Source organism: Moritella sp. JT01 (assembly GCF_001574435.1).
Lineage (GTDB): Bacteria > Pseudomonadota > Gammaproteobacteria > Enterobacterales > Moritellaceae > Moritella.
Map to the genome: position 1 here is coordinate 1 of NZ_LOCN01000004.1, position 115,343 is coordinate 115,343.

Here is a 115,343-nt window from a genome sequence, read left to right on the forward strand (position 1 = left end):
CTGTCCTTGTGTCGCATCCTGCAACTTAATCCTTTGGTCTTCTTCCTGAAGCTGTCCTTTGTGTCGCGTCCTGCAACTTAATCCTTCTTCCTGAAGCTGTCCTTGTGTCGCGTCCTGCAACTTAATCCTTTAGTCTTCTTCCTGAAGATGTTCCCGCTACGTCCTTGTGCCTACAAATATACGTCATTAACGCTAAGCAACAAGCGTGTGAATTAAATTAAATTACACAAATTTACAAGAGATAAACGACACAAAACAGTAAGTCATTGATAATAAAGTGAATGCTAAATATTAGCGAGTGTAAGACTAGGTCTAATACCGAGATAAACACAGTGACATAACGACTATGTCTCGGTATCTACATAGTCGATGTCTTACACATGGAAATCTATCTATCCAGCAGATAATATTGTGGATATAAAATACACAGAACATACCCAAACTAAAGTTGTAATAGTTAAAACTTATCGATAAATAATGTTGTTAAAAATAAACATATTATTAACATCTGTATGTATTAGTGCATTTATGCTAATTTATTTTTCAACCTTTTTGCATCTTTGGGATAAAGTGATGAAAACACGGATTACAGAATTATTAGGAATTGAGCATCCTATCGTCTTACCAGGTATGAGTTGGATATCAAAACCAGAACTTGTTGCGGCAGTTTCCAATGCCGGTGGTTTAGGTATTTTAGCAACGGGGCCATTGAGCCAAGAAGAAACCCGCGCAGCAATCAAAAAGATCCGTGAGCTTACAGACAAACCATTTGGTATTGGCGCAACCCTACTGATGCCAGGGGCGAAAGAAAATGCCAAAGTCGGTATTGAAGAGCAAGTACCTGTGATTAACTTTTCACTTGGTAAAGGAGCATGGATCGTCGAACAGGTTCACGCCTATGGTGGTAAGGTTATTGCCACGGTTGTTAATGAGAAACATGCGAAATCAGCACAGTCGATTGGTGCTGATGCCCTGATGGTAACAGGTCATGAAGCTGCCGCACATGGTGGTGATGTTACTTCGCTGGTATTGGTACCAGCGATTGCCAGCGCCGTAGATATTCCGGTGATCGCAACGGGTGGTTTTGCTGATGGTCGAGGTTTAATAGCCGCACTTTCGCTTGGTGCTGAAGGAGTGGCAATGGGATCCCGTTTTGCAACCAGCCAAGAAAGTGCTTTGCATAATGACGTTAAACAAGTCATTACTGGCAAATCTGAGAACGATACTATCTATTCGAAAAACTTTGATGGTCTCTATGCCCGCGTTTTAAAAACGCCAGCTTCTATTAAAGCAACCAAAAAGCCAATGAATTTTGCCTTAGCCTTATTTAAATCGGTGAAGGCCGCTAAAATGGTCGATTTACCGTTTTGGAAATTAGTCGCTGGCGTCTTTGTGCAATTCGATAAAATTAAGCAGTTATCATACTTCGGCGCTGCAACTGAAAAACTAGAAGCTGCCACCATTAATGGTGATCTGACTACTGGTGTGCAATTTATTGGTCAGTCGCAAGGATTGATTAATGATGTACCAAGTGTCGCGATTATCGTAGAGCGCATTATGACAGAAGCAGATAATGTGATTAAGAAATTAGCGAAGCAGTAAGATGATAATGAGCAAGGATGTAGTTTACTACGCCCTTGCTCATTTAGACTATCCGCGCAATGAGATTATGCAGACCAATCAGATAACGCCTGAAGACTAAAGCTTTGTGCACCGACGCGCATAATCACTTCATTTTGTAATATCTCTAAAATTTCAACATTCTCACTTAGCCAACTTCCTTCACGTAAGTCTCGATTATTAAGACGTACACTACGATTTTTTGGTGTCGACGAATACACATGCGAGCTATAACTAATATCAGGAATTTGCGCACGTAAGTGTGCAGGTAAGTCTGTAATAGGGACTGCATTGTGACTTTCTGCGATGACTTTAACAGGTATGCTATCGCTATCACTTGTCGCCGTTAATGCCCGATTAAATTTTGCCAGTAGTTCTGCTGACACATGCTCATTGGCTAATTCAGCATTCATCGTTAATAACTCAGAATTTTGACCCATTTTCACTGCTGGCTTGCTACTCGGTATAATCACAGCAGGTAAATTATCTGCAGAATACGAAGGGGATACTACCGTTACCGGAATACTCACCACGGATAATGGATGTTCAAACTCAATATCAGGTAACTTTAGAATAGTCAGCGGATCTGTTTGTTCAACGCCCGCTAAAACAGACTTAGTCACATTTATATTATGACGAGTATTGTCATTTGCAAGCAAGACTGGACTCCATAATACACTCGCCACTAAGCTTGCACTGATACTGAATAGACTTAATACTTTACCAACTACAAGGCTCATTTTTTCTCCGTTATATGTGTTGCCACATTCAATTTAGGCACAGTGCTGTCGGCATAATGGACAACTGTCATCATCGTTTGAGGTCCAACAATACCGTCAGCAGTTAAACCCGCCTGTTGTTGAAAACGTATCACCTTTTGCATTAATGTTGTATCAAACCTCGTACCTGATAAGGCACTTTCACCAAGCGCAGTACTCACGTTACGATCTAACCAGCGTATTAATGTACCTTTATCATTTTGTTTTAAGCTATTTTTAAAACGACTCGGTGCGGTCCAGAATAATGTGAAATCACCACTCCAATATTTTTCAAACCAAGCTTGGCTCACCAATAAATGGCTGTTGTTTAATTGTAACTCCACACCCAATGGCGTAATACTCAACAACGTTGCGTAATAATCTTCACCGAGGTTATCCAATAAACGAACGACTGCAGGTAAGTTATATTGTACTAATTGTGCATAATTACCCTGCCGCTGCAGACAACGTAATTTAGCGTATTGCGCATTACGACAAGTCGCATCGTTCAACGTAATATCATAGCCCCACTCTTTATATAAAAACTGAGTTGCAGCACTGCTTTGTCGCGCAGATTTAATATTCGCTAATAATGCCTTATCAGACATCACCTCATTAATAACTGGAGGTACTTCATCTATAACAAGTTTGTTTATCTCGCTCTTGTCTGGCGTGTCGCTGACTACCGCTACTTGTGCAGTTGACGCTTTATCTATTAGGCGATCAAATAGCCCTAGCTGAAAACCAGCCAAACCAAAGCCTATTAATACCGTGGCTAACGCACCCGCAAATAAGCCTGTGTTACTGGCCTTGGATTGACCAGTCCCAGTAACAACGACCGCATTAACGGCGTCTTGCACATGTTGGGGGGTGATTCTATTGGCATTTGCTTTAAACGCATAATACAAGGCTTTATCACACACCAAATTAACTAAACGCGGGATACCTGAAGTATGTTGGTAAATCCGCTTTAATACTTTGGTATTAAATAAACCAGGATTACCGGATGCGATACTTAAACGATACGCCACATAACTGGTTAATTCAGATTCTGTTAAAGGCAATAAATGATAACGAGCGGTAATGCGTTGCGCGAGTTGGCGTAATTCAGGCTGTTTTAGTTTTTGCTGTAACTCAGGTTGGCCAATTAACACTATGTGTAATAGCTTTTTATGGTCCATATCGAGGTTGGTTAACAGACGTAATTGTTCCAGTGCTTTGGTGGATAATAATTGCGCTTCATCAATCATAACCACACAGGATTTTTTTTGCTGACAATTACTCAGTAGATAATTATGTAATAAATCAAAGAGTACTTTTAAACTCAGTCCATTATTATCATAGTCGAGCTTAAACTGATCACAGAGCGTCGCGAGTAACTCCAGCTCACTTATCGCAGGATTATGAATATAACCAAGGATCGTGTCATCAGTTAATCCCTCTGCTAATGCACGCGAGACAGTTGTTTTTCCGGTTCCAACTTCGCCAGTTAACATGACAAAGCCACCCGCACCTTGTAAACCATAAGTCAGGTGCGTCAGTGCTTCTTTATGCCTATCGCTCATAAAAAAGAAACGGGGATCGGGCGCAATAGAGAAAGGTATTTCTTTTAAATGAAAAAACTCAGTATACATCTATGATTATCATCCTATGGTTGATGCTTCACGTTAATAGCTAGACAACAAAATGTCAAAAATAGGCAACAAAAATACAACTTTATTCATGAATAAGTCGCTAGGTGCTCATTATCCATCAATTACAACTTAATGACAGCAAGTAAACGGCCATAATCAACAGCAAAGATCGAGTTTCTAAGTAGTTAAGGTATAATTAATAAATACCATGTAATTATCTTGAAGCCATCAGCAAAGTAACAGGGGTTGTTTAGTGCAAATATATTTAGTCGGCGGGGCCGTTCGTGACAAATTATTATCTCTACCGGTAAAAGATAAAGATTTTGTGGTTGTTGGTGCGACACCTTCAGAAATGCTCGCACAAGGCTACCAGCAAGTCGGTAAAGATTTTCCTGTATTCCTACACCCGAGCAGTAAGCAAGAATATGCACTGGCACGAACCGAACGAAAAAGTGGTTCAGGTTATACTGGCTTTACCTGTTATGCCGCGCCGGATGTAACGCTTGAACAAGATCTTGTGCGCCGAGACCTGACCATTAATGCCATGGTTGAAGATATGAACGGTCAAATTATCGACCCACTCAATGCTAGAGCAGATTTAGATAATCGCATACTACGTCATATCTCAGAGAACTTCAGTGAAGACCCATTACGCGTCCTACGCGTGGCTCGTTTTGCCGCACGTTTTCACCACCTTGGTTTTACTATCGCCAATGACACACTGACCTTAATGCAAGGCATGACACGAGCTGGTGATCTTGCTGAATTAACCCCAGAGCGCGTATGGCAAGAAGTTGAAAAGACATTATCCGCAGCGAATCCCGAAATATTTTTCCACATATTAAATGAAATTGGCGCATTGGCGGTTATCTTTCCTGAACTCGATGCCCTCTTTGAGCGAACGTTAGATATGCATAACGAAGGTGATAATGAGACTAAAACTGTCGGCCAGCAAGCATTAATCCAGCTAAAGCAGACTGCATTGCTTTCTGCTGATATAGCCGTTCGCTTTGCTGCATTGATGCAGCAACTTGATAACGCTCAAGTCAGTATTAAAGCATTGGCTAAACGCTGTAAAGTGCCTAACGAACACCGAGATTTAGCACTATTGGTTAGCGCACAACAAGAACACATTCACAGCGCTCCATCCTTAACACCTACTGATCTCATCAGCCTTTTCGACAATACCGATGCATGGCGTAAACCCGAACGTTTTCAGCAAATATTGTTAGCCTGTTCAAGTAGTCAAAACCGTCAATTAGTCGACGAATATCAACCGACCCAATACCTGACAAAGATGCTTAATGCGGCTTGTGATATTGCAGTACAACCGATCATTGCTGCAGGGTTCCGTGGTGCGGAAATCAAACAACAATTAACAACGCAACGTATTGCTGCATTAGCCATATTACGGTCTCAATAAGCACCTGTCATAAGTGATGGTTAACATGCAAGATCAAAAAAGGCTGCTACCTCACAGGTAACAGCCTTTTCTATCTTTAGTCTTTAGTCTTTAGTCTTTAGTACTAATGCTAATGCTAATCGAGGGAATTAAAGCCCTTGAGTGTAGATTAAATAGAACAGACCGGCGCCTAACAGTAGACGGTAGATAACAAACGGGAACATGCCTAGTTTTTCTAGCACTTTCAAAAATACATGGATGCAGGCTACAGCACTAAAGAAAGAAACCACAACGCCTAAGCCCATCGCAAACCAATCAACAGCACGTACTGTCGTAATGATTTCACCCGCTTGCAGCGTTTCAACGACATCACCATGCAGTACTAATTTCAGTGTTAAATAACCACCCGCCATTGCAATAATCGGGATCGACATTAAGAATGAGAAGCGCGCTGCGGCACTACGGCTAAGCCCTAACATTAAACCCGCCGTAATCGTCACCCCCGAGCGAGACGTACCCGGAACTAACGCCAACATTTGTGCAAAACCAATGAATAATGCCCCTTTCCAACCAGTTTTATACTCATCTTTTATTTGCGTTGCATTGGCATCAGCCCACCATAACAGCAAGCCAAAGATAATCGTAGTCGTGGCAATCACCGTGGTACTACGCAAATATAACTCAATTAAATCTTTGCCAAAGAAGCCGACTAACGCAGCCGGAATGGTTGCTAATAGTATGCACCATGCTAGCTGACTGTCTTTCGTGTGTTCTTGTTTAAACAGAGAACGCACCCAAGCTACAGCCATGGTGCCGACTTCGTCACGGAAATAAATAAGTACCGCTAATAATGTACCTATATGTACAGCAACATCAAAAGCAAGACCTTGATCCTCCCAGCCAAGTAATTGTGACGGTAAGATAAGGTGAGCAGAGCTTGATACTGGTAAGAATTCAGTTAGTCCCTGAATCAATGCCAGAACGATCACTTCCAAAGTACTCATTCATATTTCCTTTTATTGTAATAGTTAAAAATAAATCGGTTTAATGATACAGGTTAATACTATAAATTATTCGCATTAACCTTGTTCAATATAATGTCTAGCCCGCTCAGCTATTTTCGGCCATTGCCACTTAGCGAGCATGAGTACCTGTGTTGATTTGTCAAAATCACGCCATAACTCAGCCATTGAAATACCCGATACCGGATGACGTAAATCCGGAGCTAGTTCAGCAAGAGGCCATAATACAAAAGCATGATAAAGAATTTCAGCGCGAGGTAAAATAGGCGTTTCAGACTGAATGATATTGTCGAATAACAATAAATCCAAATCTAAGGTTCGGGGTGCATAACGACGATCAGTCGCTTTACGTCCATGCGTAATTTCAAGATCTTTTAAACACTGCATTAATTCGCTAAGCGATAACGGTGTGGTAAATTCCACCACTAAATTGTAATAGTTATCACCCGTGCAATTGACAGCAACACTTTCGAAAATCGGTGAAATACGGCAGCTATCAAACATGTTATCAAGATCACGTAGCGCATTCGCGACATGATACTCTTTATCAATGTTACTGCCGATGCCGATATACACTAAAGCCATTACGCTAGCGTTCCATCACGCTGACCACGTTCAATATACACACCAACGGTTGCCGCATTTGCGACAGCACCAGGTTTACTCAGTTTGAGGCTAATCCAAGGTATACCAAATGTTGTCATTAATAGTTCAGCAACTTGCTCAGCCATTGTTTCAACTAACTCAAAAATATTGTTTTGTGCAAAGTCAGTGACTAACTTAGATACGGCAGAATAATCCAATGCTTTGGTAATATCATCAGTCAGTGCTGAAGGGCGATTATCATGTGCCATTTTCAAATCAAATACTAACCGTTGAATGATCTTCTTTTCCCAATCATATACACCGATCGTGGTAAAAACTTCTAATTTCTCAATAAATACAATGTCCATGAACTCGTCCGTAGTAAACTTGATAGAGGTCGGATACCCTCGCGAATAAAAAACGCGTATGATAGGTTTCTCAATTTTTATTTATATCTAAAATAAACTACGTAATTGTAAGCCTTGTTACAGCACGTAATTTATTAATGGATATAATAATGCAATAATACAGCAAACCTAGAGAAGAATTAATCAGTAATGACCCTATTGAGCTTAATCTTTATCATTTTCGCCTATCTGCTAGGCTCGATTTCTTCAGCGATCCTTATTTGCCAGCTGTTTCGCTTACCTGATCCACGAAAATACGGTTCACTAAACCCGGGGGCAACCAATGTATTACGTACAGGAAACAAATTCGCCGCAGGCTTAGTCCTCTTTTTTGATATGTTAAAAGGCGCACTACCGGTCTGGGTGGCCTGGTATTTAAACCTCACGCCATTTTCTCTCGGACTCATCGCAATCGCAGCTTGCCTAGGTCATATTTACCCAGTTTTCTTTCAATTTCAAGGTGGTAAAGGGGTTGCAACTGCATTTGGCGCACTACTGACCATCGGTCTTGATTTAGGTGCCTCAATTGTATTGAGCTGGGGGTTATCCTTGGTCGTTACTGGCTATTCGTCAATGGCCGCTATTTTTACGGCTCTCTTCGCGCCAATTTACACCCTTATTTTTAAAGCCCAATATACCCTACCCGTTGCCATGTTATCTTGCCTTATTATTTGGCGTCACTACGACAATATTATGCGTCTGCTGCGAGGTGAAGAAGATAAGATCTGGCTCAAAAAGAAAAAACGTTAAAATTACAATGCAATAACGAGCGTCTACGACAGGTATATAATTCGTTAATATACCTCGATTATACTTACGTCGTTAAATTCAAAGCATAAAAATGCTGTTCCTGAATTTTTTATTAAAAAATCGACACAATTAATTAATTTTCAGTTAGAATGCCCCCCATCTGCGGTACGTTATATATCTAAAGCACTTTAACAAGCACATTGCTTCGTAAAGTTAGACGATATAAAAGGAACATAGTGCAGGATGTTTCCGTAAAAGGCCAAGCGACCTTTTCCGAAAACATCCTTCTATAAAAATGTACTTTGAGGTAATCGTAAAATGGACAACGCTCGACCTATTCGCCGTGCACTTATCAGTGTGTCTGATAAAACTGGTATTGTAGAATTTTCTCGCGGCCTAGTAGAACAAGGCGTCGAATTATTATCTACTGGCGGGACAGCTAAATTATTAGCTGAAAATGACATCCCAGTAATAGAAGTTTCTGACTATACAGGTCATCCAGAGATGATGGATGGTCGTGTTAAAACACTGCATCCTAAAGTACATGGTGGTATTCTTGGCCGTCGTGATATTGATGTTGAAGTAATGTCAGAGCACGGTATCAACCCGATTGATATTGTAGTTGTTAACCTTTACCCATTTGCCAACACTGTTGCCAATCCAAATTGCAGCCTAGCTGACGCCGTTGAGAATATCGACATCGGTGGTCCAACAATGGTTCGCTCTGCAGCTAAAAATCACAAAGACGTGACAATTGTCGTTAACGCTAGCGATTATGACCGTGTATTAAGTGAAATGTCTGCAAACAATACCTCACTGACTCATAAAACCCGTTTCGATCTTGCGATTGCAGCATTTGAGCATACAGCCGCTTATGATGGCATGATCGCAAACTACTTCGGTACTATGGTTCCGAGTTATGGCGACAACACGGAAGGTGATGAAGAATCTAAATTCCCACGCACATTCAACAGCCAATTCATCAAAAAACAAGATATGCGTTACGGTGAAAACAGCCACCAAAAAGCCGCATTCTATGTTGAAAAGCATACCACTGAAGCATCTGTTGCAACAGCAACACAGCTGCAAGGTAAAGCATTATCTTATAACAACATAGCCGATACTGACGCGGCACTCGAATGTGTGAAAGAATTCGATGCACCAGCATGTGTAATTGTAAAGCACGCAAACCCATGTGGTGTGGCGATTGGTGAAGATATCTTAAGTGCTTACGACAGTGCATTTAAAACCGACCCAACATCAGCATTCGGTGGCATCATTGCTTTCAACCGTGAACTTGACGCAGTAACTGCACAAGCAATCGTTGACCGTCAATTTACTGAAGTAATCATTGCACCATCAGTCAGTGCAGAAGCAAGCGTAATTGTTGCAAGTAAGAAAAATGTACGTTTACTTGAATGTGGTGAATGGACAGCTAAAAACGGCGAGTTCGATATTAAACGTGTTAACGGCGGTATCTTAGTTCAAGATCGCGACCGTGGCATGGTCGGCCTAGACGACTTAACGGTTGTATCTAAGCGTCAACCAACAGAACAAGAACTCACTGACCTACTATTCTGCTGGAAAGTGGCTAAGTTTGTTAAATCAAACGCTATTGTTTACGCAAAAGATGGCGTAACAGTGGGTGTGGGTGCTGGTCAAATGAGCCGCGTTTACAGTGCGAAAGTAGCTGGTATTAAAGCCGCTGACGAAGGTCTAGTGGTTGAAGGTTCAGTAATGGCATCGGATGCATTCTTCCCATTCCGTGACGGCATTGATGCTGCAGCGGCTGCCGGTATTAAATGTGTAATCCAACCAGGTGGTTCAATCCGCGATAATGAAATTATCGATGCGGCTAACGAACACGGTATGACAATGATCTTCACCGGCATGCGTCACTTCCGTCACTAAACACATTCGTTAAAAATACAGTCAGCGTGATGACACACATCACGCTGACTGTACTGCTCTCATTCAATTATAAATCTTGTTAAGTATCGTAGAATACCCCCAAGATTAGCGCATAAAGTAAAAGGAATAACATCATTATGAACGTATTAATTATTGGTGGCGGTGGTCGTGAACACGCCCTAGGTTGGAAAGCGGCTCAGTCTAAAAATGTTGAAACTGTATTTATCGCACCTGGTAATATTGGTTCTTCGCTAGAAAACAAATGTAAAAATGTACCTATCCAAGTGGAAGATATTCCAGCATTGGTTGCATTCGCACAAGAAAATAAAATTGAACTAACGATTGTTGGCCCTGAAGTACCATTAGTACTTGGCGTTGTTGATGCCTTCCAAGCTGAAGGTTTGGCTATCTTTGGTCCAACCCAAGGTGCTGCACAGCTAGAAGGCTCAAAAGCATTCTCGAAAGACTTCTTTGCTCGTCACAACATCCCAACAGCGGCATATCAAAACTTCACTGAGATCGCGCCTGCAAAAGCGTATATAAGTGAAATGGGCTGCCCAATTGTAATTAAAGCTGATGGCCTAGCGGCAGGTAAAGGCGTAATTATCGCTGAAACTGAAGCTCAAGCATTTGCTGCAGTTGATGATATGCTTGAAGGTAACAAGTTTGGCGATGCTGGTGCCCGTGTTGTTATCGAAGAATTTTTAGTCGGTGAAGAAGCAAGCTTCATTGTTATGGTTGATGGCGAGAATATTCTGGCGCTAGCAACAAGCCAAGATCATAAAGCGCGTGACAACGGCGATAAAGGACCAAATACAGGGGGTATGGGTGCTTATTCACCAGCACCAGTGGTAACACAAGCTGTTCATGACTTTGCAATGAATGAAGTGATTCGCCCGACTGTTGATGGCATGAAAGCGGAAGGCAATACTTACACTGGTTTCCTTTATGCCGGCCTGATGATTGCACCAGATGGCACCGCGAAAGTATTAGAATATAACTGTCGTTTTGGTGATCCAGAAACACAACCGATCATGATGCGTTTAAAATCAGATCTCGTCGAACTTTGTCTTGCTGCTGTTGCAGGTAAACTAGATACAGTGACTGCGGATTATGACGAACGTGCTGCAGTTGGTGTGGTGATTGCGGCTGGCGGTTACCCTGCTGATTACGCAAAAGGCGACATCATTACGGGCCTACCGAAAGCGGACTCAACTGAAAGCAAAGTGTTCCATGCAGGCACGGCACTGCAAGGTGACAACATTGTGACTAACGGTGGTCGTGTTCTTTGCGCAACTGCACTGGGTAACACTGTGACTGAAGCACAAGAAAATGCGTATAAACTAGCGGCACAAATCAATTGGGAAGGTGCTTTCTACCGTACCGATATTGGTTACCGTGCTATAGCGCGTGAAAACCAAAAATAAGCACAAATAGTCAGACTCTATTTTGATGTTATAAAAATGAGCAGCCACTGGTTGCTCATTTTTTTGCTTGCAATGTAGCTATTACGGCGCTTTAGGTGGGAATTTACTTAAGATACTTTTCACCACGTCTGCAACTAACTTATCCATTTCAGCCGCATCTGTCGATTCAGGTAGACGTTTACTCCCTATGCCTCGCCAAATTAACTCTAAGCTTGTTGGATCAATCACATCGATAACGAGACTACCTTGCTGGTATTCATCAATACGGGTTTCTGTGCGCGCGCTCAGTGACATGCCTCGGTGTCCATAACCAATACCCCAGCCCCAGCTTGGACCATAATCAGAGTAATTATCATAAGTTCGAATGTTAGTTTTCTTTTCCGAGGTAATACTATAATTCACATAAAAATCAGGCGCGGTCGAAGATGAAAATCCTTGTGCAATAAGCTGCTTGTCTATTGCCTTGGTGATACGAACATCCATAATCCGATTATTTAGATAAGTATTTTCTTTTTCAACTGTTGCCGATTTAGGTAACCAATTAAACCCTTTTAATGCGGTAAAGTCTGCACTTTGATCATAATCAGTACTCACCTTAACCGTTGAGCATGCGGTTACAGCTAAGCTTAACAACGCAACCAAATAACCTTTTTTATTAAACAACTGTCTTATTTTCATCATTCCTCCTAGTCACTAACGACTGTCTACTGAAAGGAAACTGTATGTTTCATCCTAGATAGGTTGACTGTAATAGTAATAAAAAAGGCGACTCAATCGTCGCCTTCAATCATTACAGTTTATTCAGAATTTCGTCTGCTAACAGCAAATCATCATTCTGGTTCACACCAATACCCGCCGTAATAATCGCCTGTGCAATTTGTTTTGCTTCCTCTAACGAGTGCATCAGGTAAGTACCACATTGGTATTCGTTTAATTCAGGGATCGCATTTTGATCTTTAACAGTGAGCACATCTTGCATTGCAGCTAACCAAGCATCTGCAACTTGTTGCTCAGTCGGAGCACCAATTAAGCTCATGTAAAAACCCGTACGACAGCCCATTGGCGAAAGATCAATAATTTCTACCGTTGCTGAATTGAGATGGTCACGCATGAAACCAGCGTAAAGATGTTCTAACGTATGAATACCTTTTTCACTTAAAATATCTTTATTTGGTGCACAAAAACGCAGATCAAAGACAGTAATAGTATCTTTACTTGGTGTCGCCATTGTTTTGGCAATACGAACTGCAGGTGCATTCATGATGGTATGGTCAACCGTAAAACTATCCAGTAATGGCATTATTAACACTCCGTTGAAATAATTTAATAAACAAATAATAATTTTATGAACCATTGCTTAATGCTGTAGTCAGATTAAGTGCAAGAGTTGTTTTTTCATTTTTTGGGAGCCTTATTAAGGCTCCTTTTTTTTATTCTTCAACTATTACAATTATTTATGAACCATAACTCAATCCCGTAGTCAGATTAAGTGCAAGAGTTGTTTTTTCATTTTTAGAGCCTAATTATAGGCTCTTTTTTTTATCTATTTTTAGTCGTAGCAAAATATTCACTTAAGAACGCATCAAAATCAAGCGTATCTTCCGCTTCGATTTTCTGTTGTTGCGCGACTGATTGCTGCTGCATGTTATTGAAATAAGTATCATCCCAATGCGCATAATCTGTCGCTAATAATTCTGCTTTATACTTCTTTGCTAAGTTTAAAATAAAATCATTATGCTCTAGACCCTGTGCCTTCATTGCCGCAAGTACTTGCCCAGACAATAATGATTCTGGACGATTAATCAATGCCTGCTGTTCAGCGACCGCTTGCGAAAAATTACTCGCGGCAGTCTCCGTAGCGAGTTGAGCGCCATCTAATAGCCCTGCGACCAGCTGTACTTCAGTAAGAATTTGCCCCGCAACATCAGCAAGTACTTGTTCCTTCCCATCGAATTGTAATGTTAAACCAGGTTTACGTCCTTCCATTACCACTTTCGTGCTGTTATCACGACAGATAGCCATTTCCTCGGCTGTCATCGGAGCTGAAGGCTGCAGTGCCATCCAAACTAATAAGCTATCTAGCACTGACATCTGCGCAGTGGTAATACCGGTAGCAACAAATGGATTCACATCCAAAGAACGGATCTCTATGTACTCAATACCACGAGCAGCTAATGCTTCCGACGGTTTTTCATTTGATTTAGCGACACGCTTAGGTCGAATAGGTGCGTACAGTTCATTTTCAATCTGCAAAACATTGTCATTAAGCTGGCGATACTCACCATCAACCTTAATACCGATATTGGCAAATTCAGGGGCTTTTGTTTTAATCGCTTTCTTCAAACTGTCGGTATAATTTTCTAACGTATTATGACAAATAACCAAATCATCTTGGGCATTATTGGTATAACCCAGATCACTCATGCGTAACGATGTCGCATATGGCATATATAATGTATCTTCACCCAATGTTGAGAACGGTGTTTGTTTCTCCGTCGGTAAGAATGAACGGTTTAACGCAGGAGAAGCACCAAATAGATAAGGCACTAACCAACCATGACGGTAAAAATTACGGATAAGTCCCATATAACTATCAGAAATAAAATCTTGGAGTTCGCCAATTTCACCCTTGAGATCATAAAGCGTTTGCCAAAACGTAATCGGTAATGACACATTATAATGCAGGCCTGAAATAATTTGCATGCTACTGCCATAACGGTGCTTTAAACCGATACGGTAGGTGTGCTTCATTTTACCTGTATTCGATGTACCATATTTAGCTAATGGAATACTCTCAGCATCACAAATCTGGCATGGCATACTTGAAGGCCAAAACAATTCCCCATCAAGGTTTTTAACTACATTACGATGGATATCACTCAATTGCTGTTGCGCCTTGGCGGCACTATCGCTGACAGGCGTAATAAATTCCAATAAGCTTTCAGAATAGTCTGTGGTAATGTGCTGATGACTTAATGCTGAGCCAAACGCTGCAGGATGGCTGTTCTGTGATAAACCACCTGCTTCATTTACGCGTAAACACTCTCGTTCAATGCCGCGGGTGATGCCGTTTAGCGACTGTATATTGCTTGGCTCTGATAATTTTGAGATCAGAGATTTAAATGTAACGTTCAAATTAAATCCACCAATGAACTATATAAAAGTATCACCTTAAAAATTGCACGCTCAATGGAGCAATCTTTAAGGTTAATTTCAAGTCTATTATTTATCTAACAGATCAAAAACTTGAATATCTAAACCAAAGTCTTGAACCTGTTTTTCAATCAACTGACGATCACCAACCACAATAACAGAAAATTTATCGCTCGATAAGTAAGTCTTTGCTAATGCCTGAATTTCAGACTTATTCATCATTTGAATAATCTTGGCTTGCTGCTCTACAAAATCAGGTGATAAATCCAATAATAATAACTGCATTAAGAAATTAGACTTCTGAGCAGGTGTTTCATAAGACAAGGCTTCTTGCTGTGAAATCGCACTTTTCATATAAGCCAGTTCAGAATCAGTGATACCTCCATCTGTATAAGCTTTTAATTCTTTTAGCGTTTCTTTGATCGCATCGCCAGTTACTTCAGCGCGAACATCTGCAGATGAAGAGAAAAAACCATATTCACGATCAGCATAAAATCCTGTCATCGCTCCGTATGTATACCCTTTATCTTCGCGTAAATTCTGATTCAAGCGGCTATTAAAGTTACCACCTAAATTAAAGTTCATTAGGTTCGCTTTAAAAAAATCACCTATCACATCATACGCTACCGCGGGTGATATAACTTTGACTACAGATTGTACCGCCCCTGGCTTATCAACGATATAAAGTGTATTCGGTTGCCATAACGGTGCTTTTGCTAGAAGCGGGTAAGTCACTGCAGGTAAATGAGCGCCTTGCTGTAAAAAACCTAACGACGTCGTAACAGCAGCTTCACTAACATCACCAACCACCACGATTTTAGCTTCTGCTAAGTTATAATATTGCTGATAGTAAGCAACTACATCACCACGCGTTAATGTTGCTTGATCTTTCAATGTACCGGATGATGGGTTACCAGTAACACGGTCCTCACCATACAAAATACGCTGTGTGGCTAATTGCCCTAACCAACCGACTCTTTGCTGATTTTGTAATGACGCTTGTCTTGACTGAGCTTTAATACGCGTGAAATCAGCGTCTACAAAACCCGGTTTAAACAATTTCTCTTCTAATATTGCTAATGTTGCAGGTAAATTTTTCGATAAACTGTTAACACTGATGCTCGTACCATAAAGGCCTGCAGAGAAATTAATGCTACTGCCGAGTGATTGTAATTGATCGTTGAGCTCTGCCGATGAATGCAGCGTTGTAGATTGATTCATCATAGCGGCCGTTAATTTCGCGATCCCTTGTTTATCAACGCTTTCAACACGTCGTCCACCTTTTACATTAATCTGTATACTCACAGTAGGGGTTTCATCGTATACCGTACCAAGCATTTGAATGTCATTCGCGAGTGATTGACGCCATAATGTCGGTAATGTTTGCTGTGGATTATCGCCCGCTTGTGGCATCACTGAACGATCAAAGGTATCTTTCGTCGTTCTGACTGCGAATGTTTGAGCTAGCTGCGCATTTTGCTGACCAATATTACGTGGTGCAGGTGTAAACGTCGAAACATGGGCGACATATTCCAACTTACCTTTAGGCACAACACTCATGATCACTTTGGGTTTATTTTCGAGGTATTTTTTATAACCTGCAATCCCTTCTTCTGCAGTAATCGTATTAAAAACGGATAACCCCTTGGTTAAGTAATTAGGATCATTCATCAAGGTTTCACCTAACGCAAGCTCTTTGGCTTTTCCTGCAACACTTTGCATACCAAATATCGTGGAGCTTTCAATGATCGAGCGTAATCGGGTTACTTCAGAAGGTGCGATGCCTTTATCTGCTAACTCTTTTATCGAGGCATTAATCTTCGCTAATAAGGGGGCTAGCTCCATCCCTTTGGCTGGGTTAGGTTGCGTATATATATCAAAAGTACAACTTAGTTCACTGCAGGTGTGATAAGCAGCCACATTTGTTGCATAGCCCGTTTCCACTAAATTTTTATACAAAATTGAATTTTTTCCTCCTCCTAAGGCATAAGCAAACAGATCGAGCGGTGCTTCGTCTTTATGTCCCATATATACCGTTGGATAACTGATATACAGCATCGGCTGTGGCACGTTATCTTCTAAGGTAATATAACGATCTTTATCAAGACTCACAGGCACCGGTTGCATATCTTTTACTTCAGGACCTTCCGGGATTGTCGAAAAATACTGATTTACCCACGCTAAGGTCTCCGCTTTATCAAATTTGCCCGCAATCGTCAGCGTTGCATTGTTCGGTCCATACCAACGTAAGAAAAATTGTTTTAAATCATTAACATCAACACGGTCTAAATCTTCAACATAACCAATTGGTTGCCAAGCATAAGGATGATTCCGTGGATATAAAGCTTCACCTATACGTTCACCAAGTAAACCGTAAGGGCGATTATCAACGCGTTGTGAACGCTCGTTTTTAACCGTAGCACGTTGGATCTCAAATTTACGTTGATCAACTGCATCTAATAAAAAACCCATACGATCGGCTTCCAACCACAGTATTTTTTCTAATTGATTCGCAGGTACGGTTTGGTAATAATTCGTTCTATCTTGATTGGTACTGCCGTTCATCGAACCGCCAGCTTCATTAACAATTTTGAAATGCTGCTGATCACCAACATTTTTACTGCCTTGGAACATCATATGCTCGAAGAAATGCGCAAAACCCGATTTACCGAGCTCTTCACGTGCAGAACCAACATGGTAAGTCATATCAATATACGTTAGCGGGTCAGAATCGTCTTCGTGTAAGATAACGGTAAGGCCATTACTTAACTGGTATTTTTCATAGGGTATGAGCAAGCTACCAGGCACTTTTTCTTGCTGACCCACTAATGTCATTCCACTCGGCAATGCTGCGATATCACTGTCTTTATCAAGTAATGAGCACCCACTAAGTAACAACACTGAAGAACTCAGTACCACAGCACCATAAAAAGAATTCAAACGCATCAAAAATTCCTCGTTAATTTTAAATTGAATATAAAATAATGACTAATAGAAACTCATAAACCAGATAATAATTGCATAGCGAATTGATTTACCTAGCATAATCGCGATAAAAGAAAGTACAGGATTTAAACGTAACCAACCTGCTAATAAACAAAAAACATCACCGAAAACAGGTAACCAACTAAATAGCAAACTACTCCAACCCCATCGTTGAATCACGCCGTGTACACGGCGGTAGTGCTTATTTTCTGAAAAATCAATCGGCTTTTTCGCATAAATAAAATACCCCATGTAAAAGGTAAGGATAGATCCTAATACATTACCACTGGTCGCCATAATAAAAAGCTGCCAATGCGACCACGAGCCTTCAACTAGCATCGCGGTTAATAATATTTCTGAACTACCAGGTAAAATGGTCGCAGACGTAAAACTACTTAAAAACAATAACCAAAGACCCATCTAATCCTCTAAATTTCATCTATCTACGGTTACCCATAGTATTACCACTAAGAGAATTAAGTCACACTATATATTGAAGTTAGACGTATAATCAAAGTTAAGCATGTTAATGTTGTGCTTAACGCACTTATGGGTACACAGACTGTGTAATATTTAACTGTTCTATAAATATTAAGTACATAATTAAAAGTGGTAGGACAGTTTAGCCACTATATAATTCAATAAACAGTGATAAATCGCTACGTTGGGGAGTTTATGTTTAAATTTTTTCTATTACCTTTAGTACTCAGTATCTTGTGGTTTGGATTCTTGCAATATAATAGCTGGAGCATACAGCAAGGTAAGAAAGGCTTTATCTATATTATTGGCGGCACAACGACCATCATCGCATTTCTTAGTTTGATGATATTTTTAACTCAATAGCAGCCAACTCTTAACGGCTTGCAATGATAACCTCATCACCACCTCAATTTAATACACAAAGTCGATAATCTGCTACAAAATTCTTATTACATCAAATAGGCATGATCTTAACGTTTAAAAAATAATAAAATTGGAACCAGTTCGCAATCTAAGTAAATAAGCATAGATCAAAGCTTAAAATAACAATAGAGTAATAACTCTATTGTTATTTACCCGATAAAATACTGCAACGGATAACTTTGCAGCTATTAAGGAATAACTATGACAGAAAAACTCAGTATTGGTGATATTGATGTGCTTATAGAAGGTACAGGGAAAGATACTATTGTGATGATCCATGGTTGGCCGGATACTTACCGAATATGGGATGATCAGGTTGCCGCATTAAAAGGTTCTTACCGCTGTGTGCGTTTTACACTGCCAGGTTACGCCATCGATAAACCACGTAAGTATTATAATCTTGCAGACATAGTTGAGACGATTGATGCCGTGGTCAATGAAGTAGGAGCTGGAAAACCTGTTACCTTGTTGATACATGACTGGGGCAGTTTTTTCGGTTACCAATATTATATGCGTAATAAGTCCAAAGTAAGTAAAATTATTAGCATTGATATTGGCGATGCAGGTTCTCCCGATCACGTACTCACCAGCAAAGCTAAAGCCTTTATGTTTGCCTATCAAATGTGGCTCGCAGCAGCTTGGAAAATAGGTGGTACCATCGGTGATAAGATGACCCGTAAGATGGCTAAAGCATTAAATTCACCCGGAGATCCTGCGAGCATAACCTCAGCGATGACCTATTCCTACTACTGGAAATGGAGTCACACTCTTACAGGACGTCCTTTAGGAAACTTACCCATCGACATCACTTGTCCACTGCTTTTTGTTTATGGAAAAAATAAACCGGGTATGTTCCATTCTCAACATTGGGAACAAAAAATGGCGGCCATTCCAGGTAATAAAGTCGTCGCGCTTAATACCCGTCACTGGGTAATGACAGAACAACCAGAAGTATTCAATCAGTTGCTGATAGAGTGGTTAGAGTCTCAGAAAATAGAATAGGCATGTATGAGAGAGTGAATAAATTTCAGACATAAAAAAACCGCAATTAAGCGGTTTATTTATTTAATGGCGGAGAGGGAGGGATTCGAACCCTCGATGGGATTTAAAGCCCATACTCCCTTAGCAGGGGAGCGCCTTCGGCCACTCGGCCACCTCTCCACACAAACCCTATTATTATGAAAAACATCGACAATGTAAAGACTTACATCGGAACAATTCATAATAATATAATAAATGGTGCGGATGGGAGGATTCGAACCTCCGACCGCCTGGTTCGTAGCCAGGTACTCTATCCAGCTGAGCTACATCCGCACAAAAAATTATATTTAAAATAGATGGTGCGGATGGGAGGAGTCGAACCTCCGACCGCCTGGTTCGTAGCCAGGTACTCTATCCAGCTGAGCTACATCCGCACATATTCTATTTTAAGAACTTGTTTTATTTTACCGTTTAACGAATTAAACCATAAAAATTAAATTGTGGTTTGAACAAATGGTGCGGATGGGAGGATTCGAACCTCCGACCGCCTGGTTCGTAGCCAGGTACTCTATCCAGCTGAGCTACATCCGCACATAATTTGTTCTGTTAGGTTTACGTTCTACAACGTCTAGTTTTAAATCTCTAGTTGATTTGAATAAATGGTGCGGATGGGAGGATTCGAACCTCCGACCGCCTGGTTCGTAGCCAGGTACTCTATCCAGCTGAGCTACATCCGCACATAATTTATTCTTTTCTTTACCAAGTAAACGTTATGGTTTATTTAGTAAATATTTTTGTTAAAACCAATGGTGCGGATGGGAGGATTCGAACCTCCGACCGCCTGGTTCGTAGCCAGGTACTCTATCCAGCTGAGCTACATCCGCACATATTTGGTCTAACTTATAATTTTCATAATTAGATTAAGTGTTTTCAACTTCTACTAATTACTTAGAATTAATTCTAATCGAAATAATGGTGCGGATGGGAGGAGTCGAACCTCCGACCGCCTGGTTCGTAGCCAGGTACTCTATCCAGCTGAGCTACATCCGCATAACAATTATTTCTCACAACGTCCAAAAAGCTGACCAAAACACTATAACATATTTTTCAACATGCGATAGGAGTAGGACAACAATGGCGGAGAGGGAGGGATTCGAACCCTCGATGGGATTTAAAGCCCATACTCCCTTAGCAGGGGAGCGCCTTCGGCCACTCGGCCACCTCTCCGTGTTGTTGGCGCTCATAATACGGGTACTGGAAAATAAGTCAAATATTAATTAACTGCACTGAAGAAACTGTTTAAGTTTCAAACAACAAAACTACTATTGCAGCAAAAATGGGATGAAAACCCCAAAATAGTCAAAAAAAAGATAAAAAAAAGGGCTTAGCATCGCTAAACCCAGTCTGTAATAATTTTATTATTCTAATTTAGAAGTTGCCTTCAGGGCTTTCGCCTTTTTCTGCTTGAATTCGCATGTAGATCTCTTCACGGTGAACAGATACTTCTTTAGGCGCATTAACACCGATACGAACTTGATTTCCTTTAACACCTAAAACAGTAACTGTAACTTCATCACCAATCATAAGTGTTTCGCCAACACGGCGCGTCAATATTAGCATTAAGTTATTCCTCAACTAATTCATTATATTTTTTTAAGCCGACTATTATTCTATTAAAAGCTTCAATGTAAAACAAGAAAAGAATAAATAAGACTTAATTTGCTGTTAATTCACTCAGTTCAAGCAACATCTAAGTTGAATGCAGCGTGCAATGCACGAACACCGAGTTCTAAATACTTTTCGTCCACGATCACTGAAATCTTAATTTCAGAAGTTGAAATCAACTGCATGTTGATTCCTTCACGGCCTAAAACTTCAAACATTGTTTTAGCGACGCCTGGATGATTCCACATACCGACACCTACTATTGAAATTTTAGCAATACGATCGTTACCTTGCACATTTTTTCCAGATAATTCTTCACAAGTCTTTTCCAAGAGAGCTCTCGCGGCTTGGTAATCGTCACGATGAACAGTAAAGGTAAAATCAACAAGACCATCTTTACCGTGTGCATTTTGGACGATAACGTCAACATCAATACCAGCATCACCAATTGGCGTTAAGATATTGGCTGCGACTAAAGGTTCATCAGGAATACCTGATATTGTTAAACTTGCTTCATCGCGGTTAAACGCAATGCCAGATATGATTGCTGATTCCATTTTTTTTACGTCCTCGTAAGTAATCAATGTCCCTTCACCTTCTTCAAATGAAGATAGTACACGTAAAGGTACATTGTATTTCCCTGCAAATTCGACCGAGCGAATTTGTAATACTTTGGCACCTAAGCTCGCCATTTCAAGCATCTCTTCGAAAGTGATGCGATCCAATTTCCGTGCGCGCGGTTCAACCCGAGGGTCGGTGGTATAGACGCCATTAACGTCAGTATAAATCTGACATTCATCAGCTTTCAGTACAGCTGCAATTGCAACTGCGGTTGTGTCCGAGCCGCCGCGCCCTAACGTCGTGATATTATTATTTTCATCACGACCTTGGAAACCTGCAACTACGACCACTTTACCTTCATCTAGATGACGTTGTAAGTTGTCTGTTTCAACCGTTTTGATGCGAGCCTTACCATGGCTGTTATCGGTTTTCATTTGAACTTGATCACCCGTCATTGATATCGCATCGACACCTGCTTTATGCAGCGCGATAGTTAACAATGCAATCGTAACCTGTTCACCAGTTGAAACTAATACATCCATTTCTCTGCGGTCGGCGTTCTCATCGAGCGCTTTCGCCATGCCCAGTAAACGATTTGTTTCACCAGACATTGCCGACACGACCACAACTATTTGATTTCCCTGTTCACGAGATTTTTTCACTCGCTGGGCAACAGCTTCAATTCGCTCAATTGAACCAACTGAAGTACCCCCATATTTTTGTACATACAACGCCACAACAACTTCCTTTAATAACCTTTAATTTATCACCGCCTGTGCTCAAAACAACGAGAAGGATTGCCTACTCGTTGTTATTACACTGTTTATTTGAACTTAGTTAACAACGATGTGTTGTTAACTAATAATACTAACTTATAATTTTTCAGTTAACCAAGGCGTCACTGATTCAAGCGCTGCTGCTAGCGCTTCAGGGTTTGAACCACCCGCTTGCGCCATGTCTGGACGACCGCCGCCTTTACCGCCAACTTGAACTGCTAGATAGCTTACTAGCTCACCCGCTTTCACTTTACCGATGAGATCTTTAGTTACACCCGTGATCAGGTTAACTTTACCTTCGCCAGGAATACCAAGAACAATAATACCGCTTTGCAGTTTGTTCTTCAGTTCATCCATCGAGCTACGTAGCGACTTAGGATCAGCACCTTTTAGGTTAGCAACAAGTACTTTAACACCGTTTATCACTTGTACCTGGTCGATCAAGTTAGCATTCGCAGCACTTGCTACTTGTACGTTTAACTTCTCAACTTCTTTTTCTAGGCTACGATTACGGTCGAGTACTTGACTCACTTTTGCCACAACTGTATTTTGGTCCGCTTTCACTAAACCTGCAGTTTCTTGCATTTTAGCAACAAGATCGTGAACATATGCTAATGCAGAATCACCCGTTACCGCCTCAACACGACGAACACCTGCAGCGATACCGCTCTCAGATAAGATTTTGAAGAAACCAATATCACCGGTACGTTTAACATGCGTACCACCACACAGCTCAATTGAGAAGTCACCCATGCGCACTACGCGCACTTCATCATCATACTTCTCACCGAATAATGCCATTGCACCCGCTTCACGCGCTGCATCAATGTCCATTACTTCCGTTACGACTTCATGGTTAGCACGAATTTGTGCGTTAACCAGACGTTCAACTTCAAGCAGTTGCGCTGCTGTCACACCTTCAAAATGTGAGAAATCGAAACGTAAACGTTCAGGCAATACTAATGAACCTTTCTGCTGTACATTTTCACCTACAACTTTACGCAATGCTGCGTGTGCTAAGTGAGTCACAGAGTGATTAAGGCCAATCGCTTTACGACGACTAACATCAACATCGGCGATAACTTGGGTATTTACTTCGATAACACCCGAAACTGTACCGAAATGAACCGTTGCATTACCCGCTTTCTTGGTATCAGTTACCGTAAATACAGCATCACCAATTTTGATCACACCTTGGTCACCTGATTGGCCACCTGCTTCTGCGTAGAATGGTGTTTTGTTTAAAACAATTGCACCTTCTTGACCGTCATTTAACAATTCAACTTCAGCGTTATCTTTAATTAATGCAACAATTTGTGCATCAGATGTCAGCGTTTGGTAACCCAAGAATTCAGTTTTAGCATCAATTTTTAGCATTTCGTTGTAATCAGTGCCAAAGTTAGAACCTTGACGTGCGCGATTACGTTGTTCTTCCATTGCAACTTTAAAGCCGTCTTCGTCAATCGTTAGATCACGTTCACGTGCAATATCAGCCGTTAAATCAGATGGGAAACCATAGGTATCGTAGAGTTTGAATACCACATCACCTGGAACAACTTTACCGTCTAATTGTGACAGTTCATTGTCTAAAATGTTCAGACCACGTTCAAGTGTTTTACCAAACTGCTCTTCTTCGATAAGTAAGATTTTTTCAACCGTTGCTTGTTGTTTTACTAGATCGTCAGAAATATCGCCCATTAGCTCAACCATTTTCGCAACAAGTTTGTTGAAGAATGGACCTTTAGCGCCAAGTTTATTGCCGTGACGTACTGCACGACGAATGATACGACGTAGTACATAACCACGACCTTCATTTGATGGCATAACACCATCAGAGATCAGGAAGCTACATGCACGTATGTGATCGGCAATTACGCGTAATGATTTGTTTTCTAAATCAGTGGTACCGATAAGCTCTGCAACATGCTTAATTAAGCTTTGAAAGATATCGATTTCGTAGTTTGAGTGTACATTTTGCATAATTGCAGCAATACGCTCAAGACCCATACCAGTATCCACAGATGGCTTTGGTAATTCTTCCATTGTACCGTCAGCTTGACGGTTAAACTGCATGAATACTAAGTTCCAGATCTCAATGAAACGGTCACCATCTTCTTCTGGTGAACCCGGAACGCCGCCCCAAATATCTTCGCCGTGATCGTAGAATATTTCAGAACATGGACCACATGGACCGGTATCACCCATCGACCAGAAGTTATCTGATTCGAATTTTTTCTCTGGTGATTTATCGCCAATACGAATAATTTTGTCTTCTGGCACGCCTACTTTGTTCGCCCAGAATGAAAATGCTTCATGATCACTTTCATAAACAGTAACCAGCAGTTTTTCTTTTGGTAGTTTCAGAACAACGGTTAAGAATTCCCATGCAAATAAGATCGCATCTTCTTTGAAGTAATCACCAAAACTGAAGTTACCTAGCATTTCAAAGAATGTATGGTGACGCGCAGTGTAACCTACGTTATCTAAGTCATTGTGTTTACCACCAGCACGTACACAACGTTGAGACGTTGTGGCACGTGTATATGAACGTTGTTCTGCACCGAGGAATACGTCTTTAAATTGGTTCATGCCCGCATTTGTAAATAACAAAGTTGGATCATTAGCAGGAACAAGTGAGCTACTTGTTCCTTTGTTGTGCCCTTTACTGGCAAAATAATCAAGAAACGCGTTGCGGATCTCAGCTGTAGACATAGTCATGTAATTGTCCTGGGTGCTTTAATTATGAGCGATTGTTTAGATTTAATAATATAAACGGATCTGTTAATGAAGTGATTATACCCAAACCGCGTCAAAATGCTAACTCAGAGACGCCCTTGAGTCGTGATTTTGTGTGTGTTAATCGACCGAATCAGATTAGATTTACAGGCTAAAAAAAAACACCGAACATAAATGCTCAGTGTTTTTGTCAAACTATGCGACTATCAGCAACTCATCTCACTGATAGTTATCAAATTGCTTCTTCGTTTTCTTCACCGGTACGAATACGGATCACGCGTTCTACAGCGGTAACGAAGATCTTACCGTCACCTATTTTACCTGTATGCGCAGTTTCAACGATAGAGTCGATGCATGCATCAACGTCATCGTCTTGCACAATAAGATCGAGTTTTACTTTAGGTAGAAAATCAACCATGTATTCAGCACCACGATAAAGCTCGGTATGACCTTTTTGACGGCCAAAACCTTTCACTTCAGATACTGTCATACCTGTAATGCCGATTTCTGCCAGAGCTTCACGCACATCGTCTAGTTTAAACGGTTTAATAATCGCTTCAATTTTTTTCATGTTCAGTCCCTGTTAGCCCCTAAATATAACTATTAGCATACCGAAGCAAATTCAAATTGCCAATCAGACGAGTAATTAAATCGATGAAATCGCTAAATTTATTTTTTATAAAATCACCAGCAATCTGCGGTTGCTGCATTTTCGCTATTCATCGACGCAGTTGAACCAAAGTTATCAATGGTAAAAGAGGCACAATTTGTATCATTAGCCTGCGTACTGCCTGCTTCGACAGTGGCGATTATCGTATAGTTATTTACAGTACTGCTCGCGCCAAGTGAAAAACTGTAATAATCACTATCATCATCCCAGCCAGATAATGTATTCGCCACACCAACTGTTAATGAGGTTGCATACTGTCTATTGTCTAAATAAAACTGCTCTTGTAATAACTGCGCTTTAAACAATGCCGTTTTTGCATCATTACGATTGTTATTCATAATATAAGCACTGTAAGAAGGATAACCAATGCCTGCTAAAATGCCGACAATAGCGATGACGATCATCAATTCAACCAGGGTAAAACCCGTCTGTTTATTTGTCATTATTGCGCCGCCTCATTGAAGTAACGGTAGGTTGATCTAGGGATTAGTGTAACGGCAGTGTCGATCAGCCCTGTTGGCGTTGATGCGCCACCGACTTTAGTACTATCGCCCTTACCTGCACCGAGTATGCGTAACACAGATATACCGTGACGATTTACCCCTGCATGAACAGCCAGATCTTTCGCTATTGTGTTTAACAATTTTCGAGATGTTATCTTACTACCAGTATTTAAATCCATTTGATAATAACTACTATCACCCGTTTTATTTAATACACATTGACCATTTTCTAATTCGATAGGATCTAAGGTATCAGCAAAAGGTGTGTAACTGTTAAAATGAACTACCCCATCAATAACGACTCCAGCACCTAAAGATTTTTCACCTCCGGCAGGCAACTCATATTTCCAACCATTAACTGTATTAGTTAAATCAGATAATTTTTTAGGCTCAGGTGTGTTCGTCACATTTGTTTCAGAGCTCCCACTATAATCACCTTTCCATATTGTAGTATTCGTAACATCATCTTTAATATTGAAAAAATAGTTTGTAGTGGTATCGTCTGAATTTGGCTGCGTGATATCACCACTACCAATTAATACCCCATCATAAGCAGTACCGTCACTATTGCGACCTCTTACAATAGCAGGAGGATTAAAAAATCGGCGGTCGTCTGTAGACGTGACAAACGAACCTAATTCAGCAAGCTTCATTGTCGTCCAGCGAGATTTAACTTCGGTTTTATTGTCATAGGTAAATGGCAGGTCTATTCGATAAATATTTCCACCTGTATCAGGAGCGTAAATACGATCAATATAGCCATCTCCATTACTATCAAATATGCTCAATTTACTCGCAATACTATCTTCAAACATACTTGTATCAGTAAAGTTATGAATTCGATTACCATTTAAAGCATTCACCAGATAAACACCTCGACCAACATCATCCATGCAAGGTTTGGTATTTGAAACACAATCATCTTTATCAGTATCATAGCCAGCGCCAAATATTAAAACGGGTTCCTCATTTTCAGCTAAAGGTTCACCACTTTTGCTTAGACCTTGATATACCTTACCTACAACAGGCGTTGACCATGTTTGTCCGAGTTCTGCAAATTTAGCACCCTCGCCTTGTGATGAATCATTGCTAACTTCCCACGCCAATGTCGGCGTCGTAACCCCTGCCGTTATATTCACATTGAGCCCATAATATGAACTCCCTCCTCGCCTTAAGCCAAATGCAATTAGATGCTTAGAACCTCCACTTGAATCCGTATATTCAACATCTACCGGCGAACCATCAATACCATAAATACGCTGACGAGCATTTGTAACCCCTCGCAGTGCAAGGGCTCTCCTTATCATATTGGTCGGAATAAATGCCCATTCTTCTTCAACAATACGCCCGGAGTCTTTAAACGCGTGAAAGAATCCAGCATTAGTTCCAATAAATATTCTAGGTTCCACTTGTTCCTGGAAGCGAATGACGAGGGGAGCTGAATGCATTGGATCACCGAATATATCATCTCTATATTTAGTTCCGCTGGAATTTAAGCCCTGTAACCACTGAACGCTGTCATCAATACCTTCGATCCCGATACCAAGTAATGACGCTACAGCAACTTCTGCATCAGAAACATCATCCGACGACGATGAAGATGTTAATGAATAGCCCAAAGCAGTAAATAGGTTCTCTTTAGATAGAGGTAGTAATTCATCATCATTACCATCATTATCACTATCATTTGTTATAAAGATATCTCTAGGATTATGCACATTAACATCCCCACTATCATCTGCATCGACGTTATACTTTCGATTAGGATAAGAAGCATTAACACCGCCTTTTTTAACATCATCAGGATCTTTATCACTACTCCAACCTGAATATGAATCCTTCGTAAAAAATGTCCCAGCAGCCGAAGATAAAGCGGCTGTAAAATCAGTATTATTACCAGAACTAGCAGGTTCAGCCCATGAACTTAATTGACCCTTATCAATTGTGAATTTTTTTAAATTACCTCTCCAACGGCTTGTTTGATTCGGCTCAAACATAGAGTAATAAACAGTGTTATCACTTTGAGTTGAATTACTTGAGCTAATAGATGTTGAAATAGAAGATGTTGTTGAATTTTGTTCTGCGATCATATCAGCAAAAGCCATTTGTAATGTCTGCTGTAAGCTTTTTGCATCAATAGGATTATAGAATTTACCACCGCCCTCTAACGCCGTTTTTTCAAGCAGTTCACTACTACCTGTAGACAAAGGTCCTAACCCAATGGTGTAAGTAGCTATACGTTCTTGCTTATTTTTCGTGGTTGGGTTTAAATCATTGTTATATAAATAATGAGATAGAACGGGCATAGAGTTCTTATATTCACAATCTGGGAATAACCAACGATCTACATAGGCACTCACTTGCTTTTCATTTATTTCTTCATCCGTTAGGCCTAAGCTTCTAGCCAATTGAGCTATTTCATCATTTACTTTACCATCATGATTATTACAGCTGAAATAAGTATTAAAATCATGATATCCAGCCGATATAACTATAATATAAGCTTTCTCCTGGCAGGCATTAAAACTAACACCAGGTTTATATTTACCGTTGACTTCAATTGATTTATCTCGTTCCGGACGATTAAGTAGATGCTGGCGATCGCCAAATTCAACTTCTTTGCCATAAAGATAACGGTAACCTTCGTATAAACTTTCACATAAAGCAGAACGAGAGTCAGAAGTCGTTAAAATATCCCCTACCGTATTACGTAACCGGTTCACAGCATTCTGATAATCCACATCAGAATCAAAATCAAGAGGGTCTAAGGATTTTATACCTGAAACTATTCGTCCACCATGGTTATCTTGGAGGTCTATCCATTCCAAATTGGTATTGTTCATGTTAAAAATTTCTAACCCACTTTGTATCTCAGGCGTTTTTAACATGAGATCAAGTACAACTTTTTTAGCCAAGTTGAGATATGAAATATTTAACTCTGTTGTACCTGCAGCTTTAAGTTGTGCCCATTTAACTAAATTTTGTGAATAAAGATAAGTATTATCATCATCACGGTCTTCGAAATTACGTTCGACTTCACCTGCATAGGAGTTCCACCGAAAGGTTTCACTATCAAGATCTGGAAAACCTTGTCTAGAAACTTTTTCAGCATCTCCACCGTCATCTTTATTCGCAAATAAGGCTTCATATTCATGGCCTGGATTTCGAGCAATATGATTTGATATATCAGCTTCACAATCGACAAAATAATATGGCCATACCCTAGTTTCAGTTCCTATCGACCACCAAGAGTACTTTGTTCCAACCATTCCAGTTCGCTGCCACTGACGCACATTATCAGTATACGCACCTAAATCACCATAAAAGTCTTTTAAAGCTGACTGGCAATTCATATATCTAAACTTTAGATAGGCATCACTGTCATCATAATCAGGTATCGTAGCGACAAATTTTTTATAGCTATTTTGTTCACTTAGCTCTAAATAGTCTTTTTCTGCAATTTTAACTAATTCAGAATGACTCGCTAGGTTACCAATCTCTACTGCAGAGTTTTTATAATAAAACCACTGACTAGTAAATGCATCATATAACTTATTAGCGACTAATCCAGGCGGTGGATCAAGATAATTAATATGTGGGTCATAACGTTCTGGAAAAGGATATGTTGTTGTTTTTTTCATGTGTCGCGAAGTATCAAGAATAATCAATACTTGAGGCTTGGTATTTATATCTGCACTATATAATTCGCCCTCATCGGCCGTAGCGTTACTTACACTCAGTATAAAGCCAGATAATAGCAAATTTATTCTTTTGAAAATCCTTTTCATTGCCTATCCCTATTAATTTTTCGCTGCCAAAAATGGCTGTTCTACACCAGCGGTCATTGCCAGACTTTTAACTCGAGGGCCATCGTCTTGTGTAAAATCCATTTTCACAAATCGGCAGCTAATTAAATTTACACTCGAAGCTTTTACACTTCGCTTACAATGCCCTTCTCCGCGCGGCTCTAGAGTCACATGCGAAGGACCACTCGTACTTAAAGCGGAACTAGTACCCTCTCCCCACGCCATAATATCGTTAATTAAATTAGGGTTACTCATCACTTCACTAAAGCTGCCTAATAGCGCTTGCTCATTAGCTAACTTTTCTTGCGTTAAGCCAATCGAATTTTGTCCTAACCGCGTTTGGGTTATCACAGCAGCAGCCAATGAAGTAATGACAACCAATATAATAATCACAATAAATAAGGTAACGCCTCGCTGGTTTCTCATTGTGTCACCGCCATCATATTGTTTTTAACGATAACCGTTGTTGATAATAAAAAACGACGATAATTATCATTATTCGGAGGGTCAAAAGGTTTAAATTTCTCGTTAAACGTCTCGTTATTATTTAATGTTAAATCTTTATTTTTAGCACGTGCTAATACATAAATACGCGCAGATACAATCTGACTCTTACTCCACATATCAGTAGTGACATTATTGCTCTCGTAATAATCATTAGCGCGACCATCGTCAGTCGTATCGACACCAAAATCAATCCGGATTTGTTCTATATTGCTAACAACCAAATCATTAATAAAATCACCATCGATAAAGCTAAAACGGCTTAATCGGGGGCTATTGGTATCATGATCTTGGACAAAATAGGTGTGATGTAAGTAAGGGTATATTTCGGCGTTAGCTATATTCGGGGTTACACCTGTAAATAACTGCGCTTGCATAGGTGAAATCGCAACATAATAACGATTAGCTTGAGGATTAGGGGTAATCACTCCACGAATACGTGCTATCGACAATACGTCACTGTTTGCTGCAAGAGCATAACCATCATCATTCTCAAAACAATTAGCGACGGTAACATTAGTGATTCCATCAATCGGCGTCCTCACGATCCAATTGGCTTTATCTGGAAAATGTAAGTTATCATCAGCCGCGGGACCACCGACGGGCACCACACTACAATCACCAGCTGCAATATTATTAGGCACTTGGATATCAGTAAGTCCACCACCAGAAAATTCAGCAAAACTACCGATAGCTCGTACATCTTCGACTAATATTTGCAAGGCTAATTGCGCCTGTTGCTGTAAATTGGAAACGGTTGAAGAACGGTTGGCCGAGACTTTAGTATCCACAAACATCGTTGTGATGGACACCATAAGCACCAAACCAATTACCAGCGCAATCATCAGTTCAACTAAATTAAAGCCCGCTTGCTTCACTGTCATATAGCCCCCTTGATGAAGCTAGTTAGCATTACTTGTCGACGATTTTCGACTCCTACGCCGCAATTAACCCCACTGCTAGCAGCCGCACTAGCTGTAGCGTCCTGTATCAGCCAACTAGCAGCAACACTGACAGTGTAAGTGTCAGTAACATTACGACATAAACTAATATTGCTATTTGAAGCAGAGCTAACTGCATTAGCGAGAATACCAGTGATGATGAAGTCTTGGGTAGGTGACGAATTTGAGGTCGCGTTAAGCCAAGCGGTATTCGCCCGCAATTCTTGCAACGCAGTGCGCGCAAGATATGAAGCTTCTATTTGCTTGTCTGTATTTGCTAATGATTTCTTCGCAATCCCTTGCAATGCCACTATGCCCAACAGGCCAACGGCAAGGATGAATGATGTGATCATCACTTCAATGAGACTGAATCCAGATTCCTTTCTAGATCGCATATTTAACTCACTTAAATAACTTGTACACACATGTTACACAAATGTTCATTTTATGTAAACACAATGCATTTTCATTCTGTGAAACATAACGTTAATTAAATTGATTATTCAATGCGGTAGCAAACCAAGAGGGTAATTAACATAAAATTACAGAGTATAAGGCGAGATATTAAGAGGTTAGTTAGGAAGAGTGTATGAGTGAACAAAGCTCGTCGAGTCGATGACTAAACGAGCATATCAATCGCGCGAGTTAATTTACTTGCTTAATACGTAATTCAGCAGGTACTTCAAATATCGTATTTTCTAGACGACCTTCAACTTCGGTCACCAGTTTACCGCCATGTTCTTTTAACTTTTCAACGACTTGATCGATTAAGATCTTAGGTGCAGATGCCCCTGCAGTAACACCGACTTTTAACTTACCTTCCAGTAATGCAGGTTCAATATCACCGGCATTATCAATCAGGTAAGATGGTACACCAAGGTTTTCAGACTTTTCACGTAAGCGGTTCGAGTTCGATGAGTTCTTCGAACCAACCACAAACATAATATCAACCATGCCTGCTAGTTTAGATACCGCATCCTGACGGTTCTGCGTTGCATAACAAATATCATCTTTACGTGGTCCCTTGATCTCTGGGAAACGTTCTCGCAATGCGTCAATGATGCCAGAGCAATCATCAACTGATAATGTCGTCTGTGAGCTGAAAGTAAGATTCGTCACATCTTTTACTATTAATGTCGCAACATCAGCAATCGACTCAACCAGATACATACCACCATCAGCATTATCATACTGACCCATAGTACCTTCAACTTCTGGGTGGCCCTTATGACCAATCAATACACATTCAATACCACGGCGACTCGCACGTGTTACTTCCATGTGTACTTTAGTCACTAGCGGGCACGTTGCATCAAATACTTTTAGATCTCGACGCTTCGCTTCAGCTTGCACCGCTTTAGAGACACCATGCGCACTAAAAATAACCACACGGCCGTCAGGCACTTCATCAAGTTCTTCGACAAAAATAGCACCGTTCTCTTTTAAGCCGTCCACCACGTAGCGGTTATGTACAACTTCGTGACGTACATAAACAGGGGTTTCAAACAGCTCAAGTGCACGTTCAACAATGCTAATAGCACGGTCTACACCAGCACAAAAGCCTCGAGGATTAGCGAGTAAAATTTCCATCATAAACCTTATTTATTCTGCATTAATTTCTAAAATTTCAACTTCAAACGTCACGACTTGTCCCGCCAACGGATGATTAAAATCGACAGTTACCGAGTCACCAATCACGTCACGGATCATGCCCGGTAATTCAGCACCGTCTGGCTGAGTAAAACCAACAATCAAACCAACTTCCGCTTTCACTTCGGTAAACTTAGCACGATCTAAGTAGTAAATATTATCTGGATTAGGTTGTCCGAATGCATCTTCAGGTTGCAGTTCAAACTTGTTCTTATCACCAATAGTTAGCCCTAATAAGCAACGCTCAAAGTTTGGCGTTAAGCTGCCATCACCAATCACTAACTTAGCAGGTTTACCTTGTAACTCCGTGCTATCTGCAACAGAACCATCTGCTAAGGTAATAGTAAAATGCATTAGTACTTGGCTATCATTACCAATTGTTGCTACGTTAACTGTCATTTGATGATTCCTTGTCATTTTTACTTTCCATAATGGCTTCCAAGATTAACATCGCGGCACCAATACAGATCCAAGTATCTGCTAAATTGAAAATAGGGAAATGGCTTGTATCCCAATACACATGTAAAAAATCAATTACATAACCATGAATAATACGATCATATAAATTACCTAACGCACCACCTAAAATAAGTGCGTAAGCAATATTGCTCCAATACTGCTGAGCCGGTTGTTTCTTTAACCAATAAATCAACAGACCAGAAACCGATACTGCAATTACGCCAAAGAACCAACGCTGCCAACCGCCTGCATCTGCAAACATACTAAATGCCGCACCATAGTTACGTGCATAGGTAAAATTAAACACAGGTAACACATTTACCGATTCACCTAATTGAAAATGGCTCACCACAAAAGTCTTGGTACCCAAATCAATAAAAAATACGACAACGGCTAACCACAGCCAAATTAATCCAGTTCTCTTATGTGTGCCTACGGTCATTATTATCCTCTGATACGTCAACGTGATGACGATAAATGTCATATATACTCAAGTTACTTCAAGATGCTATATCAGTAGCTTGGGTATAAACACTGCATTGTTATTGGTATCAATCCAGCATATTGGAATAGATTATTAACAATCATATCATTTTCATGACACGGGTTAAGCATTTATCCATAAAAAATGCCTACTGTGTTTATACTGATTAAGCTAACCAGTATACAGTAGGCATTCTATGTGAACGATAATAACAACTTAATGGTTATTACCCTTCTTTACTCGCTCGGTGTGATGAACACACTAGTGATTAAGCAAATTGACGTTTCTCGCCTTCACCTTCGATGTTGTCTTCACAACGATTACAAATTGTTGGATGTGCTTCTGATTGACCAACAGTTTCGTTATGGTGCCAGCAACGCTCACACTTCTCAGCATCACTCTTAGCAACGCTAATCCATAAACCGTCAATCGCGCTTGCTTCAACGCCTGCAGGCGCTTCTGTTACCGCAACCACTGTCGTGTTTGAAGTCAGCAGTACGAAACGAAGTTCATCACCTAATTTATCCAGATCAGCCGCTAATTCTGCCGTTGCATGCAAGGTAACATCAGCTTGCAATGAACCACCCACAACCGCATTGTTACGTGCTAGTTCAACAGTTTTGTTCACTTCACTACGAACAGCTTGTAACTTGCTCCAGTAAGCGTTATTCAGCTCAGCATCGTCTGCAAGTGGTGCTAGACCAGTGTACCATTCTTCAGTGAATACATACTCAGCACGTTCACCTGGCATTGCATTCCAAATTTCAAACGATGTGAAACTTAGGATAGGCGCAGTCCAACGAACCATCGCTTCTAAGATATGGAACATCGCAGTTTGACAGCTACGACGTGCAATACCATCTGATTTTGCAGTGTACTGGCGATCTTTAATGATATCTAAGTAGAAACTACCTAATTCCATTGAACAGAATGTCATTAGCTTTTGCGTCACACTCTGCATTTGATAGCTTTCATAATCCGCTAGGATTTCAGTTTGTAGTGCGTGTGCACGACCCACAGCCCAACGATCCAGTGCCACCATATCTTCTGCTGCAACAATATCAGTTACTGGATTGAAACCTTCTAGATTAGACAGTAAGAAACGCGCCGTATTACGAATGCGACGGTAAGCATCTGCACTGCGATCTAAGATCTCATCAGATACTGTCATTTCACCAGTGTAATCAGTACTTGCTACCCACCAGCGTAGAACATCACCACCAAGACGATTCATTACGTCTTGTGGCGCCATTACGTTACCGATAGATTTAGACATCTTACGGCCTTTCGCATCAACCACGAAACCGTGTGTTAATACTTCTTTGTAAGGTGCTTTACCGTGAATAGCCGTCGAGATCATCAATGATGATTGGAACCAACCACGATGTTGATCAGACCCTTCAAGATAAAGATCGATCTCTGCGCCCGCATATTCTTTACGTGCATCAACAACAGAGAAGTGTGTTGAACCCGAATCGAACCATACATCGACTGTATCCGGTGCTTTGGTATAGTTGACAGCCTCATCACCCAGTAGGTCTGCAGGATCAAGATCCCACCACGCTTGGATGCCTTTCTGTTCAACTAACTGAGCAACATCTTCCATTAGCTCAGCTGAACGAGGATGCGGTTCTTGTGTTTCGTTATGCACGAATAAAGAAATTGGTACACCCCACGTACGTTGACGAGAAATACACCAGTCAGGGCGGTTAGTTACCATGCTTTCGATACGTTCTTTACCCCAAGAAGGTACCCATTGCACATTTTTAATTTCGCCCATTGCCGCATTACGCAGACCATTTAGTTCCATGCTGATAAACCATTGTGGTGTCGCACGGAAAATGATTGGCGTTTTATGGCGCCAGCAATGTGGATAGCTGTGTTTTATTACTTGGTGATTTAGTAACGCACCTTTTTCGGTAAGTACTTCAATCACATTATCATTTGCTTTAAATACATGTTGACCAGCAAATAAAGGCGTATCTTCAAGATAAACACCGTTGTTACCAACAGGGTTTGCAATTTCTAGGTTATAGCGTAGACCAGCCACGTAATCTTCTTGACCGTGACCAGGTGCAGTGTGAACAACACCGGTACCCGCTTCCGTCGTTACGTGATCAGCTAAAATTGCTGGAACGTCAAAATCATAGAACGGGTGGTTAAAGCGTAAATTTTCTAGTGCAGCACCAGTACAAGTACCAAGAGTCGTAAAGCTTTCAGGCGCGAATACGGCCATGCAAGACTCGACTAGATCACTTGCTAAAATTAGCTGTTGTGAACCCGTCTCTGTTACCATGTTAACTAATGAGTATTCAACTCTTTCAGCTAATGCAACTGCACGGTTAGCAGGTAATGTCCAAGGTGTTGTCGTCCAGATAACAGTTGACACTAAACCTTCAACATCACTACCAAATACAGCTTTCACTGCGGCTTGATCTTGCGCAGTGAAACGTACATAGATAGCCGGTGATTTTTTATCTTCGTATTCAACTTCAGCTTCTGCTAATGCAGAACCACAGTCTGTACACCAATGAACAGGCTTAGAACCTTTTTGTAAATGACCGTTGGCAACGATTTTACTTAAAGCACGAATAATGTTTGCTTCAGTGTTGAAATCCATTGTCAGGTACGGATTCTGCCAATCGCCTAATACACCAAGACGGATAAAGTCTTGACGTTGACCGTTAACTTGTTTAGTCGCATATTTACGACATTCTTCGCGGAACTGTGCAGCCGTTACTTTACGACCTGGTTTACCCACTTTCTTTTCTACCATCAATTCGATAGGCAGACCGTGACAATCCCAACCTGGGATATAAGGTGCGTCAAATCCAGACAAACCTTTGGCTTTAATAATAACGTCTTTCAGGATCTTATTAACTGAGTGACCAATGTGAATACTGCCATTCGCATAAGGAGGACCATCGTGCAAAATAAAGGTTTTTTTACCTTTCTTAGCGGCACGGATTTTTCCGTATAAATCATCAGTCGTCCACTGCTTCAACATATTTGGTTCGCGGTTCGCTAAGTTAGCGCGCATTGCGAAGCCAGTTTTTGGCAGGTTCAGCGTTTTTTTATATTCGCTCATGTATCCTAATTCCGTTATTGGTATTATTAAAAATTAAACTGACAGGCCAAAAAAGGTTTTGGCTGCAATGACATCTCGTTCTATTTGCTGGCGAAGTACATCAAAAGATGCAAATTTCTGTTCGCCGCGTAATTTCTTCTTCAGGACAACCTCAAGCTGTTTGCCGTAAAGGTCACCATCAAAATTAAATAAATTCACTTCTAGTTGGGTACGTACGCCGCCAACTGTAGGACGTTTGCCAATGTTTGCAACGCCCTGTATCGCATCATCACTGATACCTAACACTTCAACTACATAGACGCCATTTATGGGATCTACGCAGCGCTTTAATGGGATATTAGCGGTCGGAAAACCGATAGTACGCCCTAATTTAGCACCGTGAAATACCTTACCAAAAATACTGAATGGTCGGCCTAATAGTTCGGCAGCTAAATCAAGGTTGTCTTGTGCTAACGCGTCGCGGATCATGGTACTACTCACGCGTGCTTGAGCAACGCTAAAGGTATCCATGCTCACCACATCAAAGTCATACTTAGCACCAGCAGCTTGCAACATAGCAAAGTCACCCGTACGTTTATGGCCAAAACGGAAATCATCACCAACGACTAAATATTTAACACCTAATTTATTCACCAACAACTGGCTAATAAATTCATCCGCAGACAATGCCGCAAACTTGCGATTAAAATTAACACATAAAAGTTGATCAATATTTTGATCTTTTAACGCTGCATATTTATCACGTAACCGTGTTAATCGCGCCGGTGCTTTGTCGCCAATGATCATCTCTAGTGGCTGCGGCTCAAATGTCATTACCGTCGCAGGCAAATTCAATTGGTGCGCTTTTTCGATTAACTGTCGTAATACCGATTGGTGCCCAAGATGAACGCCATCAAAGTTACCGATAGTTAAAACACACCCTTGATGATGTGGCTTCAAATTGTGAATGCCTCGAATCAGCTCCATGTCTTTGCCAACTATTCCACTAAAATGATAAATTATAACTTAGTCAACGCACAGGGTCAGCAACAATTTGTACTCAGTCGATAATTTTAAAATGTCGCGGGCGTAAACCAAACACCAATAAAGCCATAAAATAGCTTATTACAGCTAATCCAAGTAAGCCTAACAAGCATAAACTGCTGTCTAATAAACCCCACTCGTACCATTGCGACATGTCTGGTTTAGCGTATTGTACTAAGCCTGCCATCAAACCTGCAGAGACAAATAACTTCACCACGACAATACCGGTATCCCTATTAATCTTGTACACACCTTCCTTGTGCAATCCCCAATAGAGCAAGCCTGCATTCAATGTCGCAGACCCCGCCGTCGCCAGCGCTAAACCAACATAACCAAATGGAATCGCTAAAATGATGTTAAAGCCCATATTACTGATCATGGCGATGATGCCAAACTTAACCGGCGTACGGGTATCTTGACGCGCATAATAACCTGGCGCCAATACCTTAATCAGCATAAAACTGAGTAAACCTGAGCCATAAGCCATCAAGCTCATCGAGGCCATCGAAACGTCATCAGCGCCAAATTCACCACGCATAAACAATACTTTAAGCATTGGGCTGGCAAGTACTATCATGCCCATCATCGCTGGCGTGCCCAGTAATAGAACCACTCTTACCCCCCAATCCATGGTTTCTTTAAATTGATTATCAGAGCGGGCTGAATGAGTACGAGAAAGGGCAGGTAAAATAACGGTCGCGATCGCAATACCGAACAAACCAAGTGGAAATTCTAATAAACGGTCTGAGTAATACAACCAACTAATAGACCCTGTCATTAAGAAACTGGCAATAAACGTATCAAACAATAAGTTAATCTGGCTCACTGATACACCAAACATTGCCGGTATCATTAGTTTTCGAATTTTAGTCACGCCAGGATCTCGCCATCCCCAGCGTGGTTTAACGAGCATTTTTTGTTTCGCTAAAAACGGAATTTGGAATAAGAACTGAATTGCACCGCCAATAAATACCCCGATAGCGAGCCCTATTTCTGGCTGTGCTAAATGAGGTGCGATGAACAATGCCGCACCGATAATAGCGATATTTAAAAACACTGGCGTGAAGGCCGCAACAGCAAATTTACCCAAGGTGTTTAAAATTGCACCAGATAATGCGGTAAAAGTAATAAACCACAAATAAGGAAAAGTAATTTTCAGCATAAATGAAGCAAGTTCAAACTTGTGTGCGTCGGGACCATCATTAAGCCAATCAACAAACCAACCAGCACCAAAGAGAATTGTAATTAATGGCGAACCGATTACCCCAAACAAGGTAACAATTGTCACCAAAACACCTAAGGTACCCGACACAGATGCAATGAGGTCCCGTACCTTTTGTTTATCGCCAGTCTGTTGATATTCGGTCAGAACGGGCACAAAAGCCTGTGCAAATGCACCTTCAGCGAAAAGACGGCGTAAAAAGTTGGGGATTTTGTTGGCAAAAAAGAAAACATCCGCGGCTGCACCCGCCCCCATTAAATTTGCGACAATAACATCTCGAACTAAACCTAAAATACGCGAGATCATGGTCATTGAACTGACGATAAGGCCAGATTTTATTAATTTATTACTCAAGAAATACCTTTTATGTCAATCAAGCCCTGTTCGTGGGGGGCATTTGCTGCTAAAATATGTCCCACATCTTAACTGTCATTGCAGTTAGTTGCCAATATTTTGCCTGTTATTTACACAAAAATATTGACAAATTTCGTTAGGCAAGGCATATTCCTCGCCTTTATAAAATTAACGTCTTTAGACATTTAGGAGTAGGACCTTGGCTAATATCAAGTCTGCTAAAAAACGCGCAATCCAATCTGAAAAACGCCGTAAGCACAACACTTCACGTCGTTCTATGATGCGTACACTAACTAAGAAAATTATCGTAGCTATTGCTGCTGGTAACAAAGAAGAAGCGACTGCTGCATTTATTACTGCACAACCGATTCTTGATCGTATGGCTTGTAAAGGCCTGATCCATGCAAACAAAGCTGCTCGTATTAAGAGCCGTATTTCTGCTAAGATCAAAGCACTTTAATTATTGCTTGAATACGATAATGAAAAAACCAGCTTCGGCTGGTTTTTTTATATCTAAAAAATATGATTTCAACTTAATTCAGCCTTTATCCACTAATTCCCCATCAACTTCCACCTTATCTTTTGTTGTTGTCGCACAGGCGAGTAAATAATAACCCAGCACCGCAGCCAATGTAGAGCCTATTAATATCCCCAAACGCGCCAGATCCGCCATCACGGGATCCGTGAATGCTAATGACGTAATAAACATCGACATCGTAAAACCAATACCGCACAACACCGATACCGCAAAAATTTGTTTAAAGTTAATCCCCTCGGGTAATATCGCAATTTTCAACTTAACCGCTAACCAACTAATACTGAAAATGCCCAAAGGCTTACCAATCAGTAGCCCTAATGCAACGCCTATTGGCAATGCAGACGTCATATCACTAAACTGAATATTGGTTAACGGCACCCCCGCATTCGCAAATGCAAACAAGGGTAAAATATAATACTTCGTCCAAGGATGTAGCCAACGTGCCAACGTTTTCGCTGGAGAATGCGGGTTTTCAACATCATTTTTATCATCTTTACGATACATAGGAATAGCAAAACCGATCACCACGCCGGCCAAAGTTGCATGTACGCCTGATTTAAGTACTGCCACCCACAATAACGCCCCAACAATAAGGTAAGGCGTTAAGCTCATGATGTTGTAACGGTGCATTAGCCACAATATGCTTATACACGCGCACGCTAAACTCAGTGATAATACCGACATATCCACGGTATAAAACAAGGCAATAATAATGATCACGCCGAGATCATCCATGATAGCCAGCGCCAATAAGAAAATTTTCAAATTAACAGGCACGCGTTTACCCAATAACGACAACACCCCTAATGCAAAGGCGATATCGGTGGCGGCAGGGATTGCCCAGCCCTTGATTGCTTCTGGATTCGCGGCATTAAAACTTAAATAGACTAATGCGGGCGCTAGCATACCGCCAGCCGCAGCGATAATTGGAAAAAGAGATTTTTTACGACTCGCTAGCGCACCTTCAACAAGCTCTTGCTTTACCTCTAAACCAATAAGTAAAAAGAATACCGCCATAAGGCCATCGTTGATCCAATGACTGAATGATTTATTGATATCAATATCGGCGACGCGAACTTGGATCTCGGTATGTAAAAACCCCAAATACAAATCGGAAAAGGGGGAATTAGCAACAAGCATCGCCAATATAGCCGCAATGATAAGTAATACACCGCCTGAGGATTCAGTACGAAGGAATTGCGTTAAGGATTTATACAAATGAGCCTCCTTGCTTATTATCGGGGATTTGTATTCAATGAATAATCAACCACATAGATCTAGTATAGAAAGTTCACAAAGATTTAACCTTTAAATTTGTTAATTTAGCTATATTGGTAGACATTAATCTTTATATTTAACTCATTTAGGTAATTATTAATGTCCTTAAAATCCCAACAGCAGCAGTCATTACCCGAATTAATGCAACTGGAGAAGTTAATCGAGTTAGGCGGTAAACACTTACACAGTCAGATTTTGGCGCATGTGTCTTATAAAAAATCCAGCTACCCCTTGTATTCAATCAGTATGGGCTCACAAGACCCCAATGTGCCTGTGATCGCATTTATTGGTGGTATCCATGGTGTAGAACGTATTGGCACACAAGTTATCTTGGCGTTGTTTGAGAGCCTAATTCGGCGATTAAAGTGGGATCAATCACTGCATCAAGAACTCAGTCACGTAAAACTGCTATTCCTGCCACTCATGAACCCTATAGGAATGCTAAAAAATAGTCGTGCCAATGGTAATGGTGTGGATTTAATGCGTAACGCGCCAGTAGATGCTGTTGGCAATGTACCCTGGCTAGTGGGTGGGCAACGCATGAGTAATATACTGCCTTGGTATCGCGGTAAAAAGGGCAAAGCAATGCAACCTGAATCCCGAGTATTGGTAGAGCATATTCGCCAACAATTATTGACAGCCCCTTTTAGCATTGCGTTAGATTGTCATTCTGGTTTTGGTTTTGATAATCAAATTTGGTTTCCTTATGCTAAATCAAAACAGCCTATTCCGCATCTAGCCGAAATATTTAAGCTACGTAAAATGCTTATCGAAACCTACCCACACCAAGACTACGTGTTCGAACCACAAGCGCGAAACTATATGACCCATGGTGATTTGTGGGATTATTTATACGACCAATCACTGGAACTAAATACCACCTTTCTGCCGCTAACATTAGAAATGGGTTCCTGGACCTGGATTAAAAAGAACCCGCTGCAAGTGTTCAAATCCAGTGGTATTTTCCATCCGATCCAGCCTCACCGTATTAAACGCGTATTACGCCAACATCATGTACTCATGGAATTTTTGATCAAAGTAACTGGGTCTTATGCACACTGGTTACCGCAACTAAACAAGGAACGTAATCATGCCGACGCAACCTCACTCTGGTATACAGAATAGTGCTTCATCAAGACCGCATAATACCTCACCAACTTGGCTATTAATACGAGGTTTATGTCGACAGCAGCAACATTGGGAAGACTTTCCCATCAAATTAGCGCAGCAGCTTAACAGTCAGGTGTTATGTTGTGACATACCAGGTACAGGCACTGAATGGCAACGCGTAACACCCGTCTCCATCACGGACATAACGCTACAACTTAGACAACAATTTAGGCAGAAAAATCCCGATGTATCCTATCCTATCCGGTTGTTAGGTATTTCTATGGGCGGTATGATCTGCACTGAATGGGCAAAGTGCTTTCCAAACGAAATTGAACACATGGTTTTTATTAATACCAGTTTTAAACAATTCAGTCCTATTTATCAGCGTTTAAAAATCAGCAAACTCACCACCCTTATCCGCATATTATCCAGTACACCTTTACAGCAAGAAAAACTTATTTTAAATATGACCAGCCATACTCAACACAATAATCACGCATTGTCTCAACGTTGGTGTCGTTATGCAGAGCTGCAACCCGTCAGCCGTCAAAACGCCTTGCGCCAGCTATATGCTGCAAGCCGTTTTAGCCCCCCTCCGCAGGCACCCATTGACAATATTCTATTACTCGCGAGTCAACATGATCAATTAGTTGATGTTCGTTGTAGTAGTGCCATCGCCGCACAATGGCACTGTCCAATCGACTATCACCCCACAGCAGGTCACGACTTACCTTTAGATGACAGTAAATGGATCTGCGATAAAATATTGCGCTGGATCACACATCCAGTCCTGATCAGTCACTCAATTGCCATATAAAACCACTAAAAATGTCACAGCAAGCTTCTATGATAACAAGCAACAATAATCTAAAGGATGAAGATTATGCTTAACATAGAAGCGGAAATAAACCAGCGTTATCCGGACTTTTTCCAGAAAAAAAGTATCCGTCTCATTGCCAAACCTATGCTTGCCACACTTAGACTACTCTTTCATGAACGTGAATTACGCCAATTTGGTGAAACCTATGCACACCTCACAGGTATCGAGTTTATCGAACAAGTATTTGAGCACTTCAGCTTTAGTTACTCAGTTCGCCCTAACGAAATAGAACGAATTCCGGCAACAGGTAAAGCAGTGATCATCGCCAACCATCCAATCGGCACACTAGATGGCATGGCACTGCTTAAAATGGTCAGTAAAGTCCGTCCAGACGTAAAGGTCGTGGCCAATGACATGCTTATGATCATCAAGCCTGTGAGAGATTATTTATTACCGGTAGATAACATGAATGGGGGGACCGCTAGCGACCGTTTACAAGCAATACAAACACATCTCAAGGATGAAGGTGTGATTATTATGTTTCCGGCTGGTGAAGTCTCACGCATTAGCCCACAGGGTGTAAAAGACGGTAAATGGCGTAATGGTTTTTTGCGTATTGCGAGCAGCGTCCAAGCCCCTATCATCCCTATTTATATCAATGCTAAAAATTCATTGTTTTTTTATAGCTTGTCCATGTTATCAAAACCGATTTCGACCTTGTGGTTGATCCGTGAAATGTTTAAACACGCTCACAACTGCGTCTCAATCCGTATTGGCGAGCAGATTAATTATCAAACTTACCAGTCGCTAGATTTGCCTATCAATACCAAAACAGCATTGTTTCGTAAACATTTATACCGCTTAACCAAAGACAAACCGTCGATTTTCAATACGCAATCAGCCATTGCTCACCCAGAAAATAAAGCATTATTACGCAGTGAAATACACGCCTGCCAGAAGATCAGCGAAAGCCGTGATGGGAAGCAAATCTACTGCTACCGCCATCAAGCAAACTCCACCATCATGCGCGAAATCGGCAGATTAAGAGAAGAGTCATTTCGATTAGTGGGTGAAGGCACTGGCGAGCGTCGAGATGTAGATATCTACGATAATTCTTATGTCCACATTCTATTGTGGGATGATAAAGAACTGGAGTTAATCGGCGCCTATCGCTTATTAGAAACAAATAAAATTGATAGCATCAACGTAAAGCAGCAGCTCTACAGTGCCACGTTATTTGATTACCATGCCGCAATGACGCCTTATTTGGCAGCCGGCATTGAGCTTGGCCGTAGCTTTATTCAGCCCAAATACTGGGGAACCCGCAGCCTTGAATACCTATGGCAAGGGATCATGGAATACATCATTCAACACAGTGGTTGTCGCTACCTGTTTGGCACCGTGAGCATTAGTAACAGTTACTCACAACCAGCAAAAGAGCTATTGGTTTATTATTATCAACATTTCTACGGTAACAATACCAATGTCGCGAGTGCCACTATGCCATTCCGATTATCAGAAGACGCAAATTCACGTTTAACGGATTTATTTGCTGATGTCGATGCCGAAGAAGGCATGTCAATCCTAAAAGCACAGCTCAACCACATGGGGTTTAGTGTACCGACACTCTTTAAGCAATATACCAAATTGTGTAAACCGGGTGGTGTACAGATTTTTGATTTCAATATTGATCCCAGTTTTAATCATTGTATTGATGGTTTGATCGTATTAGACCTCACCCAATTCACAGATAAAAACAAAAAACGTTTTAATGCACAAGCGCTGCAACTCGAACACAACTAATACCGCTTATCTACAATATCCTCGTTATCGCTGATATCAAGTCAGCGATAATAGCTTGTCTCTGATAAATCCGATTTGTAACCCCTGCTAATCTATGTAAAGATCCCGCCCACGCAAAGTAATGCACAATAATTAATGTATAACCATAAGAATAGGGTAGTAATCGATGAAACAGTATCTTGATTTATGTACACGAATCGTGGAACAGGGTGTGTGGGTTGAAAATGAACGTACCGGAAAACGCTGTTTAACCGTGATCAATGCTGATCTCACTTATGACGTGGCAAATAATGTATTTCCATTAGTCACCACGCGAAAAAGCTTTTGGAAATCAGCCATTGCCGAGATAATTGGTTACATCCGTGGTTATGATAATGCCGCAGATTTTCGTGCATTAGGTACCAAAACCTGGGATGCCAATGCCAATGAAAACCCTGTTTGGTTGGCAAGCCCACACCGTAAAGGTGAAGACGACATGGGCTATGTGTACGGTGCGTGCGCACGTAACTGGGTAAAACCACAAGGCGGTACAGTCGACCTACTACGTCAAATCATCGATGACCTATCAAACGGTATTGATAACCGTGGCGAGATCTTAACCTTCTTTAACCCGGGTGCATTTGAACTGGGTTGTTTACGTCCTTGCATGTACAGCCACCATTTCTCACTGCTTGGTGATACCTTATATCTAAACAGTACTCAACGTTCGTGTGACGTGCCCCTAGGCCTAAACTTTAATATGGTACAAGTACATGTATTATTAGCGTTAGTGGCACAAATCACTGGTCATAAAGCCGGTCAGGCATACCATAAGATTGTTAACGCTCATATATATGAAGATCAGCTAGAATTAATGCGTGACGTACAATTAAAACGCGAGCCGTTACCACTGCCGAAATTACACATTAATCCAAAAATTAAGACCCTAGAAGATCTAGAAACATGGGTGACATTGGACGATTTCGAGGTGACAGATTATCAGCATCATGATGTGATCAAATATCCATTTTCGGTGTAAACATACATAGATTATTAAAATAAAAAGGTGTTAACTTAATTTAGTTAACACCTTTTTCATTCTTTATCTGCGTAAACCAATTATTTATTTATTTTACCTGCAAACAAAGTTGGCTTCTTATAAGCAATAAACATAATAAGCGCACCCAGGAAGATCATCGGTGTCGATAGAATTTGTCCCATACTAACCAAATCAAAATACAACCCTAGTTGTGAGTCTGGTTGACGGAAGTACTCAGCAACAAAGCGGAAAATACCGTAACCGAATAAGAACAGACCCGAGATAGCGCCAACTGGACGTGGTTTACGTGCAAATACTTGTAAGATAATAAGCAGTAATACACCTTCCATTGCAAACTGATATAACTGACTCGGATGACGCGGTAAATCACCACCAGTGGGGAAGATCATCGCCCAAGGCACATCTGTCACACGTCCCCACAACTCGCCATTGATAAAGTTACCAATACGTCCAGCCGCTAAGCCAAACGGCACCATAGGGGCAATGAAATCAGCAATAACAAAGAATGAACGCTGGGTTTTACGACCAAAATAAGCAAATGCTAACAATACACCAATCAGACCGCCATGGAATGACATGCCGCCATCCGTAATGCGGAATAAATACATTGGATCATCAAGGAATAAACCGAAGTTATAAAACAGCACATAACCAATACGACCACCAAGGATCACCCCAAGGAAACCGTAAAATAATAAATCACCGACTTCGTCTTTATTCCAGCTACTACCCGGTTTCGCTGCTTGTCTATTACCCATCCAATTAGCAAATAAAAAACCAAGTAAATACATCAACCCGTACCAGTAAACATTAATCGGGCCGATACTGATCGCAATGGGATCAATTTCTGGATATTGTAGATATGTCTGCGACATCATTGAGTTCCTGAGTAAAAGAAAGTGATCACCTATGCTAAGGCAATAAAGTTACAAAATAACGTAAGCCATACATTTATATATTAATACATTCGTTATTCTTTATAAAAGACACCTTACACCAAATGTTTGCCACAACATAGAATTAGCCGCAACAGAATCGGTAAAGTAAGATAAATTAAACCAAAGTATGAGAGAGATAAATCTGGAATTCAGGAATAGAGAAAAGTGCAGTGAATAAGTAATGCCTTTGCATTGAATCGTATAATAATTCAATGCGCAGGCATTATTTAACATTAACGTCGTTTACGTTTAATGTCTTTGCGTAAAAAAGGTAATGCCACAGGTGCAAACTCTTTCATAACACGACGATAAACGTCTTTTTTAAACGATACAACCTGACGTACAGGATACCAATAACTGACCCAACGCCAATCATCAAATTCGGGATGTCCTGTGCATTTGAAGTCGATTTGACTGTCATCCGCTTCCAGACGCAGTAAAAACCATTTTTGCTTTTGCCCAATGCAGACTGGTTTGCTATCCCATCTGACTAATCGCTTTGGTAATTTATATTTCAACCATGTTTTAGAAGTGGCTAGAATCGAAACATGTTTCGCTTTAAGTCCAACTTCTTCATATAGTTCTCGATACATTGCTTGCTCTGCAGACTCTCCATTATCTACACCACCTTGCGGAAATTGCCAAGAATGTTGCCCACAACGTTTAGCCCATAAAACTTGACCTTCACGATTACAAATTAGGATGCCTACATTAAGACGATAGCCATCGCTATCAATCACATTAGCACCTTAAGGGTAGAACTTAGTTAACTTGATTGTTTCATATAAATCAATGAGCAGCAAATTTACACCTGCAGTTTTACCAAAGATCCATTTACAAAGACAAAATACCGCCGATTTCTTTCTAATTTAGAACTTCTAAGCGGCTTTGTTGAAACAACCCCCTTCTTTACAGAGAACCAAGTATGTTTAATATCTTAAAATAAAACATGGGATGAAAAACAGAATTCTACCTTTAATTCCAATATATAGGCATTTACCTTACTCTCGATTGAGTAATAAAACACCAATATACCAATAATATCCCTCCTCATCCACAATATGTACAGTTATACACATAACATGTGTGGAAAAGTAATAAAAACCGAGCTAAGTAGTCTTGTTAATCGCTATTTTCGATATTTATTAACAAACATAGGGAGGTAAATAGCAAGTTATCCACTTTTTCTGTGGATAACCTTGTGAGGTGTTTATATTATTGCCATTTAACATAATAAAAAAAGGGTTAAATTATCTACACAAATAACACCCACAATAAAAAAACGACTAAAAACAACGACTTGAGACCAATATTTCATATGAAACATCTACGTAACATAAAAACGAGATCTACATCTCGTTATGTATGAAAAACGACCGTTAACAGCTAGATTTAAAAGTGTTATTCTGCTAGTAGAAACCTTGAGATATAAGAATAACTTGATATGCCAGCACTCATTAACAAACCCCATAATATCAATGAACTTATGGACCGCGCACAAGCTATTGCCGGATTCAATCTACAACAAATAGCCGCATTACACCAACTCAGTGTGCCTCATGATCTACGTAAAGAAAAAGGCTGGATTGGGCAACTCTTAGAACTGCACCTTGGGGCAACCGCGGGCAGTAAACCGATTCAAGACTTCCCTGAGTTAGGCGTAGAATTAAAAACTATTCCAATTAATGCACAAGGTAAGCCACTTGAAACAACCTTTGTCTGCGTTGCGCCTTTAACCGGTAATCACGGCGTTACTTGGTCAACCTGTAATGTGGCTAATAAGCTAAAACAAGTGTTATGGATTCCAGTACTCGGAGAACGCGATATTCCGATCGCAGATCGCATCGTAGGCTCTCCACTGCTGTGGCAACCCGATACACTTGAGAATATGCAGCTGCAAGAAGATTGGGAAGAGTTAATGGATATGATAGCACTAGGACAGGTAGAACAGATCACAGCGCGTCACGGCAAGTATCTACAGCTCCGCCCTAAGGCGGCAAACAATAAAGTACGTACTAAGGCCTACGGCAGCGAGGGAGAGATAATTCAGGTGCGACCACGTGGATTTTATCTAAAGAAAGCATTTACCCATCAGTTACTCAAAAAACACTTCAATATCTGAGTTACCTAAGAAATCAAAATGCTAAATCGCAGGCAAAAAAAAGGCCCGTCAGAAGACGGACCTTAAACTGCATGAAAAATGGATTATTTGCTTTTACGCTTACCCAATTTTTCTTTAATACGTGCAGCTTTACCAGTAAGACCACGTAGGTAGTATAGCTTAGCTTGACGAACATCGCCGTGACGCTTAACAGTGATGCTTGCTACCACTGGAGAATGTGTTTGGAATACACGTTCCACACCTTCACCGTTTGAAGTGATTTTACGTACAGTGAATGCAGAGTGCAGACCACGGTTACGTTTAGCGATAACTACGCCTTCAAAAGCCTGTAGACGTGATTTGTCACCTTCAACAACTTTAACTTGAACTACAACTGTAGCACCAGGGCCAAAAGTTGGTAGATCTGTTTTCATTTGCTCTTGTTCGATCTGTGCAATTATGTTGCTCATTTTCTATACCCTAGAATAAACTGAAAAACTCTACTTTAACTCGCGACTTTCGCGAACGATCTCAACAAGAATTTTCTCTTGCAGATCAGTCAGAGCTAGGTTACTTAATAAATCAGGTCGTCGTTCTAACGTTCGAGCTAAAGACTGTTTCTGTCTATATTGGCTAATTTTACTATGATTGCCACTAAGGAGAACCTTAGGGACAGCCAACCCATCTAACACTTCCGGACGCGTATAATGCGGACAATCTAACAGACCATCTGCAAACGAATCTTGCTCTGCGGATGCCTGAGTGCCTAAAACACCAGGAATCATGCGTGAGACAGCATCAATCATCGTCATTGCGGCAAGTTCTCCACCGGTTAACACAAAGTCACCGATAGACCACTCTTCATCAACTTCCGATTGGATGATACGCTCATCAATACCTTCATAACGACCACAAATAAAAATCATCCTCTCATTTGTTGCCAAATCCAGTACGCCAGCTTGATCCAATTTACGTCCTTGCGGTGAAAGATAAATAACTTTCGCCTCACCACCTGCTGCCTGTTTTGCTGCATGGATAGCATCTCGTAATGGTTGAACCATCATCAACATGCCAGGGCCACCACCATAAGGGCGATCATCGACCGTCTTATGTTTATCGTGGGCAAAATCTCTCGGGTTCCAAGTTTGGAACTTAAGCAGATCGCGTTTTATTGCTCGACCGATAACTCCTTGCTCAGTGATGGCATCAAACATCTCTGGAAAAAGGCTTATAACCCCTAACCACATACTAGCCTCCGCTGACAACGAGTCTTAAAAACTCGGGTCCCAATTAACAATAATTTTTTGAGCGGTAATATCAACACTGATAATTACTTGCCCATCAAGATACGGGATTAACCGTTCTTTTTTTCCGAAGGCATCAGTTGCATTCGCTTTAATTACTAATACGTCGTTAGAACCGGTTTCCATCATATCAGTGACTTTACCTAACGTGTAACCCTTGTCTGTCTCAACAGAGCAGCCAATGATGTCACGCCAGTAATATTCATCTTCTAATTCTGGAAGTTGATCCGCATGAATAGCAATTTCAGCACCCGTAAGGGACTGCGCTTCTTCACGAACATCAATGCCGACTAACTTAGCAATTAAACCTTTGCCATGGCGTTTGCAATCTTCAATCGCCACTTCAACCCATTCGCCTTTTTGCTCAATGAGCCAAGGTGAATAGTTAAAGATTCCTTCAGGAATATCGGTAAAGGAGTTGATTTTCATCCAGCCCTTAATGCCGTAAACAGCACCAAGACGACCAACTACCATAGGTTTGTCAGTTGAACTCACAAGATCTCCTTACCTTAAGATAATTAAGCAGCTTTAGCAGCGTCTTTGATTAACTTAGCAACTGTGTTAGAAACTGTAGCGCCTTTAGCAACCCAAGCTTCAATTTTCACGTTGTCAAGACGAACACGTTCTTCTTGACCAGCAGCCATTGGATTAAAGAAACCTAGCTTCTCGATGAATTTACCATCACGAGCATTACGGCTGTCTGTAACAACAACTGTGTAGAAAGGTGATTTCTTAGAACCACCACGAGATAAACGAATAGTTACCATATCGTCCTCTTTATAAATTAAGTGTGTATTCCGGCCTTGCACTGACAAGGCCCCATAGTGTTCAAATAGTACTCACGAATGAGACGATTCGAAGTCGCGCAATTTTACTCTTATTTTAATTAAAAGCAACCTTATTGTGTATCATGACCACTTTAGTTAGCGCTATTTATACTATAAACAATCATTATGTTGCTATTACGCAGTTCAGAAGCAGATTAGTAAAAACTCGCGGAAATAAAAAAGCCCAGCTATTAATAAGCAGGGCTTGGAATCAAATACATATATAAGGAAGGAATTAAACCACGGTGTTGTTAACCAAACGGTCCTTTACCACCGCCCATACCACCCATGCCGCCGCCCATTCCTGGTGGCATCATACCTTTCATTTTACCCATCATTTTTTTCATGCCGCCTTTACCCGACATTTTTTTCATCATCTTTTGCATTTGCGTAAACTGTTTAAGCAGCTTATTCACATCTTGAATCTGTGTACCAGAGCCCGTCGCGATACGACGCTTACGAGAACCTTTAATGATCTCTGGACGTTTGCGCTCTGCAGGTGTCATTGAATTAATAATCGCTTCCATACGATTAGTTAACTTATCATCCATTTGGTCTTTAACAGCATCAGGAACCTGACTCATACCAGGTAACTTATCCATCATGCCCATCATGCCACCCATGCTTTTCATTTGCACAAGCTGGTCACGGAAATCTTCTAAGTCAAAGCCTTGGCCTTTCTGAACTTTTTTCGCTAGTTTTGCAGCTTTATCTTTATCTACTTTACGTTCAACTTCTTCGATCAGTGATAGCACATCACCCATACCCAAAATACGAGACGCAATACGTTCTGGATGGAAAGGTTCTAATGCATCGACTTTTTCGCCCATGCCGATAAACTTAATTGGTTTACCCGTAATATGACGAATAGATAATGCAGCACCACCACGCGCATCACCATCGGCTTTCGTTAAGATAATACCCGTTAATGGTAACGTCTCATTAAATGCAGCTGCTGTGTTTGCCGCATCTTGACCTGTCATCGCATCCACAACAAACAGTGTTTCAACAGGATTAATCGCCGCGTGTAAGTCTTGGATCTCTTTCATCATGTCAGTATCGACATGTAAACGACCCGCAGTATCGACAATCACCACATCAATAAATGACTTACGGGCGTATTCGATTGCCGCGTTGGCAATATCAACTGGCTTTTGCGAGATATCACTTGGGAAAAATTCAACATCGACTTCTGCAGCTAATGTTTCTAGCTGTTTGATTGCCGCAGGACGGTAAACGTCAGCACTCACAACCAATACAGATTTTTTCTCACGTTCTTTTAAGAAAAGTGATAATTTCGCTACCGTGGTCGTTTTACCAGCACCTTGTAAACCAGCCATCATTAATACTGCAGGCGGTTGCGCAGCAAGATTTAATGTTTCGTTAGCATTACCCATTGCCGACTCAAGCTCAGCTTGGACAATTTTAATGAAGGCTTGCCCTGGATTCAGGCTCTTAGATACATCTTGGCCTAGGGCATTTTCTTTTACATTTTTAATAAATTCGCGTACGACAGGTAAAGCTACATCCGCTTCGAGTAACGCCATGCGTACTTCACGTAGTGTGTCTTTGACGTTATCTTCTGTCAAACGACCACGGCCGCTGACGTTTTTCAGCGTGGCCGATAAGCGATCGGTTAAATTCTCAAACATGACGTTATCCGTTTTAAATTAGATTAAATTCAATTATTACTGATGATTATAACCTTATTTGAGGGTAAAAATCACACTCTCAAGGTGTGGCTAGGTATTGTTTTATAAAAAAATAATATTTTCCTTTCCAAATAATGCATTTGAATATAGCTCTATAGGTACAGCAAGCGTATACTGGACTGCATAATTACATATAAATCAACATTAAAGTGAGCCCTATGGAACTGTTTGCTCTTGGCGCTATTATTTTCTATATAGCTGCAATTTATCATTGCATTAAAGCCTTAACTGTAAAACAGCAGGCGAGTATACGTACTATTTTTACCTTAGGCGCAGGCGCGACACTTTGCCATCTATTCTGGATGGGCTTTGATATTGTGACGGCAGCAGGGATTAACCTGAGCATTGTCAATGTAGCGGCACTTATCAGTTTGCTGATCTCGATGATCATGACACTGTCGATCAATAAATTTAAAATATTACCTTTATTACCTATCGTGTATGGTTTTTCAACCATTGTCATTGCGATAAGCTATTTGTTACCAACGATTTACATTTCCAATTTAAGTGATAATACACCACTTGTTGTCCATATTATCGTGATTTTATTTGCCTATGCGGCCTTCATTGTAGCGAGTTTACTTGCCCTACAAATGGCTTACTTAGATTATCAACTCAAGCACAAACGCCCAATCGCAATGCACCCAGCACTGCCATCGTTAATGACCATAGAAAAACAACTCATCAGGTTATTAAGTATCGGCTTAGCACTGCTATCCGTGGCAATAGTGACAAGTTTTGTCTTTTTTGAAGATGCTTTTACCCACTCTCAAGCACATAAAACCGTTTTATCTATCTTAGCTTGGCTATTTTATTCGGTATTGCTGTGGGGTCACTTTAAACAAGGCTGGCGTAGTAATAAGATTGCTTTTGGTACATTATTTGGCTCTGTACTACTATCATTAGCCTATTTCGGCTCTCGTTTTGTAAAAGAGATCCTACTTCATTAATACTTAAACATACTTATAACCATCATATATTAATTACTATACACTTGCGTAATCAAAGGATAACACTTGGACGACATATCAACAGGAACCTTATTCGGTCTCCTGACTATTTTAATCCTCATATCAGCTTATTTCTCTAGCTCAGAAACAGGCATGATGTCTCTCAATCGTTACAGGCTTAAGCACCTGGTTAAAAATAACCATACGGGTGCGAAACGTGTAGAAAAACTCCTCAACAGACCGGATCGTTTGATTGGTCTTATTCTTATTGGTAACAATCTAGTCAACATCTTGGCCTCTTCCATCGCAACGATTATTGGTATGCGTTTATTTGTAGAAAATGAAGCGCTTGGTTTAGCCGTATCGACTGGTCTTTTAACGATCGTTATCCTTATTTTTGCTGAAGTAACGCCTAAAACCTTAGCCGCACTGCACCCAGAAAAAGTCGCCTTTCCAAGCTCATTGCTATTACGCCCGATGCTAACCTTGTTTTATCCATTGGTATGGTTGGTGAACATCATTTCTAATGGCCTGTTGCGACTATTGCGCGTTAATGTCCATCATAATGACAATGGAGCCCTGAGCTCCGAAGAATTGCGTACCATTGTGCATGAAGCAGGTGCAATGATCCCTCAGCGTCACCAAGATATGCTGATCAGTATTCTCGACCTTGAAAAAGTCACTGTGGATGACATCATGGTGCCGCGTAACGAGATCATCGCGATTGATATTAATGATGATTGGGAGATTTTGTTACGCCAATTACGTAATATTTCACACACAAGGGTATTACTGTACCGTGACACCATCGATGATGCAGTTGGATTTGTGCATACTCGAGATGCATTGCGTCTATTACTGAAAGAACAGTTTGATAAAACAACGCTACTCAGAGCAGTAAAAGAGCTGTACTTTATTCCTGAAGCAACACCACTTAACGTGCAACTATTAAAGTTCCAACGTAAAAAAGAGCGTATCGGCTTAATTGTTGACGAATACGGTGACATCCAAGGTTTGGTGACACTCGAAGATATCTTAGAAGAGATTGTCGGTGACTTTACCACTACCATGGCACCTTCAGCGAGTGACGAAATTGAGGAACAACCTGACGGCAGTTATATCATTGATGGTACGGCAAACGTGCGTGATATTAATAAAGAGATGAACTGGCACTTTCCAACCAATGGTCCGAAGACATTAAATGGTTTGATTTTAGAGTATTTGGAAGAAATTCCAGAGTCAAATATCAGCCTAAAAATTGCGGACCATCCATTAGAAGTACTCGAAATCGAAAACAATGTCATTCGACGTGTTCGCGTTCAACCTACTGATAAAAATAAGCCTAAAATCACGTCTTAGTCAGCTTATATTTTCTAATGACATAAACCGCAGATAATAAAAAAGCACCTAATTAGGTGCTTTTTTCATTACGTTTTAAATTAATAAAAGATAATGCTTATTTGTTTGCGTTTTTAACTGCATCTTTAAGTGCTTTACCAGCAACGAATGCAGGAATTGTAGCAGCAGAAATTTGAATTTCTTCACCCGTTTGTGGGTTACGGCCAATACGTGCTGAACGTTCGCTTACTTTAAAAGTACCGAAACCAATTAGCTGTACAGCTTCTTTTTCTTTAAGGCTATCAGTGATCGCATTTAGGATCTCTTCTAGTGCTGCTTTAGCTTGTACTTTAGTTAAATCTGCTTTCGCTGCAACTGCATCGATTAATTGAGTTTTATTCATAAGAATGTCCTTTCCACTATTCAATAACATTAAACTGTTAAACACTGTATTCAAAAAAACCGTTGACCGCAAAGGATTTATCGCCTTAATTAAGTCAATTGCTGAGAGAATAATCAACAAATGGGGTGGCGCTCACACTAATCCCATTCTATGTACAAAAAAACACCATCAAAAAGGTGGGGAAATACTTTTTAAACTAATTCCCGATCGCCGCCTCACCAGCGCTGACGCCTATTAAATGAAATTTCAACCAATTAATCTAAGGTAATACCAATATTAGAAATACCATCATTTTTAGCAAACTGACGTAACGTCTTCATGCTCTCAGGTGATTTTTGTACCGTGAGTAAATCCAACACCGCTTGCTGAAATTTAAGCTCTTCTTGCATGAACTCGTCAGCGAAAATAACCTCGTCGTCAAGCTCTTCACCTGCCAACGCTTCTAAATAACTTGCAACAGTACCAATTGATACTCGCGATGCATTAATAGCTTCGTTCACATCGGGGTCTGGGGCTACTAAACTATTAAAAGCACTGTTTAAAGTCACACAAGCATCCAGTGCAGGGTAAACACCATACACATCAAATTTGTCTACATTTGGAATAATCGGTTCGAAACGATCAAATTGAATAGTAAAATTGATTTTACTATTTTTAACCGTTAATGATTCCCAAAACAAATCTAATGATAAGCGGAACTGCTTCGCATCTCCGGTTTCACAAGCTTCAGAAAATAATTTGTAATTAGGAAAGCTGCGTTCAGCAAGTGACGCAATAAAACTCACTTTCTGCCAAGGTAATAATTTCGTTAATTGCTGTTCATAGTTTGCTTCAAGCACAAAAATAGCCTCTTATTTATTGTTTTTATTCTTTCTATAATAGTTAAATATAACTAAATCTGATGGTGATATTTAACCAAATACCTACATCTTACTACCGTTTCCAGTCATGAAAACAATGATGCAATCGATTAGCTGAGCAAAAGCATGAGAAGACAACCTCATACCTTGCTACTTCACTTACCGCTTTAGCAAACCGCGCGATAAGGTTTTTATATTGCTTTACTGATTATCTCAGTGTGAGTGCAGCTATTTATACTCGCTATATTAGTGAGATACAAGGCTGAGAAAACCAATCTAACTAAATCGTCGTTAATTACATTGAAAAGATCAGGATCACAAATTCATTCTTATAATCTAGTACTTAACATCAAACTTAAGTTCATCTCATCCAGTGCTAATATTGATCCATCAAGCAACCAACATCATGAACGGTACATCAAGCGATATAACGCGTTGATTAAAGGATTAATCAACACATTTTCGCATTAATTATTTATCTAATAAACGCTTGTCTAACAAACATGGCACCGCATAAAATCAGGGATTGATATGAAACGTATATTTATTATTTCAGCACTAACGTGCGCTATCGCACCAACGAGTTTTGCTTCTCAGCTATATTTTGATGCTCGTAATGATGCAATGGGTGGCGCAGGGGTCGCGTCTTCAGATTTTGTGACGGCAGCCTTTGTTAACCCTGCACTACTTGGTCAAGGCAAAGATGATTATATTGGTGTTATTCTGCCAGCAATCCCTTACAGCGATGATGGGCATACCCGTTATGCGCCAACCTCTTTTGGTGTACAAACCGAAACATCGGATGCCTTTTTAGGTGCGCTAGATAATGTAAAAACAGCGCAAGATGCTTATGATAATAACAAAAATGCAGTCACGGCGGCAGCTTATGCCAATGCACTTGGCGACTTTGATGGTCAACGCATGGGCGTGAATGTAGGGACCAGTTTCGCGATTGCATTACCCAGCAGTGCATTATCTGTCGCCTTTTTTGGTAACTCTTACATGACCAGTATCGCGACAGCAAAAGTGAGTCCACATGATATTGATTCAGCAAATAACCAAACATTAGATGACCTTGATAGCACTGTGAATCTAGCGGGGGTATCGGTTTCAGATCTTGGTTTAGCACTATCAATGAACTGGGATGCCCGAATCGCCAAAGTATCGATTGGTATATCCCCAAAATATCAACGTATCGACACCTACAGTTATGATATTTCACTTAATGACGACGGCCTGCGTGAGTTTGAAGATGGCTTTCTAGACGGGTTAGATAAGCAAAGTCATTTCAATCTCGATGCTGGTATTGCCTTTGATTTTTATGATATTTTTCGCGTCGCAGTCAGTGGACGTAACATGCTAAAGAAAAATTTTGAAGTAGAAACAACGGCATACAAAGGTATCAACCAAGAAAATGAGAAAATAATTTTCACGTTAGCACCACTCGTGACCGCAGGTTTTGCCTTACACCACGATTACGTAACACTGACAGCAGAAATGGATTTAAATGATGCGATAGGGTTTGAAAGCAACAGTGAATCACGTTATGCGCGCGCAGGTATTGAAGCGAATCTATTTGATTTCGTACAATTACGTGCAGGTATTCGCCATGATCTTAATGATGTTCGAGAAGACCTATTCACCTTCGGTTTTGGTATCTCTCCGATGGACCTAGTACATATTGACCTTGCCGCCACCGTTAGTAAAAATGGCGCTTATGGTATTTATCAGGATGGTGAATTTAACGATAGCGGACTTAATTCAGCCCGTTCAACGGGTGATGATGCCGTCTATGGTATCGACGGTTTTGTATTGCAAATATCTGCTAAATTTTAATTTATTGATATTTATCACATAAATAAAAAACACCATACTAAGCGCTAACATTTAGGTATTTCAATACATTACATTTATGTATGTTAAAAGCACCTTCCATTGGTGCTTTTTTGTTATTTATCAACACGCTAATTATTCATCAGTAACGAATAGTAAAAACGATCCAAGTTTGATGATAAAGATACTGCTGTAACAATCATCTGAACTGGTATTTTTATTATTAAACCGTAAAATAGCATATTCACTTTCTTAGATAGACAACAATGAATACTTATCAACTACATCGTTACCTTGGCTATTTATTAATTCTACCGGTGACACTATGGGCGTTCACTGGTGCATTTTTTTTAATTAAGCCCGGTTATAAAGATGCCTACGAACAATTGCAAATAACCCGCTATCCGCTGTCCTCTATTTTACAACTTTCTCCTGAACCAGAGTGGCAAGCTATTGCGATAAGCCAAACCCTCTTAGGTAGTCATTACCGTGTCCAAATAGACCATAAATGGCAGCATATTAACCCGCTAAATAACCAACATATGTCAGAACCAGATAGCCAAAGCATCATTAACTTATTACAAGACGCGGTGAAACATAATCCAGATCGTTATGGCTTAGTATTGAACTACAAAGATGGTATCGCTATTACGGATACCGACGTAAAACTGATGTTTGATTGGTCGCGCTTAAGCCTACGTCAACAAGGTGCGGACAGTCGTATTTTTAATACCATGTATGACATTCATTATCTACGTTGGACAGGGAATAAAACGTTCGATCAGTGGTTTGGGTATGTCGGCTTGGGATTATTGGTATTGATGGCACTAACCGGTATTGTCATGATCAAGAAATCATCGAGACATACAAAATAATAAAGGCAGGTATGTGAGCCATACCTGCCTTTATTGTCATTCATATTAGTGTAATTAACACGTCAGAATTAAAATTCTGTTTCAGTTTCAGTTTCAGACGTCTTAACTTCAGCCACTTTTTCGTCTTTATTACCCAGTAGGTTAGCACGGATCATGCCGTCAATTTCAGCAGCAATCTTCGGATTGTCAGCAAGGTATTGTGATGCTTTCGCTTTACCTTGGCCAATTTTATCACCCTTGTATGAGTACCAAGCGCCCGCTTTTTCAATGAGCTTTTCTTTAACACCTAGGTCGACTAACTCACCGTTACGGTTAAAGCCTTTACCGTATAAAATTTGAAATTCAGCTTGTCTAAACGGTGCTGCAATTTTGTTTTTCACAACTTTAACACGCGTTTCATTACCCGTGATCTCGTCGCCATCTTTAACCGAACCAATACGACGGATGTCTAAACGTACTGACGCGTAGAATTTAAGGGCGTTACCACCGGTTGTGGTTTCTGGTGAACCAAACATCACACCAATTTTCATACGGATTTGGTTAATGAAGATACACATGGTGTTGGTCGTTTTTAAGTTACCCGTTAATTTACGCATTGCTTGCGATAACATACGCGCTTGCAGACCCATGTGGCTGTCGCCCATGTTGCCTTCAATCTCAGCTTTTGGCGTTAATGCCGCAACCGAGTCAATCACGATAATATCGACGGCACCAGAGCGGGCTAACATGTCAGTGATCTCGAGAGCTTGTTCACCAGTATCTGGTTGTGATATCAATAGTTCATTCACATCAACACCCAGTTTACCCGCGTAAATCGGATCCAGTGCATGCTCAGCATCAATAAAGGCACAAACTTTACCTTCACGTTGTGCTGAGGCGATGACTTCTAACGTTAACGTCGTTTTACCACTTGATTCAGGACCATAAATTTCAACGATACGCCCCATCGGTAAGCCACCAGCTCCCAACGCGATATCAAGAGAAAGTGAACCTGTAGAAACAGTTTCTACGTCCATGGTACGGTTATCACCTAGCTTCATGATAGAACCTTTACCAAATTGTTTTTCAATTTGTCCAAGTGCTGCAGCTAAGGCTTTTTCTTTATTCGCGTCCATTTTATTCCCCTGAGGCATAATCGAGTATTTAATTTATAGGCATAAGTATACTGTTCGTTCATACAGTATCAAGCAATAAACGCATATTTTTTTAATTATTATGAGTGGCGCATATTTACGTACAAAAAAATACAGTCGCCACCGTGCTTTAGCATTGTTATTATAGCTGCAACTATTATTTTCAAACCGAGCCGCTATGCAACCTAACTTTCTTGCACCTCAAGACTTAACCAATCACACCCCTATGATGCAGCAATTTTTTAAGTTAAAAGCTGAGCAACCAGAGATCTTACTCTTTTATCGCATGGGCGATTTTTATGAGTTATTTTATGATGATGCCAAAAAAGCGTCGCAATTATTAGGTATCTCTCTGACCAAACGTGGTAAGTCGAATGGTAACCCTATCCCTATGGCTGGTATCCCTTACCATTCATTAGAAGGTTATTTAGCAAAGCTAGTACGTAGCGGTGAATCGGTAGCAATCTGTGAACAAATTGGCGATCCTGCAACATCCAAAGGTCCTGTAGAACGTAAAGTGGTACGTATTGTGACACCTGGCACTGTCAGTGACGAAGCCTTACTTACCGAGAAAAATGACAATTTATTAGCGGCATTATTCCATGATGGCAATACCTTTGGTTATGCCACACTCGATATGGGCAGTGGCCGTTTCCTGATCAATCAATTTACGTCAGAAGAAACACTACTGGCAGAACTGCAACGTACCGACCCTGCAGAGCTGTTGTATTGCGAATCATTTGAATCCATGCAACACATCAACCAACTTAAAGGCTTACGTCGCCGCCCTGAATGGGAGTTTGATTTACAAACCGGCCGCAACGTCTTATGCCAACAGTTTGGCACTAAAGATCTGATTGGTTTTGGGGTTGAAAACTCGCCGGTGGCGTTATGTGCTGCTGGCTGTTTGATGCAGTATGTGAAAGAAACCCAACGTACTGCACTGCCACATATTCGTGCGATCAAACTTGAACAAACCGAACAAATGGTCGTCATGGATGCAGCAACTCGCCGTAACCTAGAACTGACCCAAAACCTATCTGGTGGTTTTGATAATACTCTTGCAGAAGTACTTGATCATACTTCAACACCAATGGGCAGTCGGCTATTAAAACGTTGGTTGCACCAACCAATTCGTGACAGTTTGGTATTGCAACAACGCCAATCCAGTATTCAATCCTTACTTGATGTGGGTGCATTAAACGATATCCAGCCAGTTCTACGTACCATTGGTGATATTGAACGTATCATTGCGCGCTTGTCATTACGCTCTGCACGCCCTCGTGATCTTGTGCGTTTACGTAATGCCTTCCAGCAGTTACCCGCATTACAAACACTGTTAGCAGAACACGATGCCGAACACCTAAGCTCATTGCAGCAATTAGCGGGTGAGTTCAGTGAACTGGAACAGCTACTGACATTCGCCGTTATCGATAATCCGCCAGTATTAATCCGTGACGGCGGCGTGATAGCCCCCGGTTATAACCAAGAGTTAGATGAATGGCGCGCCCTAAGCAAAGGTGCGACGGATTACCTGAAAGCCTTAGAAGAACGCGAAAAACAACAAACTGGCATCCCGACATTAAAAGTCGGTTATAACCGGGTACACGGTTACTTCATCGAAGTCAGTCGTCTGCAATCTGATCAAGTACCAGCCACGTATATCAGACGTCAAACGCTAAAAAACACCGAACGTTACATCATCCCAGAACTAAAAGAACATGAAGACAAAGTACTCAGTAGCCAAGGAAAATCACTGGCACTAGAAAAACAACTTTATGAGCAATTATTAGATAAGTTGTTACCGTATATTCCCGCACTGCAAGACAGCGCAGCGGCATTATCTGAACTTGATGTATTATGTAACTTTGCCGAACGCGCAGAAACCTTGCATTATTGCCGACCAACAATTAGCGTCAAACCGGGTATCGACATTACTAATGGGCGTCATCCGGTGGTAGAGCAAGTAATGACGGACCCCTTCATTGCCAATCCTGTACAGCTTAATCCTGAACGTCGTATGTTGATCATTACCGGTCCTAATATGGGTGGTAAGTCGACCTACATGCGTCAAACCGCCTTGATCACCCTGATGGCACACATTGGTAGTTTCGTGCCAGCCGAGCAAGTAACAACGTCATTAATCGACCGTATCTTTACGCGTATTGGTGCATCAGATGATCTCGCGTCGGGTCGCTCGACCTTCATGGTAGAAATGACCGAGACAGCGAATATCTTGCACAATGCGACGGCGAATAGTTTGGTATTGATGGATGAAATTGGTCGCGGCACCAGTACTTACGATGGTTTATCATTAGCTTGGGCATGTGCAGAATACCTAACCAATAAGATTCAGGCTTATACTCTCTTTGCAACGCACTACTTTGAGCTAACCACGTTAGCAGAACAGCACCCAAGTTTAGTCAATGTGCATCTCGATGCGGTTGAGCACGGTGACTCGATCGTATTTATGCACGCAGTGCAAGACGGCGCGGCAGATCGCAGTTATGGCTTGCAAGTTGCGGCATTAGCAGGCGTACCAAAAACGGTTATTCATGCTGCTAAAATCAAGTTGCATGAGTTAGAATTAAACTCACACCAAGCCGTTATACCAAGTGAACGCTCACACATTGAAGCGGCAACTCCCGTTTATCATCCAGTAATCGACGAACTCGGTGCGTTAAATATCGATAATATGACGCCACGTGAAGCGCTGGATGTTTTGTACCGTTTAAAAGAACAACTCTAATTGCTACATTCAAATTTTAAATAGTTCGCGATAAATCAAAAAGCCCAGATTATCTAAGTCATGCAAAATGGCGGTATGATTATTTGGGCTTTCTGTTACATAAGTAACCACCCGCTCTAACGCCTGTCGTTGGGTAGAATACATCCCCGCAATCACCCGATATTTAATCAAATTCCTTGCTTGTGACACCCCCATACTATCGATATGTGCAACAGCAATATATTCTGGCACAGCAGATAGTTGATAGGCTTGCTGTAACCACTGGCTTAAATGATATAGTTCATTATCAAGTGTTCTGAATTTACTTCCCGCCTCACCATTATTAAGCGCTGAATGATACGCATCTGTATAACTAAAACCGTCACTCTTGGTTACAAGACGGTGCATAGCATGACTCATTTTCCAGGATAGATCTGCATATCCCTTCTCTTTTAAGCGTGCAGTAAGCTGGGGGGTATCTATTGCTTGCTCACCAAATGCAGTTTTAAACGACTCATAAAAAATCGTTTCTTTATCTGATCTTAAGCCCGATAAACCGTGTATGTCTGTTGGCAATACAATCAATTTAGCATCACTTGCAATGGCAGGAAGATCACTATTAATAAATAATCGCTGTATTGAGCAAGATGTGACAAATAAAACAAAACTAACTGTCAAAAATAATTTAATGAAATAATGAATAGATAACATAACCGTCCTTAAACAATCCTTGTTTACAGAGAGTTATCAAGATACTAGAAAAAAATAAAGAAGATGACTGATTTTAATAAAATCAGACTAAAGGTTGATTAAAGTGTTAATAACTAAGACTAGGGAATAGCTTAATGATTAACAACTCAATAAGGTCGTTTAGCAGTACTTTATAACCTGAACAATGCTTCAACAGAGAGTCCTTGCTGTGCTAATAACTCCCGCAAACGTCGTAATGCTTCCACTTGAATTTGACGAACGCGTTCACGGGTTAAGCCAATTTCACGACCAACATCCTCGAGTGTCGAGGCATCATAGCCGAGTAAGCCAAAACGCCTAGCCAATACTTCGCGTTGTTTTGGGTTCAACTCTTCAAGCCAACGCACAATACTAAACTTAATATCGTCGTTCTGCGTGCAGCGCTCAGGACCATCGCCTTTATCATCCGAAATAATATCCAATAATGCTTTCTCTGAATCGCCTCCTATAGGCGTATCTACAGAGCTAATACGCTCATTTAAACGCAGCATTTTACTAACATCGGCAACCGGTTTATCTAACTTTTCCGCAATGTCCTCGGCTGTCGGTTCATGCTCTAACTCATGGGCCAGTTCACGTGCTGCACGAAGATAAACATTAAGTTCTTTAACGACATGGATGGGTAAACGTATAGTGCGGGTTTGGTTCATGATGGCCCGTTCAATCGTTTGCCGGATCCACCATGTTGCATAAGTAGAGAAACGAAAGCCCCGTTCGGGATCGAATTTTTCGACCGCGCGAATCAATCCAAGATTACCCTCTTCAATTAAATCAAGTAAGGCTAAACCACGGTTATTATAACGCCTGGCAATCTTAACAACTAAACGCAGATTACTCTCGATCATGCGTTTTCGTGAACTGGCATCACCACGTAGCGCTCGGCGGGCATAAAAAACTTCTTCTTCTGCGGTTAATAACGGTGAAAAACCGATTTCCCCAAGATAAAGCTGCGTTGCATCTAAGCTTTTCGCATCGTTAGGGATAATGTGTTCATCGTTAAGTATATCCATCCCTGGCTTTGCTTTTTTATCGTTTTCAGATACATCATGATCTTTAACGTCTAACTTATCTGCATCAGTTATCTTGCTCATTAGGTATAGGCTCCTGACTGAAGTAAATAGCCTATTAAGATTAGCCTAATAAACAACTTTCGGTCGGGCTTAACGCTTGGGCAAGTAACGCATCGGGTTAACAGGTTTACCACGATAACGAATTTCGAAATACAGCTCAGCACCCGCATTAGGGCCGGTGTTGCCCATACTTGCGATCTTCTGTCCGGCTTTAACCCATTGCTGTTCTTTTACTAATAATTTTTGATTATAAGCATAAGCACTTAAATAATCATCGTTGTGTTTAATGATAATAAGGTTGCCATAACCACGCAGACCATTACCAGAATAAACAACTCGGCCAGCTTCAGAAGCCAGTACGTTACGGCCTAATGAACCACCAATGTTAACCCCTTGTTGTCCCGACTTGCTGTTGGAATAGGTGCTAATTAATTTGCCTGATGCAGGCCATGCCCATGATAATTTATTGTTACTAACGACCGTTTTCGGTTTCGATACTTTGGCAACAACCGGTTTTGCTTTCACTGGCACTTTAACTTTTACCGGTGGAGTCACTTTAGCCGTAACTGTTTTTATCGGCGTCGGTTTAACTAATGGCCTAGTGGGCGCTTTAACACTGGTTTTAGTCGTACTTGCTTTCGTTTTTTTAGTTTTAGCCACAGTCACTGGTTTTGGCTTTCTATAAGATTTTGCCGGAATTTTTCCTTTTAGCTTAAGTAGCTGCCCAGGATAAATTTGAAACGATTTAGGGATCTTATTTAATGCCGCGAGATGCTTGAAATCTTGATTACTACGCCATGCAATTGCATATAAGGTATCCCCTTTTTTAACGCGATACGTGGACGTACTAATACTTGATTTTAACTCTGTTTTATAACCCTGAACACTCGTGACGGGTGCAGGACTATGATTAGCAGTAGAACAACCAGCTAACTGAACTAAAAAGAATACAATAACGATACGAGGCCATAAATGGTATCGGCGTATATTGCATAAATGCCTGCTGCTGATGGTCACCGCTTAATTCTCCCTAATCTCATTATTTAAATGCTCAGTAAAATAGCAAGAACGGCAACGCCACGGCCAATAACAAACGGTAAAAATGCCATACTCTTCAAGCCTAGTAAAAACATCTTCACGCTAAATCGCCGATAATTAATGGCACAAACCTGACATGTTCAATGTTTTGACTGGTATAAGTATCACCATTACGCGTGATCACTTGCAACACCTGAGATTCGACACCTAATGGTAAAATTAGTTGCCCGCCATCAACCAGTTGCGTCAGCAATGCTTGTGGTACAGATGCGGGGGCAGCAGTCACGATAATAGCATCGAAAGGGCCTTTGCTTTGCCAACCTTGCCAACCATCACCGTATTTCATCATCACGTTATACAGATCGAGATTCTTTAACCGACGCTTCGCTTGCCATTGCAACGCTTGGATCCGTTCCACCGAATAGACCTGTGGAAATACCTGCGCTAAAATAGCCGTTTGATAACCAGAACCCGTCCCTATTTCCAATACTTTGGTTGGCTTAGTTTGCAATAACAGTTCTGTCATTCTAGCGACTATGTAAGGCTGAGAGATGGTTTGCCCAGCCCCAATTGGTAAGGCCTGATTCCCCCATGCCTGTAACGCCAGCGCTTCTTCAACAAAATAGTTTCGAGGTGTATTCTGCATTGCCACTAACACGCTCGGTTCTCGAATTCCTTGTTCTTCAAGCAGCGCTTTTATACGCTGCCCTGCTACTCCTGTATTACCCAATTCAATCATACGGTTCCTGATGTTGGCGCTTGGTCAAAATGACGAATAACGACTTTTTCTTCAATCAATTCACGTACAATACTTGTCGCAAAACAACCCGATGGCAGATAGAAACTTACTGTTAGACTATCTTCAGCTAACTGGTAGCTAAAGTTTTGAGGACGTAATATTAACGCTTTACGCTCTTGACGTAGGCCCGCTGCACTTAAGCCTTCAAGCAATTCTGGATATTGCGTAATGATGCTGCTTTCAAATGCTAGCGCTTCGTTCGTCGCACTGCTGTTACCTTTACCAACGAGTGGTGCCGATAGTTGTAGCGCGCCTTGGGCAACACGTTCAATAATGTCGTCAGTTAAGGTTTCTTCCGCAAAAAATGAATTAGAACCCTGTAAAATAAAGCAATCACCTGACATTGCAGTTTGCCATCTACCTTGTTTAATTCGTTCACTGACAACGTGATTGAATATCAAACTACGTGCAGCTGAAATATAAAAACTACGCTTATTACGATCTTTTACTTTTTCACCCGCAAACATCGCTTGTGCGCGCACAATGTTATTACCGTTTTGACCAAATCGCTGTTCACCGAAATAGTTTGGCACGCCAGTGGTTTTAACTTTTTCTAAACGCTCGGCTAATCCATCGGTACTGCTTAGGCCCGTTAATTTTAATGTAAATTGATTACCTTTTAATGCACCAGTACGTAACTTTTTGTTATGACGAACAATTTTTAATACTTTAATCTGCGCTGTTTCAATCACAGAAAAATCGGGGGTTTCTTTACCCGCCATATGAATACCAAACCATTGTTCAGTAATAGCATGACGATCTTTAAGCCCTGCATAACTCACATCCTTGCCTGAAACACCTGCTGCTTTGGCTAATGCACGAGCAACATATTGGGTATTTTCACCTATTTTACGGATGGAAATAAAGATGTGCTCACCTTCACCCGTTAATTCAAAACCTAGGTCTTCAATAACCACAAAATCGGCAGCTTCCTGCTTAATAAAACCAGTTACGTTAGGTTTGCCATATAAATATTCAAATTCAGGAAGCATTGATGTCTCCGCATTAGGATTAGTTTGCATTAATTTATGTTCACTTATTATGTATTTTTCATTAACAGCACGACAGCTTCGCATGCCACGCCTTCTTTACGACCAGTGAATCCGAGTTTTTCAGTGGTGGTTGCTTTCACATTCACCGCTGACAATTCAGTTTCAAGATCCGTGCTTAATACTGCACGCATTGCTTGAATATGCGGGGCAATTTTAGGTGCTTGAGCAATAATGGTGACGTCTAAATTACCAATGCGATAACCCAGTTCTTTGACTTTACTAAACACATCGCGTAATAGAATACGGCTATCAATATTTTCGAATTCCGCCGAAGTATCTGGAAAATGATGGCCAATATCACCAAGCGCTAAAGCACCAAGTAGCGCATCGCAAATCGCATGTAACGCCACATCACCATCTGAGTGAGCCAGAAAACCTTGTTCATAAGGGATCGCGACACCGTTAATCATAACAGGGCCAGCATTACCAAATTTGTGCACATCAAAACCATGACCAATTCTAAACATTAAATATTTTCCCTATTTATTATTCACTGACTGTTGTAGATACAATGTTGCTAACGGCATGTCTTCTGGGCGTGTAATTTTAATATTATCCGCGCGACCAACGACCATTTTGGGCATTAAACCTAATCGTTCAATGGCTGAAGCCTCATCGGTAATATTCGCATTATCCGCTAATCCCGCTGTTAACGCATCGGTTAACAATTTAACGGGAAACATTTGTGGTGTTAACGCATGCCATAATAAATCACGCTCGACCGTCGCAATAATATGACCATTAGCATCAGTACGTTTCATTGTATCGCGAACCTGACACCCTAGAATAGCACCATGTTCAGATGCCAGTGCGCCAGCAATCAGACTGTCCACATCAGCATGAGTAAGACAAGGCCGTGCGGCATCATGTACCAGGACCCAATTATACGACTGACAAGCCTGTAATCCCGCGAGTACCGAATCTGCACGCTCTTTACCGCCATTCACACGAATAATTGCCGGATCGTTGGCGATAGCAATATCAGTAAACCAGCCATCTTCCGGACCGAGTGCAACAACGACTTGCGCAATACGAGGGTGACTTAACAACGCCGTTAACGTGTGTTCTATTACGGTTTTACCTTGCAGCATCAAATATTGCTTGGGTATACTCGCGCCCATTCTGGCGCCGACGCCAGCGGCTGGGACAACCGCAATAAATTGTTCAGTCATCTCGCTAACCTAGTTATCATCATTAATAATACGGTAGAAGGTCTCACCTTCTTTAATCATGCCAAGTTCATTACGGGTACGCTCTTCTATCGCATCATACCCATTGCGTAAATCTAAGATCTCATTTTTTAACGCGGTATTACGATCGATTAAAACTTGATTATTCGTTTGCTGGACGATGACTTCACGTTCGATACGTGTGTAATCCATCACCCCGTTATTACCGGCAATAAAATGATAGATCAGCAAGCTGAGTATGGAGATTAATACAAAATAAAGAAGGCGCATGACAATCATCCCGTAAATGAATCAGTTATTGTCACATATAATGCAGAGTTTGGTTAGCGTATACATAAAAAAAACCCGCTAAAAAGCGGGTTTTTTAATCTATTCAGAATTAACAGTTAAGCAAATTAAGCTTGACCCTTAACCTCTTTAAGACCGTGGAAAGGAGCAGCTTCACCTAGCGCTTCTTCGATACGGATTAGTTGGTTGTACTTAGCAACACGATCAGAACGGCTCATAGAGCCCGTTTTGATTTGGCCAGCACATGTACCAACAGCAAGGTCAGCAATCGTTGCATCTTCAGTTTCACCAGAACGGTGAGAGATTACAGCTGTAAAGCCTGCGTCTTTCGCCATTTTGATTGCAGCTAACGTTTCAGTTAGTGTACCAATTTGGTTGAATTTGATTAAGATTGAGTTAGTAATACCTTCTTCAATACCACGTGTCAAAATCTTAGTATTAGTCACGAATAAATCATCACCAACTAATTGGATCTTGTCACCCAGTAGTTCAGTCTGGTGTTTGAAACCAGCCCAATCAGATTCATCTAGACCATCTTCAATCGATACGATTGGGTATTGATCAACAAGACCAGCAAGATAGTGGTTAAACTCTTCAGCAGTAAATTTCTTACCTTCGCCTTTAAGATCGTAGATACCTTCTTCTTTGTTATAAAACTCAGAAGCAGCACAATCCATAGCAAGTGTAACGTCTTTACCCATTTCATAACCAGCCGCTTTAACAGCTTCTTCAATTGCAGCGAGTGCAGCAGCATTTGATTCTAGGTTAGGAGCGAAACCACCTTCGTCACCAACGGCAGTGCTTAGGCCTTTAGACTTAAGTACTTTAGCTAGGTTGTGGAATACTTCAGCACCGATACGTACTGCTTCTTTAAAAGTTTTAGCGCCAACAGGTTGGATCATAAACTCTTGAATGTCTACGTTGTTATCAGCGTGCTCGCCACCGTTGATGATGTTCATCATAGGTAAAGGCATAGAGTATTGACCAGGCGTACCGTTTAACTCAGCGATGTGAGCGTATAGTGGTAAACCTTTTGCAGATGCAGCCGCTTTAGCGTTAGCCAGAGACACAGCAAGGATAGCGTTAGCACCGAATTGAGCTTTGTTTTCAGTGCCGTCTAGATCGATCATAATTTGGTCGATTACAGCTTGATCAGTTGCATCTTTACCCATTAGCGCTTCAGCGATAGGGCCATTGATTGCAGCTACAGCTTTAAGCACACCTTTACCTAAAAAGCGCGTTTTGTCGCCATCACGTAATTCAAGTGCTTCGCGTGAACCAGTAGAAGCGCCAGATGGAGCAGGTGCCATACCGATGAAACCACCGTCTAGGTGAACTTCAGCTTCAACAGTAGGATTACCACGTGAATCCATGATTTCGCGACCAATAATTTTAACGATCTTAGACATTTTTATTTCCTTAACTATTAAAAATTTAAGTATGCCGCGTTACCACGGCACTAATATTAAAATCTCTGATTAGCTAGTTGATGATTTTTTATTTTCACCAGCAGCCTTAATGAATCCTTCAAATAATGCGTGACCATCTCGTGGTGTTGACGTGAATTCCGGGTGGAATTGCGCCGCAACGAACCAAGGATGATTCGGATTCTCAATAATTTCGACTAATTTTTTATCTGCAGATAAACCCGTTACTTTTAGGCCTGCTTTTTCGATTTTAGTTAGAAGATTGTTGTTAACTTCATAACGGTGACGATGACGTTCTTTAATCGTCGCACTACCATACATTTCTCTAACTTTACTACCCGCTTTCAAATGACACAGTTGTGCACCTAAACGCATAGTACCACCCAGATCTGAGTTACCAGTACGTTCTTCAACCTTACCAGTCTCATCTATCCACTCTGTAATTAAGCCAACTACAGGGAATTTAGTCTCTGGGTTAAATTCTGTTGAATGAGCGCCTTCTAGACCTGCAACATTACGTGCAAATTCGATTAACGCGACTTGCATACCAAGACAAATACCGAAGTAAGGAACCTTATTCTCACGTGCATATTGTGCTGCAAGGATCTTGCCTTCAATACCACGTTCACCAAAACCGCCTGGTACTAAAATACCGTCTACTGTTTTCAGTATATCGGTGCCTCGAACTTCAAGATCTTGCGAATCGATGTATTTGATCTTCACACTTAGACGGTTTTTCAGACCACCGTGCTTAAGTGCTTCATTTACTGATTTATAAGCATCTGGTAGTTCGATATATTTACCGACCATACCAATCACGATCTCGTCAGTTGGATTAGCTTCTTCAAAAATAACCTGTTCCCATTCAGCTAGATCAGCTTCTGGTGCAGTTATACCGAAACGGTTAACCACAAGCTCATCTAAGCCTTGTGCTTTTAATAGCGCAGGAATTTTATAAATGCTGTCCACATCTTTCAGTGAGATCACGGCCTTTTCTTCTACGTTACAGAATAACGAGATTTTAGCGCGTTCGTTCGCTGGTACATTACGATCAGAACGACAAATTAGGATGTCAGGCTGAATACCAATTGAACGTAACTCTTTCACTGAGTGCTGTGTTGGTTTTGTTTTAACTTCACCAGCAGCCGCTAAGTAAGGTACCAATGTTAGATGCATAAACATGGTGTGATCACGGCCCATTTGCACACCCATTTGACGTAATGCTTCTAGGAAAGGTTGTGATTCAATATCACCTACCGTACCACCCACTTCTACTACCGCGATATCAAAGCCTTCACAGCCCGCGATAACGCGTTCTTTGATCTCATTGGTAATGTGTGGAATAACCTGAATGGTTGCACCTAAGTAATCACCACGACGCTCTTTAGCAAGCACTGATGAATATACTTTACCCGTTGTAAAGTTGTTACGTTTAGTCATGTGAGTACGAATAAAGCGCTCATAGTGACCTAGATCTAGATCGGTCTCAGCACCATCGTCCGTTACGAATACTTCACCATGTTGAATCGGGCTCATTGTGCCCGGATCAATGTTAATGTAAGGGTCTAGTTTCATCATTGTGACTTTTAAGCCACGCGCTTCTAAAATAGCTGCTAATGATGCTGCCGCAATACCTTTACCTAATGAGGATACTACCCCACCAGTAACAAAAACGTACTTAGTTGTCATACATAACCTGAAGTTGTTAGGGATTAAATGTGTATTATTGAATATATACCAGAAGGGACGACATTATAAACAAATCCCCCTCATCCCACAATGTTGACAAGTATAGCATTGCCGTTTTTCGATAACTGTGCGGTAGATCATACGTTGTAATTTTATTTCACTTCCTGCCAAAATGATTCCATTTCTTTTATAGAACAATCACTTAGTTCCTTACCATTCTGTAATGCAAGTACTTCTACCTGTCTAAATCTTTTTTCAAACTTTTCATTTGCCTTACGAAGTGCTTGCTCAGGATCGTGTTTTAGGTGGCGTGTGACGTTCACTACAGAGAACAATAAATCACCCAATTCTTCTTCTAACTTAACCTGATCAACAACTGCGGCATCCGCTTCTGCAACGACCTCTTCAACCTCCTCGTAAACCTTTGATAATGCTTGCTTATAATGTTCAAAGTCAAAATTAACATCGGCGGCTCTCTGCTGTATTTTCGTGGCTCTAACCAGTGCAGGAAAAGCATTGGGAATATTGTCTAATGCACTGTGTTGAGCCGGCTTTTTATGATTTTCAAAACGCTCTTTCGACTTTTGTTTTTTCCATGCGGCAATAATTTCAGATTCAGATTGTAGTTTTATTTCACCAAAAATATGTGGGTGACGTTGAATTAATTTCTCAGCAAGCTGTTGAATAACGTCATCAAAGCTGAACAACGCCTGTTCCTGTCCTAATTGGCTATAATAGAGTACGTGATAAAGCAGATCACCAACTTCACCCTCCAGGCCTTCAAAGTCATTATTTTCAATTGTATCAACCACTTCATAAGCTTCTTCTAGAGTGAATTTAGCTATCGACACGAAGTTTTGCTGCAGGTTCCAAGGGCATCCTGTATCTGGATTACGTAATTGTTCAACAATATGCCGTAAATCATGAATCGTGTACTTTTCTTTCAAGATAAATCCTATTAATTCAATTTTTATGCGAAATCCCGAGATCCTGACTCATTGCCTTAAATAGATCAATAAACTGAGACTAAATTATTTATCAGTGAGTATATAATGATATTCATTACGTTTGGAGAGGCGTGACTAAATGAACTAGGAAGGGTTATAACGCACGATGAATCATCTGATGATGCTCCACAGTACGTTATGATGACTATTAAGCAGTCAATTTTTTACTTAAATCAACCTCATCTAACTGTTCTGGTTGCAGATATTTACTTAAATCAATCTCATCGAGTTGTTCAGGCTTCAGATATTTTTGCGCATATTTAATATGCGTACCGCTTTGTAAGAATAATCTAAATAACTCAATATCTAAATGCTGGTCCAAGGCCATCTTGTACATGATATCAACAGCAACACTAACTGGTTTGGCTTTCTTATAAGGACGGTCAGACGCGGTCAGGGCTTCGAAGATATCCGCGATCACTAAGATTCGTTCTGGAATAGAAAGGTCATCAGCAGTCAGTTTACGCGGATAACCCGTGCCTTTTAATGTTTCATGATGAGTTGAAGCATAACGCGGGACACGACTTAATTCTGGCGGAAAGGGAAGGTTGTCTAACATCTTAATGGTACTGATCATATGTTCGTTTATCTTATACCTGTCTTCCGCGGTTAACGTGCCGCGACTAATCGTTAAATTATAGACTTCTCCTAAGTTATACTGATGCTCTGGAACATCCATTTTAATACCAAACTTAGGGTCAAACTCCACTTTACGATCTCGCTCAACAATATGCTCAGCTTTATCTGCAAGCAATTTTTCAATCACAGGTAAACGGGTATTTAACGATTCTTTTTTCAGCAGTTCTTCAACCGAAGACAGTCCTAAACTATCATCGAAATGACGTAACCATGTTTGTTCTGATAAGGCCTTCACGCGGGCAACTTTATCATCACTCATAAACTCACCGCCTACATTCGATGCAGCAATAAACGCAAAATCATCGGTCAACTTCTGTTGTTTGACCTTCAGCGCAGCATCAATCGTACTCTTATGCTCTGGTAATACAATTTGTTGTTTGAGCGCGGTAATTTCAGCATCACGCCATAGCACTTCAAACCGCGTTCTAACTTCGTGAATACGGTTGTAATTTGCCTCTAATTTAGTGCCCTTATCGACAATATATTCAGGTGTCGTGATCTTGCCACAATCATGCAGCCAAGCCGCAATTCTAAATTCACGTTTCTCATCCGCGTTAGCAAATTTAAAATCTTTAAATAATGCAGAATCACATTGTTCAGTAACCTCTGCTAACATTATGCCAAGCTCTGGCACACGATTACAATGACCAGCCGTGTATTTCGATTTATCATCAATCGCTTGCGCAATAAGCTTAATAAACGCTTCTAAGAATTCTTTTTGTGCTGCCTCATATTGCTGTAAGTCTTTTGACATATCCATCATCGCTTCAGATAATTCCCAGACTTCTTTTATCGCCGTATCCACTAATTGCACTTCATCATAGCGCCGCTCTTGTACTTTTCTAGTTTCAATCCGTAATTGTCGAATTGGTCTTACAATGGGGGCACCAAACAACCAAGCTAAAGGCAACATCAATAACATGAAAATAACGGTCACGAAAATAGCTATTTTCACCTGCTCATTCACCTTCTGATAAATCACTTTTTTCGGTATGACTACAGCGAAGAACTCTTCCGAACTGGCGCCAACTTTAACAGGACTGATATAAACTAATTTTTCCTGGCCTTCGATGACACGATCCATAATTTGATCATGATTACCTTGTGATCCAGTTAACGATACTAAGTCTTGATAGGGCACCATCATATTCTCGTGTATCACTTTATCCCCAAGCCATTTACTCGCAAGTACCGCTCGCTGGTTATCACTAATATTAGCTATCGCAGCATTAATAATAGGAATCAGGTCCTCATGCTCAGGTTTAAGCAAGATGTAAAACGCTGAAGAAAATTGCTCTGCTAGATCAATAATATCATCATGCAACTTAAGATTTTTATAGAAATATTGCGATAATCCAGAAATGAGTACCGGTTTAACATCTAATAATGCGTCTGTGTCCCCCTCCGAAACAGACTTAAATGCAGCATTTCTATCCACAAATTCAATCAACTCAATGCGAGGGAAATCTTGGCGTAATTTAGCTGTCATAGGCCAACCTGATAAGATCGCAACTTTCTGTCCTGTCAATTCGGCATAATTATGCACATCCGCACTACTCGTACGCGTCACTAAAGCAAAATTTAAATCATAAATAGGATCACTATATACACCTGAGTATCTATTGCTCTGATTCTGCTGTAACGAATGTAATCCATCTAAAGAATCATTGTTATACTTGTCGATTAACTCGAACCAAGAAAAGCCATTAATAAACTCAAAATCAATCCCCGTCATGTCTTCAATCAACAGCAATATATCGATAGCGTACCCTTGAGGTTTTCCGGATAAAGAAAAATCAAGCGGCACCCAGTCATTTTGGTTTGATATCTTTATTGTCGCAGCTGTGCTGATAACGCTACGCTGCTGCGCTGTTAACGCCAACATATCAGATTCGGGGATTGCAATGCGCTTAGCGGCTTGACGACTTGAAGAGATAACTTCGCCAGATTTTGTGTATAGATAAGACTCAATTTCGCTAATATCACTTAAATCGAATGAATTATTCGACAAGTTCTCTGCGATAGAAGACAACACAATATCAATACCTAGGATGCTACTTTTATTTTGGTTATTTTTTTCTTTAAACTTAAGTGAGTAGGTTTGACCCGTAATTTTTAAATGTTGAAATAAGTAGGGCTTGGTTTTAAATACCGAGTCTGTATTCGCAGCCACATACCAAGGTCTTTCGGTTGGAAAATAATTACTCTTACTAATGCTTACTTCTCGTAATAAAAATCGACTGTCGTAATAATAAGTGCCACGTACTCGATTCTGCCTATCACCCGTTATCTTGATAACAACCCAGCGATCATCCCGATTTGCAGCAAGCTTTTCTCGTACAATCGGTGAAGAATCAAGGTTAATCAATTGATAAAAATCATCATTCTCTGAGCCAACATAGATACTGTAAAATAATGAATTTTCAGTCATGATTTCGGCAAGAATATTACTCAGATCTGTCTCATTAGATTGAATATCAAACATCTGGTTCATCGCTACCAATAAGCGTGCCGTATTAGAGGCATCACGCTCTAAATTTTGTATATATGCGGATAAATCTGAAGATGCCTTAGATAGACTTTGCAGCGTGTGTTCCATCGCCATTTTTTTGCTGAAATGGTATTGCAAAGATACCGCAACAAATCCAGTGATAAGTGTTGCAAGCACAAACATGGTACCGACAGTAAAGCGCAGTGAAAACTTCCTTAATTTCATCGCTATTCATCCTTAAATTCAATTACTTTATACAACTTTAAAGCATACTTTTCATACGCTACCGCAAATAAACAGAGCACTCTGTCTAATTAGAAAGAGTATTCGATAAAAATAAATAGAATGCGATGTACATCAAGTAATTAGGTGATAGGAGTTTCTAACATGTGGATTAAAGTATGTTTTTTGGTGTTAGTTTTATTTGGTAAAAGGAAATAACATGCAACAATTACAAGAAAAAGACTTGGCATAATACCTATCGCTAATACTTCAGATGTAGACATACCGACAAGTAAAATTATTATCTGAGATAAAAGCCGGTATTGAAATCACAATACCGGCTTTATAAATCACTAAATTACAGATACATATTTACGTAATCAATTATCTTAAGCGCTTAGCGTAAATCACACCTTTAACCTGACTCATGCGGTTGGTCAAATGACTTAAGGTATCAATATTATACAATTCAATATTGATCTCTAATGTAGCAGTCTGCAGCTTGGTATCCGACCGAGTATTCATACCGACAACATGGATACGATCATTCGCAAAGATAGTCGTTAAGTCACGTAATAAACCACTACGATCCGTTGCATGTACCACTAGAGTAACACGATAACCGCCACTGAAATCGTCGCCCCAAACCGCATCAATAATACGCTCTGGTTGACGATTACTTAAATCAGCATACTGTAAACAGCCATGACGGTGGATCGAGATACCACGGCCTTGCGTGATATAACCGACAATGTCATCACCTGGGATCGGCTGACAACAATTCGCAATATGGGTCATCAAATTCCCCATGCCTTCCACCACAATATGATCTTTATTGCGTTTTTTCTTCGGCTGGTTTTGTGATTTTTGTACTTGCTGGTCAACCAACTCTAGCGCAAGCTTATCTTCTTCTTCCGCACTTGGCTGTAATAGCAGTACTTTAATATGGTTAATCACTTGGTTAAGACGCGCATCGCCACTACCAACCTGAGCCAATAAATCTTCTAGCGTATTAGAGTTAAAACGCTCGAAGGCACAGCTCGCATCAGACAACTGGAGCTTAAGTTTATGCAACTCACCTTCTAGCATGTCTTTACCAGCAGCGACATTCTTATCACGATCAAGACGCTTAAAATAAGTATTAATCTTCGCTCTGGCACGCGCCGATTTCACATAGCCTAAGTTTGGTAATAACCAATCACGACTTGGATTCGGATTTTTCTGAGTGATGATGTCAACCTGATCGCCAGTCTGTAGTTCATACGTGAACGGGACAATACGACCACTTATCTTCGCTCCAATACAGCGATGACCAACCATACTATGCACATAGTAAGCAAAATCAAGCGGCGTTGAACCTTGTGGCATATCAACCACATCACCTTTTGGGGTAAACACATACACACGATCATCAAATACCTGACTGCGTAACTCATCAACTAAGCTACCACTTTCAGTCATATCGTCTTGCCATGCTAATAATTTACGTAGCCAAGCAATTTTCTCTTCGTAACTGCCCTGCTTGGTGCTATCAGAACCTTCTTTATAACGCCAATGCGCAGCAACACCTAATTCAGCGTCATCGTGCATTTGCTTAGTACGGATCTGTACTTCAACGGCTTTATTCTCATCCCCTACCGCGACAACGGTATGGATTGATTGATAACCATTGGCTTTTGGATTTGCTACATAGTCATCAAATTCACTTGGAATAGGGCGGAATAAATTATGAATAACCCCTAAAGCAGCATAACAATCCTGTAATTCTGCCGCAATCACACGCACTGCACGTACGTCATATAAATCGGTGAAATCCAAATTTTTCTTCTGCATCTTTTTCCAGATACTGTAGATATGCTTGGGACGACCGTAAACTTCGACTTTACCGCCAGCAGCTTCAACACCCGTTTTAACTTGCGAGACAAAGTTAGCAATAAACTCTTCACGATCAATACGCCGTTCAAGTAATAGTTTGGCAATCTGTTTATAGGTATCAGGATGCGAATAACGGAATGAGAGATCTTCCAGTTCCCACTTAAGCTGACCGATACCCAAACGGTTAGCCAAAGGCGCGTAGATATCTGAAATTTCTTTCGCAGCCAGTACGCGCTCTTCTTCAGATTCATTTTTAACCTGACGAAGATGACAAATACGTTCCGCTAATTTGATCACAATTGCGCGTACATCGTCCACAATCGCCATTAACATACGACGTAAATTATCCACCTGACTTTCCGATGGTTTTTGTGATTTTGCCTGTAGCGTACGGATCGCATCCATCTCTACAACAGCGACTAATAAGGGTAATAATTTACTGCCAAACAAGGTTTCAATTTGTTCGTTATCATATAATTTGGCATTAAAAAATGGATACAGTAAAGCGACCTTTAAGGTTTCCATGTCCATATCCATGGTCATCAATATTTCAACCATTTCCACCCCGTAAGCAAGTAACGGGAAATGAAGTTCAGCTTCATCCTCTAAGGATTCAGCTGTTTCTTTTAATGCTAATTGAGAATATAACTCAAATAATTCATCTTGCTCTGTCGAGGTGAGTGCTAACGAAGACGTCCAGGTCTTCGCATCAAAGTCTTCCGGGTTGGTCAAATGAGAATCACGTACCGCAACCATGTCTTAATTCCTAACAAGATTAAACCAAAAAATACACGCGCTAAACGCGTTCAAATAACGCCATTGACTCAACATGTCCCGTTTGTGGAAACATATCAATCATACCAAGGCGTGTTAATTTATAATGCTTTTCCATCAACAACTTCGAGTCTCGCGCTAATGTTGCTGGATTGCAAGATACATAGACAATTTTATTTACTTTTAGTTTATGTAAATATTGCACTGTTTCTGCAGCCCCCGCTCGAGCAGGATCTAATAATACTTTATCGAACCTATTTTTTGCCCACGCGAGCTTAGAAAAGTCTGCAGACAGATCCGCTTGATAGAACGTCGCATTATCAACATTGTTTTCCTTTGCATTGATTTGAGCTTGTCGCACCATTTCATCAACACCTTCGACACCAACAACCGAATCGCATAAACGTGCCATCGGCAAGCTGAAATTGCCACCACCACAGAACAGGTCTAAGACCTTATCTTCAGGACTAAGTTCAAGCCAATTAATCGCTTGTTCTACCATTTTATTGTTTACAACTGGGTTAACCTGAATAAAGTTGCCCGGTGTAAAGCTTAGCTTAAACTCACCATCTGCAAGTTGGTACCATGCAGCGGGCGTATCAGGCGTTAATTTAAGCACCGATTCAGTCTCAGGCTGTAAATAAATACTTAACTGCTGTTCACTGGCGAATGCTTGTAATAATGCCTGATCTTTATCATTTAATGGTTTTAAAATACGGAACAAACAAATAATGCCCGAGTCTACAGAAAACAGTTCAATATGGCCGATATCACGACGCACTGTAAGCGTAGCAAGTAATTGGCGTAATGGCTGAATCAATGCAGACAAACTCGGTTGTAATACAGGGCATTCTTTAATCGCAACCAGTGATTTACTATTACGTTCACGGAAGCCAAATGCGAGCTGCTTTGCCTTACGATCAAACATCACACTTAAGCGTGCTGTACGACGGTATTCCCAAGGCTGAGACAGAATTGGATCCGCAAAATTAATGTCATCATTTTTACTGAAATTTTGTAATAAACTAAACAATGCTGCTTGTTTATAATCAGCCTGAACATGGCTATCTAGTGTTTGTAAACTACAGCCGCCACACGTTGCATAATGCGGACAGGCCGGTTCAATTCTTTGCTCAGATGGCGTTATTACTTTTCTTAAAATCGCTTTTGCGTATTGTTTTTTTTGCTCAATAATATTCACTGATACTCGTTCACCTGGTAGTGCACCAGCAACAAATACCGCTTTGCCATCAAGTCGTCCCAAGCCTAAACCTTGGTGATCTAACTTTTCAATAGTGATCTCGACCGCTTTACTTGGAGTTTTCTGTACTTTTTTTGCTTTAAAAATTTGCGCCATATTGATATACAACTATTGCCTATGTCATCATTAGGGTATTATTCTAACCTGCTTTCCCGCTTTATACTTAAATAACTTCTGTAGATGGCATTAAACCAGATACCAATAAGATGACTTTATGACTAAATACGGACTTCGTGCCAAAGTAATGGCGCTGACAATTTTACCGACAGTTTTGATCGGGACATTATTAGCCAGCTATTTCACCTTTAACCGCTATCAGCAGCTAGAGACAGTGCTAATTGAACAGGGCATCAATATCATTGAGCCACTGGCCATCGCGAGTGAATACGGTATGTTACAAAACAGCCGAGAATCACTAAAAAAATTGCTCGGTTTAACCCACCGCAAGTTTGCGCCGACGATTAAAAGTATCGCCATTTTTGATAACAATAATAAACTGTTTGTAACCAGTAATTATCACCGTAATTTTTCCGTACTTAAGAACCCCGACAACAGCAAACTGCCGGAAATCACCCAAGTCGAAGTACTTGATGATTTCATCATTCTGCGTTCTCCGATTATTGCCGAAATTGACAGTACCAATTTCCCATTAAATTTAGAAAACCCGGAACAGATCCTCGGTTATTTATCTATTCAGCTCATTCGTGACAAAGCGATATTACTGCAATATCGTGATACCACAGTCTCGGTATTTATTGTATTACTGGGCTTCTTTACCGCGCTAATCTTCTCTTGGCGATTAGTTAAAAACGTTACCCAGCCCATTACCGACATGGTCACCGTCGTTGATCGGATCAGAGAAGGCCGGCTCGATGCCAGAGTAATCGGTGAACATACTGGTGAACTCGCCCTGCTCAAGAATGGTATTAACTCGATGGCCAAATCGTTATCAGCCTACCATGAAGAGATGCAGCAAAATATTGACCAAGCAACCTCTGATTTACGGGAAACCTTAGAGCAGATTGAAATTCAAAATATTGAATTAGATATGGCCAAAAAACGTGCGCAAGCAGCTGCACGGGTGAAATCTGAATTCTTGGCCAATATGAGTCATGAATTAAGGACACCACTTAACGGGGTGATAGGCTTCTCTCGCCAGCTATTAAAAACGTCACTCAGTCCGAATCAAACCGATTACTTGCAGACCATTGAGAAATCGGCCAAGAATTTACTTAGCATTATTAATGACATTCTCGACTTTTCTAAGCTTGAGGCGGGTAAGTTAACCCTAGAGCAAATCCCATTCAATCTACGCGACACAATTGAAGAAGCCGCCATATTACTCGCACCAACTGTGCATGATAAAGGTCTTGAGCTATCTCTACATGTTGATAAGAATGTCCCTGATGGCATTATTGGTGACCCATTCCGATTCCAGCAAGTGATCACTAACTTACTGGGTAATGCCATCAAGTTCACCGAAAACGGTAATATTGATATCCATATTGAATTACTGGAATCCACACATAATAGCGTCACTATTCAAACGAATATCCGCGATACCGGTATTGGCATTTCAGAACAACAACAAGCGCAACTCTTTCAAGCCTTTAACCAAGCTGATACCAGTATTTCACGTCGTTATGGCGGTACCGGACTCGGTCTGGTTATTACTCAACGCTTAGTTGAATTTATGGGCGGTGAGATCTCACTTGATTCTGACTTAGGCCAAGGTTCTAACTTTAAATTCTCGCTTAAATTTAATATGACCTCGACTTCATTATCTGAGCCACTGCCAGTCAGTGATTTTAAAGGTAAACAAGTCTTGCTCTATGAAGTAGATAACTACTCCGCTCGTTCATTAATATCCTTGCTGAATAGTTGGGATCTGGACGTTTTACATTGTGCTAACGAAGCCGAATGGCAACATTATATCAAGCAACCTTACCACTGCGTGATTATCGCTCAGAACGATGAAATCAATCTAACACCTATGTATAACAAGATGAGCCAGTGTCATGATCTTAATGCGGCTGTCGTGGTATTAATTAACTCTTCAGACCCTTGTTTACAAGAAGAAATCATTCAAACTGGCGCAAGGCATTGCCTCACGAAACCATGTAATCACCGTAAACTTGTGAATGCATTAGCCTATTTAGAAAAACCAACTGAACAGCCAATGCCGCAGCTGAAGATTGAAAAACCAAAAGCCAAAATTGACCTGTCAATTTTAGCGGTCGATGATAATCCTGCGAACCTAAAACTCATTAGTGCAATGTTGACAGATTCAGTCACTCACATTGAAATGTGTAGCAATGGTGCCGAAGCTGTTGCCAAAGCCAATAAAATGGATTTTGATATTATCTTTATGGATATTCAAATGCCAATTATGGATGGTATTAGCGCCTGTAGATCGATTCGTTCCGGCAGCCGTAATCAATCAACACCGATTATTGCAGTAACCGCACATGCCATGAGTGGCGAACGTGACCGTCTACTGAGTAAAGGCATGGATGATTACTTAACGAAACCAATTGATGAGTCCATTCTAAAGCGTATCTTACAGCAATGGAGCAATGCGTCACATGATCACAGTACTGTCCAAAACCATATTTTAAATTGGCCACTGACCTTACAACGTTCAATGGGTAAAGAAGATCTTGCGGTGGATATGCTAGAGATGTTTATCAATAGCTTACCTGAGATCAGTGAGCACCTTGAACAAGCCTTAGCACGGAGTTTGTCACGCTCCGAATTTCAGAAAATCATTCATAAGTTTCACGGTGGCGCAGCATGTTGCGGGGTATTACCGATTCAGAATTTAGCCGATCAGATTGAGCGCGGTTTACGTAAGGGCGCAGACATCGAAGATGTTGAACCCGAGATATTTGAACTACAAGAAGCCATTGAAACAGTGATTAAAGAAGCACAGCCCTATTTACCCAATTAACCGCTAATCTAAATCTACTAACAACCACATAATAAAAAGGAGCCAATGGCTCCTTTTTTTACATACGTATACGCGGTAATAACTTAGCTGTTATTACGCGCTTCTTGCATGATAACTTGCATGTCTTTTACCGCTTTACCTAAACCATCAAATGCCGCACGTGCAATAATTGCATGGCCGATATTCAATTCATAAATTTCAGGAATAGCCGCAATAGGCTGTACGTTATGGTAATGCAACCCGTGACCCGCGTTTACTTTCAATCCTGCGTTATGCGCATAGCTCACACCAGCTGCGATCTTCTTCAACTCAGCTTGTTGTTCGCCTTCAGACTTTGCATCCGCATAAGCACCGGTGTGCACTTCAATATACGGCGCGCCAGTGGCAACCGCTGCATCAATTTGCTCTTTGTCCGCATCAATGAATAGCGATACGAGAATACCTGCTTCGCTTAAACGTTTAACCGCTTGAGTGATCTTATCTTGTTGACCAAGTACATCCAAACCACCTTCAGTTGTCAGTTCTTCGCGTTTTTCAGGCACTAAACAAACAAACTCAGGTTTGATCTCACACGCAATATCCAGCATTTCAGCAGTAACGGCCATTTCCAGATTCATACGCGTTTGAATGGTTTCTTTTAGCACTCGCACATCTCGATCTTGAATATGACGACGATCTTCACGTAAATGCACTGTAATACCATCTGCGCCATTTAATTCAGCGACAGACGCTGCATGCACAGGATCAGGGTAAGTTGTGCCTCTAGCTTGACGTAGGGTTGCGATATGGTCAATGTTGACACCTAAAAAGATCTTATTCACGTTTAATTCCCTTATTGATAAATAGTTATCTGCTTTTAGTGGCTTATTAACAAACGGTTATCTGTTTTTCAGCGGTTTATTAATAAACAGCTCTCTACTTTTCAGCGGTTTGTTGCCCAAGTAGGGTAACAACATTTGTCGACAAAAGCGTTTTGCAGCCGCTAAATTCTCTTGGTTAAATTGTCTTTGCTCAAAGGCGAGTAAATCTTTACCTAAAAATGAGCTATCCACTGCAACTTTATAAATAGATGGCACAATCCCAACATGTGGTACGTATTTATACATACGGTCGGGGAATACAGCATCCATGGTATCAGCACAATAGCTTAACGCACCAATGTTACCTAAACATTGCATTAAATTAAATTCAAATTCACGCAATAAGGGTTCAAGGGGTTGTTGTTTAGCTAACGCTAATAATGCATTTTGATAATGGGAGAATAGTTCGGGGTTCGCTTGTTCACTGGCCAGTAAGCGATAGAGTAATTCGTTGAGATAAAAGCTAGCATAGAGATGCCGACCTGAGAGCGGTAATGAATTAGATACCGCCTCTACCTGACGCATGGATTTTAATCCACCTTTGCCGGCATAGGCGATATTAAGTAAGGTAAACGGCTGTAAAATTGCACTTTGACTGTTCTTACGCCCTCGCCCTGCTCGTCCCACTAACGAAATTTTACCATCGTTAATGGTAAAGAAGTCGATGAGTAAACTCGACTCCTTAAAAGGTCGACGGTGCAGTACAAAAGCGTTTTGTAAGTCCATACAATAACGCTATTTACACTTCATCTCCGTAACCTAAGCTACGAAGTGCACGTTCATCATCAGCCCAACCAGATTTCACTTTTACCCAACATTCTAGGAATACTTTATTATCGAACAAAGTTTCCATATCACGGCGTGCTTCAGTACCAATGGTTTTTAGTTTCGAGCCTTTATTACCAATAACCATACGTTTTTGGGTATCACGTTCCACTAAAATTAACGCATTGATGTGGTATGTGCCGTTTTCACTGACTTTAAACTGCTCGATCTCAACCGTGGTTGAGTAAGGCAATTCTTGACCGGTGAAACGCATCAGTTTTTCACGAATGATTTCAGATGCCATGAAACGTGAAGAACGATCCGTTACATAATCTTCTGGGAAGTAAAAATCACCTTCTTGTAACTGCTTCGAACAAATACCACGTAGCATTTCTACATTGGTACCTTTCGTTGCAGAGATCGGAATAATTTCTGCAAAGTCAAACTTCGCTGCTAATACCTGTAAATGTGGCATTAACTCTTCGGCTTTATCTTTGATCGCATCGGTTTTATTAATCGCCAAGTAAATCGGGCAGTTAATCTCACGTAGCTTATTCAATACCATCTCATCATCGTCGGTCCAACGGGTACCATCAACAACAAAGATTACCGCATCAACATTCATATCTTTTAATGAGCTGCTTGCAGCACGGTTCATTAAACGGTTAATTGCACGTTTTTCATCGATGTGTAGACCAGGTGTATCAATATACACAGTCTGACGATTTTCTTCAGTATCAATACCGAGAATACGGTGACGAGTCGTTTGTGGTTTACGCGAGGTAATACTTACCTTTTGTCCCAAAATACGGTTTAGTAACGTTGATTTACCTACGTTAGGACGACCAACGATAGCAACAAAGCCGCTATAAGTCATATCACTCATTGTAATTGCTCCAATGCTTTTTGAGCTGCTTCTTGTTCTGCTTTACGACGACTAGTACCTTTACCTTCAACAGGGTGCTCTAGGCCTTCAGTAACGCAATGAATAGTGAACTCTTGATTATGAGCTTCACCTTTAACTTCCACTACTTGATACAATGGAAGTGCTTGCTTACGTCCTTGCAGCCATTCTTGTAACTGTGTTTTAGCATCTTTCTGATCGATACCTGGTTTGATCGCCGCTAAACGTGATGCATACCAAGCCAGTACGCATTTACGTGTCATGTCCATATCGCTGTCTAAATACATCGCACCGATTAAGGCTTCGACTGTATCCGCAAGAATAGATTCACGACGGAAGCCGCCGCTTTTTAATTCACCAGGGCCTAAGATTAAACATTCACTTAGTTCAAACTCACGCGCAATTTCAGCGAGCGTTAACCCTTTCACTAAGGTTGCACGCATACGGCTTAAATCACCTTCTGGCACCTCAGGAAACTGGCAAAATAATGCATCTGAAATAATAAAGCCAAGTACCGAATCGCCTAAAAATTCAAGACGTTCGTTATGTTTGTAATAAGCACTACGGTGAGTCAGTGCTTGTTGTAGCAAGGCATCGTCTTGGTACTGATAACCTAATACTTTTTGTAATCTTTCTAATATAATTGTCATAATTATTTTAACTTGCCAATACGACTAAAGCGTATACCCGTTGGGATCCAACTAGGTAATAAAGAATCTGGGTCGCGTTCAAATTCGAAACTAGTCCAAATGAACACAGCCTTTCCGACTAAATTTGCTTCCGGAACAAAACCCCAAAAACGGCTATCAGCACTATTATCACGGTTATCACCCATCATGAAGTAATGACCATCCGGTACAACCCATTCGTATTGACGGGTTGGCGGATTATCTTGCTGATAAAAATCACGCGCTAAATCAGGACGGCTAGGGTTAATTAAGATGTTATGTTTAACATCCCCAAGTTGCTCTGTATATTGCTGTAATTCAACCATTTGATCTTTAAATTTGCCAATTTCGACTAAACTAAGATCGAGTTTTTTAAACCCTGCGCAGTTTGTTCCGCTGCATGCTTGTTGAATGAAAACCTGCTTTCCACGATAGGCTATACGATCACCTGGCAAACCGACCACACGTTTAATGTAATCAATTGTTGGCTGTGGTGGGTATTTAAATACCGCGACATCGCCACGTTCTGGTTTACCTGTTTCGATAAGTGTAGAACGTAATACCGGATCTTTAACGCCATAACTAAATTTTTCAACCAGAATGAAATCACCAACTAATAAAGTTGGCATCATCGAGCCGGATGGAATTTGAAATGGTTCGTATAAAAATGAACGTAATATCATCACTGCTGCAATCACAGGGAAGATCGATTTTGCATTTTCAACAATAAACGATTCTTGCCCTAATTTTGCAATAGCTTCCGCTGGTAATTCCGCTTGAGATTGAGCAAACGCAACTTTTTCATCGCGTGCTTTTTCCCAAATCAGTTTATCTAACGCCCAAATAATACCGCTAACGAAAGTAACGAGTACCAATATCAGTGAAAAATAGGTTGCCATTTATTTAGTCCTTTCCGATATGCAACACAGCTAAGAAGGCTTCTTGAGGTACCTCAACATTACCAACTTGCTTCATGCGTTTCTTACCGTCTTTTTGTTTCTGTAGCAGTTTTTTCTTACGGCTAATATCACCGCCATAACACTTGGCGATCACGTTTTTACGCATTTGTTTAACGGTACTACGGGCAATCACTTGTGAACCAATAACCGCCTGGATTGCAATGTTAAACATTTGACGCGGAATAAGTTCCTTCATCTTTTCAACCAGTAAACGGCCACGATTCATCGAGTTTTCACGGTGAGTGATCATCGCTAATGCATCAACACGGTCAGTATTGATTAATACATCAACACGTACCATATCAGCAGCACTAAAGTGGATGAAAGAATAATCCAGTGACGCATAACCACGGCTTGTCGATTTCAAACGGTCAAAGAAGTCCATCACTACTTCACCCATTGGGATCTCGTAAGTTAATGCAACTTGCTTACCGTGATAATCCATCTTCGTTTGTACACCACGCTTAGCAATACAAAGGGTAATTACATTACCTAGGTATTCTTGTGGTACGAGGATATTACATTCTGCAATGGGTTCGCGGATCTCTTCAATATCATTGACTGCCGGTAACTTGGCCGGGCTATCAACGTAAATCACTTCACCTTTTTTGGTTTCAACTTCGTAAACAACAGTTGGTGCAGTCGTAATCAATTCAAGATCGTATTCACGCTCTAAACGTTCTTGAACGATTTCCATGTGTAGTAAACCTAAGAAACCACAACGGAAACCAAAACCAAGTGCGGTTGAGCTCTCTGGTTCGTAGAATAAAGACGCATCGTTTAGACTTAATTTACCCAGTGCATCACGGAACGCTTCATAATCGTCAGAGCTAATTGGGAACATGCCCGCATAAACCTGAGGTTTTACTTTACTGAAACCCGGTACTGGCGCATCTGCAGGGTTGCGAGTCAAGGTTAGCGTATCACCAACCGGTGCACCTAAAATATCTTTAATACCGCAGATAACAAAACCTACTTCACCACAGTGCAGTACGTTGGTATCAGTCTGTTTTGGTGTGAAGATACCGACTTTATCAACCAAGTGCGATTGGCCAGTAGACATCACAGTTAGCTTATCACCTTTGCGTATTACACCATTGGTAATACGTACTAGCGATACCACACCTTGGTAGTTATCAAACCATGAATCGATGATCAGAGCTTGCAGTGGTGCGTCTTCAGAACCTTTTGATGGACATGGAATTTCTCTGACAATTGTTTCAAGTACGTCTTCGATACCTAAACCAGTCTTTGCAGAGCAACGTGTTGCTTCCATTGCATCAATACCGATGATGTCTTCGATTTCTTCTGCTACGCGATCAGGATCGGCAGCGGGTAAATCGATTTTATTCAGGATTGGCACAACTTCCAAGTCCATTTCCATCGCGGTATAACAGTTTGCTAGCGTTTGTGCTTCTACGCCTTGACCAGCGTCGACAACAAGTAAAGCACCCTCACATGCTGCTAATGAGCGAGATACCTCATAGCTGAAGTCCACGTGCCCTGGAGTATCAATAAAGTTAAGTTGGTAAGTTTCACCATCTTTGGCTTTATAATCCAGCGTTACGCTTTGTGCTTTAATTGTAATGCCACGCTCGCGCTCAATATCCATTGAGTCAAGAACCTGTGCAGCCATTTCACGGTCAGATAAACCACCACAAAATGAGATCAAACGATCTGATAAAGTTGATTTACCGTGATCGATATGAGCAATAATTGAAAAATTACGAATGTGTTTCATGAGTTAGATAATATCCAATACTTAGTAGATATGACACTTAATGAGGCAGATTTTAACGGATTTAAGGGATGACTGCTATCTTTCATTGCTTTTAATCAGCGCGCCATTGCCCTATCACTTCAGATTGAGCTACAACACCTAGCATTTTAGGTTTAAAATCAAAGCGTTGATCAAATATAACGCTTAATTTTCGCGTGCAACTAAAACCAATGTAGCCACCAACAAAAGCCGCGAGAATAACCAAGCCTTCGCCTTCAAATTGGAAAACTTGTGATAAATACTGACCAAGACTCAGTGACAGTAAAATTGTCGCTAATGGCAGCAAGTAAACCAGCATTGCGCTGGTGACTAAATTCTTTTCACGTAGCCCGATTTCAATCTTATCACCCGCAACAACATCTGCTGTTTTAATGACGGTAAAACGATGAGTCCGATGTGGGAATGCTTTGGCGACCATTCCGGTGCCGCAGTTATCGCTCGCATGACAATGGTTACAAGCAGATTGACTTTCGCACTGTACCGAAACCAGATCACCAGTAACACTTTGAACGATAGCTGTTTCAATAATCATACGGTAAATGCCTTGTATAAAACAATCGTAACTGGCTTAACTACACAGATCTTTTATCGTTAAGCGCAGAAACGCGTGCTAGAAAAATTAGTTATCAATATTACGGACTACTGATTCAGCAATTTTCTTGGCGGTAAAGCTCGGCACTTCACCCACCACGACAATCTCAATATCGTCTGTAATTTTAGATTGTAAACTAATTTGTCCCGATACACCTAACCCTTGACTTAAACTACCCGCTTTAGCATTGGTATTAACATAGATAGATATATCAACTAACCCATCAGTAAATTGCATGTAATCAATTGTTTGACCTATTCCTGCAATCTGGTGTTTGTTACTTACAATTTGTTTAAAACCATCAGGTATCCAAGCAGCTTTCCACTCTGATTTCGTTGGTTCAGGCATTAACGCTTGTGTTTGCATTGCAGATAATACTGGTGGTAATTTTACCGCATTGAGCTGCTCTAACCAAGGCGTTACATCCGGAAATTGATACAGTGAAATAGCCATCACTTGGAACACCACTTCACCACTGTCTTTAATCATGTCAATACGCAGTGGTAAATTGGTGGTTAAATCTATCCAAATTAAATAACCAAAGCGATATTTATCATTCGGAACAACACGTACAATTTGACTTAAACGTCCTGTCACACGTGATTTTCCACCCACATAAATCGCTTGGTATAAGCTATCATCAAGCGTCAATTCGGTGGCCATTAAATCAAATAATAACCCCGGAATAGCGGTTGATGATAACGAATAACCCGGCTGCTCTGCTTCAAAGAAACTGGTGATATTACCACGGCGTAAATATTCACGTGGGTTACCATTTAAAGACAGTAAATGCCCAACAGACACTCCATCAATAACCCCATGACTATAACGCATAGGGGTTATTCTACCACGTTCAATTTCGACATAAGACAGATCATAATTTAACTGCTTAAACGCCGTTTTCATGTTATCTAGCAATGCATCAGCGGATAATTTCGGTTGCCCTGATACACTATTATTAACAACTCTATTATCGACTTGCTCACTGCTTGTCGTTGCTTCACTCCATGCCAGCGGCGTAAAAAATGAAGACAACAATATCCACAAACCAACACTTTTCTTGAACATTACGGGCTCACTATTATTGCTGGATGCGTTTTTGTAATTGATGATCAAGTACAAATGCATTAATACGACGTACTTGTTCTACCTTTTCTTCATCCGTAAACTCTGGCTGTACTTGACGCGAATCAGGTGATTCAACACTAAAACTGACTGGTGATGCAACACCGGCAAACGGCATCACATTAAGCGCAGGTTCAAGTCCTGTTATTGGTGCTTCAGTATTACTGTATTGCACACCCGTAATCACCATTAACGCAACCGATGCGGCAATAGCAAATTGACCACCTGTTTTTAGCCAAGGCCGGATTACTTTCTGATAGAAAGAGCTGTCGTTTGCACTTTCTTTTGGCATTATCAGTTCCGGTTCTGCGGCGATAGCCGCTGTGATGGCACGGGTAAGATCTAAATTAACCGTTGCAGGTGTTTCACCGCGCATCACATCACCAATCATGTGGTAATGCTGCCAACTTGAAGATAATGCTTCATCCTTACCTAACTCATCAAGTAGTGCTGCATCAATATATTCATTGTCTACTAAGGAGGATAAACGTTCTTTTTCTATCATAATTAATTACCTAAATTTACTCGTCCGTAATCTGTGTTTAATTTACTGTTGAAGTAAGGGTTTTAATTTTACTTCAATCGCTTCACGCGCTCGAAAAATACGTGAGCGAACAGTACCCACTGGGCAGCTCATGACAATACTAATATCGTCATAACTCATGCCTTCCATTTCACGTAATGTTATCGCGGTACGTAATTCATCAGGTAACGCGTCAATAGCAGAAAAAATTACCGCTTTCATCTCTTCAGCCAAAATAATCCGTTCAGGTGTTGATGACTCGCGCATGCCATCATTACCTTCGTAAAACTCCGCATCTGCAGCATCAACATCATTCGCAGGCGGTCGTCTACTTTGCGCAATTAAATAATTTTTAGCGGTATTACTGGCAATCCGATATAGCCAAGTATAAAACGCGCTATCACCTCTAAAATTAGGCAACGCACGATACGCTTTAATAAACACTTCCTGAGTCACATCGGCAACGTCACCACTGGCTGAAACGTAACGTGAGATCAGGTTCGCCACTTTCTGTTGGTATTTAGTCACCAATAAATTAAATGCGGCTTTGTCACCGCCTTGAACTCGCTCGACTAATTGCAAGTCCGTCTCTTTTGCACTCATTAGTAACTCATAACCTCTTATTATTCTGATGACACTAGTATTACTAATGTGTATTTTTCAGACTGCGTTATATAAATAAAGTTCGTTTTAACGCCAAATAAAGTTCGCCATTGTGCTAATTAAATCAAAATAAGGACAAATAAATCAAAATACCTTTTTATTGCCCGAGATTTAAAGCTTATAATGCCCTACTTAGAGTTATACCTAAACAACCTCAAGATGCACAACCTGCTTATCTCTGATATAGCATCTTGACGTAACTTGGGTATAGACATAACAGCATACTACAAATAGAGCGGAAACTATGAGAACAAATGCGGAATACCAAAGCGATGTACTGATTATCGGCAGTGGTGCCGCAGGACTCTCACTTGCCTTGAAACTCGCTGATCACGCTAAAGTGACAGTATTAAGTAAGAGTAGCTTAACCGAAGGCTCAACTCTCTACGCACAAGGTGGTATCGCCGCCGTTTTTGATGAAGCAGACAGTGTGGAAGGCCATGTATCCGATACCCTTGTGGCTGGTGCTGGTTTATGTGATGAAGATACCGTTAGCTTTACAGCAAGCAGCGCGGCCGCCAGCTTAAACTGGTTAATAGATAAAGGCGCACCCTTTGATCAAGTAGCCGATGATAATGGTGAACAACATTATCACCTAACCAAAGAAGGTGGCCATAGCCATCGCCGTATCCTGCATGCCGCCGATGCCACAGGTAAAGCAGTTCAAACCACGTTAATCGATAATGTGAGTCAACATCCGAATATCACCTTAATGGAACGCTTTAACGCGGTTGATCTTATTTCGACTAAACAGCTTAACCAAGCAACTAACCGTATTATCGGTGCGTATGTGTGGAATCGTGACGCCGAAAAAGTTGAAGTGATTAAAGCACGCTTCGTTATTTTAGCGACGGGGGGTGCCAGTAAGGTTTATCAATATACCAGTAATCCCGATGTTTCGAGTGGTGACGGTATTGCGATGGCGTGGCGTGCAGGTTGCCGTGTTGCCAATATGGAATTCAACCAATTCCACCCTACCTGTTTATTCCACCCAGATGCGAAGAACTTCTTATTAACCGAAGCACTACGTGGTGAAGGTGCCTATTTACGTCATGCAGACGGCACCCGTTTTATGCCAAGTTTCGATGAACGTGCAGAATTGGCTCCGCGTGATATTGTTGCCCGTGCTATCGACTTTGAAATGAAACGTCTGGGTAGTGATTGTGTGTATTTAGATATCAGTCATAAACCCGCTGAGTTCGTTATTAGTCATTTTCCGACTATTTATGAGCGTTGCTTGAAGTTAGGTATTGATATAACTACAGACCCAATCCCAGCAGTACCCGCTGCACATTATACCTGTGGTGGTGTAATGACTGACTTAACGGGTCAAACTGATATGCGCGGTTTATACGCGATTGGCGAAGTAGCTTATACCGGTTTACACGGTGCCAACCGTTTAGCCAGTAACTCGTTATTAGAATGCATTGTGTTTGCCCACGCAGCAGCAGAAGATATCTTATCGAAGTTACACAAAAAACGTAAAGATTACCGCATTCCAGCTTGGGATGAGAGTAAAGTAACTGACTCAGATGAAGAAGTTATAATTCAACATAACTGGCATGAACTACGTTTATTTATGTGGGATTACGTCGGTATTGTAAGAACCACTAAACGTCTAGAGCGTGCCCAACGCCGTGTGAATCTATTGCAACAAGAAATTGATGAGTACTACAGTAATTTCCGTGTCAGTAATAACTTATTGGAATTAAGAAACCTAGTGACTGTAGCAGACTTGATCATTCGTTGCGCCCTCGACCGTAAAGAAAGTCGCGGCTTGCACTACACGCTCGACTACCCAGAACAATTCGACGAACCACAACCAACTATCTTACAGCCTAAGGTATAATTTATGGCTGGTTAGCCGTTATAAAAATAATATGCAAGAAAGCAGCTATCAGGCTGCTTTCTTGCGTCAAGCGACGGCGTTATCAACAACCTATTTTTTAGTCATACTTTTTAATGACAACATTAAGGTAAAAGCGGCTACAGGCTCATCCCCAGTACTATCTGGACAAGTGGCGATAACCTTAATCGGTCTATTTAAGCGCTCACCAGTGATCATAGCTTCCTTTACATACTGAGCGATATCGAGCCCTTGCACGCAGGTAAAGTAGGTATCCCCCTCTGCACGTTTAATAAAATCAACTTGCATCGATTTCAATGCGAAGCCCACCTTAACGCCTTTCATTTGGGTTTTGTGCATTGCAGCTAATACGCCCGTGCAGTCTGCACCACTTGCAAGTACCCCGACAAACATCGAATTCATGTGATTTTTGTTGCGTCTTTTAAATGGGATCTTAATCGTACAAGTACGCTCATCAAGTTGATGTACTGAAGGTCTAACATAAAATAGCGAGGGTACTTTAAGTAAGGTAAATAATCGTAGAAACAGCGTGTACTTAGTCGTTTCTGAAAATAAGTTGAATAGCTTCATCCGTTTAGCCCTTATAATGCATTGAAAATAAAGACTAACACGAATGAAAATGAACTTACCAGCACTGAAACAATTTTTTACACCTGATTCAAAGATATTAGTTTAGCTGCTACTTTAATATTTTAATGGTCCGAACTAGACGGCGATAATCAGTATCGTCGATAGCATCACGCATTATACATAATGACTGAACGCGCCCCTTATTTAAGCTGATATAACTTAATTGAATAAAAAGATCTGCGCTACGTGAACATCGGGTAATTGCAAATAGTTCACCCCCAGCGTCAAACTGAATATAGCCATTGGTGAAATAGGTAAAACGGGAACGGCGTAGCCAATGTTGCCTGCATTGATAACCACACAGAGCAATAATGACTACGGAATAAACCAATTGTAGGGGTACAAGTACCAACCAAGTAAGCAGCAAACCGAGCACCAAACTATGTATTACAATACATAGCAACAACCAGTATCTAGATGGGCGTAACGTGGCGCTACACTTTAACTCTTGAGACAATTTTATCCATCATATAGGCTAACTCTGGGTCGCCACACTTTTCATGACCCATTGCCCAAGCAAATAACTCGGGATCTTCGCCTTCTAACAAGCGTTGGAAAATAAATTTATCTTCATCTGATAAATCATCATAAGCTTCATCCACAAACGGACGAAATAATACATCTAGTTCTAGCATGCCACGGCGACATGCCCAACGTAAACGCGCCTTTGAATCTAACTTAGTCATTTTTATCCCTTATCCTACAGTCCATAGGGTTATTCTATCACAAAAATAAACAAGATCTTCTAAAGACAAATGCTTGCGTTCACTCTACCATAGAGAAAACCAGCCAGAGAAGAGTAAACAATGACGCAATTTAATAAACTGACCCTAGCATCAACAGACGCATTACCAAATGTGATCGTAAGCGAACTATCGCACTGGGGATTAATGACTGCAACAGGTGAGCAGCGTTTAAGTTATTTACAAGGCCAATTGACTTGTGATCTGGTGGGTTTAGAAGACCAACAAACAACTTGGGGTGGTCATTGCGATCCAAAAGGAAAACTGTGGTCAACATTCCAAGTAGCTAAAAAAGGCAATTCGTTTTATTTCATCATGCGCAAAGACGCATTGGCGATCACCCTGCCTGAACTAAAAAAATACGCGGTATTCTCAAAAGTAGAACTGACCGATGCCTCTGCATTTTGTAACCTCTACGGTATAGCTGGCGCACAAGCTGAACAGTGGTTGAATAAGACCTTCGCAATTACTCTTGGCGAAGAAGCGGTCACTCATTTACCGAATGGTTTTGTCATGCGACTTATTGGCGATACCCCACGTTTCTTAATATTATTACAAAAAAGCGATGCCTCACTACAACAGATCAGCCAACACTTAGCAGAAGCTGCAACTGACGACGGTTCATTCTGGGATGCACTGGATATCCTCGCAGCAGCACCCATTGTAGGGACAGCAATGAGCAGCGTACAGATCCCACAAGCATTCAACCTACAAGCTTATGATGGTATTAGTTTCACGAAAGGGTGTTACACAGGACAAGAAACGGTCGCTCGCGCTAAATACCGAGGCACCAACAAACGTGCAATGGCAATCTTAACTGGTGCAACGGCAACTGAAGTAAACAGTGGTGATAACATTGAACTACAACTGGGTGAGAATTGGCGTAGTACAGGCAAGGTCAACTTAAGCTACCGTTATAGCGATGGCGTTCAGCTGATCTCGAGTGTTATGCCAAATAACCTTGAAACAGATAGCGTGTTTAAAATTACCGATAACGAATCAAACTTAGCCTTTATGCCATTGCCTTATTCATTGGTAGAAGCAGACTAGTACACATTATCAAGCGAGGTGAAAATGCTCACCTCGTTCCTTTCATAAGTCCCCACAGAATAATATAAACTACAGCATAAAACCAATAACCTACCAACCCCATGAATCACGTTATAAAGTAATAAATACGTGCATTTTTTTAAAATAATATCAAAAACACTGACCCATATTGTACGTCAAAACATATAGTGCGCCACCTAGCTACATTCCACAAAACACTATCCTGGTCGTTTGATTACTACCCAAGAGTTACTCATATTTATATATAAATTTATTGACAATATAATTTAAGCATGATTAATATAATAAGGCGCCTTACTATATTTTATGCAATTATATAGGGTTGCACTATTTCAAGATTTACCAAACGCTTTTATAAAAATATAATCAATAGGTTGGAGAGTAATTATGGATACTAAAACTATGTTAAAAATTGGTAATAGTCATCTTACCGTCACTCCTCAAGGCTTAGGCTGCATGGGGATGTCAGAATTTTACGGTCAAAGCGATGATAACCACAGTAAACAACTATTGCAAAGTGCAGTTTCTGCGGGAGTAAATTTTTTTGATACTGCCGATGTCTACGGTTATGGCCGCAATGAAATACTACTAGGTGAGTTCATCGCCACTTTACCCGACCGTACACAAATTGTAGTTGCCACTAAATGTGGCATTATCCGTGATGAACACGACTCACAAAAACGTGGTGTTGATAATAGTCGTGAATATATTATCGCATGCTGTGAGGCCAGTATTGCGCGCCTTAGCACCACGATTGATCTCTATTATTTACATCGTGTGATTGATAGTCCAGACGCTATTTTAATCGCAATGTCAGCAATGGCATCACTACTCAAAGCAGGTAAAATTAAAGCTGTCGGGCTCTCTGAAGCCAATGCAGAATATATTCGTTACGCACACCAATGCTTATTAGATTTAACCGAAGGTAAACATGGAATCAGTGCCGTTCAGTCTGAATATTCATTACTCAGTCGTGGTGTCGAGAACGATGGTGTGCTCGATGCATGTCGTGAATTAGGTATTACATTTGTTGCATATAGCCCGATTAGCCGTGGATTATTGAGTGGCGAATTAAACACCCTTGATAAATTAGATCATGATGATTTTCGCCGTACATTACCTCGATTTAGCGATGAAAACCTGAATCATAATAACAAATTAACCACGGCATTAACTGAGTTAGCACAAGCCAAAGCCTGCACACCAGCACAACTCGCACTCGCTTGGTTGATGCATCAGTCGCCGACAGTGATCCCTATACCAGGAACCAAACAACAAAAATACTTACAACAAAATATCAATGCTATGCAGGTAAAGCTTGACGCTGACGAGATGAATTTGCTGAATTCACTAAGTGCTAATTTTCAAGTGCAAGGGACTCGCTATACCGAACAAGCCATGCGCAGCTATGCCCTCAACGAATAATGATTAAATATACTCACGATAACATGGCCACTATATTCTCCATCTATATGGTTAATTGACATATAATAAGGTCATATACAATATAAGACGTAATATATTAGGACATGATAATGGATAACAAGAACGGATTAATGAGCCCCAAGTATGTAACGCTATGTAAAGAAGCTAAAAAAAGAAACATGGATAGTGAAGCGATTGCTTTACTGGGTCAATTTTTTACCCTTAGCGCCGCATTAACAGATATGTGCGTTAATAATCTTAATCAATTTGAGTTACTTGAAGGTCGTTTTGTTTCAATGCTTATGATTAATGATAAAGAGTCTGCAGCACCACACGAGATCTCAACCTTAACCGGTTTAACCAGAGCATCGATCACGTCAACGATTGACTCTCTTGAAACACGCGGTTTCGCAGTGCGAGAAGCATCAAGAACAGACCGACGTTCACTGACGGTTAAGTTAACCGCAGAAGGTAAAGCAACTTTAGATCAAACCGTCACATCTCAGCTTAACTGGTTAGCAGGATTAACGAGCTCATTAGATGAAAATGAAAAAGCCGCATTCAAATCAATCCTAACAAAGATAAGCAATAACATGTAAACGGGCTAGGCGTGAAAGACCGTCTATCTACGATAAAATAGTGGTACCCATCCATCAAACCAACACACTATCAGTCAACATATTAAGATCTACGCATACATAGGGATACCCACGCCATAACACTAGACTTTACAAATCACGATGGCAATAGTCATAAACATATAGTACGTCGACGTACTATATTCAAGCATACTATACGCGTACATACTTAAATAAGTAAACTAAATCTCAAATGGATATTAGGGGAATATAATGAACAACACAGAAACTAACAGCTCTTTTGAAACATCGAACTTAAAAATGTGGCTATCTATCATAATATTAGCGATCGCAACATTTACCATTGTTACCGCTGAACTTGCACCAATAGGTCTGTTAACACCAATGGCAGAAGGGCTACAACAATCAAAATCTATGATTGGACTAACCGTGACATTTTATGCATGGATAGGGGCAATAAGTGCGCTTTTATCTTCTGCATTTTTAGGTAATCTACCGAAAAAAGCATTGCTTATCACGCTGATGTTTATTTTGCTTATTTCAAATATCTTATGTGCGATGGCGACCGACTATTACTTGTTCGTTGCAGCAAGAGTCATTGGTGCTCTTTCTCATGGTGCATTTTGGGCAATGATAGGCGCGCTTGCTATGTCTCTGGTGCCCGCCCGTCATGTCGGACTAGCCACATCCATTGTTTTTGGTGGCGTTTCAGCAGCGAGTGTTTTCGGTATTCCAATTGCGAACGTCATCGGTGCCAACTTAAGCTGGCAAATGGCATTTTGGATAATTTCCGCTTTAAGTATTTTTTCACTTTTGGGGATATTACTGTTAGTTCCAAATATTAAATCACAACATGCTATCGGTATTTCAGTCTTAAAAAATGTCATTCGTAATCCGGTATTATCTAAAATTTATATTGCGACATTATTGGCAATCACAGCACACTTTAGCGCGTTTACGTTTATTGAACCCTACTTACATGCGTCAAAGGCGATTAGCGATAACTTCATTTCCATCGCACTATTTACATTTGGTATTGCCGGATTAATGGGTAACTTCATTACAGGTATATTCATTGACCGATACCTTAAGCCATTAATATTATTATCCGTTGCCATGGTTGCCGTAAGCTTGCTCATTCTCGGTATTTTTTCTAGCTCACTTAATCAAACCGCTATTTTTGCGTTAATTATATTTTGGGGTATATCCGTTTCTGGCATTTTTGTTGGCTTCCAAACTTGGGTGTTACGCATTGCCCAAGAGGATGCATTTCCAGCGTCAGCCATTTATGTCGCCATATTTAACAGTGCGATAGGTACAGGCGCGCTGTTTGGTGCATGGATAATGGCAAACTTTGATTTCACTGTATTAATGAGTTTCTCTGGTACCGCTATCGCAATATCACTATTTATGATTTCAATTATTCCAAGCGAGATCAATGACGCTCCCTCACAGCTAGTTCGAGATAACCTATGAGTGCATACACAACAGAAATATCAGAGCACGGTAAAAAGATCATGAATACCTTACAACCAGGGCTAGCCGATCAAGTCATCTCAAAGTTAGCTGAATTAGATGATGAGCTTCCCGAACTAATTGTTAATTATGCCTTTGCAGATGTCGTTGGCAGACCAGGGCTTGATATTAAAACGCGGGAAATGATAACAGTGGCCTCTTTAATCACCTCGGGCAATGCTCAACCACAGCTTGAATTGCATATGAGGGCCTCTTTGAATGTCGGTGTAACAGAGAAAGAGTTACTTGAGATAGTCATACAAATGGCCATTTATGCTGGGGTGCCAATTTAACAAATCAAAATCAACAACAGAGGACTAACCTATGCCAATTATCAATGTAACGATATGGAAAAGTGGCGATAAAGAAATGAAAAAAAAATTACTGCAGGAACTCACCAAAACAACACATGAAGTGACTGGTGTACCGCTTGATAAAATAACAGTCTATATTCAAGAAATAGAAAGAAGCGAATGGGCTGATGCAGGTATAACAGGAGATGATTCAAACTTTCCAATAGAAAGCCGTCGCAAAACATACTCTTAATAAAAAAACCCTGTGAAATTACTCTCACAGGGCTTTTATATGCATTAATTAAAGCATCATGATTGATACTATAAATTAGCTATTTGCTTGTGGGCGCATTGCCGGGAATAAGATCACGTCACGAATAGTATGTGTATTGGTAAATAACATAGCTAAACGGTCGATACCAATACCTTGGCCAGCAGTCGGTGGTAAACCGTGCTCTAGTGCAGTGATGTAATCTGCATCGTAGTACATTGCTTCATCATCACCCGCATCTTTGGCGTTAACTTGTGCTTTGAAACGTGCGTCTTGGTCTTCAGCATCGTTAAGCTCAGAGAAACCATTCGCAACTTCACGGCCACCGATGAAGAACTCAAAACGGTCAGTGAAGAATGGGTTGTCATCGCTACGACGTGCTAGTGGCGAGATGTCTGCTGGGTAACCAGTAATGAATGTTGGCTGAATCAGTTGTGGTTCAGCAGTTTCACCAAAGATCTCTTCCAATAACTGACCACAAGTCCAGAATTTCTCTATCTTCATGTTCAGTGATTTCGCAATAGAAACCATTAACTCACGATCTTGAACACCTTCATTAGTCAATGCTTGGATAACTTCGTGCTCAGGGTTGTACTGTTTGATTGCATCTAACATGCTAATACGTGTGTATTTGCCACCGAACTCAACCATGTCGTCGCCGTAAGGCATAGATGTAGCACCTAGTACTTCAACCGCTACCGTGCTTAGCATTTCTTCAGTGAAATCCATAAGGTCATTGTAATCAGCGTAAGCTTGGTAGAATTCCATCATTGTGAATTCTGGATTGTGACGAGGTGATAAACCTTCGTTACGGAAATTACGGTTAATTTCGAATACACGATCAAAACCACCAACAACTAAACGCTTAAGGTATAGCTCAGGTGCTACACGCAGATACATTGCTTGATCAAGCGCGTTATGATGAGTGATAAATGGACGCGCTGTTGCACCACCAGGGATCACATGCATCATTGGCGTTTCAACTTCCATGTAATCTTTTGATACCATGAAGTTACGGATCGCAGTTACCAGCTTAGAACGGACGATGAATGCATTACGCGATTCAGCGTTTACGATCAGATCAACATAACGTTGACGGTAGCGCATTTCTTGGTCAGTTAGACCGTGGAATTTTTCTGGTAATGGACGTAGCGCTTTAGTTAGTAGTACGTAGTCCGTCATTTCAACGTAAAGATCGCCTTTGCCTGATTTGTTTAGTGCACCAGTAATACCAACGATATCACCAATATCTAAACCACCAAGGTCAGCTTTTTGTGCTTTTTGTACGTCTTTCGATGCGTATGCTTGAATACGACCAGCTGTATCTTGGATAGCAAGGAAAGGACCACGTTTAGCCATGATACGACCCGCGATGCTTACCACGTGCTGCATTTCAACTAATTCTTCTTTCGATTTTTCGCCAAATTCTGCCTGTAAATCTGCTGACTTATGTTTTACGCGAAAGTCGTTAGGGTGGCCATTTGCTTTACAGTTGGTGCGGATATGATCTAATTTCGCGCGACGTTCTGCAATCAGTTTGTTTTCATCTTGTAACTGTTCAGTCATTGTTTAACCCTATTTTTTTACAGGCCTGATTTCAGGCTGGCTTCAATAAATTTGTCTAAGTCACCGTCTAAAACGGCTTGTGTATTGCGTGTTTCAACACCAGTACGTAAATCTTTTATGCGTGAGTCATCCAGTACGTATGAACGGATCTGACTGCCCCAACCGATATCTGACTTCGCATCTTCGGCGATTTGTTTTTCCGCGTTTTGTTTTTGCATTTCATGATCAAACAATTTGGCACGCATTTGTTTCATCGCCGCATCTTTGTTCTTATGCTGCGAGCGATCATTTTGACATTGTACAACAAGATTAGTGGGTAAGTGAGTAATACGTACCGCAGATTCCGTCGTATTTACGTGCTGACCACCCGCGCCCGAAGCACGGTAAACATCAATACGTAAGTCCGATGGATTCAAATCAATCTCGATGCTGTCATCAATTTCTGGATATACAAATATCGATGCAAACGAAGTATGACGACGGCCACTTGAATCAAACGGTGATTTACGCACTAAACGGTGAACACCAGTTTCGGTACGTAACCAACCATAAGCATATTCACCACCCAAACGGATAGTGGCACCTTTGATCCCGGCTACATCGCCAGATGATACTTCGATCAGCTCAACTTTAAATTTGTGTGCCTCACCCCATCGTAAGAACATACGTAATAGCATGTTTGCCCAATCTTGGGCTTCAGTACCACCAGAGCCAGATTGGATATCAAGATAACAATCATTTGCATCATGTTTGCCAGAGAACATACGACGAAACTCAAGTTTAGCCAGTTGTGCTTCTAAACCGATAATTTCATGTTGCGCTTCAGCAAATGTTTCTTCGTCTTCAGCTTCAACTGCCAGTTCAACTAAGCCTTCAACGTCATCACAACCCGTACCTAGATCATCAATCGTTTTGACGATCAATTCTAACGACGCGCGTTCTTTACCTAATTCTTGGGCGTATTTCGGGTTATTCCATACTTCCGATGACTCTAATTCCGCAGATACCTCTTCTAGACGCTCTTTACTTGCATCGTAGTCAAAGGTACCCCCGAAGCAGCTCAGCGCGTTCGCCTAGCTCCTTTAATTTATTCAGTACTGGATTTACTTCAAACATGATTCTGCTCTATTTTAATTGTATTCAGCATTTTGCTAAAGATATTGTACTCAGCATGATGCAGATATCGATATATGCATCAGCATTCTACTAAGTATATAATTCGAACTATGGGATTTTACACAACAGCAAATTTTACCGAATTCACTCGCGGATATACAGAGGAAGATTAATAAAACAGCAAATTAATCGATAATATAAGAAAATAAATAGGAATAAATAAAAACGGGGGAACATATAGCGGCATAAAATAGCAAAAAGCCACGCGACAGGGCATGGCTTGAACATAATGGCAACCAACCAGGTTAGCTGACTTGACTACATTGGTTATTATTTTCAGCCAATACTTGCAGAATATCGCCACGACGAATGATACCAACCAACTGGCGATCTTCTACAACGGGATACACACTCAAGTTGTCTTTGGTCATGCGGATGGCAATATCAATAATACTGTCTTGTGGCGATACGCTAACGACATTTTTACTCATCACATCGTTCACAATAGCAGGTTTATCACAGTGGTAACTGCCACTAATAAGGGCTTGCAAGCAATCTGATTCAGAAACAAAGCCAATCACTTCATTCGTCGAGTTAACCACGGGCACAGCATTAATTTGGTGTTTAGCAAACAAATCAACCACGGCGACCAATGACGTACCACAGGGAATACTTGGAGCATTAATTTTCATTTCATTCATTACGCGTTGCATAGTCATGGTCTATATCCTTATCTTAAAGCAGGATTGCTGTAGAAGAGGTAATAACTATAACTGCAAACCCAATATAGCTAAAGCCGATTAAATCTAACACTTCAATCGACAAAAACTATCAACAGGCATTTGTAAATAAATGCTTATTAGCGTAATGGCTGTAAATGCTCAACCATAAACTGCAAGCTGCGCTTACCACGGAACTCGTTCACATCCAGCTTATAGGCTAGCTCGATCTTCTGTACCGAGGCATCAGGCCATACTTCTAAATCAACATTAAAAGCAATCGCATCCACTAACGGTCCACCACTTTCAGGTTCCAACATCATTTTTAAATGTTTTTTACCCACAAGGCGTTGCTCACGTAATTTAAAAATACCATCAAAAATCGGCTCTGGGAACATCTGTCCCCAGGGTGCAGCTTCTTTGATTAATTCTGCTGTAGGCAATGACAGTTGCTCACTCGGTAGTTCGCCATCACTTAATACCACACCAGTTAACTGCTCTTCCGTTAATAGTTCCTGCACTAAGTCGTTAAACTGTTTGGCAAACTCATCATAGCCATCAAGGCGTAAAGACAAACCAGCCGCCATCGCATGGCCACCAAATTTCAAGATCATGCCCGGATTTCGGGTATCGAGTAACTCCAAGACATCACGTAAATGCAAGCCAGGTATTGAACGGGCTGAACCTTTTATTTCCCCTTCGCCAGCATCAGCAAAAGCGATAACAGGGCGGTGGAAACGCTCTTTAATGCGAGATGCAACTAAGCCAACCACACCTTGGTGCCAGTCATCTTGAAATAGACAAATGCCGTAAGGTACTTGTCCGGCATCAAAATCGACACTTTTTAGGATAGCCAGTGCTTCTTGCTGCATTGAGCTTTCAATTTCTTTACGCTCTTCATTCAGGCTATCGAGTTCGCCAGCAAAACGACGCGCGTTATTAAGATCTTCGCACAATAGCGTTGCTACGCCAACAGACATGTCATCTAAGCGTCCCGCTGCATTTAATCTTGGTCCTAATGCAAAACCGAGATCACTTGCGCAAAGCTGTGCTTGATTACGATTGGCAATTTCGATCAAGGCTTTAATGCCGGGCCGACATTTATCGGCGCGGATACGCTGTAGACCTTGATGTACTAAAATACGGTTATTAGCATCTAATGGCACAACATCAGCAACCGTACCCAACGCAACAATATCCAGTAGACAGGCTAAATTAGGCTCGGTTAAACCTTGCTTGGCAAACCAATCTTGCTCTCGTAATGCGCTGCGCAATGCCAACATGACGTAGAAGGCAACACCAACGCCAGCAAGATTTTTGCTAGGGAATGTACAACCATGTTGATTGGGATTAACAATAGCATCAGCATTCGGTATTTCGTTACCCGGCAGATGGTGATCGGTCACGAGCACTTTAATGCCTAACGCTTGCGCGGCAGCAACACCGGCAATGCTGGAAATACCGTTATCCACCGTCATGATCAGTTGTGCACCATTGGCTGCAGCAAGATCAACAATTTCAGGACTTAAACCATAGCCAAATTCAAAGCGATTAGGGACTAAAAAATCAACATTACGATAACCCAGCATTTTAAAAGCGAGCATCGACAATGCGGTACTTGTTGCGCCATCGGCATCAAAGTCACCTACAATGATAATACGTTGATTTTGTACTAACGCGCTGACTAATAGATCACACGCGGCAGTCATACCTTTAAGCTGATTCGGACGTAATAAATTTTTAACGCCTTTCTCTAATTCTTGATCTGACTTCACACCACGACTGGCATAAATTTGGCGTAATAATGCAGGCACAGCTGCTGATATACCGTCACAATCTGCATTATCGCGACGTTTAATTTGCTTGTTCAAGATTTATCCATGTTTTTTAGCATACTAAGAATCTGCTCAGCAGGCACGTAACCCGGCTGCATTTGTCCGTTTTCCAAAACAATTGCAGGCGTACCCGTGACGCCTAAACGTCGACCAAGTTCATATTGCTGTGCAACTGTATTTGTACACATTTCAGGAATGACTTTGCCGCCTCGTTTTGCGTTGTTCATCGCTTGCGCACGGTCTTCGGCACACCAAATTGACGTCATATCTTGATACGTTTTAGAGTTTAGACCACCGCGTGGAAATGCTAAATATTTAACACTAATACCAAGCTGGTTCAGTTGCGCGACTTCGTTATGTAACTTACGACAGTAACCGCAGTTAATATCGGTGAATACCGTGATGCTGTACTTTTCATTTTCGGCAAGGTAATTAATGGTATCACCTGCGAATTCTTGTATTGCTTGCTGGCGTACTTTACCCATTGCTTGTTCGGTAAGATCCGTAACCCCGTTATCATTAACTTGGTAAAGTGTGCCTTGAATAAGGTTAGAGGCATCTGCATTCACATAGAAAATACCTTGATCGGTAGCTACTTCAAACAAACCAGGGATAACACTGTCACTTACACTCGATACTTTAAAGTTAAGTTTTTCAGCTAATAAGCGTGAAATATCCTGGTGATCTGCTGATAATGTTACATTGATAGATTGTTCAGTATGAGCCGTCGGAGTAGTAATTAACGCCTGCTCAGGACTACCATCGATCCCAAGTATAAAGCTCCCTACTAAACCTACAGCTACAGCTGTAATCATTACTTTCTTTAACATATGTTCTCCGCTTTTATCCTTAATGGATCTCTATGCTCGATAAATTAACAGAATTCATTATTTATCACTAGCCTTAATCCTTGCTAATACCATGTCATCAACGCAATTACGCGCGAGGATGGTGTTCACTATGCAACTGCTCTAATCGTGCTGTAGCTACATGTGTATAAATTTGTGTTGTTGATAAATCGCTATGACCAAGTAACATTTGTACGACACGCAGATCGGCGCCATAGTTCAACAAATGGGTGGCAAACGCATGGCGCAAAGTGTGCGGAGACAAATGCGTTGTGATCCCTGCGACTTGTGAATAATGCTTAAGACGATGCCAGAAAGTTTGCCGAGTCATAAAGTTGCCACGTCTGGAAGGAAACACCACATCGGACGTTAACCCTTTTAATAACGTCGCGCGACCTTCGGCAATAAAGCGCTCAGTCCAATACACAGCTTCTTCACCCATAGGCACTAAGCGTTCCTTACCGCCCTTACCCGTCACACGCACTAACCCTTGGCGTAAGCTCACTGATTCCATACTCAAGCCAACTAATTCTGATACCCGCAACCCTGTGGCATATAACACCTCCATCATGGCCTTATCACGTAATTGGATCGGATCGTCTAATTCTGGTGCAGCTAATAATGCATTCACTTCAGCTTCCGATAAATCGTCTGGCAAACGCTGCGGTAGTTTCGGGCTAATGAGTAAGGCGGTCGGATCATCATCGCGCATTTGCTCACGATACAGATATTGATAGAAGCGACGGATCGCGCTCAATTGGCGCGCGGTACTACTGGCTTTGTAACCTAAATCAAAACGGCTGGCCATAAATGCTTGAATTTCAAGACGGTCAACAGTTAATAACTGCTGTTTATGCTGCACCAACCAGTGATGATATTGGTTTAAATCGTTACGATAAGAGCTAAGGGTATTATCTGACAATCCGCGTTCATGCCACATAATATCTAAAAACTGTTCTATTATTTCAATCTTTTCCAAGCTAATACCCTATGCTGCTATTACGATTACTATGCAACCAGTATAACAACACTGTATAAATAAACATGAATTATAGTACAATTATCTCATGTTACTATGCGTAACGATGAGCAACTGATCGCTCAGAGCATGATCAACACATCGTATTTATTAACACATAGTATGATTAGCAACACTGTCTTTGGATGTAGATAATGAAAATCGGTTTATATTACGGCTCAACTACTTTTTATACCACCATAGCTGCGGAAAAGATCCAAGCTGAAATTGGTGCAGAACTTGTCGACTTACATGACATAAAAGACTCTGGTTTTACTGATATAGAAACCTATGACGTCGTTCTATTTGGTATTTCGACTTGGGATTATGGCGAACTTCAGGAAGACTGGGGCGATCTGTGGTCTGATATTGCAGGAATTAACCTGGCAGGGAAAACCGTTGCGCTATTTGGTCTTGGTGATCAAGTTAACTACAGCGAATGGTATCTGGATGCGATGGGTATGCTATTTGACGAGTTGCAGGGCAAAGGCATTCACTTCATCGGCCAATGGCCAAATAAAGGTTACGAATTCGTGGCTTCAAAAGCGTTAACCGAAGATGAAAGTCAGTTTTTCGGTCTTGCCCTCGATGAAGACAGCCAGTACGATCAAACTGATGAACGTATTGCTACTTGGACCTTACAAGTGCTCGAAGAAATTGCAGCGCACTATTCATAACATATAAGTTATAACAACAAGTTAACGCAATAAAAAAGGCCGCTGCTATCCAAGATAGCAACGGCCTTTTTGTTATTCATTGACAAGCAATTGCTATCTTATAGCAGAGCCTTTCATGTAATTGAAGAAATCACTCTCTGGAGAAATAACTAATACATCAGACTTATTACTAAAGCTCTTAGAATAAGCTTCTAGACTACGTAAAAAACCATAAAACTCGGTATCTTTATTGTACGTATCAGCATAAATCTTCGCCGCTTTTGCATCACCTTTACCACGTAGTTCACGTGCTTGACGGTTTGCATCAGCAAGCATTACGGTTACTTTCGCATCCACTTCTGCTTTTAAGATCTCAGCTTGTTCATAACCTTGCGAACGATGTTCTTTCGCTACAGCATGACGCTCTGCACTCATACGTTGGAAGATACTGTTACTGACTTCCGGCGGTAGATTGATCTGCTTGATTCGTACGTCTTCAACCAGGATACCCAGCTCAGATGAACGTGCCATACGTTTCAATGCCGTTTCCATTACTTCGCCACGTTGGCCAGAAACGATATCTTTAATAGTACGATTACCAATTTCATTACGTAGACCATTGGTAATTTTACGTTGTAATAAAGACTCTGCTTGTAAGAAGTTACCGCCATTTGTTGCAAGGTAAAACTTCTCAAAGTCTTCAATACGCCATTTCACGTAAGAATCGATAATTAAATCTTTCTTCTCAGAAGTAACAAAACGATCAGCGTTACCATCAAGCGTTTGTAAACGAGAGCTTAATACGCGAGTTGAATCGATAAAGGGTACCTTAAAGTTCAGACCAGGAAGATAAACCTTCGCTTCCTCACCTGATTTAAGTACTTTACCAAAACGAACTACGAGTGCACGTTCACCTTCATTTACCACAAAGAAAGACGAAAAACCAAGTAATAGCACAAGTACTAAAATAACTGCTTTTAATTGATTCATAGCTTAGTTTCTCCCTGTGTTAAAACGATCAGGACGAACATTACTACTATTCGTATCTGGATACTGATAACGGTTATTTGATTTCGCTGGTTGTTGCGGTGCTGGTACTGTATTTGCCGAACGAGTCGGTTTATTATCCGCATTAGCGCTCATGATTTTATCTAATGGTAGATATAGCATGTTGCCAGTACCTTTAGTATCAACCACAATTTTCGTTGTATTTGAATAAACCGTTTCCATTGTTTCTAGGTATAAACGTTGACGCGTTACTTCCGGTGCAAGCTGATACTGTGGCAATAGACTTTCGAAACGAGCTACTTCACCTTGTGCTTTTAACACAATTTGCTGTTGGTAAGCTTGTGCTTCTTGTTCAATACGTTTTACTTGACCACGTGCTGTTGGTTCAATTGCACGCGCATAAGCTTCGGCTTCACGGATATAACGTTGTTCATCTTCTTGTGCAGCAATCGCATCATCGAATGCATCTTTAACTGCTTCCGGTGGACGTGCAGACAAGAAGTTGACATCAACAAGTTCAATACCCATGTGATACTCATCAATGATAGATTCAATGTTTTCACGGGTACTTTGACGTACAACTTCACGACCCGTTGTGATCACATCATCCATTGTCGTATGACCGATAACGAAACGTAATGCGCTGTCAATCGCTTGATGCAAGCTATCATTCGGATTTGTTACGTTAAATAGATATTCACGCGGGTTGATAACGCGATATTGAATATCCATTTTTACGTCAACAACGTTTTCATCTTTAGTTAACATTGAACCAGCAGCAGGCATAGAGCGAATGCTCTTAACGTCAACAGGGATCACACGATCAACAAACGTCGGTAACCAAGATAAACCCGGTTCAACCGTTTGTGAATACTGACCGAAACGTAATACCACGCCACGTTCAGCTTCTTTGATCGTATAGAAACCACTGACCACCCAGATAACGGCTAGTACACCAAGCACCAGAGAGACACCAACTTTATTAAAGTTAGCGCCGCCAGAGAACTTACCGCCTTTACCGCCACCAAACTTGCTGGTTAGCTTTTTAAATACTTCGTCAAGATCAGGGGGTCCCTGCTCTTTACCTTTTTGTCCCCAAGGGTCGCGATCTTTATTACCGCCATTTCCGGGCTCATTCCAAGCCATTTGCATCTCCATTACCAGATAGTTTCGGGAAAATATTAATGATATCAGCCTAGTGCTGAAGGATAAAATCTTCAATGTTATTACATTTGTGTTTTTTCAAACGTTGCCAATCAATCATAGTCATTCTAATGTCGAGTAGCCAGTCACCATTTTCGGCAAACGCTTCATTTTCAATACAATCGAGATTATACAGATGACTGACAACATTACCTTGCATTGCGGGTAACTGTAACTTCACCACTTTCATGGTACTTGCCAATAACTCCGTTAATGCTTGATATAAAAACGCCGTACCTTCGCCTGACATTGCAGATAGCCATACACTAACAGGCTTACCTTCGTCATCATAATCAATACGACAACGACCATCATCAAGCTTATCGACTTTGTTATATACCATTAAAACAGGCACTTCACCCGCATCAATCTCGGTTAATACCGAATTTACTTCTATAATATTACCGCGCATGTTTTCATCTGCACAATCAATTACATGTAAAAGTAGATCCGCTTCTCGCGTTTCCGTCAATGTGGCCTTAAAAGCAGCAACTAAATCATGTGGTAAGTGACGAATAAAGCCAACTGTATCCGCTAAAACCACTTCACCAACATCGGCAACCGCAATACGACGTAATGTTGGATCTAATGTCGCAAACAATTGATCTGCGGCGTACACTTTAGAATCAGTGAGACGATTAAACAGAGTCGATTTACCCGCATTGGTATAACCAACTAACGAAATGGTCGGTATTTCACGACGCTTACGTGAACGACGACCTTGGTCACGTTTGGTTACCACTTTGTCTAAACGACGTAAAATACTGTCCATACGCACGCGTAATAAACGGCGATCCGTTTCAAGCTGAGTTTCACCTGGACCACGCATACCGATACCGCCTTTTTGGCGTTCTAAATGCGTCCAACCACGAATTAATCGAGTCGACATATGGCGCAGTTGCGCTAATTCAACTTGCAATTTACCTTCATGAGTACGAGCTCGTTGAGAAAATATATCTAAAATCAAGCCTGTACGGTCAACAACACGACATTCCAGTAACGCTTCTAAGTTACGTTCTTGGCGTGGCGCTAAAGCATGGTTAAATATAACAATATCTGCTTGATAAAGCTTTACTGCTTCAGCAATTTCTTCTGCTTTACCTGAACCAACAAAATATTTAGGGTGTGGTCTTGAACGCGAACCTGTTACCACAGATAACGCATCTACACCGGCAGAGGAAACCAGCATTTCTAATTCATGCAGATCTTCTCGGTTGCCTTCATCATTAAAGTTAACGTGCACTAATATGGCACGTTCACCTGCTTCATGGCGATCAAACAACTTCACGACTCCCTATGAGTATATGACTCACAAGATTTTTTAGTTTAAATTTCAAAGAATTATTTATCACTTTCACTTTCGGTTTGGATGCCATGTTGTAACGGACGTGCCGGTACAACAGTTGAAATAGCATGTTTATATACCATTTGGCTCACGGTATTTTTTAATAAGATAACAAATTGGTCAAATGACTCGATTTGTCCTTGTAACTTAATACCATTAACTAAATAAATTGCGACAGGAATCCGTTCGCGACGTAATGCATTCAAAAACGGGTCCTGCAATGATTGTCCCTTAGCCATTAATAGTTTCCTTTTAAAAATTAGATTTTTATTATAATGAAAATATAACCGATAATTATCAGTATACTACTTAAAAATAGGCACTAGCCAACTGATAATAAAACTTTTTCTAAATTGTCATCTGCTTTGGAGTCTAACCACGTTAGATCGTTCCAACTTTTTAACCACGTCATTTGACGCTTTGCCAATTGTCTTGTTGCTACTACCCCACGGAACACCATCTCATCATGGTCCATTTTGCCATCGAGGTATTCCCACATCTGGCGATAACCGACACAACGCATCGATGGTAAATCAAGATGCAGGTCATCACGTTGATATAAGGCTTGCACTTCTGCTTCAAAACCGGCCTCAATCATCAATTTAAAACGACGTTCGATACGCTCGTGTAATACGGTTTTATCGGTTGGCGCAATGGCAAATTGTGCTACGTCATAAGGCAGTGCTTCGCCTTTTTGTTGGGTTAATTCAGTTAATGATTTACCCGTTAGTCGATAAACTTCAATCGCACGGCAAACGCGTTGTGCATCATTCTTATGTAAACGCGCTGCTGACTCGGGATCATACAAAGATAACTCTTGATGTAATGATTCCCAACCACGCAGTTTTGCTTCCGCTTCAATAGCCTGTCTAATTTCAGGTACCGATGTCGGTACCGGCGATAAACCTTCAAGTAGTACTTTAAAATAAAGCATAGTGCCGCCAACAAGTAGCGGTATTTTTCCTGCTTCTGTGATCGATTGCATATGTTTTAAAGCATCGGCACGAAAATCAGCGGCTGAATAACTCATTGCAGGATCAATAATATCAATCAAACGGTGTGGCGCTTGTGCTAGCTCTGCCGCCGTTGGTTTCGCACTGCCGATATTCATGTCTTTATAAATTAATGCCGAATCGACACTGATAATTTCACACGGCAGCTGTTTTGTTAACTCAATAGCAAGATCAGTTTTACCTGACGCCGTAGGCCCCATTAAAAAGATAGCTTTTGGTAATGGTTTAGTTTGCTGTTGAGTCACAGTTAAATCTCTCTATTACAGACATATAGTCAAGTTCTTCAAATAGTTTAGAACGATATTGCTTTTGTACACAGCTATCTTGTTCGATAAATTGGCTATATATTTGAGTCGCTTGTTCCCAAGTAAATTTGGTCAATCCGTGACTACCTTGTATTGCAAGCCAATGGCACAAGGGGGCAACGTCTGAGGCGGTAGCCTTTTCGGATAGATGGACTATCTGTTGCAATAACTCAGGTAACACAGCGGATAAATTCGCTTGGCGTAATTGTGCTGGCACCTTTCTAACGATAATGGTGGCGGCATTGCTATAATTCAACTCTAAACCCAGACGATTAAGCAAATTTTGCTGATTTTTTGCTGTTTCGACAAAGTTTTTGTCTAACTTAATAGATATTGGCAATAACAAGGGTTGCGATATAACCCCTTGCTCCCATGTTGCCAGCAATTGCATTTTGCAATTCACCTGCCACATTGCCAGTACATCGGCGAGCAAGAGTGCATCATCATCTTGCAATAACAAGTAATTATCTGCGACCAAACTGAGTAATTTAACTCGCGCAGTATGTTGCTCGTTCGACTGAGTATGCGTCCCAACTTGACGCCCTTGATTAACATTTTTAGTCGCGGTGTTCCGCGCGGCTTGCTGCAGATCGGTTATTTCAGCCTTACTGGGCTGTAACAAGTGATTGTATTGCTTGATAGCGCCCGCTGAAGGCTTATCAGGCATATATTGACGCTGCTGACCATAACTCGACGACGTTGCACTTGAACTCCCTTGGCGCGTATCTGTAACGCCATATCCATGCTGTGTTTGCATCGGCATAACATCACCATATGCAAGGGTAACCGCGCTATCAACGATCCCGCCATGCGCCACACCATGATCCGCAGTCTGCTCGTTTACACTTGTATTGCTATTGCTGGCAGTAGGCGCTTGCCCAGGATAACTAATCGCTTCTTGGACAGGCATCTCTGCCGCGAGTATTGATGGGCTTACACCTTCAGTAATGGCTTTAAAAACACCTTGAAAGATGAAGTCATGCACTAAACGCGCTTGATGAAAGCGGACTTCATGTTTAGCCGGATGAACATTCACATCGACTTCACGCACAGACACTTCAATAAACAATACGTACGCAGGCGGCGCAGCGATACCCGTCGCTTCTTCATAAGCTTGACGTAATGCATGGTTGATCAGCTTATCTCGCATCATACGGCCATTAACATAACTGTATTGCACATCCATTGGTGCATTATCATGCGGTAAACCGATCCAGCCCCACAGTTTTATATCACTGTGTTCGCAGTGCAATGCCATGCAATTCGCCATGAAATTGGTGCTAGTAATACTAGCAACACGACGTTCTTGTTGTTCAATACTACTCGCAGGACGATAACTGCGGATCACTTTACCGTTATGCTTCAG

At 40.9% G+C, this 115,343-nt stretch carries 102 protein-coding genes and 8 tRNA genes (1 of these 110 running past the window's edge); 27 read left to right on the forward strand and 83 right to left on the reverse strand.

The genetic code is table 11. From position 1 onward, the window contains the following. The first annotated feature begins 573 nt into the window (after positions 1 to 573). Positions 574 to 1,602 carry a nitronate monooxygenase family protein gene (locus AKG98_RS03540; RefSeq protein WP_067041517.1) on the forward strand — a complete coding sequence of 343 codons (1,029 nt, stop codon included), beginning with the start codon at positions 574 to 576 and terminating at the stop codon, positions 1,600 to 1,602. Positions 1,603 to 1,667: 65 nt separating this feature from the next. Here the strand turns inward: AKG98_RS03540 and AKG98_RS03545 are convergent, their stop codons facing one another. Both AKG98_RS03545 and AKG98_RS03550 read right to left on the reverse strand, forming a co-directional pair. Next, a complete protein-coding gene (locus AKG98_RS03545; RefSeq protein ID WP_083543875.1) occupies positions 1,668 to 2,360 on the reverse strand; it encodes a general secretion pathway protein GspB in 693 nt (230 codons plus the stop codon). Then, positions 2,357 to 4,012, reverse strand: coding sequence for an ExeA family protein (locus tag AKG98_RS03550; protein WP_067041520.1), 1,656 nt, complete (start codon positions 4,010 to 4,012; stop codon positions 2,357 to 2,359). The genes AKG98_RS03545 and AKG98_RS03550 overlap by 4 nt, the downstream gene beginning before the upstream one ends. Before the next feature lie 253 nt (positions 4,013 to 4,265). Here AKG98_RS03550 and AKG98_RS03555 point away from each other — a divergent pair, with 253 nt between their 5' ends. Then, positions 4,266 to 5,435: a multifunctional CCA addition/repair protein gene (locus tag AKG98_RS03555; RefSeq protein WP_067041523.1), complete on the forward strand. Its 1,170-nt coding sequence runs from the start codon at positions 4,266 to 4,268 to the stop codon at positions 5,433 to 5,435. A 128-nt stretch (positions 5,436 to 5,563) separates the two neighbouring features. Here the strand turns inward: AKG98_RS03555 and AKG98_RS03560 are convergent, their stop codons facing one another. The 3 genes from AKG98_RS03560 to folB all read right to left on the reverse strand — a co-directional run bounded on the left by AKG98_RS03560 (position 5,564) and on the right by folB (position 7,389). Beyond that, a complete protein-coding gene (locus AKG98_RS03560; RefSeq protein WP_067041526.1) occupies positions 5,564 to 6,418 on the reverse strand; it encodes an undecaprenyl-diphosphate phosphatase in 855 nt (284 codons plus the stop codon). 75 nt (positions 6,419 to 6,493) lie between these two features. Further along, entirely contained in the window at positions 6,494 to 7,021 is a 528-nt protein-coding gene (folK, locus tag AKG98_RS03565) for a 2-amino-4-hydroxy-6-hydroxymethyldihydropteridine diphosphokinase (RefSeq protein WP_067041529.1), read from the reverse strand. Beyond that, on the reverse strand, positions 7,021 to 7,389 hold the full coding sequence (folB, locus tag AKG98_RS03570) for a dihydroneopterin aldolase (protein ID WP_067041533.1): 369 nt from the start codon (positions 7,387 to 7,389) through the stop codon (positions 7,021 to 7,023). The genes folK and folB overlap by 1 nt, the downstream gene beginning before the upstream one ends. 189 nt (positions 7,390 to 7,578) lie before the next feature. Between folB and plsY the strand changes: the two genes are divergently transcribed. The 3 genes from plsY to purD all read left to right on the forward strand — a co-directional run bounded on the left by plsY (position 7,579) and on the right by purD (position 11,516). Continuing rightward, a complete protein-coding gene (gene plsY, locus AKG98_RS03575; protein WP_067041536.1) occupies positions 7,579 to 8,178 on the forward strand; it encodes a glycerol-3-phosphate 1-O-acyltransferase PlsY in 600 nt (199 codons plus the stop codon). A 318-nt stretch (positions 8,179 to 8,496) separates the two neighbouring features. Next, entirely contained in the window at positions 8,497 to 10,089 is a 1,593-nt protein-coding gene (gene purH / locus AKG98_RS03580; RefSeq protein WP_067041540.1) for a bifunctional phosphoribosylaminoimidazolecarboxamide formyltransferase/IMP cyclohydrolase, read from the forward strand. A 137-nt stretch (positions 10,090 to 10,226) separates the two neighbouring features. Continuing rightward, positions 10,227 to 11,516: a phosphoribosylamine--glycine ligase gene (gene purD, locus AKG98_RS03585; protein ID WP_067041543.1), complete on the forward strand. Its 1,290-nt coding sequence runs from the start codon at positions 10,227 to 10,229 to the stop codon at positions 11,514 to 11,516. A gap of 81 nt (positions 11,517 to 11,597) precedes the next feature. On the opposite strand, the gene AKG98_RS03590 is transcribed toward purD, so the two are convergent. The 5 genes from AKG98_RS03590 to AKG98_RS03610 all read right to left on the reverse strand — a co-directional run bounded on the left by AKG98_RS03590 (position 11,598) and on the right by AKG98_RS03610 (position 18,074). Continuing rightward, positions 11,598 to 12,197: a DUF4136 domain-containing protein gene (locus tag AKG98_RS03590; protein WP_228140197.1), complete on the reverse strand. Its 600-nt coding sequence runs from the start codon at positions 12,195 to 12,197 to the stop codon at positions 11,598 to 11,600. A gap of 109 nt (positions 12,198 to 12,306) precedes the next feature. Beyond that, complete coding sequence (gene luxS / locus AKG98_RS03595; RefSeq protein WP_067041549.1) at positions 12,307 to 12,816, reverse strand: S-ribosylhomocysteine lyase; 510 nt, start codon at positions 12,814 to 12,816, stop codon at positions 12,307 to 12,309. Between the two features lie 239 nt (positions 12,817 to 13,055). Next, on the reverse strand, positions 13,056 to 14,651 hold the full coding sequence (gene gshA / locus AKG98_RS03600; protein WP_067041552.1) for a glutamate--cysteine ligase: 1,596 nt from the start codon (positions 14,649 to 14,651) through the stop codon (positions 13,056 to 13,058). An 87-nt stretch (positions 14,652 to 14,738) separates the two neighbouring features. Continuing rightward, positions 14,739 to 17,615, reverse strand: a complete 2,877-nt coding sequence (locus AKG98_RS03605) for a pitrilysin family protein (RefSeq protein WP_067041555.1) — start codon at positions 17,613 to 17,615, stop codon at positions 14,739 to 14,741. A 42-nt stretch (positions 17,616 to 17,657) separates the two neighbouring features. Continuing rightward, on the reverse strand, positions 17,658 to 18,074 hold the full coding sequence (locus AKG98_RS03610) for a YqaA family protein (RefSeq protein ID WP_067041557.1): 417 nt from the start codon (positions 18,072 to 18,074) through the stop codon (positions 17,658 to 17,660). A 255-nt stretch (positions 18,075 to 18,329) separates the two neighbouring features. Between AKG98_RS03610 and AKG98_RS22420 the strand changes: the two genes are divergently transcribed. Both AKG98_RS22420 and AKG98_RS03615 read left to right on the forward strand, forming a co-directional pair. Beyond that, entirely contained in the window at positions 18,330 to 18,497 is a 168-nt protein-coding gene (locus tag AKG98_RS22420; protein ID WP_198155396.1) for a hypothetical protein, read from the forward strand. Positions 18,498 to 18,758: 261 nt separating this feature from the next. Then, positions 18,759 to 19,559, forward strand: coding sequence for an alpha/beta fold hydrolase (locus AKG98_RS03615; RefSeq protein WP_067041560.1), 801 nt, complete (start codon positions 18,759 to 18,761; stop codon positions 19,557 to 19,559). 67 nt (positions 19,560 to 19,626) lie between these two features. On the opposite strand, the gene AKG98_RS03620 is transcribed toward AKG98_RS03615, so the two are convergent. From AKG98_RS03620 to murJ, 23 genes are all read right to left on the reverse strand, one after another. Then, positions 19,627 to 19,718 (reverse strand) — tRNA-Ser (locus AKG98_RS03620). Positions 19,719 to 19,794: 76 nt separating this feature from the next. Then, positions 19,795 to 19,871: transfer RNA gene (locus AKG98_RS03625), tRNA-Arg, on the reverse strand. Positions 19,872 to 19,895: 24 nt separating this feature from the next. Next, positions 19,896 to 19,972 (reverse strand) — tRNA-Arg (locus AKG98_RS03630). Between the two features lie 80 nt (positions 19,973 to 20,052). Next, positions 20,053 to 20,129 (reverse strand) — tRNA-Arg (locus AKG98_RS03635). 69 nt (positions 20,130 to 20,198) lie between these two features. Then, positions 20,199 to 20,275, reverse strand: a tRNA-Arg gene (locus AKG98_RS03640). A 70-nt stretch (positions 20,276 to 20,345) separates the two neighbouring features. Continuing rightward, positions 20,346 to 20,422 (reverse strand) — tRNA-Arg (locus AKG98_RS03645). 89 nt (positions 20,423 to 20,511) lie between these two features. Beyond that, a tRNA-Arg gene (locus AKG98_RS03650) sits at positions 20,512 to 20,588 on the reverse strand. Positions 20,589 to 20,673: 85 nt separating this feature from the next. Then, positions 20,674 to 20,765, reverse strand: a tRNA-Ser gene (locus AKG98_RS03655). Positions 20,766 to 20,966: 201 nt separating this feature from the next. Next, positions 20,967 to 21,158: a carbon storage regulator CsrA gene (gene csrA, locus AKG98_RS03660; protein ID WP_006033372.1), complete on the reverse strand. Its 192-nt coding sequence runs from the start codon at positions 21,156 to 21,158 to the stop codon at positions 20,967 to 20,969. Positions 21,159 to 21,277: 119 nt separating this feature from the next. Further along, positions 21,278 to 22,501 (reverse strand): aspartate kinase, encoded by a 1,224-nt coding sequence (locus AKG98_RS03665; protein WP_067041563.1) that lies wholly within the window; start codon positions 22,499 to 22,501, stop codon positions 21,278 to 21,280. Between the two features lie 135 nt (positions 22,502 to 22,636). Beyond that, entirely contained in the window at positions 22,637 to 25,258 is a 2,622-nt protein-coding gene (gene alaS, locus AKG98_RS03670) for an alanine--tRNA ligase (RefSeq protein ID WP_067041566.1), read from the reverse strand. A gap of 250 nt (positions 25,259 to 25,508) precedes the next feature. After that, a complete protein-coding gene (gene glnB, locus AKG98_RS03675; RefSeq protein ID WP_006033375.1) occupies positions 25,509 to 25,847 on the reverse strand; it encodes a nitrogen regulatory protein P-II in 339 nt (112 codons plus the stop codon). Positions 25,848 to 25,960: 113 nt separating this feature from the next. After that, a complete protein-coding gene (locus tag AKG98_RS03680) occupies positions 25,961 to 26,389 on the reverse strand; it encodes a type IV pilin protein (protein WP_067041569.1) in 429 nt (142 codons plus the stop codon). After that, positions 26,389 to 30,237 carry a pilus assembly protein gene (locus AKG98_RS03685; RefSeq protein ID WP_067041571.1) on the reverse strand — a complete coding sequence of 1,283 codons (3,849 nt, stop codon included), beginning with the start codon at positions 30,235 to 30,237 and terminating at the stop codon, positions 26,389 to 26,391. The genes AKG98_RS03680 and AKG98_RS03685 overlap by 1 nt, the downstream gene beginning before the upstream one ends. A gap of 12 nt (positions 30,238 to 30,249) precedes the next feature. Beyond that, complete coding sequence (locus AKG98_RS03690) at positions 30,250 to 30,681, reverse strand: hypothetical protein (protein ID WP_067041574.1); 432 nt, start codon at positions 30,679 to 30,681, stop codon at positions 30,250 to 30,252. Further along, the gene (locus tag AKG98_RS03695; RefSeq protein WP_067041577.1) at positions 30,678 to 31,643 is read right to left on the reverse strand and encodes a PilW family protein; all 966 of its coding nucleotides are present in this window, start codon (positions 31,641 to 31,643) and stop codon (positions 30,678 to 30,680) included. The genes AKG98_RS03690 and AKG98_RS03695 overlap by 4 nt, the downstream gene beginning before the upstream one ends. Next, complete coding sequence (locus AKG98_RS03700; RefSeq protein WP_083543876.1) at positions 31,640 to 32,095, reverse strand: prepilin-type N-terminal cleavage/methylation domain-containing protein; 456 nt, start codon at positions 32,093 to 32,095, stop codon at positions 31,640 to 31,642. Before AKG98_RS03700 ends, AKG98_RS03695 begins: the two co-directional genes overlap by 4 nt. A 250-nt stretch (positions 32,096 to 32,345) precedes the next feature. Further along, on the reverse strand, positions 32,346 to 33,290 hold the full coding sequence (ispH, locus tag AKG98_RS03705; protein ID WP_067041585.1) for a 4-hydroxy-3-methylbut-2-enyl diphosphate reductase: 945 nt from the start codon (positions 33,288 to 33,290) through the stop codon (positions 32,346 to 32,348). A 12-nt stretch (positions 33,291 to 33,302) separates the two neighbouring features. Beyond that, a complete protein-coding gene (gene fkpB, locus AKG98_RS03710; protein ID WP_067041588.1) occupies positions 33,303 to 33,749 on the reverse strand; it encodes an FKBP-type peptidyl-prolyl cis-trans isomerase in 447 nt (148 codons plus the stop codon). Continuing rightward, positions 33,739 to 34,251 carry a signal peptidase II gene (gene lspA / locus AKG98_RS03715; protein WP_067041591.1) on the reverse strand — a complete coding sequence of 171 codons (513 nt, stop codon included), beginning with the start codon at positions 34,249 to 34,251 and terminating at the stop codon, positions 33,739 to 33,741. The genes fkpB and lspA overlap by 11 nt, the downstream gene beginning before the upstream one ends. A 310-nt stretch (positions 34,252 to 34,561) precedes the next feature. After that, positions 34,562 to 37,381, reverse strand: a complete 2,820-nt coding sequence (gene ileS, locus AKG98_RS03720) for an isoleucine--tRNA ligase (RefSeq protein WP_067041594.1) — start codon at positions 37,379 to 37,381, stop codon at positions 34,562 to 34,564. 33 nt (positions 37,382 to 37,414) lie between these two features. Further along, a complete protein-coding gene (ribF, locus tag AKG98_RS03725) occupies positions 37,415 to 38,347 on the reverse strand; it encodes a bifunctional riboflavin kinase/FAD synthetase (RefSeq protein WP_067041597.1) in 933 nt (310 codons plus the stop codon). 73 nt (positions 38,348 to 38,420) lie between these two features. Further along, positions 38,421 to 39,980: a murein biosynthesis integral membrane protein MurJ gene (gene murJ / locus AKG98_RS03730; protein ID WP_067041600.1), complete on the reverse strand. Its 1,560-nt coding sequence runs from the start codon at positions 39,978 to 39,980 to the stop codon at positions 38,421 to 38,423. Between the two features lie 199 nt (positions 39,981 to 40,179). Between murJ and rpsT the strand changes: the two genes are divergently transcribed. Further along, on the forward strand, positions 40,180 to 40,440 hold the full coding sequence (rpsT, locus tag AKG98_RS03735) for a 30S ribosomal protein S20 (RefSeq protein ID WP_067041603.1): 261 nt from the start codon (positions 40,180 to 40,182) through the stop codon (positions 40,438 to 40,440). A gap of 78 nt (positions 40,441 to 40,518) precedes the next feature. Here the strand turns inward: rpsT and nhaA are convergent, their stop codons facing one another. Further along, complete coding sequence (gene nhaA / locus AKG98_RS03740; RefSeq protein WP_067041606.1) at positions 40,519 to 41,736, reverse strand: Na+/H+ antiporter NhaA; 1,218 nt, start codon at positions 41,734 to 41,736, stop codon at positions 40,519 to 40,521. 159 nt (positions 41,737 to 41,895) lie between these two features. Here nhaA and AKG98_RS03745 point away from each other — a divergent pair, with 159 nt between their 5' ends. From AKG98_RS03745 to AKG98_RS03760, 4 genes are all read left to right on the forward strand, one after another. Further along, on the forward strand, positions 41,896 to 42,921 hold the full coding sequence (locus AKG98_RS03745; RefSeq protein WP_067041609.1) for a M14 family zinc carboxypeptidase: 1,026 nt from the start codon (positions 41,896 to 41,898) through the stop codon (positions 42,919 to 42,921). Continuing rightward, the gene (locus AKG98_RS03750; protein ID WP_067041612.1) at positions 42,887 to 43,723 is read left to right on the forward strand and encodes an alpha/beta fold hydrolase; all 837 of its coding nucleotides are present in this window, start codon (positions 42,887 to 42,889) and stop codon (positions 43,721 to 43,723) included. The genes AKG98_RS03745 and AKG98_RS03750 overlap by 35 nt, the downstream gene beginning before the upstream one ends. 66 nt (positions 43,724 to 43,789) lie before the next feature. Further along, complete coding sequence (locus AKG98_RS03755) at positions 43,790 to 45,529, forward strand: GNAT family N-acyltransferase (RefSeq protein ID WP_067041615.1); 1,740 nt, start codon at positions 43,790 to 43,792, stop codon at positions 45,527 to 45,529. A 166-nt stretch (positions 45,530 to 45,695) separates the two neighbouring features. Next, positions 45,696 to 46,547, forward strand: coding sequence for a thymidylate synthase (locus AKG98_RS03760; protein ID WP_045108920.1), 852 nt, complete (start codon positions 45,696 to 45,698; stop codon positions 46,545 to 46,547). Positions 46,548 to 46,627: 80 nt separating this feature from the next. On the opposite strand, the gene lgt is transcribed toward AKG98_RS03760, so the two are convergent. Then, the gene (lgt, locus tag AKG98_RS03765; protein ID WP_067041618.1) at positions 46,628 to 47,443 is read right to left on the reverse strand and encodes a prolipoprotein diacylglyceryl transferase; all 816 of its coding nucleotides are present in this window, start codon (positions 47,441 to 47,443) and stop codon (positions 46,628 to 46,630) included. Positions 47,444 to 47,739: 296 nt separating this feature from the next. Further along, complete coding sequence (gene rppH, locus AKG98_RS03770; protein ID WP_045108918.1) at positions 47,740 to 48,246, reverse strand: RNA pyrophosphohydrolase; 507 nt, start codon at positions 48,244 to 48,246, stop codon at positions 47,740 to 47,742. 704 nt (positions 48,247 to 48,950) lie between these two features. Here rppH and mutH point away from each other — a divergent pair. Continuing rightward, a complete protein-coding gene (gene mutH, locus AKG98_RS03775; RefSeq protein WP_067041621.1) occupies positions 48,951 to 49,628 on the forward strand; it encodes a DNA mismatch repair endonuclease MutH in 678 nt (225 codons plus the stop codon). A gap of 83 nt (positions 49,629 to 49,711) precedes the next feature. Here the strand turns inward: mutH and rplS are convergent, their stop codons facing one another. The 5 genes from rplS to ffh all read right to left on the reverse strand — a co-directional run bounded on the left by rplS (position 49,712) and on the right by ffh (position 53,390). Beyond that, the gene (rplS, locus tag AKG98_RS03780) at positions 49,712 to 50,077 is read right to left on the reverse strand and encodes a 50S ribosomal protein L19 (RefSeq protein ID WP_006033745.1); all 366 of its coding nucleotides are present in this window, start codon (positions 50,075 to 50,077) and stop codon (positions 49,712 to 49,714) included. A gap of 30 nt (positions 50,078 to 50,107) precedes the next feature. Then, complete coding sequence (gene trmD / locus AKG98_RS03785) at positions 50,108 to 50,854, reverse strand: tRNA (guanosine(37)-N1)-methyltransferase TrmD (protein WP_067041624.1); 747 nt, start codon at positions 50,852 to 50,854, stop codon at positions 50,108 to 50,110. Positions 50,855 to 50,878: 24 nt separating this feature from the next. After that, the gene (gene rimM, locus AKG98_RS03790) at positions 50,879 to 51,406 is read right to left on the reverse strand and encodes a ribosome maturation factor RimM (protein ID WP_067041627.1); all 528 of its coding nucleotides are present in this window, start codon (positions 51,404 to 51,406) and stop codon (positions 50,879 to 50,881) included. Positions 51,407 to 51,429: 23 nt separating this feature from the next. Further along, positions 51,430 to 51,678 carry a 30S ribosomal protein S16 gene (gene rpsP, locus AKG98_RS03795; RefSeq protein WP_006033748.1) on the reverse strand — a complete coding sequence of 83 codons (249 nt, stop codon included), beginning with the start codon at positions 51,676 to 51,678 and terminating at the stop codon, positions 51,430 to 51,432. Positions 51,679 to 51,989: 311 nt separating this feature from the next. After that, positions 51,990 to 53,390, reverse strand: coding sequence for a signal recognition particle protein (gene ffh, locus AKG98_RS03800; protein ID WP_067041630.1), 1,401 nt, complete (start codon positions 53,388 to 53,390; stop codon positions 51,990 to 51,992). A gap of 218 nt (positions 53,391 to 53,608) precedes the next feature. On the opposite strand from ffh, the gene AKG98_RS03805 reads away from it, so the two are divergent. Next, the gene (locus AKG98_RS03805; RefSeq protein ID WP_067041633.1) at positions 53,609 to 54,400 is read left to right on the forward strand and encodes an inner membrane protein YpjD; all 792 of its coding nucleotides are present in this window, start codon (positions 53,609 to 53,611) and stop codon (positions 54,398 to 54,400) included. 66 nt (positions 54,401 to 54,466) lie between these two features. Further along, positions 54,467 to 55,759 (forward strand): HlyC/CorC family transporter, encoded by a 1,293-nt coding sequence (locus tag AKG98_RS03810; protein WP_067041636.1) that lies wholly within the window; start codon positions 54,467 to 54,469, stop codon positions 55,757 to 55,759. A gap of 97 nt (positions 55,760 to 55,856) precedes the next feature. Here the strand turns inward: AKG98_RS03810 and AKG98_RS03815 are convergent, their stop codons facing one another. Both AKG98_RS03815 and AKG98_RS03825 read right to left on the reverse strand, forming a co-directional pair. Further along, complete coding sequence (locus AKG98_RS03815) at positions 55,857 to 56,141, reverse strand: HU family DNA-binding protein (RefSeq protein ID WP_045108909.1); 285 nt, start codon at positions 56,139 to 56,141, stop codon at positions 55,857 to 55,859. 254 nt (positions 56,142 to 56,395) lie between these two features. Beyond that, positions 56,396 to 56,980: a YjaG family protein gene (locus AKG98_RS03825; protein ID WP_067041641.1), complete on the reverse strand. Its 585-nt coding sequence runs from the start codon at positions 56,978 to 56,980 to the stop codon at positions 56,396 to 56,398. A gap of 552 nt (positions 56,981 to 57,532) precedes the next feature. On the opposite strand from AKG98_RS03825, the gene traF reads away from it, so the two are divergent. Together traF and AKG98_RS03835 are read left to right on the forward strand one after the other, a co-directional pair. Further along, on the forward strand, positions 57,533 to 58,837 hold the full coding sequence (gene traF, locus AKG98_RS03830) for a conjugal transfer protein TraF (protein WP_067041644.1): 1,305 nt from the start codon (positions 57,533 to 57,535) through the stop codon (positions 58,835 to 58,837). Between the two features lie 263 nt (positions 58,838 to 59,100). Next, on the forward strand, positions 59,101 to 59,709 hold the full coding sequence (locus AKG98_RS03835) for a PepSY domain-containing protein (RefSeq protein ID WP_067041647.1): 609 nt from the start codon (positions 59,101 to 59,103) through the stop codon (positions 59,707 to 59,709). Between the two features lie 68 nt (positions 59,710 to 59,777). Here the strand turns inward: AKG98_RS03835 and recA are convergent, their stop codons facing one another. Further along, the gene (gene recA, locus AKG98_RS03840; protein WP_198155398.1) at positions 59,778 to 60,842 is read right to left on the reverse strand and encodes a recombinase RecA; all 1,065 of its coding nucleotides are present in this window, start codon (positions 60,840 to 60,842) and stop codon (positions 59,778 to 59,780) included. A gap of 178 nt (positions 60,843 to 61,020) precedes the next feature. On the opposite strand from recA, the gene mutS reads away from it, so the two are divergent. Further along, entirely contained in the window at positions 61,021 to 63,591 is a 2,571-nt protein-coding gene (gene mutS, locus AKG98_RS03845) for a DNA mismatch repair protein MutS (protein WP_067041653.1), read from the forward strand. Between the two features lie 9 nt (positions 63,592 to 63,600). On the opposite strand, the gene AKG98_RS03850 is transcribed toward mutS, so the two are convergent. The 14 genes from AKG98_RS03850 to rlmD form a co-directional block, all read right to left on the reverse strand. Beyond that, positions 63,601 to 64,281, reverse strand: a complete 681-nt coding sequence (locus AKG98_RS03850) for an RNA polymerase subunit sigma (RefSeq protein WP_067041656.1) — start codon at positions 64,279 to 64,281, stop codon at positions 63,601 to 63,603. 170 nt (positions 64,282 to 64,451) lie between these two features. Beyond that, positions 64,452 to 65,411 carry an RNA polymerase sigma factor RpoS gene (gene rpoS / locus AKG98_RS03855; RefSeq protein WP_067041658.1) on the reverse strand — a complete coding sequence of 320 codons (960 nt, stop codon included), beginning with the start codon at positions 65,409 to 65,411 and terminating at the stop codon, positions 64,452 to 64,454. Positions 65,412 to 65,480: 69 nt separating this feature from the next. Next, positions 65,481 to 66,407 carry a peptidoglycan DD-metalloendopeptidase family protein gene (locus AKG98_RS03860; protein ID WP_228140198.1) on the reverse strand — a complete coding sequence of 309 codons (927 nt, stop codon included), beginning with the start codon at positions 66,405 to 66,407 and terminating at the stop codon, positions 65,481 to 65,483. A gap of 118 nt (positions 66,408 to 66,525) precedes the next feature. After that, on the reverse strand, positions 66,526 to 67,167 hold the full coding sequence (locus AKG98_RS03865) for a protein-L-isoaspartate(D-aspartate) O-methyltransferase (RefSeq protein ID WP_067041668.1): 642 nt from the start codon (positions 67,165 to 67,167) through the stop codon (positions 66,526 to 66,528). Next, the gene (gene truD / locus AKG98_RS03870; RefSeq protein ID WP_067042026.1) at positions 67,164 to 68,219 is read right to left on the reverse strand and encodes a tRNA pseudouridine(13) synthase TruD; all 1,056 of its coding nucleotides are present in this window, start codon (positions 68,217 to 68,219) and stop codon (positions 67,164 to 67,166) included. The genes AKG98_RS03865 and truD overlap by 4 nt, the downstream gene beginning before the upstream one ends. Positions 68,220 to 68,266: 47 nt before the next feature. Continuing rightward, a complete protein-coding gene (gene ispF, locus AKG98_RS03875; RefSeq protein WP_067041671.1) occupies positions 68,267 to 68,746 on the reverse strand; it encodes a 2-C-methyl-D-erythritol 2,4-cyclodiphosphate synthase in 480 nt (159 codons plus the stop codon). A 12-nt stretch (positions 68,747 to 68,758) separates the two neighbouring features. Continuing rightward, positions 68,759 to 69,451: a 2-C-methyl-D-erythritol 4-phosphate cytidylyltransferase gene (gene ispD, locus AKG98_RS03880; RefSeq protein ID WP_067041674.1), complete on the reverse strand. Its 693-nt coding sequence runs from the start codon at positions 69,449 to 69,451 to the stop codon at positions 68,759 to 68,761. A 9-nt stretch (positions 69,452 to 69,460) separates the two neighbouring features. Continuing rightward, positions 69,461 to 69,739, reverse strand: coding sequence for a cell division protein FtsB (gene ftsB, locus AKG98_RS22125; RefSeq protein ID WP_067041676.1), 279 nt, complete (start codon positions 69,737 to 69,739; stop codon positions 69,461 to 69,463). 125 nt (positions 69,740 to 69,864) lie between these two features. Further along, positions 69,865 to 71,166 (reverse strand): phosphopyruvate hydratase, encoded by a 1,302-nt coding sequence (eno, locus tag AKG98_RS03890; protein WP_067041679.1) that lies wholly within the window; start codon positions 71,164 to 71,166, stop codon positions 69,865 to 69,867. Positions 71,167 to 71,235: 69 nt separating this feature from the next. Further along, a complete protein-coding gene (locus AKG98_RS03895) occupies positions 71,236 to 72,873 on the reverse strand; it encodes a CTP synthase (RefSeq protein ID WP_067041682.1) in 1,638 nt (545 codons plus the stop codon). A gap of 152 nt (positions 72,874 to 73,025) precedes the next feature. Continuing rightward, positions 73,026 to 73,820: a nucleoside triphosphate pyrophosphohydrolase gene (gene mazG / locus AKG98_RS03900; protein WP_067041685.1), complete on the reverse strand. Its 795-nt coding sequence runs from the start codon at positions 73,818 to 73,820 to the stop codon at positions 73,026 to 73,028. Between the two features lie 208 nt (positions 73,821 to 74,028). Continuing rightward, positions 74,029 to 77,235, reverse strand: a complete 3,207-nt coding sequence (locus tag AKG98_RS03905) for an HD domain-containing phosphohydrolase (protein ID WP_067041687.1) — start codon at positions 77,233 to 77,235, stop codon at positions 74,029 to 74,031. A gap of 381 nt (positions 77,236 to 77,616) precedes the next feature. Continuing rightward, positions 77,617 to 79,863, reverse strand: coding sequence for a GTP diphosphokinase (gene relA, locus AKG98_RS03910; RefSeq protein WP_067041690.1), 2,247 nt, complete (start codon positions 79,861 to 79,863; stop codon positions 77,617 to 77,619). Positions 79,864 to 79,903: 40 nt separating this feature from the next. Next, on the reverse strand, positions 79,904 to 81,238 hold the full coding sequence (gene rlmD / locus AKG98_RS03915) for a 23S rRNA (uracil(1939)-C(5))-methyltransferase RlmD (RefSeq protein ID WP_067041694.1): 1,335 nt from the start codon (positions 81,236 to 81,238) through the stop codon (positions 79,904 to 79,906). 118 nt (positions 81,239 to 81,356) lie between these two features. On the opposite strand from rlmD, the gene barA reads away from it, so the two are divergent. Next, the gene (gene barA, locus AKG98_RS03920) at positions 81,357 to 84,092 is read left to right on the forward strand and encodes a two-component sensor histidine kinase BarA (protein WP_067041697.1); all 2,736 of its coding nucleotides are present in this window, start codon (positions 81,357 to 81,359) and stop codon (positions 84,090 to 84,092) included. A gap of 83 nt (positions 84,093 to 84,175) precedes the next feature. Here barA and pdxJ read toward each other — a convergent pair whose 3' ends face one another. From pdxJ to rpoE, 10 genes are all read right to left on the reverse strand, one after another. Further along, entirely contained in the window at positions 84,176 to 84,913 is a 738-nt protein-coding gene (gene pdxJ / locus AKG98_RS03925) for a pyridoxine 5'-phosphate synthase (RefSeq protein WP_067041700.1), read from the reverse strand. Positions 84,914 to 84,970: 57 nt separating this feature from the next. After that, complete coding sequence (gene recO / locus AKG98_RS03930) at positions 84,971 to 85,678, reverse strand: DNA repair protein RecO (RefSeq protein ID WP_067041703.1); 708 nt, start codon at positions 85,676 to 85,678, stop codon at positions 84,971 to 84,973. Between the two features lie 13 nt (positions 85,679 to 85,691). Then, the gene (era, locus tag AKG98_RS03935) at positions 85,692 to 86,603 is read right to left on the reverse strand and encodes a GTPase Era (RefSeq protein ID WP_067041706.1); all 912 of its coding nucleotides are present in this window, start codon (positions 86,601 to 86,603) and stop codon (positions 85,692 to 85,694) included. Further along, on the reverse strand, positions 86,600 to 87,271 hold the full coding sequence (gene rnc, locus AKG98_RS03940; protein WP_067041709.1) for a ribonuclease III: 672 nt from the start codon (positions 87,269 to 87,271) through the stop codon (positions 86,600 to 86,602). Before rnc ends, era begins: the two co-directional genes overlap by 4 nt. A 2-nt stretch (positions 87,272 to 87,273) precedes the next feature. Beyond that, positions 87,274 to 88,188, reverse strand: a complete 915-nt coding sequence (lepB, locus tag AKG98_RS03945; protein ID WP_067041712.1) for a signal peptidase I — start codon at positions 88,186 to 88,188, stop codon at positions 87,274 to 87,276. 4 nt (positions 88,189 to 88,192) lie between these two features. Then, a complete protein-coding gene (lepA, locus tag AKG98_RS03950; RefSeq protein ID WP_067041715.1) occupies positions 88,193 to 89,989 on the reverse strand; it encodes a translation elongation factor 4 in 1,797 nt (598 codons plus the stop codon). A 91-nt stretch (positions 89,990 to 90,080) separates the two neighbouring features. Then, a complete protein-coding gene (locus tag AKG98_RS03955; protein WP_067041719.1) occupies positions 90,081 to 90,560 on the reverse strand; it encodes a SoxR reducing system RseC family protein in 480 nt (159 codons plus the stop codon). Between the two features lie 87 nt (positions 90,561 to 90,647). Next, positions 90,648 to 91,688 (reverse strand): MucB/RseB C-terminal domain-containing protein, encoded by a 1,041-nt coding sequence (locus AKG98_RS03960; RefSeq protein ID WP_067041723.1) that lies wholly within the window; start codon positions 91,686 to 91,688, stop codon positions 90,648 to 90,650. 13 nt (positions 91,689 to 91,701) lie between these two features. Beyond that, positions 91,702 to 92,250, reverse strand: a complete 549-nt coding sequence (locus AKG98_RS03965) for a sigma-E factor negative regulatory protein (protein WP_067041726.1) — start codon at positions 92,248 to 92,250, stop codon at positions 91,702 to 91,704. A gap of 42 nt (positions 92,251 to 92,292) precedes the next feature. After that, positions 92,293 to 92,871, reverse strand: coding sequence for an RNA polymerase sigma factor RpoE (gene rpoE / locus AKG98_RS03970; protein ID WP_067041729.1), 579 nt, complete (start codon positions 92,869 to 92,871; stop codon positions 92,293 to 92,295). A gap of 304 nt (positions 92,872 to 93,175) precedes the next feature. On the opposite strand from rpoE, the gene nadB reads away from it, so the two are divergent. After that, positions 93,176 to 94,780 (forward strand): L-aspartate oxidase, encoded by a 1,605-nt coding sequence (gene nadB, locus AKG98_RS03975; RefSeq protein ID WP_067041732.1) that lies wholly within the window; start codon positions 93,176 to 93,178, stop codon positions 94,778 to 94,780. A 90-nt stretch (positions 94,781 to 94,870) separates the two neighbouring features. Here the strand turns inward: nadB and AKG98_RS03980 are convergent, their stop codons facing one another. The 3 genes from AKG98_RS03980 to AKG98_RS03985 form a co-directional block, all read right to left on the reverse strand. After that, on the reverse strand, positions 94,871 to 95,368 hold the full coding sequence (locus AKG98_RS03980) for a PaaI family thioesterase (protein WP_067041735.1): 498 nt from the start codon (positions 95,366 to 95,368) through the stop codon (positions 94,871 to 94,873). Positions 95,369 to 95,477: 109 nt separating this feature from the next. After that, on the reverse strand, positions 95,478 to 95,885 hold the full coding sequence (locus AKG98_RS22960) for a protein YgfX (protein ID WP_369814911.1): 408 nt from the start codon (positions 95,883 to 95,885) through the stop codon (positions 95,478 to 95,480). Then, positions 95,863 to 96,114 (reverse strand): succinate dehydrogenase assembly factor 2, encoded by a 252-nt coding sequence (locus tag AKG98_RS03985; protein WP_067041738.1) that lies wholly within the window; start codon positions 96,112 to 96,114, stop codon positions 95,863 to 95,865. Before AKG98_RS03985 ends, AKG98_RS22960 begins: the two co-directional genes overlap by 23 nt. Positions 96,115 to 96,234: 120 nt before the next feature. Here AKG98_RS03985 and ygfZ point away from each other — a divergent pair, with 120 nt between their 5' ends. The 6 genes from ygfZ to AKG98_RS04015 all read left to right on the forward strand — a co-directional run bounded on the left by ygfZ (position 96,235) and on the right by AKG98_RS04015 (position 101,327). Continuing rightward, positions 96,235 to 97,221: a tRNA-modifying protein YgfZ gene (gene ygfZ / locus AKG98_RS03990; RefSeq protein WP_067041740.1), complete on the forward strand. Its 987-nt coding sequence runs from the start codon at positions 96,235 to 96,237 to the stop codon at positions 97,219 to 97,221. A gap of 408 nt (positions 97,222 to 97,629) precedes the next feature. Beyond that, the gene (locus AKG98_RS03995; protein ID WP_067041743.1) at positions 97,630 to 98,667 is read left to right on the forward strand and encodes an aldo/keto reductase; all 1,038 of its coding nucleotides are present in this window, start codon (positions 97,630 to 97,632) and stop codon (positions 98,665 to 98,667) included. A 110-nt stretch (positions 98,668 to 98,777) separates the two neighbouring features. Continuing rightward, positions 98,778 to 99,266, forward strand: coding sequence for a MarR family winged helix-turn-helix transcriptional regulator (locus AKG98_RS04000; protein ID WP_067041746.1), 489 nt, complete (start codon positions 98,778 to 98,780; stop codon positions 99,264 to 99,266). A gap of 252 nt (positions 99,267 to 99,518) precedes the next feature. Then, a complete protein-coding gene (locus AKG98_RS04005) occupies positions 99,519 to 100,742 on the forward strand; it encodes an MFS transporter (RefSeq protein WP_067041749.1) in 1,224 nt (407 codons plus the stop codon). Continuing rightward, positions 100,739 to 101,074 (forward strand): carboxymuconolactone decarboxylase family protein, encoded by a 336-nt coding sequence (locus AKG98_RS04010; protein WP_067041752.1) that lies wholly within the window; start codon positions 100,739 to 100,741, stop codon positions 101,072 to 101,074. The genes AKG98_RS04005 and AKG98_RS04010 overlap by 4 nt, the downstream gene beginning before the upstream one ends. A gap of 31 nt (positions 101,075 to 101,105) precedes the next feature. After that, positions 101,106 to 101,327, forward strand: coding sequence for a tautomerase family protein (locus tag AKG98_RS04015; RefSeq protein ID WP_067041755.1), 222 nt, complete (start codon positions 101,106 to 101,108; stop codon positions 101,325 to 101,327). A 75-nt stretch (positions 101,328 to 101,402) separates the two neighbouring features. On the opposite strand, the gene lysS is transcribed toward AKG98_RS04015, so the two are convergent. From lysS to xerD, 6 genes are all read right to left on the reverse strand, one after another. Next, positions 101,403 to 102,911 carry a lysine--tRNA ligase gene (lysS, locus tag AKG98_RS04020; protein WP_067041757.1) on the reverse strand — a complete coding sequence of 503 codons (1,509 nt, stop codon included), beginning with the start codon at positions 102,909 to 102,911 and terminating at the stop codon, positions 101,403 to 101,405. Positions 102,912 to 102,928: 17 nt separating this feature from the next. Beyond that, positions 102,929 to 104,027, reverse strand: a protein-coding gene (gene prfB / locus AKG98_RS04025) for a peptide chain release factor 2 (RefSeq protein WP_198138616.1) whose coding sequence is annotated in 2 segments (ribosomal slippage) — positions 102,929 to 103,951 and positions 103,953 to 104,027 — 1,098 coding nt in all. Because the reading frame shifts where the segments join, the coding sequence is not laid out codon by codon here. Between the two features lie 305 nt (positions 104,028 to 104,332). Then, positions 104,333 to 104,746 carry a CBS domain-containing protein gene (locus AKG98_RS04030; protein ID WP_067041761.1) on the reverse strand — a complete coding sequence of 138 codons (414 nt, stop codon included), beginning with the start codon at positions 104,744 to 104,746 and terminating at the stop codon, positions 104,333 to 104,335. 140 nt (positions 104,747 to 104,886) lie between these two features. Next, on the reverse strand, positions 104,887 to 106,617 hold the full coding sequence (recJ, locus tag AKG98_RS04035) for a single-stranded-DNA-specific exonuclease RecJ (protein ID WP_067041764.1): 1,731 nt from the start codon (positions 106,615 to 106,617) through the stop codon (positions 104,887 to 104,889). Further along, complete coding sequence (gene dsbC / locus AKG98_RS04040) at positions 106,614 to 107,411, reverse strand: bifunctional protein-disulfide isomerase/oxidoreductase DsbC (RefSeq protein WP_067041767.1); 798 nt, start codon at positions 107,409 to 107,411, stop codon at positions 106,614 to 106,616. Before dsbC ends, recJ begins: the two co-directional genes overlap by 4 nt. Before the next feature lie 106 nt (positions 107,412 to 107,517). Then, positions 107,518 to 108,408, reverse strand: a complete 891-nt coding sequence (gene xerD / locus AKG98_RS04045) for a site-specific tyrosine recombinase XerD (RefSeq protein WP_006032508.1) — start codon at positions 108,406 to 108,408, stop codon at positions 107,518 to 107,520. Between the two features lie 194 nt (positions 108,409 to 108,602). Between xerD and fldB the strand changes: the two genes are divergently transcribed. Continuing rightward, positions 108,603 to 109,124 (forward strand): flavodoxin FldB, encoded by a 522-nt coding sequence (fldB, locus tag AKG98_RS04050; protein WP_067041770.1) that lies wholly within the window; start codon positions 108,603 to 108,605, stop codon positions 109,122 to 109,124. A gap of 93 nt (positions 109,125 to 109,217) precedes the next feature. Here fldB and hflC read toward each other — a convergent pair whose 3' ends face one another. The 6 genes from hflC to mutL form a co-directional block, all read right to left on the reverse strand. Continuing rightward, the gene (gene hflC / locus AKG98_RS04055; protein WP_067041773.1) at positions 109,218 to 110,093 is read right to left on the reverse strand and encodes a protease modulator HflC; all 876 of its coding nucleotides are present in this window, start codon (positions 110,091 to 110,093) and stop codon (positions 109,218 to 109,220) included. Positions 110,094 to 110,096: 3 nt separating this feature from the next. After that, positions 110,097 to 111,257 carry an FtsH protease activity modulator HflK gene (gene hflK / locus AKG98_RS04060; protein WP_067041775.1) on the reverse strand — a complete coding sequence of 387 codons (1,161 nt, stop codon included), beginning with the start codon at positions 111,255 to 111,257 and terminating at the stop codon, positions 110,097 to 110,099. Between the two features lie 49 nt (positions 111,258 to 111,306). After that, on the reverse strand, positions 111,307 to 112,596 hold the full coding sequence (gene hflX, locus AKG98_RS04065; protein WP_067041778.1) for a ribosome rescue GTPase HflX: 1,290 nt from the start codon (positions 112,594 to 112,596) through the stop codon (positions 111,307 to 111,309). 59 nt (positions 112,597 to 112,655) lie between these two features. Continuing rightward, positions 112,656 to 112,898 (reverse strand): RNA chaperone Hfq, encoded by a 243-nt coding sequence (gene hfq / locus AKG98_RS04070; protein WP_067041781.1) that lies wholly within the window; start codon positions 112,896 to 112,898, stop codon positions 112,656 to 112,658. 83 nt (positions 112,899 to 112,981) lie between these two features. Then, positions 112,982 to 113,917 (reverse strand): tRNA (adenosine(37)-N6)-dimethylallyltransferase MiaA, encoded by a 936-nt coding sequence (gene miaA, locus AKG98_RS04075; protein WP_083543878.1) that lies wholly within the window; start codon positions 113,915 to 113,917, stop codon positions 112,982 to 112,984. Then, positions 113,898 to 115,343, reverse strand: partial view of a DNA mismatch repair endonuclease MutL gene (mutL, locus tag AKG98_RS04080; RefSeq protein WP_067041784.1) — the 3' portion only. 564 nt of this gene lie beyond the right edge of the window; the window shows 1,446 of its 2,010 coding nt (coding positions 565–2,010); its start codon lies off the right edge, out of view; it ends in the stop codon at positions 113,898 to 113,900. The genes miaA and mutL overlap by 20 nt, the downstream gene beginning before the upstream one ends.

Excerpts from the sequence above, each read along its gene's own strand:
- AKG98_RS03540 (WP_067041517.1), top strand. The coding sequence starts at position 574 with ATGAAAACACGGATTACAGAATTATTAGGAATTGAGCATCCTATCGTC.
- AKG98_RS03545 (WP_083543875.1), bottom strand. The coding sequence starts at position 2,360 with ATGAGCCTTGTAGTTGGTAAAGTATTAAGTCTATTCAGTATCAGTGCA.
- AKG98_RS03550 (WP_067041520.1), bottom strand. The coding sequence starts at position 4,012 with ATGTATACTGAGTTTTTTCATTTAAAAGAAATACCTTTCTCTATTGCG.
- AKG98_RS03560 (WP_067041526.1), bottom strand. The coding sequence starts at position 6,418 with ATGAGTACTTTGGAAGTGATCGTTCTGGCATTGATTCAGGGACTAACT.
- folK (WP_067041529.1), bottom strand. The coding sequence starts at position 7,021 with ATGGCTTTAGTGTATATCGGCATCGGCAGTAACATTGATAAAGAGTAT.
- folB (WP_067041533.1), bottom strand. The coding sequence starts at position 7,389 with ATGGACATTGTATTTATTGAGAAATTAGAAGTTTTTACCACGATCGGT.
- plsY (WP_067041536.1), top strand. The coding sequence starts at position 7,579 with ATGACCCTATTGAGCTTAATCTTTATCATTTTCGCCTATCTGCTAGGC.
- purH (WP_067041540.1), top strand. The coding sequence starts at position 8,497 with ATGGACAACGCTCGACCTATTCGCCGTGCACTTATCAGTGTGTCTGAT.
- purD (WP_067041543.1), top strand. The coding sequence starts at position 10,227 with ATGAACGTATTAATTATTGGTGGCGGTGGTCGTGAACACGCCCTAGGT.
- AKG98_RS03590 (WP_228140197.1), bottom strand. The coding sequence starts at position 12,197 with ATGATGAAAATAAGACAGTTGTTTAATAAAAAAGGTTATTTGGTTGCG.
- luxS (WP_067041549.1), bottom strand. The coding sequence starts at position 12,816 with ATGCCATTACTGGATAGTTTTACGGTTGACCATACCATCATGAATGCA.
- AKG98_RS03605 (WP_067041555.1), bottom strand. The coding sequence starts at position 17,615 with ATGCGTTTGAATTCTTTTTATGGTGCTGTGGTACTGAGTTCTTCAGTG.
- AKG98_RS03610 (WP_067041557.1), bottom strand. The coding sequence starts at position 18,074 with ATGGGTCTTTGGTTATTGTTTTTAAGTAGTTTTACGTCTGCGACCATT.
- AKG98_RS22420 (WP_198155396.1), top strand. The coding sequence starts at position 18,330 with ATGTTTAAATTTTTTCTATTACCTTTAGTACTCAGTATCTTGTGGTTT.
- AKG98_RS03615 (WP_067041560.1), top strand. The coding sequence starts at position 18,759 with ATGACAGAAAAACTCAGTATTGGTGATATTGATGTGCTTATAGAAGGT.
- csrA (WP_006033372.1), bottom strand. The coding sequence starts at position 21,158 with ATGCTAATATTGACGCGCCGTGTTGGCGAAACACTTATGATTGGTGAT.
- alaS (WP_067041566.1), bottom strand. The coding sequence starts at position 25,258 with ATGACTATGTCTACAGCTGAGATCCGCAACGCGTTTCTTGATTATTTT.
- glnB (WP_006033375.1), bottom strand. The coding sequence starts at position 25,847 with ATGAAAAAAATTGAAGCGATTATTAAACCGTTTAAACTAGACGATGTG.
- AKG98_RS03680 (WP_067041569.1), bottom strand. The coding sequence starts at position 26,389 with ATGACAAATAAACAGACGGGTTTTACCCTGGTTGAATTGATGATCGTC.
- AKG98_RS03685 (WP_067041571.1), bottom strand. The coding sequence starts at position 30,237 with ATGAAAAGGATTTTCAAAAGAATAAATTTGCTATTATCTGGCTTTATA.
- AKG98_RS03690 (WP_067041574.1), bottom strand. The coding sequence starts at position 30,681 with ATGAGAAACCAGCGAGGCGTTACCTTATTTATTGTGATTATTATATTG.
- AKG98_RS03695 (WP_067041577.1), bottom strand. The coding sequence starts at position 31,643 with ATGACAGTGAAGCAAGCGGGCTTTAATTTAGTTGAACTGATGATTGCG.
- AKG98_RS03700 (WP_083543876.1), bottom strand. The coding sequence starts at position 32,095 with ATGCGATCTAGAAAGGAATCTGGATTCAGTCTCATTGAAGTGATGATC.
- ispH (WP_067041585.1), bottom strand. The coding sequence starts at position 33,290 with ATGGAAATTTTACTCGCTAATCCTCGAGGCTTTTGTGCTGGTGTAGAC.
- fkpB (WP_067041588.1), bottom strand. The coding sequence starts at position 33,749 with ATGACAGTTAACGTAGCAACAATTGGTAATGATAGCCAAGTACTAATG.
- lspA (WP_067041591.1), bottom strand. The coding sequence starts at position 34,251 with ATGACCGTAGGCACACATAAGAGAACTGGATTAATTTGGCTGTGGTTA.
- ileS (WP_067041594.1), bottom strand. The coding sequence starts at position 37,381 with ATGAGCGAATATAAAAAAACGCTGAACCTGCCAAAAACTGGCTTCGCA.
- ribF (WP_067041597.1), bottom strand. The coding sequence starts at position 38,347 with ATGGAGCTGATTCGAGGCATTCACAATTTGAAGCCACATCATCAAGGG.
- AKG98_RS03745 (WP_067041609.1), top strand. The coding sequence starts at position 41,896 with ATGTCCTTAAAATCCCAACAGCAGCAGTCATTACCCGAATTAATGCAA.
- AKG98_RS03750 (WP_067041612.1), top strand. The coding sequence starts at position 42,887 with ATGCCGACGCAACCTCACTCTGGTATACAGAATAGTGCTTCATCAAGA.
- AKG98_RS03755 (WP_067041615.1), top strand. The coding sequence starts at position 43,790 with ATGCTTAACATAGAAGCGGAAATAAACCAGCGTTATCCGGACTTTTTC.
- AKG98_RS03760 (WP_045108920.1), top strand. The coding sequence starts at position 45,696 with ATGAAACAGTATCTTGATTTATGTACACGAATCGTGGAACAGGGTGTG.
- lgt (WP_067041618.1), bottom strand. The coding sequence starts at position 47,443 with ATGTCGCAGACATATCTACAATATCCAGAAATTGATCCCATTGCGATC.
- mutH (WP_067041621.1), top strand. The coding sequence starts at position 48,951 with ATGCCAGCACTCATTAACAAACCCCATAATATCAATGAACTTATGGAC.
- rplS (WP_006033745.1), bottom strand. The coding sequence starts at position 50,077 with ATGAGCAACATAATTGCACAGATCGAACAAGAGCAAATGAAAACAGAT.
- trmD (WP_067041624.1), bottom strand. The coding sequence starts at position 50,854 with ATGTGGTTAGGGGTTATAAGCCTTTTTCCAGAGATGTTTGATGCCATC.
- rpsP (WP_006033748.1), bottom strand. The coding sequence starts at position 51,678 with ATGGTAACTATTCGTTTATCTCGTGGTGGTTCTAAGAAATCACCTTTC.
- ffh (WP_067041630.1), bottom strand. The coding sequence starts at position 53,390 with ATGTTTGAGAATTTAACCGATCGCTTATCGGCCACGCTGAAAAACGTC.
- AKG98_RS03805 (WP_067041633.1), top strand. The coding sequence starts at position 53,609 with ATGGAACTGTTTGCTCTTGGCGCTATTATTTTCTATATAGCTGCAATT.
- AKG98_RS03815 (WP_045108909.1), bottom strand. The coding sequence starts at position 56,141 with ATGAATAAAACTCAATTAATCGATGCAGTTGCAGCGAAAGCAGATTTA.
- traF (WP_067041644.1), top strand. The coding sequence starts at position 57,533 with ATGAAACGTATATTTATTATTTCAGCACTAACGTGCGCTATCGCACCA.
- AKG98_RS03835 (WP_067041647.1), top strand. The coding sequence starts at position 59,101 with ATGAATACTTATCAACTACATCGTTACCTTGGCTATTTATTAATTCTA.
- recA (WP_198155398.1), bottom strand. The coding sequence starts at position 60,842 with ATGCCTCAGGGGAATAAAATGGACGCGAATAAAGAAAAAGCCTTAGCT.
- mutS (WP_067041653.1), top strand. The coding sequence starts at position 61,021 with ATGCAACCTAACTTTCTTGCACCTCAAGACTTAACCAATCACACCCCT.
- AKG98_RS03850 (WP_067041656.1), bottom strand. The coding sequence starts at position 64,281 with ATGTTATCTATTCATTATTTCATTAAATTATTTTTGACAGTTAGTTTT.
- rpoS (WP_067041658.1), bottom strand. The coding sequence starts at position 65,411 with ATGAGCAAGATAACTGATGCAGATAAGTTAGACGTTAAAGATCATGAT.
- AKG98_RS03865 (WP_067041668.1), bottom strand. The coding sequence starts at position 67,167 with ATGATTGAATTGGGTAATACAGGAGTAGCAGGGCAGCGTATAAAAGCG.
- truD (WP_067042026.1), bottom strand. The coding sequence starts at position 68,219 with ATGCTTCCTGAATTTGAATATTTATATGGCAAACCTAACGTAACTGGT.
- ispF (WP_067041671.1), bottom strand. The coding sequence starts at position 68,746 with ATGTTTAGAATTGGTCATGGTTTTGATGTGCACAAATTTGGTAATGCT.
- ispD (WP_067041674.1), bottom strand. The coding sequence starts at position 69,451 with ATGACTGAACAATTTATTGCGGTTGTCCCAGCCGCTGGCGTCGGCGCC.
- ftsB (WP_067041676.1), bottom strand. The coding sequence starts at position 69,739 with ATGCGCCTTCTTTATTTTGTATTAATCTCCATACTCAGCTTGCTGATC.
- eno (WP_067041679.1), bottom strand. The coding sequence starts at position 71,166 with ATGTCTAAGATCGTTAAAATTATTGGTCGCGAAATCATGGATTCACGT.
- AKG98_RS03895 (WP_067041682.1), bottom strand. The coding sequence starts at position 72,873 with ATGACAACTAAGTACGTTTTTGTTACTGGTGGGGTAGTATCCTCATTA.
- AKG98_RS03905 (WP_067041687.1), bottom strand. The coding sequence starts at position 77,235 with ATGAAATTAAGGAAGTTTTCACTGCGCTTTACTGTCGGTACCATGTTT.
- relA (WP_067041690.1), bottom strand. The coding sequence starts at position 79,863 with ATGGTTGCGGTACGTGATTCTCATTTGACCAACCCGGAAGACTTTGAT.
- rlmD (WP_067041694.1), bottom strand. The coding sequence starts at position 81,238 with ATGGCGCAAATTTTTAAAGCAAAAAAAGTACAGAAAACTCCAAGTAAA.
- barA (WP_067041697.1), top strand. The coding sequence starts at position 81,357 with ATGACTAAATACGGACTTCGTGCCAAAGTAATGGCGCTGACAATTTTA.
- recO (WP_067041703.1), bottom strand. The coding sequence starts at position 85,678 with ATGGACTTACAAAACGCTTTTGTACTGCACCGTCGACCTTTTAAGGAG.
- era (WP_067041706.1), bottom strand. The coding sequence starts at position 86,603 with ATGAGTGATATGACTTATAGCGGCTTTGTTGCTATCGTTGGTCGTCCT.
- rnc (WP_067041709.1), bottom strand. The coding sequence starts at position 87,271 with ATGACAATTATATTAGAAAGATTACAAAAAGTATTAGGTTATCAGTAC.
- lepB (WP_067041712.1), bottom strand. The coding sequence starts at position 88,188 with ATGGCAACCTATTTTTCACTGATATTGGTACTCGTTACTTTCGTTAGC.
- lepA (WP_067041715.1), bottom strand. The coding sequence starts at position 89,989 with ATGAAACACATTCGTAATTTTTCAATTATTGCTCATATCGATCACGGT.
- AKG98_RS03955 (WP_067041719.1), bottom strand. The coding sequence starts at position 90,560 with ATGATTATTGAAACAGCTATCGTTCAAAGTGTTACTGGTGATCTGGTT.
- AKG98_RS03960 (WP_067041723.1), bottom strand. The coding sequence starts at position 91,688 with ATGTTCAAGAAAAGTGTTGGTTTGTGGATATTGTTGTCTTCATTTTTT.
- AKG98_RS03965 (WP_067041726.1), bottom strand. The coding sequence starts at position 92,250 with ATGATAGAAAAAGAACGTTTATCCTCCTTAGTAGACAATGAATATATT.
- rpoE (WP_067041729.1), bottom strand. The coding sequence starts at position 92,871 with ATGAGTGCAAAAGAGACGGACTTGCAATTAGTCGAGCGAGTTCAAGGC.
- nadB (WP_067041732.1), top strand. The coding sequence starts at position 93,176 with ATGAGAACAAATGCGGAATACCAAAGCGATGTACTGATTATCGGCAGT.
- AKG98_RS03980 (WP_067041735.1), bottom strand. The coding sequence starts at position 95,368 with ATGAAGCTATTCAACTTATTTTCAGAAACGACTAAGTACACGCTGTTT.
- AKG98_RS03985 (WP_067041738.1), bottom strand. The coding sequence starts at position 96,114 with ATGACTAAGTTAGATTCAAAGGCGCGTTTACGTTGGGCATGTCGCCGT.
- ygfZ (WP_067041740.1), top strand. The coding sequence starts at position 96,235 with ATGACGCAATTTAATAAACTGACCCTAGCATCAACAGACGCATTACCA.
- AKG98_RS03995 (WP_067041743.1), top strand. The coding sequence starts at position 97,630 with ATGGATACTAAAACTATGTTAAAAATTGGTAATAGTCATCTTACCGTC.
- AKG98_RS04000 (WP_067041746.1), top strand. The coding sequence starts at position 98,778 with ATGGATAACAAGAACGGATTAATGAGCCCCAAGTATGTAACGCTATGT.
- AKG98_RS04005 (WP_067041749.1), top strand. The coding sequence starts at position 99,519 with ATGAACAACACAGAAACTAACAGCTCTTTTGAAACATCGAACTTAAAA.
- AKG98_RS04010 (WP_067041752.1), top strand. The coding sequence starts at position 100,739 with ATGAGTGCATACACAACAGAAATATCAGAGCACGGTAAAAAGATCATG.
- AKG98_RS04015 (WP_067041755.1), top strand. The coding sequence starts at position 101,106 with ATGCCAATTATCAATGTAACGATATGGAAAAGTGGCGATAAAGAAATG.
- lysS (WP_067041757.1), bottom strand. The coding sequence starts at position 102,911 with ATGACTGAACAGTTACAAGATGAAAACAAACTGATTGCAGAACGTCGC.
- AKG98_RS04030 (WP_067041761.1), bottom strand. The coding sequence starts at position 104,746 with ATGACTATGCAACGCGTAATGAATGAAATGAAAATTAATGCTCCAAGT.
- dsbC (WP_067041767.1), bottom strand. The coding sequence starts at position 107,411 with ATGTTAAAGAAAGTAATGATTACAGCTGTAGCTGTAGGTTTAGTAGGG.
- fldB (WP_067041770.1), top strand. The coding sequence starts at position 108,603 with ATGAAAATCGGTTTATATTACGGCTCAACTACTTTTTATACCACCATA.
- hflC (WP_067041773.1), bottom strand. The coding sequence starts at position 110,093 with ATGAATCAATTAAAAGCAGTTATTTTAGTACTTGTGCTATTACTTGGT.
- hflK (WP_067041775.1), bottom strand. The coding sequence starts at position 111,257 with ATGGCTTGGAATGAGCCCGGAAATGGCGGTAATAAAGATCGCGACCCT.
- hfq (WP_067041781.1), bottom strand. The coding sequence starts at position 112,898 with ATGGCTAAGGGACAATCATTGCAGGACCCGTTTTTGAATGCATTACGT.